This window comes from Bacillus testis (assembly GCF_001243895.1).
In the GTDB taxonomy this organism is placed as follows: Bacteria; Bacillota; Bacilli; order Bacillales; family DSM-1321; genus Bacillus_AD; species Bacillus_AD testis.
Genome location: NZ_LN851186.1, coordinates 3,138,296 through 3,253,638, shown reverse-complemented (window position 1 = coordinate 3,253,638; position 115,343 = coordinate 3,138,296). Strand labels below are relative to the sequence as shown.

Sequence of the window (115,343 nt, the reverse complement as noted above, 5' to 3'; positions counted from 1 at the left end):
CCGATCTTAATAAAGACGCCGTCAAATCGGTATATTCTTATAGAATCTGGAATTGGAAACGGTAAATTCACTGAAAAGCAAAAACGTAATTATGGTGTGGAGAAGGAATCGGATGTAGAAGAATCCTTGAATAAACTAGGGATCACTGCAGATGATATTGATATCATTCTCATGACACATATGCATTTCGACCACGCCTGCGGGCTAACCGCATATCAAGGCGGAAAATTAGTATCTGTTTTTAAAAATGCAAGAATCCTGACGAGTTCGATTGAATGGAACGAAATGAGAAATCCTAATATCCGCTCTAAAAATACATATTGGAAGGAAAACTGGGAACCTATTCAGAACCAAGTAGAGACATTTGATTTGGAAGTGGATGTCGGTGAGGGCATTACCATGCATCATACCGGCGGGCACAGTGATGGCCATAGTATCATTGTGATGAAGCAGGGCGATCAAGTGCTGTTGCATATGGCAGATCTCATGCCCACCCACGCCCATACGAATGTACTGTGGGTGTTGGCATTTGATGATTATCCAATGGACTCTATAGGGCAGAAACAGAAATGGATGGAATATGGACTTGCGCATAAAGCGCTATTCACGTTTTATCATGATGCATTTTATCGGGCCATTACCTTAAGTGAAGACGGAAGAACAATCCTGAGTTCCATCCCGCGGACTTAACAAAAAAGAAGAAAGCGGCATTCGCTTTCTTCTTACGTTTGTGGAATTAAATCCAACACAGTTCCGGTAGTGGCGTCTGCCACAAATTCAAACTGGGTTTGTTCATCATTGTCTATTTTGGTTAATCCGCCTTTGAAGACTTCATACTGCAACCCATTTTTCACATAGCTTTCAGGCTTCATCAAAATCCAGGAGCCGATTACTTTTCCATTTTCTTTCACTGCATCTTTCACATGTGTCAGTACGTCATCTGGAGATGGGGTGTTGTTGTTGTCGATCACACATTTAGCCGCATAACCGCATATAAATCCTGCTGCGGCCCCAAGTACGATACTTTGCCATTTCATATGATTAACCTCCTGATTTTAGAGAAAAATTCCTGCCAGAGAAACAAATTCCAGCTCCTCTTATTTCTCATTATAACTAAGTGCGACAGTAAACTCAATGGAAGACAGGGGAATCGAGCTTATAGGTGCACAGGGTTTATATACCCATTTATCGAAAAAATATAGATAGAATTGAAAAATTAAAATAGTATATTTATTTGTTGGTTCTTGTTCAGTCCTTCCTATAGAATAAGAATGTAGCATATCGAAGAGAAAAGGAGAGTACATAATGGATCAAGAGTCGTTGGCATTATATAAGACACTGACTGAATTGCCGGGAGCTTCCGGTTTTGAACACGAGGTTCGCAAATTTATGCGTTCGCAATTAGAAAAATACAGTGATGAAATTGTCCAAGACGGACTGGGAAGTATATTTGGCGTTAAAGTTGGAGATCCAAAAGGGCCAACAGTCATGGTTGGCGGACATATGGATGAAGTAGGATTTATGGTGACAGGAATCACAGAGAACGGACTGCTTCGGTTCCAAACGCTTGGCGGCTGGTGGAGCCAGGTTCTTTTGGCTCAACGCGTCCAGATTATAACCGATCAGGGGCCTGTCATCGGTGTAATCGCATCCATTCCGCCCCATTTATTGGACGAAGCGCAACAATCCAAACCGATGGATATCAAAAATATGCTGATTGATATTGGGGCTGATGATGCTGAAGATGCCAAAGCAATCGGCATTAAGCCCGGGCAGCAGATTGTTCCCATCTGCCCGTTTACACCGATGGCCAATAAAAAGAAAATCCTTGCAAAAGCTTGGGATAATCGGATCGGTTGTGGATTGGCCATTGAATTAATGAAAAATGTACAGAATGAAAATCTGCCGAATATCTTATATGCTGGAGCAACAGTCCAAGAAGAAGTGGGGTTAAGGGGAGCACAAACGGCAGCGAATATGATTAAACCGGACATTTTTTATTCCCTGGATGCCAGCCCGGCCAACGATATGACAGGCAGTAAAGATGTGTTTGGCAAAATGGGGCAGGGGACATTGCTGCGTATTTATGACCGCTCCATGGTAACCCATAGAGGAATGAGAGAGTTTCTTCTGGATACAGCAGAAAGCAATCATATACCGTATCAATATTTTGTATCACCGGGAGGCACTGATGCAGGCAGAGTCCATATCTCCAATGAAGGTGTTCCAAGCGCATTTGTCGGTGTTTGTTCGCGCTATATTCATACGCATGCAAGCATTATTTCTGTGGATGATTATGAAGCGGCAAAAGCATTGCTGATTGCACTTGTCAAAAAAACAGACAGAGCGACGGTCGATGCAATCAAAAGTATGTAATGGATGAAGAGGCTGAAACTACATGATCATAAGCATAGGAAGTAAAAATCCGGCCAAGATAAAGGCTGTGTTGTCCATGATTGATGAAACCCGCGATGAACTGGTAGCGGTGGATGTATCATCAGGGGTGGCGGACCAGCCATTTTCCGATGAAGAAACAATTCAGGGAGCCATTAACCGCGCCTGGGCCTCTCTCGAAGAAACGAGAAGTGAAATGGGCATCGGCCTGGAGGGAGGCGTCACAAAGACTGCCTATGGATTAATGCTCTGCAATTGGGGAGCGCTCGTCAAAGAAGGAGAGAAACCAATCATCGCAGGGGGCGCACGCATTCCAATCCCAAAAGAGGTTGAAGCCCGGCTTCTTCAAGGGGAAGAGTTGGGGCCGATTATGGCTGATTTTACCCAAAGGCTGAACGTAAGCAAACGTGAAGGGGCAATTGGTGTCTTTACCAATAACAAGCTCACAAGGAGTCAGATGTTCGAACATATTATAAGTATGCTTTTCGGGCAATGCGATTATCAGAGTAAGGATGCATAATCCTTGCTCTTTTTTTTATGGGATCAAAGAGTTTAATTCTTTAAGAATAAGGTGGAAGAAATCTTGGAATAAATCTTACATTTTTAGAAGTTAATAGATGAGAAGCAGGGGCTTTTATGACAACGAAAAAATTCAGCAAGATGGCTGTACAGGGGCAGTTGCCATCTTACTGAAGATCCATTTGAATTGGCAATCGGGTGTGAGCGGGCAGGCAACTGTCCAAACGAGTGTTTAGAAGCTGGCTTATGCCCACGGCCCTTTGTTATATAGAAGCATCTGTCCGGCCAGCAATAGGTTTAATTAATTAAACCTAAATAGCTGCCGGCAGTAATTAATATCGAAACAATAAAAGCAATCAAGAATTGTTGTGGATGAAAAGAATCCTTTTTGATTCTTGCAAGTTTATTAAGAACAAAGCCTACGAGAAATATTACACTGAAAGCGAATAGGAAGGTGCCAATCATATCTTTTAGCAACGGCCCATTCATCGTGAATAATAAAACATGCATACAGTTTTTAGCCACCATTCTGTAGATTTGATAGTAGTATATCATCCTTTTGAGAATTGTTACATATTTTAAGAAAAATATACAGCAAATTTCAAATATCAAGTATAGCATACAGCCGCTCTTATGATCCTATTGGGCGCTTTTCTCTAGTAAATCAAAAAAATTCGTACGGATTTTATCCCATTTTACCTTCAATTCAACATGGGAGCGGAAGATCAAGCCTCAGTAAAAATCCGATTGGACCTAATCGGTGGGGGTCTACTAGAAATTCCCGCCGATTAAAGTTTCACTTTATCCATTCAATTGGAATTCTTGCACAATGACTTGAAGATCATTTGCGATATGGCTCAACTGGTTGGCTGCTTCGCTCACATGCAAAATGGCCGTCACTTGATTTTCGCTGGATGCACTGACTTCCTCGGCGACGCCTGCGGATTGCTCGGAAATGACAGAAATATCATGCATCTTATTGGCAAGCAACAAGTTGGACGACTTCACATTTTGTACGGCTTCCTGAATGACAGCCACCTTGCCGGTGATATGAGTGATATGGTCTACAATACTTTCAAATGCATTCTTGGTGGATGAAACGGACTTGCTCTGAATCGTTTTATATTCGTTGAACTGCTCAGAATCGCTAAGCAAAGCACTCATTTGCTGATTCATACTGAGGATTAATTCCTGTATGAGAAGGGCTTCTGCCTTTGTTCGTTCAGATAGTTTGCGCACTTCAGCTGCCACCACCGCAAAGCTCTTTCCAGCCTCGCCGGCACGTGCGGATTCTATGGCTGCATTTAGGGCGAGCAAGTTTGTATTTTCAGCGATTTCCTGGATGGTATTAACGATTTGGGATATGTTGGCGGATTTGTCAGCTGCCAAACGGACTTGGGTAGTAAGGTGATTCGCCAAATCTAAAAACTGGGAAGATGTTCTTTCTAGGGAATGGATGGTTTGGATGCCATTCTGGCCCTGTTTTTCGGTCAATAATGCTTCTTGGTAGATATCTTTTGATATTTGCCCTGTATCCTTGATCGCTTGTTCAACTTGTCTCATGACATCATTTCCATCTTCAATTTGTTCGGTTTGCTGAGATGCACCGACCGCCACTTGTCTTACAGCCTCATTCACTTCATTGGCTTGTGCGGTTGTCTCTTCGGAAATGGCAGCTAAATGCTGGGAAGAAGAGTTTAATTCTTCGATGGAAGCAGTGACTTGCAACAAAGTGTTCTGCATTTTTTCTGCCATATCGTTAAATGAATGGGAAAGCTCGCCTATTTCATCCCGTCTGGTAATCGGTACCCGGTATCCTAGCTCTCCGGCTCCAATCCTTTTTGAACCGGATTTTAGCGTTTCAATTGGTCGCAGAATCGATAGTGTTAAATAGTAAGAAATGCTAAGCAGTACAATAATGATTATGGCAGAAGCAATTATGGACACTAAAGCCAATTCTTCGTTTTGTTTTTTCAGGCGGTCATCTAATTTGGCCTTTTCTTGGAGGACAATGTCGCCGACTTCGGTGACGGCATTTTCAATCTCCTTGGCGTTCGTATCAAAATTGATCATGTAGCGGCTTGTATCCCTGTAGACAGATACCATTTCGGTGAAATGATTACTATAAGATTCCAAGCTGGCGAGAAGGGCGGTATTGGTTTTGAAGCTTTCTTCCAGTGTGGCCAGACTGCCGCTTATCTCTCCATAAATAATTTCATTTTTAGTATTCAAATAGATTTGTTCCAGTTTCCGTATGTAGGAGTATCTATCGATTAGCGCTTGATTGCCCGTTTTGGATAGGAGTGTTTCCATTTCAAGTCCTTTTTGATTTGTTTCATTTCTAAGGCCATCTGTCGGAAGATATCCAATTTTTTTGTACATGGCTGTCAACGTTTTAAAGGCATCCAGATATTTTTGGGCAGATTGGTCAATTTGGTTGAAGTGCTTAGCCAATCTGGCGTTATCTTTATTTTCTTTCTGTAATGCAGCTGTTTGTTTATGAATATCGTTAATAGTTGATTCTACCATTTTTGCGCTCGATTCCTGAGGATTTCGCAAATATTGTATTTCATATTTTCTTGCTTGCTGCAGGTTGATTTTAATATCTTTGCTTGCGACCACTACAGAAGACAGCGCATCATTTTTTTGTTCTGCCTTATCCCGTATCGCATTTGAAACTATATTGAAAGCAAAGAAAATAAGAAGTCCAAGGACCGACATCAACACGATGAATCGAATCTTCGATTTGATTGTTTTCATGATTTGTAGTTCATCCTTTAGTATTGTATTTTGGAGAAAAAAGGGATATTTATAATAGTATAGATTTTTTCAAATAGTAAAACAATACTATAATGTTTAAATTTTCAAATAAAATCAGGCCTATTTTACCACAATCTATGATCTGTCCTAGCCAGGTAGCCTTTAAATCGGCCGGGCAGGTTTAATAGGTTGGTTGCGATGCGTATTTTTGCTATTATTACTATATAAATAACGTTTGTACTATTTAAAGCAAAATTAGACGGAGGTTTTTGGAATGGTTTATTTAGAAAGTGAAGCGCAATATAAAGAATGGAAGGATACTGGCAAAGTCGTGTTCTTATTTTCTGCCGACTGGTGCAGAGATTGTCAGTTAATTAAACCATTCATGCCAGAAATTGAAACGGAATTTGACGATTTTACCTTTGTCTATGTAGATCGGGATAAATTTATCGATATTTGTATCGAAAATGATATCTTCGGGATTCCAAGTTTTATCGTTTACAGCCATGGCACGGAGCTTGGACGATTTGTCAGCAAGGATTCCAAGACAAAAGAAGAGATTGAAAGCTTTTTGCAATCTCTTTAAGACTAGGCTAAATAAAGGGGCACTTTCATGAAAATAACAGCAAAAAAGATTAAAGAGCTTTTATGTGACCGGCTTCAGAGCGAACACCGCATTTGCACATACAATGCCAAGGAAGAAACGCTTAGGGTTGTTAATAAGAAGAGCAATAAAGGCATGACTGTTTCTTTGAATCAACTTGTTGCCAAAGCAGAAGAGAATCTAGAGTCTGCTATCAGCGAAACAGTATATTATGTGACAGAGGCTTTGGAAGCGATGGAGACAGATTATGCATTGGAAGGATCTCAGTCCCGTATTTTTCCCGTCGTGAGAAGCACTTCTTTCCCTTTGGAAGATCAGGATGGAAAAGTGTTTGTGACAAAAGAACACAGTGCTGAAACCAGAGTATACTATGCATTGGACTTAGGCAATACGTACCGTTTGATTGATCAAGACATGTTGAAAAGCAGCGGTTGGACGAGCGGGCAGTTAGATGAAATGGCTATGCAAAATCTTAAAATGCTCTCCACAGAAGTAAAGAAAGATACGGTCGCTGGCAATGATTTTTATTTTCTAAGCACGAAAGATGGTTATGATGCTGCTAAGATATTGAATATCGAGTGGCTCGATCGTATGCAAAAAAAGATGAAGGGCGAAATGGCAGTGGCTGTTCCCCATGGCGACGTATGCATTATAGCGGATGTACGGAACCAGACAGGATATGATATTCTGGCGCAGATGTGCATGAGTTTCTTTGCGGGCGGCCATATCCCGATCACCGCGCTTTCATTTTTGTACGATAAAGGCGAACTGGAACCTATATTTATCTTAGGAAAAAATAAAACGAAGAATTAAAATGACTGCCTTTGGCGGTCATTTTTTATGCGGGAAAGTTGTTGAATATTCCGCTGCGCCTTAAAGATAAGAAGAAAGCTACGTTTTTCTCATAGAAATCAGACGTATTTGCATGACTTGTGATATGATGAAATGGATAAAATTTGAATGTTTATTCATGCGGAAAAAGGGTATTTAGGAAAATGCTGAAAATTTAATATTACCCATATACTAAAATAATAAATATTCATTAGTTAGATTTGCAGATAGATTTGGATGCACTTTTGGAGAAAAAATGGGGCGAAAGTATAAAAAGTGTGTCATCTGTTTCAATTCTGGTATTTTTACTCGAAATTTAAGAAATTACTGTTAAAATAAAAAGCATAATACTGTTATAAGAAAGAAAGAGTGATTGTATTGAAATGGCTTAGTAAAGTGACTAAATGGTTCAAAGCCGATGAAGTGATTGAAATAGAAGAAATCGTGCTCGATGAAGATGAACAATTAAATCTAGAAGAGCTTAAAAATAGAGGCGTCAAAATTACAACGGATTCAAACAGTACTTATATTACAAAAACAAATCAATTTCCAAAAAAGAATAACAAGGAAGAAGCGATCATTCCAGTTGAAAGAAAGAAAGCTGTAAGCCAGAAGCAACAAAATTATTATTCTAAGTATCAGGAAATAGATGCAAAAATCAGTTATCAATACCCTAAAGGAGAATTCCGCTTTCCGGTCATTCCGGATTACACAGTTCCAGAGAGAAGGAAGCCCAGAGAGCCAAGACCTGAAAGGGGCCATTTATATTCAGAGCGAACCGCTCATGTGCATACCACTCACCGAATTCCATCCAGATTAGTGAAAAGCCCGATAGAGGAAAAGGTGCATGATGACCCTCCTGCTCACAATGGGAAGCGACCGTTCCGGCCAACGGAGATTCCCTCACCTATATATGGGTTTCAAAAAAGGCCGCCTAAAAAAGTAGAAGCTGATAGTGAGCACGAGCTCCCACCGAATTCAAGTAAAGATCCTTTTCCTCTATTTGAATCGAGAAAAGAGGGGAGGGAGCGCCAACAGGGCGGAGTTTCTTCCGTTGAAAAAGACAAAGATATTCCAGCTATTTTAAGAAAAGCGGAACTTCAACCTCATCGAGAAGAAACGCAACCAGTGCAAGAGAGGAAAGTTCCTTTTCTCCACAATGAGGAAAAGGCGGAAGCTAAGACATTGATTGATTCCTCTCTTCCTGTAAAAGCAGAGGTTATTTCGACGGCAGCCGTTACTGAAGAACAGCCAGCTACGGCCATGCAGCCGGCTTCGGTTAGCGAGATAGGATTGAATAAGGGAGCGGAACAGAACGAATCCACCGTTACACCGCTATTAAAGCAAGACGTAAACCTGGAGGGAGAAGACAATTGTAATAGCCTTTCTTTAGAAAGAGAAGAGGAAAAAGCAGAGAACAACATCGATTTGGCTATTGTTCCCGAGGTGCCGCCTGCAGAGCCAGAAGAGGCCCAACAAGAAGTAGCTGTTGCTGTAGAGCAAGTCCAGCAACCAATTCAGTCTGAGAGCCCTGCACCTCAAGAACAGCAAACAGGGGAAGAACAGCTAGAAGAGGAATCTGCGCCAGCGCCAAAAAGAAAGCATATTCCTTTTAATGTTGTTATGTTGCGCCAAGATCGTGAAAGTTGGAACCATAAATCGGTGACAGCGCCAAAAAAGGCGGTAACTCCTGCTCCTCCAGCTGAACCTGCAGCGGTCGAACGGATTGTTTCTGACGATAAGCCGCCTGTTGATGAGGATCAGGAGTTTACAGAAGAACCTGCTTATTATCAATTCCCTTCAGTAGACCTGTTGCATCCAGCAGTGGAAAACTTAGTCGATGATGATTGGCTAGATCAGCAAGGATTCATGCTTAATGAAACTCTCCGAAACTTCAATGTGAAGGCGAGTGTTGTAAACATTACACAAGGTCCTGCTGTCACACAGTTTGAGGTGCAGCCCGAAGCGGGAGTGAAGGTAAATAAAATTACGAATTTAACGGATGATATTAAGCTTTGTCTCGCTGCCCAGGATATACGTATGGAAGCCCCTATCCCCGGTAAGCATACGATTGGCATAGAGATCCCTAACCGGACGAGCAGACCGGTATTCCTGCGGGAAATTATAGAAAGCGAAGCATTCGAAAGCAGCGAATCTCCTTTGACTGTCGCAATGGGGCTTGATATTACTGGTGCTCCGATTGTGACCGATTTGCGCAAAATGCCGCATGGCCTTATAGCGGGGGCGACAGGATCAGGGAAAAGTGTCTGCATTAATACGATGTTAGTCAGCTTGTTATATAAGGCGACGCCGCAAGAGCTGAAAGTGTTGTTGATTGATCCCAAAATGGTGGAACTGGCTCCTTATAACAATATCCCTCATCTTGTTTCTCCTGTCATTACGGATGTCAAAGCAGCAACAGCTGCTTTGAAATGGGCTGTTGAAGAGATGGAACGGAGATATGAGTTATTCGCGCACACAGGTGTCAGGGATATCCAACGCTTTAATAAAAAGGCGGAAGAACATAACCAGCATAGTGATCGTTTGCCTTATATTGTGATTATCATTGATGAATTGGCCGATTTGATGATGATGTCCCCAGCAGAAGTGGAAGAAGCCATTTGCCGGATTGCCCAAAAGGCAAGGGCTTGCGGCATCCATTTGATTGTAGCGACACAGCGTCCTTCAGTCGATGTCATAACGGGGCTGATTAAGGCGAATATTCCTACGCGTATTGCCTTCTCTGTGTCATCTCAGGTTGATTCAAGAACGATTATTGATAGTGCAGGGGCAGAAAAATTGCTCGGAAAGGGAGACATGCTGTTCGTTGAAAATGGATCATCAAAGAATGTCCGACTTCAAGGAACGTTTGTCAGCGACGAAGAGATTGAGGAAATAGTGGACTTTGTCAAAAAAGAACAGAAGCCTCAATATTTGTTCCAGCAAGAAGATTTGCTTTCCAAAGCGCAAATAAGCGAAGAACGGGATGAACTATTCCTTGAAGCCTGCGAATTTGTAGTCTTCCAGGGAGGAGCAAGTACATCTTCTCTTCAGCGCAGGTTCCATATAGGCTATAACAGAGCTGCAAGATTGATGGATATGATGGAGGAAAGCGGAATTATTTCTGAAGCAAGAGGAAGTAAACCGCGGGATGTCCTTATGTCCAAAGACGATATGCAGGAATGGATGGAACTTGAGTCCGAACAGGCATAAAGTGGTGGGGGCATTCATTCCCCGCTGATCATTAGTTGAACCAATGGGATAATGTTCATTCGTATTACTGAAGAAATAAGCAGGAAAAAACGGTTTACCGTTTAACCCTGCTTATTTTTTGGTGCAAATAGTACTTCTGGGTAACATGCCAGTCTAATAATGTGTTCTTTCCGAGGAAGAGAAAAGCAGCACAGCGGTCTTTAGAACCTCTGGTAAATGAATGTATATACTATAGATAAAACAGCCAGAGATCAGGGATTCTGCTATATTCACAGGAGACAGACGTTTTTCGTTACATCAGAATTATGTTCCGGTTATAGGTACAACTAGCATAATATAGTTAATGGTATAACAGACTGGTTCCATCATTTAGTTACTTGTTTTGAAGGATAGAGGCAGCCAGCAGCTAAAATTGTAAATACAGGCCGAATGTATGGGTAAGAATGATGCATGGTATCAAAAGCCGCCCGACTGAATCGTTGAATTTTAGCTGGACGGGTGTTAAGCTTAAGCTTGTCGGGGCTAAACGACGCTTTCAGCTTTTGTATCATCCAGCTTCAGTGCCCAACGTCTAGGAAACTTCCCGTTGCTCTTTCCGATAAGTCAACATCGAATCGCAAGCTCTTCGTGTTTCCTTTATCGATCAGAGAACCGGTCCAGTTTCTACGACGCTGAACGGGCACTTCAGCTTTTGTTAATCCGAAGAGTTTTTGGCATGGTTTATTTTTTATGATATAATATTTATTTAGGAGTGTAGTATGCTATACTCCCATTTTTTAGAGCATTATGGTTTGTTGTAGCGACTAAAAAATGCAAAACGTCATATGCTGTACTGCAGATGGACGATTGTTGGAGGTTCTCGTATGACTGCTGTTTATCATTTTGTTGGAATAAAAGGATCTGGCATGAGTGCACTGGCTCTTGTCTTGCACGACAAAGGCTTTACAGTCCAAGGTTCAGATTATGAAAAATACTTTTTTACGCAAGTTGCTTTAGAAAAAGCAGGAATTAAAATGCTTCCTTTTGATAAGGAAAATATAACATCAGATATGATCGTTATCCAAGGCAATGCATTCCCTGATACGCATGAAGAAATTCAGCGGGCAAAGGAAATGGGCGTGCCGGTCATCCGTTATCACAGTTTTCTGGGGGATTTTATCCAGAATTTTACTAGCGTGGCTATCACAGGCGCGCACGGAAAAACATCGACAACCGGTTTGATGGCGCATGTCATTAAGGGAGCTAAGCCTACATCATTCCTGATTGGCGATGGAACCGGAAAAGGGGAGAAAGATGCTGAGGTATTTGTGTTTGAAGCATGCGAATACCGCCGCCATTTCTTGTCCTATCATCCTGATTATGCGATCATGACCAATATTGACTTTGACCATCCTGATTATTTTTCGAGTCTTGAGGATGTTTTCAGTGCATTCCAGGAGATGGCCCTCCAAGTCAAAAAAGGGATTATTGCCTGCGGAGATGATGATCAACTTCAAAAAATCCAGGCGAAAGTTCCGGTTATCTTTTACGGCTTTAATGAAGAAAATGACTTCCAGGCCCGGAACATCAAAACGTCTTCTGAGGGTACTTCATTTGATGTGTATGTCCGCAATACATTCTTTGATACGTTTAAGATCCCGACTTTCGGTGACCATAGTGTATTGAATGCTCTTGCTGTCATTGCATTATGTAAATATGAAAACGTGGATGTTGACATTGTAAAAGAACAACTTATGAGTTTTAATGGCGTCAAAAGGCGATTCTCTGAAAAAGTGGCCGGATCGCAGGTCTTGGTCGATGATTATGCCCACCATCCTACTGAGATTAAGGCAACGATCGATGCGGCACGCAAAAAGTATCCTGGCAAGAAAATCGTAGCTGTATTCCAGCCGCATACATTTACAAGAACCCAAAAGTTCTTAAATGAGTTTGCCGAAAGCCTCAATATGGCTGATAAAGTATTTTTGTGTGATATTTTTGGATCCGCCCGTGAAAATCAAGGGAAATTGACAATTGACGATCTGTTAGCGATTGTTCCGAACGGCGAAATCTTGAATGAAAAAGATACGTCTCCTTTAAAATCGTACGATGACAGTGTGATCTTATTTATGGGAGCTGGGGATATTCAAAAGTTCCAGTATGCGTATGAACAATTAGCAATTTGATGTTTAAATGAACAGGAAGTGCTTGGACTGTTTTCTGTTCATTTAAACAAAAAGCCCGGCCTAGTCAATAGGTCGGGCTTTTTTTTACTTATTTTAAGTTTTCCGGGTTCAGGCATTCAAGTTCTGGGATTACGAATAAGCCGTCTTTTCTGATGAGAGTCCCGTCAAAGTAAATTTCACCGCCGCCATACTCAGGTCGCTGAATATTCACCATGTCCCAGTGGATATTTGAACTGTTGCCATTATAGGCATCATCGTAGCATTGTCCAGGCGTGAAATGGAAGCTGCCGTCAATTTTTTCATCAAAAAGGATATCTTGCATTGGGTGGAGAATATAAGGATTAACACCAATAGCGAATTCTCCGATATAGCGCGCACCTTCATCCGTATCAAAAATCTTATTGATTCTGTCGCTGTCATTAGCTTGTGCATCGACAATTTTTCCGTCTTTGAAAGTCAGCTTGACATTTTCGAATGTAAACCCTTGGTAAGGTGAAGGAGTGTTGTAGGAGATTGTTCCGTTCACTGAGTTTCTTACAGGGGCTGTATATACCTCTCCATCCGGTATATTCATTTCGCCCGCACATTTAATGGCTGGGATATCTTTGATAGAGAATGTTAGGTCAGTGCCTGGGCCAACCAATCGGACCTTATCGGTTTTATTCATTAGCTCGACCAAATTGTCCATGGCTGCGCTCATTTTGCTGTAATCCAAATTGCAGACATTGAAATAAAAATCTTCAAATGCATCGGTACTCATTTTTGCCAGCTGTGCCATTGCGCTGTTAGGATAACGCAACACAACCCATTTTGTTTTAGGTACGCGTATGTCAGTATGTACTTTTTTACCGATTGTATTGCCGTGAATGCGCATTTTGTCAGCTGGGACATCTGCCTGCTCATTGATGTTGTCACCGGAGCGCAAGCCGATATAAGCATCCATTTCGTTCATGACGGTAGCCTCAAAGCGCGCCATCATTTCATATTGTTCTTCATTGGCGCCCAATAGAAGAGAACGGTCGACTTGCTGGTCTTTCAAAGAAACGAAAGGGAAACCTCCCGCTTTGTATGCTTCGCGTACAAGTGCTTTGACCAATTCTCGTTGCAGGCCGAAGTTTTCGATTAGTACTTTTTCTCCTTTTTGTAATTTGACAGAATAATTGATCAAATTATAAGCTAACTGGTCTATTCGTGGGTCTTTCATCTTGTATATCCTCCTCTATAAATTCTGTTACATCTTCTATTGTACCTTATAAACCAATACGTTGCTCAAACATTCAAAATTATAGGAGAAGGCTTTAACTTTTTGACTGTTTCCCTGTCAGTTTAGTTTATAATATGATGTGATGGGTAATTATTCAGTATGTACTATTGATGGAGGTGTCAACATGGAGATTATTTTGTATTTGAGTGCCGCGGTAGCCGCAATCGCATTCTTAATATTAGTCATTTATTTAGCTAGAACACTAACGTCTGTAAAAGTGACGTTGGATAGTGTTTCTAACACATTGACTGATCTGGAGAAACAACTTCAAGGTATCGCGACCGAGTCCACATTGTTGTTACATAAAACAAACGCCCTTGCTGAAGATCTACAGAAAAAGTCTGAAGATTTGAATACCGTAGTGGATGCGGTCAAGGGAGTGGGCACTTCTTTGAAAAGTTTCAACACAAGCATTCAAACAGTTTCTGCCAAAGTGGAAACCGAACTTGTCCAAAACCAAGATAAGATTGCACAAATCGTACAATGGGGCAATGCCTTCTTCCAATTAAGAGATTCATGGAAGAGCAGAAAAGCGGCCAAGAAACCAACTTCTACTGAAAAGCAAGCTCTCTTAAATGAACAGGAAGCTGAACAAAGTGCATTATTAGCCAAAAAGCGCATTTTGCGCTCAAGAAACTAATATTGATTTTAAATTCAGATAGGGAGGAAACATATTATGAGTTCAAACGATTATCAAAAAGACTTTTCTAGAGACAATACGAAAGCCGAAAGCGAAAAAATAGCATCAGGTTCGAATGGATTTATTGCAGGCGCAATTATTGGGGGCCTTGTAGGGGCAGCAACCGCTTTACTCCTTGCACCGAAATCTGGAAAAGAACTTCGCAGTGATCTGAATGAAAGTGCAAAATCTCTATCAGATAAGACAGAAACCCTTAAAAAAACAGCTGCCGATAAAGGCGGACAGTTCAAACAGGTTGCAACTGAAAAAACCGAACAAATTAAAAAAATGGCTTCTGAAAAAACAAGCCAACTAAAAGAAAAAGGCAGTGATTTAGCGGAAGCAGCCAAATCGAAATCCAGTACGATCAATGACAAGGTGAGCAAGCAATCCGCAGCTGTTATGGAAAATGTGAAAAATATGACTAAAAAAGGCCAAGATAGCAAATCCGATTCTAAGGATCAACACTCTCAGAATAAACAAAAGGACAATAATCATACTGCTAATAGCAAAAGAGATGATAAGCAAGACCATTCTTCCAAGTCAGATCAAGCGAAAATGAAATTGGAAGAAACAGAAAAAGCTTTTGCTAAAACAGAAAACCAATATTCAAAATAAGAAAGTTCCTTGATGGGAGAGCTGTAAGCGATGAAGCAGCAAAATTGCTTCATCGCTTATTTCTTTTTGGATACACTAAGAAGCGACGGGCTTCTGAGTGCCAGAGATAGAACAATGATGGAATCGAAATGTGTAAAAACAGGAAGGGAAGGTGCGACAATGGCAAAGCAACATATCCATACGCAGCAAGAACTAGAAGATCAATTGAAAAACGATAAAGTTTTAATATTTAAGCATAGTTCAACATGCCCGATCAGTGCGGAAGCATTTGTACAATACGAAAAATTCACTGAAGAGCACCCAGAGCTTACTTCATTATATCTAGTTGTACAGGAAGATAAGGAGTTGTCTAACAGTATTGCGGATACGTATCATGTAAAGCACCAATCACCACAAGCAATCTTGTTTAAAAATGGAGATGTGGCTTGGCATGAATCCCATTGGCGTATTACTGTCGATTCGTTGACAAAAGCGTTGGAGGAATAAGGTGAGTCTTGAACGGCGAAAATTTTTATTTATAAAAAGGAAGCACCTTACTTATAGGGGTAAGGTGCTTTTTCATTGGCGCTAGCAGGCCACATAATAGTCAGGTCATCACCGGGATTGAGCTGTTCGTGGAAACTAGTTTCCTGATTATTTTTCATTAAAACAAATGCACTCGATGATGCGGGAAAGTCAATTTCTACGTGTCGGAACAAATCCTGGAAGATGAAGGGCAGTTCCGGTTTGTGTATAAGCCGCAGTCGATCGCCTCTCGATAGGACATCATGGTCTTGCAGTACTTTGTCAGCGCGTGAAATTTCAGTTTTTCGTTTTTGCAGAATCAGTGGCTTGCCATTAAAGGTGACGGGTATGGAATAGTGCATTTCAATCTGCAGTGCGTCGAGCAAGTCCTTCACTGTGGGTTGGCTGCCTGCTTTATTAATTATGATGATATCTCCATCTTCAATCGGAGAAGAGGCAGTGACTTCTTTTCCGTTCTTGGTCAGCGATCCTGCATGAGCAGGAATAATATATTGTTTTTCGTTCAAATACAGGCTGAACGGCTGGAGTTGGTCAAGCTGGGAAGCCAAGCCAAGGGCAGCCAATAAGGATTGAATGGTTTCCGGCAGCTTGCAAACAATTTCATCATGGTCTTCGACAAAATCATTAGGGTCTGCTATTTTTTGGTTCTTTTTGATAACTGCTTCAATGACATATTTCGTTTGGTTAATGGTAACCGTTTTGCGTGGAATATGATCCAGCAGGTCTTTGATGCGAATTTTTTGTTCTCCTCCGTCTGCGCCCCGTTCTACCTCTATAGCATCTTCCGCGTGTACTTCATCCTTCAAGGATGCCTGGTTACCGTTCAGAAGAAGGGTAGGGGCTTTGCCGTGTTTACCAGGAATGGTAATAGACTGCCCGTTCACGCCCACAATCAAAGCCAATCCGGGTTTTCCATATAATTTATTCACTTTTATCCCGGCGGCAAGCAAACAATCGCCAACTGTCATTTGCTTCATATTGAATAAACGGACGGTCATATTATTGACAGTCACGGAAACATATTGTACAGGCGTCTGCTGGGCTGCCAAAGCAATCCCAATTGGTGTAACAAGCTCCGGTCCCTTGGAAACAGTATCTTTGATGTCAACACTCTGGATGGCCGATACATCTCTGACTGCCACTCGGTTTTCCGGCAGTTGCAGTTTTTCAGCCAGAAGTTGAGGCAGTCTTGGCGTAAGGCTTCCTCCCCCCACGAGCATGACGGCTTTAGGAGGCTTTTTATTATTAAGATTCAATATTTCATCACTGATTTGGGCAGCCAAATGTTCCAAGGAAGGGGTGATCTTCTCGATAATTTCTGAAGTAGCCATTTCTTCTTCAAACCCTAATATATCCTTTATCGTGATGCTTTCCTCTGTGTTTATTTTTCGTTTTGCTTCCTCAGCCAAAGGAAAATCGAGCAGCAAGTGGTCACTGATGGCTTCCGTAATTTCATCGCCGGCTGTTGGAACCATCCCATAAGCAATCACGGTGCCCAAATCCGTAATGGCAATGTCTGAAGTTCCTGCCCCGATATCGACCAATGCAACATTTAATCGCCGCATGGATGGAGGGATCAAGACATTGATGGCAGCGATCGGTTCCAGGGTTAATGCTTGCATCTGCAGATCAGCACGTTTCAAAGCGGAGATCAATGATTCAACAACTACTTTTGGGAGGAAGGTAGCGATGATTTCTACAGATGCTTCATGGCCGTTTTGATCGATGAGACTTCCAATTTCGATTCCGTCTAATCGATAATACAATACAGAATAGCCGACACAATAATAATTAAAACTGTTGTCCACCTGATATGTTTCAGCTACTTGGGATTGTGCCTGCTGTACTGCACTCAGTTCCAGATGCAAAATATCTTCTTTGTCCATCATCGGTTTGCCTTGTATGTCGACAGCAACCATTGCTCTTTCTGTTTTTAAGGCTCTTCCGGCAGCAGCAACGCTGACATGAGTCAATTTTCCGTGCTTTTCTTCCATTTTCTCTTTTAAATCCGCAATCACCTTTGATACAGCAAGCACGTCATGGATTTGGCCGTCCAGCATCGCTCGTTCTGTATGTTCCTGGGATAGGATATCAGTCACGCAATAGCGATTCTGTTGTTGTTCGATGATGATGCCAACAACAGATCGCGTCCCTATATCTAAAGCAAATAGTTTTTCCTGCATGGATTACACCTTCTTTTTTCAATATCCATCTTTGTATTTCCGCCTACTATAATTTATCGTATTAATCAATCAAGAATTATAGTCTCTTTTTTATTTAAGAATGCAGTTATTTACTTTAGTGCTTAAAAGCGTTTAAGTAATAAAAGTTTTTCGTGACTTTTAAAAACGTTTGTTTTATAATAATCTCTAATTATATAAAAATGTACCATAAATTATAATGCAGTTGAAGTCAGCTTGTGGAAGTAATTTCGTTTTATGCGGGACTCCGTTTGCGTTATGATTAAGTGAAAACCCCAATAAAATAGACTTTCTTTTCATGGCTGGGTTGAACAATCCCAATGTTCAATCGTTTAACTCTCGTTTAAGATGGGAGACTAAGCACAGGATACACAAAAAAATAAGTTTAGAAAGGAATGGGTGGACAATGGGCAATACTGAATTAAATGAGCTTCGTGAAAAATTAGACAGCATTAATCTTTCACTCCTACAATTGATTAATGAAAGAGCTGAAATTGTACAGGAAATTGGACGTGTGAAAGAAAAACAAGGAGTAAACAAATACGATCCGCTTCGTGAAAGAGAAATGCTTAATTTGATTGATGAGAACAATCAAGGCCCGCTGTCCCCTAGCATCATTAAACATATATTCAAAGAAATTTTTAAGATGAGCCTGGATCTTCAGAAAGATGAAGAGAAAAAAGCTTTGCTTGTTTCACGGAAGAAAAAGCCTGAAGACACAATCATCAATATTAAGGGCCAGCTTGTAGGGAATGGAACACCAACGATGGTGTTTGGCCCTTGCGCGGTGGAATCATATGAACAGACCGCTGCTGCTGCCGAAGTCATACAATCAAAAGGCCTTAAGTTCATACGGGGCGGTGCCTATAAACCAAGAACATCGCCATATGATTTCCAGGGGCTTGGCTTAGAAGGCTTGCAAATCCTAAAGAAAATCAGCGACAAATACGGCTTGGCTGTGATTTCGGAAATTGTGAATCCAGCCGATATCGAAACAGCCATCGATTATTTGGATGTCATTCAAATCGGTGCGCGCAATATGCAAAATTTCGAGTTGCTTAAGGCCGCAGGAGCAGTTGACAAACCAGTGCTATTGAAACGCGGGCTTTCTGCTACAATTGATGAATTTATTCATGCAGCCGAGTATATCATGTCACAGGGTAATGGAAAGATTATATTATGCGAACGCGGGATCCGGACATACGAGCGTGCGACTAGAAATACACTAGATATTACGGCCGTACCGATTTTGAAACAGGAAACACATTTACCGGTGTTCGTTGATGTAACGCACTCTACTGGACGAAAAGACTTGTTGTTGCCGGCCGCAAAAGCAGCCTTGGCGATTGGGGCAGACGGCATCATGGCTGAAGTGCACCCGGATCCAAGTGTTGCTCTTTCTGACTCTGCGCAACAAATGGATTTCCAAGAATTCGACCAGTTCTTGGCTGGTCTGCAAACCCAAATGAAAGTTATGAACTGAATGTGGATAGCTGAAAAAGAACGCTTTGTTAATGAGGCGTTCTTTTTTGTCGTTTCTTCACAAATATGTTATAATTTTCAGAAAATAATAAAAATATTCTCGTAAAAAAGAGGGTATAATAGGAGTGAGTACTGGCATATTGATGCAGGATTGCGGTAAAATGATAAAGCAACATTGAAGTCTTTTGATCTTTATCGTATTATAGAGTATTAATAGAGGATCCTTGAGGTCCTCTTGTACGGGCTATTGTGTAATCATGAACAAGAGATGAATACGTATATATATTCATCTCATTAAATATGACATAACGAAAAGATATTCATTCATAGACTAAATTACTAGCTGAAGGAGTTCTGACAAATGAACAACATAACCATTTACGACGTAGCAAGAGAAGCCAATGTATCAATGGCTACTGTTTCACGTGTAGTGAACGGTAATCCAAACGTAAAACCGGCTACCAGAAAAAAAGTAAATGAGGTAATTGCACGGTTGGGATATCGTCCTAATGCTGTGGCTAGAGGGTTGGCCAGCAAAAAAACGACAACAGTAGGGATCATTATTCCGGACATTTCAAATATCTTTTTTGCTGAACTGGCACGAGGAATTGAAGATATCGCGACAATGTACAAATATAATATTATTTTGAGCAACTCGGATGAAAATCAAGATAAAGAATTGCATCTGTTCAATACGATGTTGGGAAAACAAGTAGACGGTTTTATTTTCATGGGCGGCCATATCACCGAGCAGCATGTGGAAGAATTCCGCAAGTCCCCGGTTCCGGTAGTACTGGCTGGTTCGCTTGATACTTCGGGTCAAATACCATCCGTTAATATCGACTATGAAAAAGCAGCCTACGACAGTGTGCAGGATTTCATATCACGCGGACGGAAAAAAATTGCTATTGTACTTGGCAATCCGGAGGCACCGATTAATCGTGCTAAATTGTCCGGATACAAAGCGGCTCTTGAAAAGAATGGCATCTCATTCAATGAAAATTATGTAGTGGAAGGAGATTACTCCTACGATTCCGGCATCGAGGCATTTGACCGATTGCGCCAATTGGATGAAAAACCGGATGCCATTTTGGCTGGTGCGGATGAAATGGCAGTAGGAGTCGTCCATGCTGCGCAAGATCATGGTTTCTCCGTTCCAGAAGATATTGAAGTGATCTCATTCGATAATACAAAATTGACGTTGATGGTTAGACCGCAAATTACAACAGTTGTCCAGCCTCTTTACGATATCGGTGCTGTGGCAATGAGATTGCTGACTAAGTTAATGAACAAAGAAACAGTTGAAGAATCAACAGTGGTTCTGCCGCACCGTCTTGAGCAACGGAATTCAACCAACTAATCTTTGTAGGAATCGGTTACCTTTTCTCTGCAAGCAAAAAAGCAATCTTTATTAAAAAAATAAACTCAATCTTTGAACACCCCTTAAAAGCTAGACATTCTCGACCTTTTAAGGGGTGTTTTTTAGTGCGCTTTTTCGTTGTTTATCCCACGTATTTTTTAAATGGCAGATAAATATGTTTGTGGTCCGAAATTTGTGGATAAATTGGATAATAGCAAATCAAGGCTGCTTTCCGGAAGCTATATGTCTTAATTAGTTGGATTCATCAGCGCATTGGAGTTTGGAGGAACAGCCAAAAACAAGGAGAAAATGAAATGGACCAATTTAAACTGGAACCTGATAAGCCGGAATCCTATTGGCTGGAATCAAGCAAAAGGCCGCATACGGAGAAAAAAGTGGAGCTCGCCGATGCAGACGTGATCATTGCCGGGGCGGGGATTACTGGAATCACGCTCGCATACTTATTAGTTAAAGCCGGCGTCCGTGTCATTCTTTTCGATGCAGGAAGAGTGATGAATGGAACTACGGGGCACACAACTGCAAAGGTAACCGCACAGCATGGGCTTATATATGACCGATTATTGAATGAAGCGGGCAGAGAAAAAGCACAAATGTACTATCAGGCCAATGCTGAGGCGCTCAGCTTCATCAGAAGCCAAATTAAACAACAACAAATCAGTTGCGATTACAGTGTGCAAGATGCTTATGTCTTCACGAATGATGATGATTATCTATCTAAGTTGGAACGTGAATATAAAGCTTATCAAACGTTGGGGATTCATGGCTCGCTGACAGCCAATATTCCTATAGGCCTTGATGTGAAATCAGCTATTGCTATGGAAGGCCAGGCCCAATTCCATCCGGTGAAGTACCTGAATTATTTTGTGTCAGAGATAATCAAAGAAGGCGGCACCATCTTGGAACAGACACCGGCTGTTGATGTGGAAACCGGGAACCTAATACAGGTCAAATTAAGGGATGGAAATGTTCTCAAAGGCAAACAACTCGTTATGGCGACCCATTTCCCATTCTACGATAAGAAAGGATTCTATTTTGCTAGGTTGGAACCACAGCGTTCTTATGTCATCGGTGCCCGCAGCAAGACTGAGTATGCCGGGGGCATGTATATCAGTGCTGAAAAACCTAAAAGGTCTATCAGAGCCACTCCTTTGGATAATGGAGACCAGTTGCTGCTGATCGGCGGCGATGGCCATAAAACGGGACAGGGCATAGAGGAAGCCCGTCATTATAATGCCCTGCTGCAATATGCAAAGGAAACATTCAAGATCGATAAGGCCGAGTACCGCTGGTCGGCGCAAGACCTAAAAACCCTTGATGGCATTCCTTATATTGGCCATCAGACTTCTGGTGAATCCAATCTGTTTATTGCTACCGGTTACGATAAGTGGGGGATGACAAATGGCACTGCAGGCGCTTTGCTTCTGCGTGATTTGATTTTAGGAAAAGAGAGCGAATATCAACAATTGTACAATCCATCACGTTTTGATATAAATCCTTCATTAGGTAATGTTATATCCTTCAATGCTGATGTTGCCAAGCAGTTAATCAAGGGCAAATTAGATAGGCCAGACCAGACTGTTGAGGAACTTGCTGCCGGAGAAGGCGGAACGGTTGTTATAGATGGAAAAAGGGCGGGAGCCTACAGGGACGAAATGGGCCAATTGCATATGGTTGATACAACATGCACCCATTTAGGCTGCGAAGTAAAATGGAACAGCGGTGATAAAAGCTGGGATTGCCCTTGCCATGGTTCCCGTTTTTCATATCAAGGGGAAGTGCTGGAAGGGCCGGCAACTAAACCGCTTAAAAGATTGGATGAAAAAAGATAGACAAAAGCCTCCAAACCTCTTATTTGGAGGCTTTTTACCTGCAATTTAGCGAGGGGTGCATATTTTTTTCGCGGAAGGGGAATATAATTAGCATCTGTTAAGCAATCAAGAGGTACATTATTTGCAGAAAGTTGTGCTTAGTAATATAATTTGCGTTAAGGAAACTTTTTGGGCGGTTTTTAAAATCGTTCCGTGCTGTGAAGAAAATTCTTCACTCACTGTATTCGCCGGCTTTCCCACGGGAGTATACGTAGCCGGGAACGAATGCCAAATGGTTATATATTACTAAGAATATGGAGTTATGAAAATAGCCTTCATTTTTTACAGATTATAATATGCGTAGCAGTAACAGGGGGGACAAACTATGATTGATGACACCACTAAGCAAAATAAATCTCAGCCTAAAGAAAAGATAGATTTGGCGCGAATGACATTGGAAGGGAAAACAAAAGGGTGGAAAAGAATACTCCCTTTCCTTGGTCCGGCTTTCATTGCTTCTGTGGCATATATTGATCCCGGAAATTTTGCCACTAATATAGCCGCAGGTTCGCAATATGGATATCTTTTATTATGGGTGATTGCCCTCTCAAATTTGATGGCTGTACTGATACAATCGCTTTCTGCCAAGCTGGGGATTGCGACCGGAAAGAATTTGCCTGAAGTAGCCAGGGAGCATTTCCCAAAATCTGTTTCCATTGGCTTATGGATACAAGGCGAATTGGTTATTATGGCGACTGATTTGGCTGAATTTATTGGAGCAGCACTTGGAATGAACTTATTATTTGGCATTCCATTAGTGCCCGCAGCATTAATCACGGCTGTGCTGTCCTTTGCAATTTTAGCTATACAGCAACGCGGTTTTCGCCCATTGGAAATAGTGATTACGGGGATGGTGTTGATTGTCGTTCTGGCGTTCGGCATCCAAGTGTTTTATGCGGAACCGGAAATCAGCCCGTTGCTGGCAGGTCTGTTCGAACCTAAATTTCAGGGTGTGGATAGCATACTGCTGGCCGCCGGTATATTAGGTGCGACTGTTATGCCTCATGCTATTTATCTGCACTCAGCGCTTACGCAGAACAGGGTGATTGGCGCGACGGAAAACGAGCGGAAAAAAATCTTTCGCTTTGAATTTATAGATATCGTTATCGCGATGTTGATAGCGGGAGCCATCAATGCCAGTATGCTCATCGTGGCAGCAGCGCTATTTTTCAAAAATGGTTTAAACATCGAGGACTTGGATGTGGCCTATCAGCAGTTCGACCATTTAATCGGACCGGTTTCCGCAATCCTGTTTGGCGTTGGCCTATTGATTGCCGGGTTATCAAGTTCATCTGTTGGGACCATGTCAGGCGATATTATTATGCAGGGCTTCACCAAAATGCATATTCCTCTATATATTAGACGGCTTGTTACCATGATTCCGCCTATTGTCCTCATAGCGTTGGGAATAAATCCAACCTATGCCTTGGTCATGAGCCAGGTGGCGTTGTCATTTGGCATAGCTTTTGCTTTGGTTCCGTTGATTATGTTTACAAGCAACAAAAAAATCATGGGCGGCATGGTCAACCATAAGGTGACTACTTCTGTTGCCTGGGGGATTTCGGTGATTATCATCGCATTGAATCTATTTATCTTGTATGATACTTTTTGGGGATAATAAAGAAAGCGGCCTGGTCATCCAGGCCGCTTTTTCATCGATTTAGCCTTGCGAGGTATCCGCCGTTTTAGCATTGCGGATGGGATAGAGGCATTTATCGAGCATCTGTTGATTTTTCTCTGTAATTTCTTGTTTTCGTGGAATCGGTTTATACATATTTACCGGGTCTTCCCATGTGGTGGCAAGCGCTATGGGGGCGACGGGCTGCCATTGATCTAGCCAAACTTGGGGAATCTTGCCGGACTGCGGTTTTGTGCCGGACATTTCCAACCATATACGGGCCCAAGCCCTTGGAACCACCCGCCATATATCATATCCTCCGCCTCCTACGGCAATCCACTTGCCGCCGCAGTATTGGTGGGCCATTTCATGGGCGAGTTTTGGGATTTCTTCATAGATTTTCATCGTTGCAGATAGATGTGTGAGAGGATCTAAGTAGTGGGCGTCTGCTCCGTTTTGGGTAAGGATAACATCAGGCCTAAAAAATTCGATAATTTCCCTGAAGGCAGTTGTATACGAATTCAAGAAGGATTCATCCTCGGTAAAAGCATCAATCGGTATATTAAAGGAATAACCATAGCCTTGTCCTTGGCCTCTTTCATTGACATTGCCTGTGCCTGGGAAAAGGTAGCGCCCTGTTTCATGGATGGAAAAGGTGCAGACCTGTTCATCGTCGTAGAAAGACCACTGTACGCCATCGCCATGATGGGCGTCCGTATCAATGTATAATACTCGGGCATTGTATTTTTTCTGAAGATATTTGATGGCGACTGAACTGTCGTTATAGATGCAAAAGCCGGATGCCTTACCGCGGAAGCCATGATGAAGGCCTCCTCCCAGATTGAGGGCATGCTGTGCTTTTCCTTCCATGACAGCATCGACGGCTGTCAAAGTCCCGCCTACTAAGAGAGCGCTGGCTTCGTGCATGCCAGGGAAAATAGGGGTATCTTCTGTTCCTAGCCCATAATTGGCTGCTCGTTCTTCAGAAAGCAATCCCTGCCCCGCTTGCTTGACAGCGTTTACATAGTCAGGGTCATGCACTAGGCATAACTCTTCATCGGTTGCCATCCGTGGAGCGATGATTTGGTCGTCTGAAATGCTGTTACAGGAACGCAGCAAATCGAGTGTTAATTTAAGCCTCAACTGGTTAAATGGATGGTCGTCATTAAATTTATAACGCAGCTGTTCCTCTGAGTAGACAAATAATGCATGTTTCATAGCGGCATCCCCGGGATTTCCGGCCATTGGATGTCATATCCTTTGTCTCTAAGCTCCTTGATAACAAGGGAGGGATTCATTGTTTGGACACGGATTACAAGGATTTTAAACAGATCGTTATCAGGAGCAGGATAAACCAGAACACTATGGATATTAACTTTTTTTTCTTTAAAAATAGCGGCTACATCGCTTAGTATGCCTGGTTTGTTGCGGACTTTTATTTGAATATGCGAACCAGGTTGGTTGGCACCTGTCAATTTAACGAATGTATGCAATAAATCCGTTTCGGTTACAATCCCGACTAATTTGCCGTCCAGCAAAACGGGCATGCAGCCGATTTTATTTTCATAGAACACAGCAGCAACATCTTCAACAAAATCTAGCGGATGGCCAGTAATTACATCCTTCTTTAGAATAGCTTTCAGAGGTTGCTGCAGGTCTTCGAGAAAGTGAGTGGAACGGAAAATGGATGGAGTGGCGTCCCGGATATCCTGGTTCGATACCAGGCCGACGAGATGTTGTTGTTCATCAACGATGGGCAAGTGGCGGATATGGTGTTTCCTCATGATGTCGAATGCCTCATGAATTGTATTTGCCTCTGTTAATGTAACCAGGTCCCGGCTCATGATTTCTTCTAATAACATGTATGACATCCCCTTTTTTGATGAATCTCTAGCAATCTCTTATATCGATATCAATTGGCTAATACATATAGCGATTCATAAATCGCAATTGGTCGAACGCCTGGATCGAGTCCATTCCTACCCGTTTGCCGATGCGCGCCATCAAGCAATTAGCGGGATGGGAGGAGATCTCAGGATCATCTGTGGCGAAGTATTCAAGCCCGCCGGCATTCATCATTTTTTCCATGATTTTTCGGTATTCCCATACGTTCAAGCCTGTTCCTTTTAAGTCCCAATGCCAATAATACTCAGTTGTGATTATAATGAAATCTTCCATTGCATCATCCATCATGGCTACCCGCAGCATGTTTTTGCCAATGCCGCAGCCACGATAGTCGCTGATCACTTCAATCGCTCCCAGTTCAAGCAGATCTTCCATATTTCCTTCCGACCATCTTTCCAGAGGGTCCGGATATAGAAAGGTGACATAACCGATGATGGTGTCATTATGTCGGGCAATCACGATTCTCCCTTCCGGAAGCTGCGATATTTCATAGATTGCTTTTTGTTGTTGAAGGGGAGGGCGGAAGGCGACAAGCCCTTCATGGAATCCATATTTTTTTAGATTCTCGGGCAAGACCGGCCCTTCAATCAGCACGCTTCCCTGGGGCGTTTTCAATTCTTTGGCATTGTAGGTTTTCCTGTGCTCCATTTTTTCACCGCCTTATGTAAAGGATAACTATATTATGGCATATAAGAGCAAGCTATTAATAATCTTTTCCCTTTTGTTCATTCTCTTCCAATAGCTAGATTATACAGTGAATGAACGTTAATACATCATATCAAAATTTACAGAAATAGTAAAAGTTAGCGTCTTTGAATAATTTTAAAAATTGTGAATAATTTTCCTTTCATATATAATAATAGGGAAACTTCTAAAAAAGGGGAGATGCGGGGATGAAAATAGAAAAATTGCCGGTCATACAGGGTTCCTATAATTTGGAGAACTATGAAGACATGCAAAAACATTTTCAGTGGGAAGACGTTGAGAAAAGCTTTTCCTGGTATGAAACAGGCAAAGTGAATATGGCTTACGAAGCAATCGATCGCCATACTTTAGGAGTTAGGAAAAACAAGGTCGCTTTATATTACCGAAATGCCGACCGCGAAGAAAAATATACGTTCAAAGAAATGAAAGAGCTTTCAAATAAAGCCGGAAATGTATTAAGAAATGCGGCTAATGTGGAAAAAGGGGACCGTGTATTCATCTTTATGCCCCGTTCCCCTGAATTGTATTTTGCTGTCCTTGGCGCTATCAAGATAGGAGCGATCGTCGGTCCGTTATTCGAAGCGTTTATGGAAGGCGCAGTGAGGGACCGGCTTTCGGACAGCGAAGCGAAGGTCATTGTGACAACTCCGGAATTATTGCCTCGAATTCCGCTGGATGATCTTCCAAAACTTGAGCATGTATTTGTAGTGGGTGATCATGTTTCGGAAGAGGGTAAAATCATTGATTATCTTTCTTGTTTCAAGGATGCGAGCAAAGAATTGGCCATAGAATGGGTGGACCGTGAAGATGGCCTTTTGCTTCACTATACTTCTGGAAGCACCGGAAAGCCTAAGGGTGTCCTGCATGTACATAATGCCATGATTCAGCACTATCAGAGTGCAAAGTGGGTACTTGACCTGAAAGAAACGGATGTGTATTGGTGCACAGCCGATCCTGGTTGGGTTACAGGAACCTCTTACGGAATCTTCGGGCCATGGCTGAACGGAGCGACCAATGTAGTGGTCGGAGGCCGTTTTAAACCGGAAGCTTGGTATAAGACGATTGAAGATTACGGCGTTACTGTTTGGTACAGTGCTCCTACTTCATTCCGCATGCTGATGGGCGCTGGAGATGAAGTCGTGAAGAAATTTGACCTGAGCTCGCTCCGCCACATCCTTTCCGTCGGCGAGCCTTTGAACCCGGAAGTGATCCGTTGGGGGATGAAAGTATTCCAGTTGCGTATCCACGATACATGGTGGATGACTGAAACAGGCGCACAAGTGATCTGCAATTACCCTTGTCTTGAAATCAAGCCGGGAAGCATGGGGAAACCTCTGCCGGGAATCAAGGCGGCGATTGTGGATGACCAGGGACAAGAGCTGCCTCCTAACCGCATGGGCAACTTGGCTGTTAAGCGAGGGTGGCCTTCCATGATGAGCAGCATCTGGAATAATCCGCAAAAATATGAATCTTATTTTATGCCAGGGGATTGGTATGTTTCGGGAGATTCAGCCTATATGGACGAAGACGGTTATTTCTGGTTTCAGGGGCGTGTGGATGATGTCATTATGACTTCAGGAGAGCGGGTTGGGCCTTTCGAGGTGGAGAGCAAACTGGTCGAGCACCCCGCTGTGGCTGAAGCCGGGGTAATCGGCAAACCTGACCCGGTAAGAGGAGAGATCATCAAAGCTTTTATTGCCTTGCGTGACGGCTACGAAGAATCAGATGAGCTAATTGAAGAAATCCGCCAATTTGTCCGTAAGGGGTTGGCTGCCCATGCGGCTCCCCGGGAAATTGAATTTAAGGATAAGCTTCCTAAAACAAGAAGCGGTAAAATAATGAGACGCGTCTTGAAAGCTTGGGAATTAGATTTGCCTACAGGCGATGTATCTACAATGGAAGATTGATGGAGAATCAAAAGGCCGGCACAATATGTGCCGGCTTTTTTGATGTAAGGATTATAGATTGTTTAGTTATTTGGCTGCCGTGGTGCATTCGCATTCGCTTCCGGACTGTCTGCAGGCCCGGATGGTGGGGTCGTATTTCCGGCAGCATGATCATTCGGTCTTCCGTTTCCTTGGCTAGGTTGGGTGCCAGTATCCGCTTGTTGTTCCTCCGGCTTGTCGGCAGGAGGGGTCACCTGGTTGCTCGGTGACCGGGAAGGTTCGCCGGTTTGCCCGTTTTCTATTGCTGACGGTGCCGCTGCTCGTTCTCCTCCCCCAATGACTACAGCGTTAGAAGCTGGTGATTCATTTCCTGCAATATCGACTGCTTTTACCGTATAAGAGCCTGGTCCGCCGGAATAGCTTAATGTTTGCCCGGCCTTTATTGTGGCGACTTTACGGTTATTGTTATACACCCGGTAGCCGATAATATCGTTGTCGCCATGCGCTCCCCAGGTAATCGTATTACCACTTGACCTAATAGGGAATGCATAAGGAGCCCGGCCGTTCTCTGACATGGCGGCGGCGCTACCTCCTCCTCCGAATCCGCTGAATTGGGCAGGCAAATTGCTTGTCGAAATATACGGGCCAGCTATCATTTTAAGAAAATCGCCTGATAATATGGCGCCGCTTTCCACAAAGTCGCTCGGCGTAGAATCTAATGCCAGATAGCGCTGATCGCCGACAGTCACAAATTTTCCAGTGCTCATATTTGCTTTTTGAATATTCATCGCAAAATTAGCTGGATATAGGTCTGTCCCAATTCCTGCTTTCGTACAAACATCCTGCGACAAGCCAAGTGCGGAGCAATAGGATTTGTTGACCAGTCCTTCCGGCATCCGGAACCGTTTTTTAGTGCCAATCAATGCAGGGTCTACCGAGTAGGCTGCATTCATTAAGTCGGCCCATAAGTAAATATTGCGTTTACTGTATGACAGGCCTTTATAGGTCTGTTCCAATGGTTTAGGATGGTCGTAGCCTGTCCATACACCAAATGTTACGTTCGGGTTGGTGGCGACAAACCATGCATCTTTGTAATCCTGGCCTGTTCCAGTCTTTCCTGCGAAATCGCTTGAGAAGTTCAGGCGGTTCCGAAGAGAAGTAGCGGTACCGCTTGAGATGACATCCCTCATCATATCGATTGTCAAATAGGCGGTCTGTGGCGAGAATACGTCGACTGTATTGCTTTTATGCTGATAGATGACTTCGCCTTTTTTTGTCTCAATTTTTTCAATCATATAAGCATCGACGAATTTCCCTTCATTTGCAAAAGTTGCATAGGCATTGACGTTTTCTTCAACTGAAATACCTTTATCTAGCCCTCCAAGAGCTAATGAAGGATGGTAATAATCTCCTTCAGTCAAGCTGGTAACACCCATTTTAGCGAGATATTCAGCAGGCCGTTTGTTGAGAATATCCAAATAAAACTTGACTGCAGGTATATTTTGCGATGTTTTTAATGCTTCGCGTGCTGTCATTAGTCCCTTAAAAGTGCCTGTGTAATTACTCGGAGTATATCCTGAATAATAAAGCGGTGCATCCAGCACAAGAGAGCCTGGAGCCAGTTTTCCCATTTCAATGGCTGGAGCGTAGACAACCAATGGCTTCATAGTCGACCCGTTAGGCCTTAACGCTTGAGTAGCATGATTCATCGCTTCCCTTTTATAATCCCGGCCGCCCACAAAGCTCAATATTTTGCCTGTTTTGTTTTCGATTAACATAGCTCCGGTTTCCACAGGTTCTTGAAAAGCCGATATTACTTTTCCTGTTTGCGGATCCTTTATTTCTGTGTGTTTTGAGTTTCCGTAATACGGGAAGTTTTTGGTCACTTGATCCATTTTGTCGAACATGTCCTTATTGATGGTAGTGTGGATTCTGTAACCATTTTGCCGGATTGCTTGATCTGCAAGCAAGCGGTACTTATTCTGTATGTCTTTGTTTTTGTTTAATTCCGTTTCTGAAATACCGTCTTTGTTTGCCAGATAAGCAGAAATAATCTCGATTGACCGTCTTTCGATTTCAGCGGTCAAACTTGGGTATTTTTCGTATGCAGGCGGCCTTGCAGGGATGAAATCTTTCGTCACATCATAGGCCATGGCTTCATTGTATTCTTTTTCTGAGATAAAGCCGCCGCTGTACATCCGGTTAAGGACGATTTTTTGCCTGTTTAGGCCAGGCTCGAGATTTTCCTTGCGCGTTCCTTGGTTGGTAAATGGTGTATAGCCGAAAGGACTTTGTGGAAGTCCTGCTATATAAGCTGACTGTGCCAAGTTGAGGTTTTTGACGTCTTTTCCGAAAATTCCTTTAGCAGCAGCTTGTACACCTGCGATATTGGTTCCAGAGGAATTTCTGCCGAATGGTGAGATATTCAAATACGCTTCCAGAATATCATCCTTGGTGAAGAACTTTTCCAGACGCAATGCAAGGAGGATTTCTTTTGCTTTGCGGTCGAATGAGACTTCGTTTGTCAGGATTTGCTGTTTGATGAGCTGTTGTGTTAGTGTACTTCCGCCGGATTGCACGCTGGAGTTGGTCATTTCCTGGATGACCGCGCGAATGATGGCCTTCGGCACGACTCCTTCGTGCTTATAGAAATTTTCATCTTCGGTGGCGATTACTGCGTCTTTCAAATATTTGGGCATTTGCGACAGCGGCACTTCTTCTCTTTCTAAGTCAGTTCTGAGCTTGCCCAGGTATGTATTGCCTGCAAAGTAAAATTCCGACGTTTCTTCGTAATTGTAAATATCCTTTGCAAGCTCTGCTTTTGACCGGATTGGCTCTTTTTGGACAAGTGAGGCAAAATAGCCAGCTCCGGCTCCGCCAGCAAAGGCTGCTCCCAGCACACCTAAAATGATAAATACCAATAAAAGATTCCAGATAACTTGATAGGCAATGCGGTAACGGCGCTTGTTGTCTTCATGTTGCAGCTTGCGGAGAAGCTCTTTCATTTTGTTGGGCTTCCGGTTTTCATTCATTTATTCAACCCCCTGAAATTCAGAATTTATTATATCATAATCGCCTAGGTGAAAAGGGAACCGAATTGTAAATTTGTTAAATTACGATTGGGTGGAATGGTGCTGGGATATACTTTTGGGGGAGTGGTTGGAGGAGAATGCAGATGTTCCCGGATGAAGTTGACAATTAAAATGTGATATTATAGAATACAGTAAGATTTTAAAAATGCAGGTTAAATAGCGTTGCTATGACAGGCTTCAGTAGTGTTTCTATCACTGTTTAAGAGAGCCGGTGGTTGGTGTGAACCGGTATATATAGAACATGAATTACCGCCTCGAGCATTTGTCGGGAACGCCGGAAGCATCCGGTCAGTAGCGGCAAACGGCAAAAAATGCCGTTATCGGTTCAGAGTGGAGGATACCCTTTTCGGGTCCTCAAGTTGGGTGGTACCGCGATACTTTCGCCCCTTCAGTGATGAAGGGGCTTTTTTGTATGCATAAATAAATTTCCAGGAGGAAACAAGATGAGTAAAGAATTGTTGCAGGACCTACAATGGAGAGGCATTATTTACCAACAAACAGATGAAGAAGGTTTGCAGGAACAATTGGAAAAGGAAAGCACTGCTTTATACTGCGGCGTTGACCCAACAGCTGATTCCATGCATATCGGCCACTTGCTGCCATTCCTGACGCTGCGCCGTTTCCAACAGCATGGCCATAAGCCGATTATTTTGGTTGGCGGAGCGACCGGCATGATTGGAGACCCAAGCGGCAAGAAACAAGAGCGCCAGCTGCAATCCGTAGAGACGATTCAGCATAATGTAGATTGCTTGAAAAAGCAGATGGAAAGACTCTTTTCTTTTGAAGGAGAAAATGGGGCAATCATGACAAATAACTATGATTGGATCAGTTCTCTGGACATGATTACCTTCTTGCGCGATTACGGAAAGCATATCGGCGTTAACTACATGCTTTCTAAGGATATCGTTTCTTCCCGTCTGGAAGCAGGCATATCCTATACTGAATTCACGTATACGATTCTGCAGGCAATCGATTTCAACCACTTGTATGAAACATACAACTGTAAACTGCAAATCGGAGGCAGCGACCAATGGGGCAACATTACGACAGGTCTGGAAATGATCCGCAAATTGCAAGGAGAAGGTTCGAAAGCGTACGGACTGACCATTCCGCTTGTCACAAAAGCAGATGGAACCAAGTTCGGAAAAACGGAAAGCGGCGCAGTATGGCTTGATGCTGAAAAAACCACTCCGTACGAGTTCTATCAATTCTGGATCAACACAGCCGACTTGGATACCGTTAAGTATTTGAAAATCTTTACGTTCCTTTCCAGAGAAGAAATCGAAGCATTGGAGGAATCCTTGCGCACAGAGCCTCATCTTCGCAAAGCGCAAAAAGCTTTGGCTGAAGAAATGACCCGTCTGGTACATGGCCAGGAGGCATTGGATACGGCAAAGAATATTACGCAGGCTTTGTTCAGCGGCGATGTCAAATCACTGACTGCTGACGAAATCAAACAAGGTTTCAAGGATATGCCTTCCTATCAGCCTGAAAACAAAGACGATATGTTGCTTGTCGACTTGCTGGTTAATGCCAAAATATCCCCGTCCAAACGCCAGGCCCGTGAAGATATCACAAATGGCGCTATCAGTGTAAATGGCGAAAAAGTGACGGACGTCCAATACATGGTTACAGAAAGCGACCGGATGGATGGACAATTTACGATTATCCGCCGCGGCAAAAAGAAATATACGTTGATTCAATATTAATATCAAAAATCTTTTAAGCGGGAGCAAGCAGTCATGCTTGCTCCTTTTCGCGTTGCCGCAAGCTAATATAAATAGCACAATGTTTTACAGCCTTATTGTTTTGATTTCTTCTTTTGTTAGATGATGATCGATCTTGCAGGTTTCCTGCGCCTGACGTTCAAAAGCAGCGGCCATGTCATCGATACGCTAGGGCGGCTATATGGTGTTTGCTTACAACTGATTCATTCAAGGAGGAGCCGATTTGGGTGAAGATATTGATCCAGTAGGAGCTGGGGGGCTGTTTTATGGCTTGGAAAGCATTTCCGGTAAGTGGAAGAGAGGGTTTGCAAGAATAGGAGAGATTGAAGAGCTATGCGAACCGTTTTAATGCCAGTCTGAGGATTGATGTATAAAAAAATCCCCATCCAATAAAGGATAGGGATTTTTTTGCTACTACCGTGAGTACCACTCAACGATAAGAGCTTCGTTAATTTCAGCAGGCATTTCAGAACGTTCTGGTAAACGAGTGAAAGTACCTTCTAGCTTGTCAGCATCGAAAGTTACGAAATCAGGAGTGAAGTTGTTCACTTCGATTGCTTCTTTGATGATGTCAAGGTTGCGTGATTTTTCACGAACAGAGATTGTTTGGCCAGGAGTTACTTTGTATGAAGGAATATCAACGCGTTTTCCATCAACAAGGATATGTCCGTGGTTAACAAGTTGGCGAGCTTGGCGGCGAGTGCGTGCCAAACCTAAACGGTAAACTAGGTTATCAAGGCGAGATTCAAGAAGTGCCATGAAGTTTTCACCAAGGATACCAGTTTTCATCTTAGCCGCTCTATCGAAAATAGTACGGAATTGACGTTCGTTTACTCCGTACATATGACGAAGCTTTTGTTTTTCTTGCAACTGAAGACCATATTCAGTTAGCTTTTTACGTTGGTTTGGACCATGTTGTCCAGGAGCGTAAGGGCGTTTTTCAAGTTCCTTACCTGTTCCAGATAATGAAATTCCAAGACGACGGGAAAGTTTCCAGCTTGGACCTGTATAACGAGCCATGAATGACTCCTCCTCTTTGTTTTTATTTTGTAAAATAAAAACAGTAGTGAAAACAATGTCGTGACCATTTTATTTTCATGCATCCTCGCCCTAGCAGCCAAGGGTTACAAGATACACCTCTCGATCGGAGGAATAAAATGCGTTCACAATACGTTTGCACAAGCCGCATATTTTACACAATTGCCATTATATAATGGAGAGCAAGCAAAGTCAACAGAGAAAGTTGAAGGCAAAGAGCCAGCAGGATGAAAGGCAAGAGAAATTCTGCTTTTTTCATTATAGGGCCGGCCATAAGTAAAAAATACATAAAAAATACAAGTTTTTATGTGGGAAAAAAGGTATAATTTAGGAAAGAATGATGTTGTAGAATCGTATTTTTCGGCTAGAGAATAAAGATAAACAAGGCTAGATGCCTATGGAGCAAACAATAGGGATGATGTAAATGGAAAATAGAAATAAACAAAAGCTTGCAGAAATAAGGAGCTTATTCTTCAGTTGCCTGGAAGCTGGGGAGGAGGCGTTTGACTATAATCACTCGATTAGGCAATTGTTGACTCATATCCAGAAATGGCTTGGGGTAAGCGTTGCTGTTTATTACACCTATCAAGAAACACGCATACAGATGGTTCCTGTTCAATCGTCTGCAGGAGGGCCTGACAAATCTGCAGTTCTGCCCATTTCCTGCAGTGCCAGGGATTACAAACGTTTAACAGGGGCGTACGGTATTCCTGCCAGCCAATTGGCTATGCCGGACGAGTATCAATTCATAATCCCTCTCAGAGAGGATGGACATGTATCGGGCATCCTTGCTTTTGGCGGGCCGACAACGGATCTGCTGAATATGGAAGAGGAATGCCTGAAGATGATTTCGAGAGAGTGCAGCCGATTTTTGCGGATGATAGGCAGGCTTTCAAGGGTGGCCGTGCAGGAAAAGAGGTATAAGCAACTATACCGGGTAACGGAAAAATTCCACTCATCCATGAATATGAATGATGTGCTGGGTGAAATCATCCATACTTTACGCGAAGTATATCCTGAGTTTACGTATTATCTATTAATGTCCCATGATAATCATCATGATGAAGGGCTTCCGATAAAAGACTTGGAATATAACAGCGAGAATATTGCCGCTATGCAAGCTTACGTGAATAGCACTGTCCAGTTTGAAGATAGCCTTGCGGAGCAGAGTTCAATCTTTTATGCGCCTTTAAAGGGCAAACAAGGGGTCTATGGTGTATTGCAGGTTATTTCGGAAAAGACGAGTATGTTTCCGAAAAGCGAAGTTGAGTTCATTACCCTGCTTGCCAACACAGCGGGCAGCGCAATTGAAAATGCTCAATTATATCAGCAATCCAAGAGGCTGATTGCGGATCTGCAATTGATTAACGAAACCTCCCACCGCCTGAATTCCAATCTGCGCCTTAACGAAACGATGAACTATATGAAGGAGCAGATCAGCAAATCCTTCAACGCTGAAGAAATCGGATTCGTGCTTTATTCATCAGATCAGGAGTGGAAGGTTGTTCCGGGAAGCTCGAACTTCTTTTCGAAACCCGGGAGCCTGAAGTATCTTTCTTATGTCAAAGAAAAGATTGAACAGGAGAAGGAGTCATTGTTCCTTGGCGATATGAGGCTGGCAAATGGCGAACCGGCTGCATTCCGTTCAATCATGGCCGTGCCGATGGTGCAGAGCGGAAGCATTAAGGGGTTCGCTGTGGTCATGCATCGTGATACCTATCATTTTACATTTGATATGTTCAAGCTTCTGCAATCGCTTATCCACCATTCGACGCTTGCCTTTACAAACTCCATTCTGCGTGAGGAATTGGAACGAATGGTAGTGATGGACCATGTTACACAGCTTTACTCGCGCAATTATCTGGATGAAAAGCTCTTGGAATCTATGAAAACAGAAGATCAAGGCGTTTTTATCCTGATGGATATCGATAACTTCAAAACAATCAATGATACCTACGGCCATCAAATAGGCGATGAGGTGCTTGTGCAGGTAAGCAATATCATCATGGCAAGCATCCGGAGTACCGACATCGCAGCTAGATGGGGCGGCGAAGAATTGGCTATTTATCTTCCAAAGGTCAATTTGGAAACGGGTTATAAGATCACTGACCGGATTCGCCAAAAGGTAGAGAAAGAAACCTCCCCGATGGTCTCTGTATCCTGTGGGGTTTCCTATTGGTATTCGCAACAAAAGGACCATGTGCATGCCTTGTTCAAGCGTGCTGACACAGCTTTGTATGAAGCGAAGAATACAGGCAAAAACAGGGTCATTTTGCAAGCATAATAAAACAGGAAGCTGGCCTCAGCTTCCTGTTTTGCTTTTACAGATGTATTTGGAGAACTTCGGCAAATGCTTCAAGCAGCGCTTCTTCTTCTTTGCTGAACCGATTCTTCAAAGGGCTGTCGATATCCAGCACTCCAACTAAGTTTCCGTCCTTCATGAGTGGAATGACGATTTCAGATTGTGAAGCCGCATCGCAGGCGATGTGGCCAGGAAATTGATGAACATCATCCACCCGGATTGTTTTTCGTTCTAGAGCGGCTGTTCCGCAAACGCCTTTTCCCATGGGAATCCGTATGCAGGCAGGCAATCCCTGGAATGGCCCAAGAACAAGCATGCCTTCTTCGTACAGGTAAAATCCCACCCAATTAATATCTTCTAGAAAGACATTTAGAAGCGCTGCAGCATTGCTGAGATTGGCAATCCTATTCGGTTCTCCCTCAATGAGCGATTGCAGTTGTTTTGTGACTAAATTGTACTTATCTTTAAGTGTTCCTTGATAACTTTCGACTGTAAACATCATTAAATTCCTTTCTTTGTTTTGCTTCTACACGAATCACCCTTCTTCCCGGCACACCTGTCGAAACTCCTTTGCAGGAAACAGGCAGTCGCAGGCGAATAAAGTGTTGAAAGAAGAAAGTTGGGTGATGGGTGTGAAGAAAAACCGTTATAAGAATAATACAAAAAATGAAATTATTGAAGCTGCCCTGTTGCTATTCCACGCCAATGGGTATGATGGCACCTCCATCCGGGACATTGCAGCAAAGGCCCAAACAAACCCGGCTAATATAGCTTATTATTTCAAAAATAAAGCCGGATTGCTTGAATATTGTTTTATCCACTATCTGGAAGGATATATTAGAATAATAGAAGCCGAGCTTGATTACTTGGAAAGCGGTTCGGCAGCCCCTGATCAATGCTTATTATCAATCATGGCTGGATTATTGGATTTCCAAAACGAACATTTGTTGGCCGCACGCTTTGTGACAAGAGAAATGTCGCTTGATACCACTTTGAACCGGGAAGTGCTTACTACTTATATGGCAAAAGAAAGCTACTATTTGCGCTATGTCATCGAGCGGGGGATTTCTGAAGGGCGTTTGCAAAAAGTCCATATCCCAACATTTATTCTGCAGATCAAGGGACTATTGAATGCGCCGGTCTTCAATGTCCAATATGCTTCAGAATTGCTGTATATTCCAGCTAATGATCCCTATTTCCAGGAGCAGTATAAAGACCAATGCATCCAGCTGGTCTCTTCATTCATCCAACAAAAAAAACTGATGCCTATTCTTTGATCCATAGATCGGTAGGCTTAGATAGTTGGCTGCGTTCTGCCAGTTCGCTGTACCCTTGTCCAAGGTCGGCTGCACAATGGGCATCGCTTCCATAAATGAGCGGAACTCCGAGTCTGAGCGCTTCTTCAGCCAGCGGCTGGGGCGGATACGTTTCTTGGCAGAATGGTTTCATGCTGCCCGCTCCATTATAGTCGAGTGAGAAATTCATTTTTTTTGCCAAACGGATAAGTTCCAGCTCCTGTTGCCGGAATGATTGCCGGGGGGGATAAACCAGCTGGAATTTATGGGATAAAGTAATATGTCCAACTCTGGCAGGTTTATAGGCTCCGAGATCAGCCAACAGGGATTTGCTTACCGTTTGGTAATAGCAGTTATAGATATTGTCTACTGAGCCAAACTCTCCGATCATCGTCCGGAAGTATTCCTCGCTATAATCCATGCAATAATACCGGTCTGAATTTTTAAGGAAATGGACAGAAAGTATACTGTCATCCAAATAAGGGCCGATTTCGTCCATCCATTCTTTTGTTTCGTTTTCGTAACCCTCAATAAAGTCGAATTCCAGACCGATATGTATGTTGATGGCGCTCCGGTATTCTTTTTTTAATGCTTGCAGTTCTTTGATATAAGGTTGTAAATCCTCCGGTTTCATGGCACTGTCCTGTAAGGGCGTAGGATCTGTAAAATGTCTGGGGAGCGGTGCATGTTCCGTAAAAGTCATTTCTTCCAATCCATGATCGATGCCCCATTCGATATAGGAAACAAAAGGGTCATTGCTTCCGTGGGGACAGTAGGGAGAATGGATATGGCCATCAGCCTTCATGGTCGAAAACCTCCTTTTATCGCTTTTTAGATATAATTTTATGGAAAAATCAAAATAACTACTTAAAAAATATTGTTTACATGGTATCATAAAAGCTATAAAAAGCGTATTTTTAGATGTTTTTTCGAAGAAAAAAGGATTTTATGCCTGTTCTTGCCGAAAAATATATAAATGCTTAATTTTATTCGTTTTTCTTACATAATAGATGACAATTGAACATAACCATGAATCGCTATCTTCGGTAAAAACAATGCAGAAAAAGATACATTCAGTTTGATACAGGGGGCTTTGTAATGGCGTATATTTTAGGCTTTATCATTTTGGTGCTGGCCTTTTTGGCGGTCGGTTATTTTTTCAAAAAAAAACGGTATAAAGATGTTGATCAGCTAGAAGAATGGAAATTGAAAATTATGAATCGCCCTGTACTCGATGAGCTTTCTAAGGTAAAACAATTAAATATGACTGGCGAAACTGAAGAAATGTTTGAGAAATGGCGTAACGAATGGGATGAAATCGTTACAGTCCGCTTGCCGGATGTCGAGGAATTATTGTTTGACGCTGAGGAATTTATCGACAAATACCGATTCAGCCAATCGAAGGAAGTACAACGAAAAATATCACAACAACTGAAGGATGTGGAGGCATCCATCCAACAAATCATCGACGAGCTTAATGAGTTGGTAGGCAGCGAGGAAAGCAACCGTGTCGAAATCGAGGAATTAAAAGAAGAATACAGGGTTTCTAAAAAAGGATTGCTGGCGCACCGCCATCAATACGGAAGAGGAGCGGCCATCCTGGAGCATACACTAGAAGAAACGCTGTCTTTGTTTTCCCAGTATGAAGAAGCGACTGAAAACGGAAACTACCTCCAGGCGCGTGAGTTTGTCTTAAAGATCCGTTCCTGTATGAAAGATGTCCGTGACCGGATGAATAGAATGCCGGATCTATTGACAGAAGCGAATACTGTATTGCCGAACCAATTGAATGAATTGAAGGACGGCTTTGCAGAAATGCTCGAAAAAGAATACATCCTGGATGCAATTGAATTTTCTAAAGAAATGGATGGCATGGAGAAACAGCTGGCCCAGTGCGCTGAATTATTGGATATGGCGGAAGTGGAACAAGCTGAACACGGGCTTGATGAATTAAAGGGCCGTATTTCCACATTATACGATTTATTCGAGAATGAAGTGGTTTCCCGGCAATATGTTGCCAGTGAAAGCGAGAAAGTCAAGGATGATTTATCGATTGCTACATATGAAAACGATAAGCTGAAGATGGATACAAATACAATCAAGCATAGCTACCATATATCGGAGAACGATATTAAGCATCAAAAGAACCTGGAAAAACAATTGTCGTCCATCGTTAAGCAAGCGGAATACCTGCAGGCGAAAATCAATCAGCGCGATACAGCCTATTCTTTGCTTGCTGACCAATTGCGTGATATTCAACAGAAACTCGCAGAGATAACGAAGGAACAAAAGGCATATTCCCAGACCATACACGATCTGCGGAAAGATGAGCTTGAGGCGCGCTCCCAAATTAAGAAGTTGCATGCAGACATGAAGCAAGCTAAAAGATGGTTGGTAAAAAGCAATGTCCCAGGGGTTCCTGAGGCATATAAACAAAAATTGGCGGAAGCAGTTGAAGCACTGTCCGATGTCTCGGATAAGCTAGAGGAAACGCCTTTGGATATGGCTGCTGTCAATATATATATGGAAAAAGCGCACTCTTCTGTTGAGGGATTCGTCCAATATTCCCATGATATGATTGAAGAAATGCTATTGAGTGAAAAAGTGATCCAATATGCGAACCGTTATCGAAGCAAATATCCATCAATCGGTTTGTCCCTTCAGGAAGCGGAGGCGAAATTCAGGCAGTATGAATACAGCGCAGCTTTGGAAGAAGCGGCAGCTGCCCTGGAAAAAGTAGATCCGGGAAGCTTGAAGGAAATTAAAGTACAGAAATCCTATCTCGATGAGCTGGATTAAATAGCAAAAGGCCTTACCTTTTACAGGGAAGGTCTTTTTGTGTGTGTATTTTATATACGGGATCCTACAGCCATTTTTCTATTGTGTTAAATTGATGAAGATTTTCTTCAACCCATATGAGGCCGTTACATAGAGTGGGTTGTTAAAACCATCCAATCCTTAAAGGGCAACTGACGAGTTCGCTATTTGTACTCCTTTTATTGGCCAGTCCCAAAAGGCTTTCCTCTCACTTTCGTTTTTAAAAATAAAAAAACGAGTATAAAACCTTTCGTTCGTTTTATACTCGTTTTGTACAAGATTGTTTTTACTAGGGGATGAAGCGACCTAACTCTTAGTCCAAATCGATATCGATCATTGAACTTTCCTTCACTTTACCGAACGCTAGAGTGTATCCGTATCCAAGTAGAGCCCCTGCCATTGCTGGGATCAACCAAGCAATCCCCTGGGCTGCCAGCGGAAGGCTGCCGACCAGTTCTGTCAGGGCGCCCAAATGGATGCCTAAACCAGTAAGTACATCAATTAAGCTTACAACACCTGTGGCTAGCATAGCTCCAAGATATACAGCAGAATGACCGTTGAAAATATGATGTACAAGCGACAGCACAATCAATGTGATTGCCAGTGGATAAATGAAACTTAATACAGGCAATGAAATAGAGATCAGTTTCGCTAATCCGAAGTTAGCAACCACTGTGCTGAACAGTGCTAAGATACAAACAAGAGCTTTATAGGACAAAGCCGGGATTTGCTGGGCGAAGAATTGTGAACAAGATGAAATCAGCCCAACAGAAGTTGTTAAACAAGCAAGTGTGATAGTCAGAGCGAGAATAATACTTCCGAAAGATCCGAACATCACTTTTGTTGATGCCGATAGGATGGCGCCTCCGTTGTCGAGCACGCCTACTTCTGAAGCACTGGTTGCTCCGATATAAGTTAATGCTAAGTAAACAATCGCTAGGCCGGCAGCTGCAATTAATCCAGCTCTTCCGACCGCTTTGGTGATTACCTGCGGTTTAGTGATTCCGATTCCTTTAATAGCTGAGATGATGACGATTCCGAACACTAGGCCGCCAATTGTATCCATTGTTAAATAACCTTCAGTAAATCCATTGAAGAATGAATTGGTGAGATAAGCTTCGCTTGGTTCAGCAATAGGGCCAAGTGGAGAAAAAATGCTTTTCCCAACCAGAACGGTAAGAACGATCAATAAGATAGGTGTAATGATTTTACCGATCCGATCGACTAATTTTGTCGGATTCATAGACAGCCATGCTGTTACAGCGAAAAAGACAATCGATAACAGAATTAATGGGATAGGTGATTTTGCCATTGATTCATTCAAGAAAGGCAGGATTCCGATTTCATATGTGACAGTGGCCGTTCTAGGAATACCGAAGAAAGGGCCGATTGCCATATAAATAACGATTGTGAAGACGATTCCGAAAACAGGATGTACGCGGCTTGCCATTGTTTGAAGATTGCCCGCCTTACCGACTGCAATAACCGCCAATAAAGGAAGGCCGACTCCTGTAACAAGAAATCCTGCAACAGCCATCCAAATATTTGTACCTGCTTGTTGGCCAAGGAATGGCGGAAAAATAATATTGCCGGCTCCAAGGAAAAGAGCGAAGAGCATCAGCCCGATCGCAAATATTTGCTTTGTTGAAAATTCTTTATTCATATAAATGTCCTCCATTTCTGCTAACCAGTGCGGCTTAAGGCCGAGTCATTGTAATTAGCTACTTTTTAATACAATGGTAATCGGTGTCAGGGTTTCTGTTGCCTAGAAATAGTTTGGATAAAACCCGCTGTAAATATTTAATTTTTCAAACAATTTAATCTAGTATAATAATTTAGACTATAAAATCATTTCTGTTATTACAAGTACATTTATAGATTTTACACAGGGAATTAATATTTTGCAAAAACTTTTTTCACATTTATATTTGGTAATTAAAGACTGTTTATCTTTTTATGGCAATTGTGTTAAAATTAAGAGTTGCATAAGCATACAAATTGGATGGTGTCTTACATGATATATTTTGATAATAGTGCGACCACGCTTCCTTATAAAGAAGTCATTGATTCCTTTACGCAATCTTCTACCAAATTCTTCGGCAATCCCTCTTCCCTTCATGGAATAGGGGCATCAGCGGAAAAATTGATGAGTATGGCAAGAAAACAAATTGCTTCCATTTTGAAGGTAGAGGAGCAGGAGATCTATTTTACTTCTGGAGGAACGGAGGGCAATAATATAAGCATTAAAGGTACAGCTCTTGCGTTCAAACAGAGGGGTAAACATATAGTGATATCAGGGGTGGAACATGCCTCGGTAAAAGAAGCTTGCAAACAACTGCGCGATGAAGGGTTCGAATTGACGATCATCCCTGTCGGCCCAGAAGGAAGAGTGAGTGCGGAGGATGTCGTCGGAGCTCTTCGGGATGATACAATCCTCGTGTCGATCATGCACGTGAACAATGAAGTCGGTTCTATACAGCCAATTGAAGAAATAGGCACGGAATTGAAGCGATTTCCGAAGGCGCTATTTCATGTTGATAATGTACAAGGGATTACGAAAGTCCCCTTGGATTTCAAAAAGGCTGGCATAGACCTGTGCAGCATGTCCGGCCATAAATTCCATGGTTTAAAAGGAACAGGAATCCTTTATATCAGGGAAGGCATTGCCTTGAGCCCTTTATTTTCCGGAGGCAGCCAGGAGCGCCGGGTTCGGAGCGGCACGGAAAATGTTGCTGGTGCTGTCTCTTTGGCAAAGGCATTGCGTTTATCAACCGAGCGAATGGCATCCGATTTGGCAAAAATGAGCCAAATCCAACAATACTTGCGCGAAGGCTTAAATCGTTTGGAAGGAGTGGTTGTCAATACTCCTGCCCATTTGGCTGCGCCGCATATTCTTAACTTTTCCGTTCCTGGTGTGAAATCTGAAGTATTAGTGCATGCTTTAGAAGAAAAAGAAATTTATGTATCTACAACCAGTGCTTGCTCGTCAAAGAAAAAAGCGGTAAGCGATACAATCTTGATGATGACGGGGGATGAAGCGTTGGCAGCCAGTTCAATCCGTGTATCACTGTCTTATGACAACACAATCCAACAGGCTGAGACGTTCATCCGTTCTTTAAAGGATATACTTGAAAAATTACAAGAAGTTATGAGGTAACAAGAATGAAATTTGATCAAATATTAATCCGTTACGGCGAATTATCGACTAAAGGCAAGAATCGCCGCGCCTTTGTTGCTAAATTAAAAAGAAGCATTAAATATGCCTTGAAAGATAAACGATTCGACATGCTCGAGATTGAAGCGACCAGAGACCGCATGTACATCCTGTTAAATGGAGCCGACTATAGAGAGGTAGCGGACCGTTTGAAAAAAATCTTCGGTATCCAATCTTTTTCTCCCGTGGTAGTAGTCGAGAAGGAGATTGATGCCATTAAACAAGCCGGCTTGGATTATATAGCCGGTCTGGAAAAACCAATTTCTACTTTCAAAGTGACGACTAAAAGGGCGGATAAATCCTTCCCTTTGGAAACAAACGATATTAACCGTGCAGTAGGCGGCCATATTCTTTGGCATAATCAGCAGCTTTCAGTTGATGTGAAGAAGCCGGACCTGAACCTGGTTGTTGAAATCAGAAAAGAAGCGGCTTACCTGACTGGCGAAATTATACAGGGCGCAGGCGGGTTGCCCCTTAATTCAAGCGGAAAGGCGATGCTGATGCTATCGGGCGGCATCGACAGCCCTGTAGCCGGATACCTGACAATGAAAAGGGGCATAGAGGTAGAATGCATTCATTTTTACAGCCCTCCTTTTACAAGCGAACGCTCCAAGCAAAAGGTTTTGGATCTTGCTGAAGTCCTTTCTTATTCGTGCGGCCATATGATGGTGCATGTCGTGCCGTTTACTGATATTCAAAAGAAAATACAGCAGCAAATTCCGGAAAATTACTCAATGACCACTACGCGCCGGCTAATGCTGCGGATAGCGGATGCCATTGCCGAAAAACAAGGGGCGCTTGCTATTATTACAGGAGAAAGCCTGGGCCAGGTGGCGAGCCAGACATTGCATAGCATGAATGCAATCAATGAAGTGACAACAACGCCGATTATCCGCCCGCTTATCACAGCTGATAAATTAGAAATCATCAAGCAGGCGGAAGAATTAGGGACGCTGGAAATTTCAAATAGACCATATGAGGATTGCTGTACGGTGTTTACGCCTGCCAATCCAAAAACGATGCCTCGCCGCGAGAAAGTGAATTATTATGAAAGTTTTATTGAATTTGACGAGCTTATTGAAGCGGCTGTGAATCATACAGAAACAATCCATGTCAAGCCAGGCAAAACGATCGAAAACAGTGAGATGGACGATTTGCTATAATCAATCGGATTCTCACTGGGGTTTGATCGCCCACTTACAATTTTTTTGTCTTCACCAGTGTTGTAGTGGGAGCTTAACGCCGATTAGAAAGGGATAAAAGAAAAAGATGCGGATTTTAAAGAAGCTGATTTCCGGGCGTCGGAACATGTGAAGAATTACCAATGCTCCCGCAGAATAATGCCATGTGTTTTTACACAATCTATTATCACAAAGGAGGTGAAAACACATGGCAAACAACAACAGCAGCTCAAACCAATTGCTAGTACCGGGAGTACAAGGCGCACTTGACTCAATGAAATACGAAATCGCTACAGAATTCGGCGTGCAACTTGGACCGGATGCTACTTCTCGCGCTAACGGATCAGTTGGTGGAGAAATTACTAAACGTCTAGTTCAAATGGCTGAACAACAATTGGGCGGTTACCAAAAATAATTAAATACAATGGCTACAAGAGAGCAGGCAATCCGCCTGCTCTCTTTTTGGAATGAGCAAAAGGATCGAAGTGAAATGTTGATCGGCAGGGGTTTAATTATTCGCCACCGATTATTAGTTGAACCAATCGGGTATTTTCTGGTGTTTGATCTACCGCTTATATTTTTTTGTCTTCATTTCCGTATGGGAGTTTGAGCGCCAGTAAGAATGGAAAAAAACAAAATGATGAAAAATTTAGATAATTTAGTATAATGGAAGGTAATACCAGATGAGGGGGAATAACCATGAAACGTGAAGAGTTAATAGCGCCATTCCAATATAATCTTACAAGCGAAATGGAAAAGCATGCACATATACCGGGGAAGCTTGCGCTTAAGTGGCAAGATGAAAGCGGGCATATAAAAGAGCGTACATACAAAGAACTTCTGGATGCAGCAAATCAAATTGCAAACGTTTACAAAAAGGATAACTTGAAGAAAGGAGATGCAATATTGGTGGTTATTCCGCGTTTAGTGGAAGCATATGAAGTCTATCTGGCAGCATTAAAAGCGGGGATGGTTGTCATCCCGAGTTCCGAAATGCTAAAGGCCAAAGACCTTCAATATCGGATTAACCATGGAAACGTTAAGGCTGTTGTTTGTTATGAACAATTTACAAAGGAATTTGATTGCATTCCGGAGGCGGAATCTCTATTGAAATACAGCCTAGGAGATGCCAGAGTTGATGGCTGGCGATATCTGCCTGACTGTATGGGAGAAGAGAGCGCGGTTTTTAAAGCAGAGGATACCAGCAGGGATGATACAGCGTTTTTGGCTTATACTTCAGGCACAACCGGCAATCCAAAAGGCGTTGTACATACACACGGCTGGGCATATGCGCATTTGCATACTGCTGCTGAAAATTGGCTGGGAATATCGGAAGGAGACCTTGTATGGGCGACAGCAGCACCTGGATGGCAAAAGTGGATTTGGAGCCCGTTTCTGTCAGTATTGGGAATGGGAGCAACCGGATTTGTCTATAACGGAAGGTTCGAGCCTGAAATCTTCTTGTCATTATTGGAAAAATATCAAATCAATGTGCTGTGCTGTACCCCGACCGAATACCGTTTGATGGCTAAGGTGCAAAACTTGGGCGCCTATAACCTAGAACATTTGCATAGCGCGGTTTCAGCAGGAGAACCGCTAAACCAGGAAGTCATTGATACTTTCCGGAGACATTTTAATATAACGGTCCGTGACGGATATGGGCAAACAGAGAATACCTTACTGCTCGGCGTAACGAAAGGGATGAAGGTTAAACCAGGCTCGATGGGCAAGCCGACGCCGGGCAATATAGTAGAAGTAGTCGATGAAAATGGAGAGATATGCGCGATTGGAGAAGTGGGGGATATCGCGGTGCACAAAGATACTCCAGCACTTTTTAAGGAATATCTGAATGACCCTGAAAGGACGTCCATGCAGTTCCGCGGCGATTATTACATTACGGGGGATAAAGCAAAGAAAGACGAAGAAGGCTATTTTTGGTTCGAAGGCAGAGGCGATGATATCATCATTTCTTCAGGCTATACAATTGGTCCGTTTGAAGTGGAGGATGCCCTTGTCAGACACCCTGCAGTCAAAGAATGCGCAGTGGTGGCAAGTCCCGATGAAGTGCGCGGCCATGTGGTTAAAGCGTATGTCGTCTTAGGGGATCCCGAGGCCGTGCCGACAGCTGAACTTGTGGCTGAATTGCAGCAGCATGTAAAAACATTGACGGCCCCTTACAAATATCCCCGCTCCATCGAGTTTATCGACGAACTGCCAAAAACAACTTCCGGGAAAATCAGAAGAATTGAGCTTCGCCAAAAAGAGGAAAATATAATAAAACATTGAAGGTGACCAATCAGTTGTTTTATCTTCTTTGCTGTCACCCCATTTTAAAGACAGTCATAATACCAGTCACAAAGCACAAATAAATATAAGGGAAGGATAGGGACGGGAAAATTTCCCGTCCCCATTTATTATGATATGATAGGTGAAAATTCAATCAGTTAGAAGGGAAAATATGAACAGACAAAAAGAAAAAGAAGGGATTGTTTACGGAGCTCTATCCTATGTCATGTGGGGATTTATTCCGATATACTGGAAATTGCTCGACGGTGTAGGTGCAGGGGAGATACTGGCCCATCGAATCGTATGGTCATTCGTTTTTATGGTGGCGCTTCTCTTCTCCATACGCCAATGGAATGGCTTCCTGCAATATCTAAAAGAAATCATACATAATAAGAAGAAGTTTTGGTCCCTGTTTGCGGCCTCTGTTTTTGTGAGTGCGAATTGGGGCATCTTTATTTGGGCAGTCAATGCCGGCAGAATTCTCGATACAAGCCTTGGCTACTATATAAACCCGCTTGTGAGCATCGTTCTGGGGGTGACGGTCCTGAAGGAAAAGCTTAGCAAGGCTCAGGTCGTTTCTGTCTTTTTGGCTGCGTTAGGAGTGATTATTCTAACGGTTTACCTGGGTAGCTTTCCTTGGATCAGTATCGCTCTTGCTCTGACCTTTGGCATGTACGGATTGGCGAAGAAGTTGATCAATGCAGAGGCAGCAATCGGGCTAACATTGGAAACAATGATGGTTGCGCCGTTCGCACTCATCTATTGTCTTTATGTTTTTGTAAAAGGAGATTCAGGTTTTTTTACCGGCAGTAATGCGTGGCTGATGATGGGAGGCGGAATTGCTACTGCTTTGCCATTATTGCTGTTTGCTATGGGAGCTAAGCGTGTTCCGCTATCGATGATGGGCTTTCTGCAGTATATAGCGCCAACTATTTCCTTGTTGGTCGGAGTATGGATGTACCACGAAGCATTCACTAAGATTCATTTGGTCGCTTTTATCTTTATTTGGAGTGCGCTCCTGCTTTATTCGTTCTCGCAAGTAAAGTTCAAATCGCGCAATGAACATCGTATCCAGAAAGGAGCTTAAGGATGTACGTTGAGTTAGAAGAAGCGGTAAGGCTCCGGGAGAAGGGGATGCATCGACAAGCCAACGAATTGCTGATGAAGTTAGCTGAAATCCATAAAAAAGATGGAGAAACACATTATCATTGCGCCTGGAGTTTTGATGTGTTGGGCAAGGAGAAGGAAGCAGTCCCTTATTATGAAAAAGCGATTCACTTAGGTCTTAAACCGGCAGATTTAAAAGGAGCTTATGTTGGCTTGGGCAGTACCTATCGTACTCTTGGCCGATATAAAAAAGCGATTGAGACTTTTGAAAAAGGATTATGTTCTTTTCCAGACGATCCTGCTTTGAATGTGTTCTACAGCTTGGCTCTTTATAATACAGGCAGGCATCAGGAATCCATGTATATACTTCTTCAACAGATTATTGCCTTATCAAACCACGATGAGATAAAAAGATATGAAAGAGCCATAAACCTGTACAGTAGCCAGTTGGATAGGATATGGCAATAAAGCCCGTGGAGACCTTCCATGGGCTTTTTCTATGGATGAAATAGATATTTTATCCAATGAAAGCTTCCAGGCTTTTTGAAAGAGACTGCAGGCAATTGTGCTTATCTTGGTTCCTTGAACAATTGAAGTGTAAAGTATACAACAGAGATTTTCCGTTTCCGTGTAAATGCCAGTATTGATTGGGAGGTAATACGGGTTCTTTGTGCTTCAATTGTTCAGGTATGCTGCTTGTCAACATAAGGAGTACATCGGGCTGAAGGCCCCTTTCCAGCATGTTCACAAGGGGAAGTGCAATTCTTAGCTCTTCGTCATGTTGAAATAGCGAATGTTGGATAAAGAAGGCGTGAAAAAGGCTCTTGGCCATCTCTGGATACCGAGTGCGATTGCAAGAAGGATGTAATACCATTTCATTAAAAGCGTCGGCAGCATGTGCGATGCTATGCGCCCATCCTTTGTTTTCTACATATCCACGGACATCTTTTTCTCCTTCCAAATACTGAATCAGAGTATCTTGAACATGATTCAACAGGGCAGACGGCAAAAAAAGATGCTTCCTATCCATATATAAAATAAGCGCAATCAATAAAGAGCTAAAAGAACGGGTGAAGACGGAATCGTCTCCATTACCGCCCAAACCGTATAATAATTTATGATCACTAAGGCTTTCCTGTAAAAGAGAAATGAGCATTTCTTCGGATAGATGGTTATTAAGGATTAATTGGCAAAAAACACGATAGATTAGTTTGTCTCTCAATTCGCTGTCGGGAGACCCGATTTCATTCATCATATAGGAAAGAATCTGTGATTGATCAAGTGTATGCCAGCTTTTTTCATCCTGCAAAATTTTCTCTAATGTTTTCTTAAAAAGGTTGTTATCCATTTTTATGCCCCTTTGAATGTTAAATTGTCAGTAAGATAAATATTCGGCATGATAATGAGAAAACCTTGTCTTTAAAGATGATTTCAAGTAAATGAAAAGGGAAGCACATTTGGGCGCTTCCCTTTTCTTATATCGATTTTAGGCTATGTTTGCAGTTGTTTCTTCAATCGGTTTTTTCCTGTTCCGGAAATAAAAAATGAGACAGGAAATGATGACCACTATGAATACATAAGGAATAGATTTAAGCTGCGTCAATCCTAATAGAAGGAATGAACAAGCTGTGATCCCTGCACAAATGAGTGCATAAGGCAATTGAGTGGCAACATGTTCAATTTGTGTACAGCCGGCTGCTGCAGATGCAACTGTGGTTGTATCGGATACAGGGGAACAATGGTCGCCAAAAAGGGAACCGGATAGGACGGCGCTCATCATATAGAACATCATTCCTGGATCGCTTGCTTGGGCAATCTGAGCAGCAATGGGCAGCATCACTGCAAAGGTTCCCCATGAGGTGCCTGTGGCGAATGCCATGGCGCCAGTTAATAAGAAGAGCAGGAACGGCAAGAATGCGGTAGGCAGGGTGATTTCTTCCATAAGGCCAGCAAGGAAGTTTCCGGTTCCTAATTGACCGATAAAGTCGGATAATACCCATGCGTACAAAAGAATTTCAACTGCAGGCAGCGTCGTTTTCATCCCTTTTTTTAAGGTGGAAGGCAGCTGCTTGATATTCTGTTGCTGTTTTTTCAGCTGACGTGCATAAAAGGCGAAAGAAGCCAGAACGGCAATGACTGCTCCTGTCACAAGTGAAAAACTGACTTCGCTATTCGCAAAAATACTTACGATGCTAGGGGTCTCACTATTTCTGTAACCGGTCACTATCATTGAAGAGATGGCTCCTCCAGCCAACAGGGCAATCGGAATAACGAGCTCCCAGATGCTTCCGTTCGGATTGGACTTGATATGATCCGTTGGCAGCTGCTTGGTTTGTTGCTTCATTCTTCCGATATTGATATCGAAAGCTGCTGATGAAAAGACAAAAAGCAGGGTTGATATAGCATAAAAATTAGTAGTGGCAATGATCATAAATGCCATTAATGGATTTTCACCCAGTTGCAGGCTCGCAAAAATAGTGGTCAGGATAGCGATAATATAAGCGCCCCAGCTTGATAGGGGACAAAGGACACAGGTAGGGTCCGATGTTGAATGGATAATGTAGGCAAGCTTTGTCCTCGGCACTTTTGCATGGTCGATAACAGGCCCTGCGACCTGGCTGGTTACAAACATATTGAACACATCATCTGGGAATAAGCTAATGCCGCAGGTTGCAGTCATCAGCTGTGCCCCGCGTTTCGTATGTATTTTTTTGCCGATCCACATTCCGAATGCCCGGTTTCCTCCAAGCGTGCTGATGACCGCTGTCAGGATACCGAGCAAGAGAAGGAAAGAAAGGACATAGAGGTTACCGTTGTTCCATGTGCCGTCGCTATAAAAGACATGGATGACAGCCAGTAACACATTTTCAATACTTTTAAGAAGATGGCCTTGTTCGATTAAAATGGCGCTTAATAAAATACCGGCCCCTAGGGAAAGGACGATTTTTCGAGTCATGATAACAAGCGTGATAATCACGATTGGCGGGATGATACTAATAATGGAATCCAACCTTCTTACACCTCCTAAACAAAATTTTAGTATAGCATGTAAGAAAGTAAGTGAAAAGGTGAACAATAATAAATGGAAGAAAAATCCGTCTTGAGAGAAGAGATGGATTTTTCTTAATAGCGGTTCACTTATAGGAAGGTTCGCTTTACTTTTTCCCAAAAAGAATTGTCTTTTAATTTAACCGTTTTTATAACGTGGTCGCTTAAAGAAATGTCAATTTTTTCAACGTTGGCGATACTTAATGCTTCGTTGTCCATGCCGATGATCGGATAGGAATTGCTGGAATCGCTGATGCGGAGGGAAAGCTTCCGTTCGCCGCTTAAAATAAACGGGGAGCCTAGTGTACGGTATGTATTATTATTCAAGGAGGCCAATTCACTAACCTGATAGCATGGCAATATAGGATCCACTACAGCCCCGCTCATCGATTTGCTGTAGGCAGTGCTTCCTGTTGGAGTGGAAATCACCATGCCGTCACCCCGGAAAGTCTCAAAATGAAAACCATCAATCCATACATCTAGGACAAATGTCTTGATAATAGAGGAGCGAATGCTGATTTCATTCAGGCAATGAAAAGAAGGCTGGCCATCCAATGAAACTTTTATCGTTGGATATTTGCGAACTTCTATTTGTTCATTCGTAATAGCTTCAATCATTTTATCTTGGTTGGACATTGAAAAATCACAATACATATTTAATGTGCCTGATGCCGAAATCCCTGCATATAAGCAATCATCTCTGAAGCCTGTCTTACGGACTCCCTGAAGAAATGTACCGTCTTCCCCAATCGAAACAATGATGTTGGCGTCTTTGCTCTCTTTGACAATTGTAAATCCGTAGGACGATGCCAGGTCATTCACTGGTTTCATCATTTCTACTATTTTAGGGTCATTATGATGGTAAAAATAAACGTTTCGTCGATTTGCCATACTGTCACTCCCTGTTTTTATCCAACTTTTTGCAAAATTTCCATCCTTCTATATATTAACATTTGGTTGAAGCTTTTTGAAAGTTTGTTAGTATTATTTAATATAGGAACATATTTTTGCTGTGTTAGTGGTATATCTGTAAGTATGTAAATGATACAAGCTATTAAAAAGAAGGAGGACAAAAAAGAATGAGCGGAAAAAGGTGGGCGGCATTAGGAATTGCCGCGGTATTATTTTTGTTTTCACTATTTTTCAATGGAATCACATCACTATTCATCAGTGATGACGATGAAAATGTGAATTCTTTCTCTAAAATGCTGTCATTGAGTGACGACTCTATGAATGAAGACATCATTGAAGACGGGGACAGCACTCAAAAAATTGCGGTATTGGACGTTGAAGGCGTCATCCAGGACTCTACTTCAACCTCTGCAATCTTCAATGGAGATGGATATAATCATAAAAGTTTTCTGAAGCAGCTGGATATGGTGAATGAAGATCCCGATATAGCCGGCGCAGTCATCCGAGTGAATTCCCCGGGCGGCGGAGTTGTTGAAAGCGCAGAGGTATACGATAAAATCAAACAAGTGAAAAAAGAAAGCAAGAAGCCTATTTATGTATCGATGGGTGCAACTGCAGCTTCAGGCGGTTATTACATATCAGCTCCGGCGGACAAGATCTTTGCAAGCCCGGAAACAATGACTGGGTCTCTTGGGGTAATCATGCAAGGATATAATTACGAAGAATTAGCCAAAAAGCTTGGAATCAAAACAGTAACGATCAAGAGCGGTCCGTATAAGGACATCATGTCGCCGACTAGAGAAATGACGAAAGAAGAAAAAAATATTCTTCAAGACATGCTTAATAGCTCATATGACCAATTTGTAAAAGTGATTGCTGACGGGCGGGGGATGACTGAAGCCGAAGTCAAAAAAATTGCGGATGGGCGCATATATAGTGGGCGGCAGGCTAAAGAAATCGGCTTGATTGATGATTTCGGCTATCTTCAGGATGCAACAGATGCAATGAAGAAAAAAATTAAAAATAACGATGCAATGGTCGTTCGGTATTCAGAAGCGACAGGATTGGGTTCATTCTTCTCTATGGCTTCCCAAAAATGGTTTGGGGAGAAAAAGGAGCTTACCCATCTAATGGACGCTGTTTCGAATACAAATTCTCCTAGACTAATGTATTTATATGCAGAATAGGAGGGGAATCAGATGACTGAAAGAAAAGATGAGATAACAGATGGCAGACAGGACGAAGAAACGAATGAAGAAAATCGGATTGAACAGGAACCGTCTTTTCCGGTTGAGGAAAGGGATGCGGACGGCAGTTCTAAAGATCATCCGGAAGAAACGGCATTTGCCAAAGAGGCGGCTATTGAAAATGAAGGCTCTTTCGTGCAATATGCTGGTTTTTGGATGAGATTTTGGGCCTACCTGATTGATTTACTGGTGATTGGAAGCCTGGTCCGCATTTTGGTGAAACCGACGATTCGATTGATGGGCGGTTCTGTGTATGATGATTCATTCTTCTCGCCGCTTGCCATTTTATCGGCGCTCGTTTTCTTCCTCTATTTTTTGCTTATGACCCGATTTTTCCAGCAAACCCTTGGGAAAATGGTGTTCGGTTTACGTGTGGTTTCGCTTAAAAATGAGACATTGTCGTGGAGCTCTCTCTTTTTTAGGGAGATTATCGGCAGATATATTTGCAAAAAAATATGGTTGTTGTATGTGCTAGTCGGCATTTTGCCGAAGAAGCAGGGCATCCATGATTTGTTTGCTGATACATCTGTGATTGTAGAGCGGAGACATTGATGTCCGGAATCAATAATTGGGAATAAACCTGCCTTTGGCAGGTTTATTTTTTGTGGGCTTGACTAGAATGGAATCTTGAAAGGATGTAACCGAATATGAAAATTCTTCTTTTTCTAGCCATTTTGCTTCTTTTATTGGCGGTCTATATATGCTTGTCTTCCGTAACGATCTTAATCCATTATGCCCATAATGGCGATAATGACCAGCTGACAATTCGATTTAAAGCATTATCGGGTCTTTTTCGTAAAAAAATAAACGTACCGGTCATCAAGGTTAATGTCCCCGACGCTTCGATCGATACGAAAGCAAAAACAGGGAAGGCCAATAAGAAGAGAGCATCATTCAGTTTAGAGTGGGCTAAGAAAAAGATGGAAGAAACAAAAATGATCATACGGCATGTGCAGGACGCACAACCTATTGTGGCACGTTTTCTTAAAAAGGTGAACATTCGACAACTTTATTGGCACAGTGCAGTAGGTGTGATTGATGCCCCCTTGACAGCAAAAATAAGCGGCGTGGCCTGGAGTGCCAAAGCTGTGGTCCTTGCAGTGATCCATCGGTTTTTCCGTGTTGCCTGCCAGCCGGATTATCATGTACAGCCTGCCTTTAACCGCAACATAACAGCAACCGAGTTCAATTGTATAATTCAAGTCAAGGTTGGACATGCTATCTTAACAGCCTGTAAGTTGCTAGCCAACTATCAGCGAATCAAGCATTCAGATAAGGTTAGTGGGAAACATGCCGGCAATAACGAAACAGTATAGCAGGAGGGATCAGCATGTCGGAACATCCGATTCAAGGCTTAATGAGCGCTGCAATGGAAAATTTGAAAGAAATGATCGATGTGAATACCATCATCGGCGATCCTGTCGAAACGCCTGATGGCAGCGTGATTATTACAGTATCCAAGGTAGGGTTTGGATTTGCGGCTGGAGGCAGTGAGTTCAACGGAGGATCTTCCACCGGGGGATCCGGAGGCCAGCAGCAAGGAGAGAAAAAGTTGCCGTTCGGCGGAGGCAGCGGGGGTGGAGTTTCCATTACCCCTATCGCTTTTTTGATCGTGAACAATAAAGGCGTCCAAATGCTTCATCTTGATCAAAATACACATTTAGTAGAACGTTTACTTGACGTTGCACCTGCTGCGGTAGAAAAGATACAGGCTATGCTTTCAAAAAAAGAGAGCCAGGAAAGCGGAACCCACAAAGGACCGAAGCATGACCTAGAATAGAATGTTTAAAATTCAGGCGGCGTGGTAAATGTAATTGATTGATAAAAAAGAATAAAAAACATATGATAACACTATACATATGTTGAAAAATAGAGGGGAGAATGAACATGGCTAAGGTAACATTTAAAAACGAACCAGTCACATTAATTGGGGAAGAAGTAAAAGTTGGACAAACTGCACCTGATTTTACAGTCCTTCGCAACGATTTATCCGAAGTGAAATTATCCGATTATGGTGACAAAGTGAAAATTATTAGCGTTGTTCCTTCCATTGATACAGGAGTATGTGCAGCTCAAACACGTACATTCAATGAAGAGGCAAGCAAGATTCCAAATGTTAAAATCCTAACAATTAGCTGTGATTTGCCATTTGCCCAGAAGCGCTGGTGTGCAGCGGAAGGCATCGAAAATGTTGAAGTGCTATCCGATCATAGAGACCTATCATTCGGCACTGCATTCGGTACCGTAATGAAAGAATTACGCCTTTTGGCGCGCTCTGTCTTCGTATTGGACCAGAACAACAAGGTTGTTTACGTAGAGTATGTAAGTGAAGGCACGAACCATCCGGATTATGAAGCTTCGATTAAAGCAGCAAAAGAATTACAATAGGTCTTCCACAGCGGAGTGCCTGATTGGATCCTGTAAAAGGACTCCATCTTCTTAGAGAAAGCCGATTCTATTGTATGTCACTTGCATGCAGTAGAATCGGCTTTTTTCTTCCATTTTTCCTACAGGTTCCACCGTCCTGATGGTTGCTTCTTTACGTAATTCCGTTTCTTTGGTTACAATAGTGGATAAGAAGAACGGAGGTTGTATAGATTTGAAATTGGATAATATCGAAAAAGCATTCCGGGTATTGGACGAAACAGCTCAGGAAATCGAAAAGGAATGCAAGTGTACGTATTTAGAAGCAATCGCTGAAACAGCAGAGAATATTTTTCATGATCAGGTGCTCCAACCAGAAATCAGCGAAACCACAAAAAGAAGATTACTGAACCAATATGATGCAGGCAATTTCCTGCAATTTAATAAAGAAACAATCCGCAAGGCCTATCAATTGGCGATCCTTAAGGGGATGAAGCAGAATACACAGCCAAACCATCAAATGACCCCGGACACTATCGGCTTGTTTGTATCCTATCTGGTGCGCAAATGCATAGGAGACGAAAAATCGTTCCGGATTTTGGACCCTGCAGTTGGCACGGGCAATTTGTTGCTGACCGTCCAACAGCAATTCGAAGACAAGGATATCCATAGCATTGGCGTGGATGTCGATGATTTATTGGTCAAACTGGCGTATAACGGAGCGAACCTCCTTGAGTATTCTGTGGAATTATATAATGGCGACAGCATCCGCCCGCTGTTCGTAGATCCGGTGGACATCGTCGTGAGCGATTTGCCTGTCGGCTATTATCCCGACGATGTGCGTGCGGCAGAGTTTGAAGTCAAAGCAGATGAAGGACATACATATGCCCACCATCTTTTGATCGAACAAAGTGTCACCCATCTGAAAGAGGGGGGATATGGGATCTTTATAGTCCCTAATTCGGTATTTGAAACGGAACAGGCTCCCCTATTGAATGCGTACTTGAAGGAACACACATATATTCAAGGGTTGGCGGCTTTGCCGATGTCTTTATTCAAAAGTGAGGGCGCCGCAAAAAGTGTATTGATCGTTCAAAAGAAAAAAGAGGGCCTGCATGCTCCTAAGAATGCTCTCTTGGTGCAGCTTCCCAAACTTTCTGACGGTCCAGCGATGCAGTCTATCCTGAAACAAATGGATCAATGGTTCAGAGAAGAAAAAAACAAATAAAATAAGACAACACGACTACGATACCCCGCATCTGAGTGCTTTTTTCAGAGCGGGTTTTTTTGTCCATTTCGAGAAGTATAAAGAAAAACTGTTATACTTAGCCGGATGGAACATCATGCTGTTTTCCAATTGCCGTAGATCCTTTTGTATAAATGGGCGCTGTCTTTCAAATGATATCTGTTATACTATCGACAAATAAAATCACTGAAACAGAAATAATTTACTAAATAATGCCTTTATTTATTCATAAAAAATTGCCTTGTAAATAGGACAATTCAATGCTTAAATGTTACTGTAAGAATTAGTATTACAGCGTTTAACGATATTATTAACACAGCATAGAAAGACAAAGCGAAGGAGTGGCACTTAATGTCAAAAATTATGGCAATTAACGCAGGAAGTTCTTCCCTTAAATTTCAATTGTTTGAAATGCCTTCCGAAAAAGTCATTACAAAAGGCCTTGTAGAAAGAATTGGATTAAAAGATTCAATTTTTACTATATCTGTAAACGAAGAGAAAGTGACAGAAGTAGGCGACATCAAAGACCATGAAGTGGCTGTCAAGATGCTGCTTGATAAATTGCTGAAACATCATATTATTGCATCCTATGAGGAAATTAAAGGAATTGGCCACCGGGTCGTACATGGCGGTGAATTATTTGATGATTCAGCTGTCATTAATGACGATGTATTGCAAAAAATTGAAAGCCTATCAGATCTGGCACCTCTTCATAATCCTGCAAACCTTGTAGGAATCCGTGCATTCCAGCAAGTTCTGAAAGATATCCCCGCAGTAGCTGTTTTTGACACCGCTTTCCATCAAACGATGCCTGAAAGTTCTTATCTATATTCGCTTCCATATGATTATTATAAACAATATGGAATTCGTAAATATGGCTTCCATGGCACATCCCATAAATATGTGGCGGAAAGAGCTGCAAAAATGTTAGGCAGACCAGCTGAGCAATTGCGGTTGATTTCTTGCCATTTAGGAAACGGTGCAAGTATTGCAGCGATTGAAGGCGGTAAATCCATCGATACATCTATGGGCTTTACACCGCTTGCTGGTGTGACAATGGGCACGCGTTCAGGGAATATCGACCCGGCATTGCTTCCGTTTATCATGGAAAAGACAGGTAAGAGCGCTGAAGAAGTCATTGAAGTATTGAATAAAGAAAGCGGTCTACTTGGAGTGTCAGGCTTTTCAAGTGATTTGCGTGATATCCAGCAACAAGCGGAAGAAGGAAACCATCGTGCTGAGTTGGCGCTTGAGGTCTTTGCAAACCGGATCCATAAGTACATTGGCTCTTATGCTTCCAGAATGTCAGGAGTGGATGCAATCATCTTCACAGCGGGAATTGGTGAAAATAGTGATGTAATCCGTGCTCGTGTGCTTGATGGATTGGAATTCATGGGTGTGTATTGGAATCCATCCTCTAACCAGGTCCGTGGAAAAGAAGCATTTATTTCTTATCCTCATTCTCCGGTTAAAGTATTGGTTATCCCAACCAATGAAGAAGTAATGATTGCACGTGATGTTATGCGTCTTTCAGGAATTGAATCGGCAACCCTTCAAGAAGCGGATATGTAATGGAACGATGGCTTGCAGAACTGTGTCTAAAGGCGCGGCTCTGCAGGCTTTTCTTAGATTCATGCTGCTTTTTATGCATGGGGGTGTATATGTTATACTGGAAAAAATACCCTAAATATAAGAGTGGAGTGATTGCGTATGGATAAGGTGCAACGTGAGGAAATTCTCGCCGAAGAAATTAGGCAATGGGAAGAGAGGATATACAGTTATGAGAGCTCTGATTTTGAATTGCTATATCAGAAAGCAGTGGAAAGCGGTTTTTCCTTGATTCCTGAAGAAAAGCAAGCTGAGTTCTTTACGATGGTGGATAATATGCTTTTTCATTTGCATGCCATGATTCAAGGTTCTCATGTCCAACAGGATGCTCGTGAACGGATTTTATCGTCTGCCCGCATTTTTTCGGAAGAGATTATCGACTTAGAGGATATGAAGTCATTATCAGCGGATCAATTAAAGTACATAGCCGAGCAACAGATTGCAAGGCACCGGCTCTATTCCTTTGCGCAAGGCGGTATTAGCGGAATGGGCGGCGCAGCTTTAATGGCGACTGACCTTCCTGCCATTGCTGTTATCAATTTGCGCCTTGTGCAGCTGATAGCCATGACCTATGGGTATGAAGTGAACACCCCAAAGGAAATGATGATATCTTTGAAAGTATTCCAGTGTGGGACAATGCCAATGCGCCTGCAATCGGTTGGTCTGGATGAGCTGAAAGAGATTATCATGGATGAAGAAGAAGCCTATTTCTTTGAGGGGAACGAAGAGATGGCAAATATATCCTGGCTGGAGCAGCCTTTAAAGCAGGTGATGAAATACTTGGCAATCTCTCTTTTAAGGAAGAAGAAAGTCCAAGGGCTTCCTCTGTTTTCTATGGTTGTCGGAGCGGGCAATAATTATTCATTGACAAGAAGAGTAAGCGAATTTGCCCATCGATTTTATCAGTATCGTTATTTAAAGGAAAAAGCAGGAGCATAATCGGGCGCCAATAAGGCGTTCAGTAAAAGCGGGAGGCTATTGTAGCCTCCCGCTTTTTGCGGCTTGGCATAAAGGCGGAAAGCTTCGATTATTTTAGCGGAACAGACAGGCTGGGCTCAAAACGGTACCACAGCCACAGCTCATTAATGGAAGAAGCCAGATCTGCTATTTCTGAATTTATTATACATGAATTTGGAAAATCGTCTTCTTCGTCAAGAAGTGTTTGTTTGCGATTGATTTCCATTTCGATTTCTTTAATGCGGTCTGGTATCTTTCCTCTGTTCTCTTCCCATAGGAATAGAATTTGCTGCTGTTCCACAGTGGATACCCCCTCCCAATCAATCGTGTTCTTGGGTATGCTTATGCCCAGTCTTTCATTGTATACAAAGAATCTGCTGGCCATTGCCAGAACACCTCTTTCCAGTGCATATGTGCTACCAGTGTACAATATTGCGGATCATAAATAAATGAAAGAGTCTGCATTTGCCTAAATTTTTATAAAACTTAAAAAATGGGGCATTTTTTCCTTGCGAAATGTCAAAATAACTGGTAAAGTGGTTACAAGATTTTGAATAAAAATTATATGTGATGAATTTTTATTCATATATGGAGGGAAATGAATTGGGAAATCAAAAAGTAGTATTGGCGTATTCGGGCGGATTGGACACATCAGTAGCCATAAAATGGCTTCAAGACCAAGGGTATGATGTAGTAGCTTGTTGTTTAGATGTAGGTGAAGGTAAAGATCTTGAATTTGTAAAAAACAAAGCCATTTCCGTAGGTGCAATTAAATCATATGTAGTGGACGCAAAAGAGGAATTTGCCAATGAGTTTGCTTTGCGTGCATTACAGGCACATACGCTTTATGAAGGTAAATACCCGCTTGTCTCAGCATTATCGCGTCCGCTTATTGCTAAGAAATTAGTGGAAATCGCCAATCTTGAAGGGGCTGTCGCTGTCGCACATGGCTGTACGGGAAAAGGAAATGACCAAGTGCGCTTCGAGGTGGCAATCTCGGCGCTAGATCCTGAACTGCAAGTATTGGCACCTGTACGTGAATGGGGCTGGTCGCGGGAAGAAGAAATCCAGTATGCAACCAAACATGATATTCCGATTCCTATCAACTTGGATAGCCCTTATTCCATCGATCAAAATCTATGGGGCAGAAGCAATGAATGTGGAATTTTGGAAGACCCTTGGGCTGCTCCGCCGGCAGGGGCCTATGACTTAACGGTAAGTGTAGAAGAAGCGCCAGATCAAGCAGATATTATAGAACTGACTTTCAAAGAGGGTGTACCTGTCGCTTTGGATGGTGTGCCTTATAAGTTGTCCGATTTAATTGTGGAATTGAATCAGTTGGCAGGCAAGCATGGGGTCGGTCGAATCGACCATGTAGAAAACAGATTAATCGGCATCAAATCACGTGAAGTGTACGAATGCCCAGCTGCCATTACACTGATCAAAGCCCATAAAGAATTGGAAGATATCACACTTGTTAAGGAAGTTGCCCATTTCAAGCCGATTATTGAAAAAAAATTGACTGAGCTCATTTATGAAGGATTATGGTATTCGCCATTGAAAGACGCACTTCTTGGATTCCTCGATGAAACCCAAAAGTCGGTGAATGGCGTAGTGCGGGTTAAACTATTCAAAGGACATGCCATCATAGAAGGAAGAAAATCAGAAAACTCATTATACAATGAAAAGTTGGCTACTTATACAACAGATGATGAGTTCGACCATAGCGCTGCAGTAGGATTCATTAAATTGTGGGGACTGCCTACTAAAGTCAATGCTGTTGTTCATTCGAAGAAGGTGAATGCGTGAAAAAATTATGGGGAGGCAGATTCACCAAGTCAGCAGAGGAATGGGTAGATGAATTCGGTGCTTCCATCTCTTTTGATCAGGAATTGATGCTTGAAGATATAGAGGGAAGCCTCGCCCATGTCAACATGCTGGCAAGCAGTGGCATACTGTCAAAAGAAGAATGCGGTCAAATCGTCAAAGGATTATTGTCTTTAAAAGAAAAAGCAGAACGCAATGAGCTTGAGTTCTCTGTGAAGATGGAAGATATCCATTTGAATCTTGAGAGCATGCTGATCGATGAAATAGGCCCTGTAGGTGGAAAACTGCACACGGGCCGCAGTCGGAATGACCAGGTGGCTACTGATGTGCATTTGTATTTGCGCAAAAAGGTAGAGGAGATCATCGTTTTGATTGCAGAAATGCAAGCAGCCATTGTGCAGCAGGCGGAGAAGCATGTAGAAACGATCGTACCCGGTTATACCCATCTTCAGCGGGCCCAGCCAATTTCTTTTGCACATCATTTAATGGCTTATTTCTGGATGCTGGAACGAGATAAGCAACGTTTCAAAGAAAACGGAACGCGGATTAATAAGTCTCCATTGGGAGCGGGGGCTCTTGCGGGCACCACATTTCCGATTAACCGCGCATATTCCGCTGAACTTCTTGGCTTCGGCAGTATCTATGAAAACAGCCTGGATGCAGTCAGCGACCGTGATTTCATCATAGAGTTTCTCTCAAACAGTTCCATGCTGATGATGCATTTGTCACGTTTTGCGGAAGAAATCATTCTGTGGTGCAGCCAGGAATTCCAATTCATTGAATTGGATGATGCGTTTTCAACAGGCAGCAGTATCATGCCGCAAAAGAAAAATCCCGATATGGCTGAATTAATTAGAGGAAAGACAGGAAGAGTATACGGGAACCTATTCGGTTTATTGACGGTGTTGAAAGGGCTGCCTCTTGCCTATAATAAAGATATGCAAGAAGATAAAGAAGGAATGTTTGACACTGTGAAGACTGTAACCGGCTCATTGAAGATATTTGCCGGTATGGTTTCCTCTATGAAAGTGCGGACAGAAAACATGGAAAAAGCCGTGAAAACCGATTTTTCCAATGCAACGGAATTGGCTGATTATCTTGCCGGCAAAGGAATGCCATTCAGACAGGCGCATGAAGTGGTTGGACAGCTGGTACTTTCATGCATTCAAAAGGATTGTTACCTGGCTGATTTATCGATCGGCGATTTTAAGCAGGCAAGCGAGTTGTTCGAAGAAGATATCTATAATGCCCTTGAGCCGTATCAGGCAGTGAAACGGAGAAATAGCGCCGGTGGCACAGGGTTTGAGCAAGTGAAGCAGGCGCTCGCTAAAGCGAAGTCGTTGCTGGCTGGAGAGTAAGCTGGCTGAAATAACCCGAGTCCTTATTTAGGGCTCGGGTTATTTGTCTTGTAAATCAATCAGTTGCAACATTCGAAGTTATTTAATTGAGGGCAATACGGCGACAATAGCAACTAATGAAAGAGTAAAAATAAACTATGCTAATGGAACGAGCGAAACGAAGGAATACAATTGGATATATGAAGCGGTTAAAGCCGACTCCGGTTTTCAATTGGCCACTATTAAAGAGGAGTAATGAGGGAGGACCGTGCAGTCACATTTTTAAATTCAGTAGTTAAAAAAGCGCGCCGATGCTGGCGCGCTTTTAGTTTATCTCAACTATTCTTTTTGTGTTCTGACAACCAATACGTCACATGGTGCATAACGAGTGATGTGTTCAGAAACACTACCGATAAGGAAGCGTTCTACTGCATTTAAACCAGTTGCTCCGCAGACAATCAAGTCGGTTGCGTGTTTTTTAGCAAGATCTTTTGGCACTTTGACTTTTGGTGAACCATATTCAATTTCCACCTGAACGGTATGTACGCCAGATTCTTCTGCCGCTTGCTTATACTCTTGCAATAACTCTTGTGCATATGATTCTGAGCGTTCAGCCATTGTACGGTCATAAGCTTCGATTGTCGCAAAATTGCGAGTGTCGATGACGTGAGCGATGACGAGCTTAGCATCGTTACGTTTGGAAATTTCAATTGCTTTTTTGAATGCCCATTCTGCTTCTTTAGATCCATCTACTGCCACAAGAATGCTTTTATACGTTAAACCCATGATTTTTGCCTCCTTTTTGTATATATACCATTATAACAAATGAAACATGCATAATTGTTGAAAAATAGCGAATTTTAACAGAAATGAGTTTTTTACTATAGTAACAGGCGGAAGGGTGAATAGTGGTGAAAAAGAAAAAAACACAAGCTTTTGTTTATGATGAAAAGGGAATTGAAGAGACACGGAGGCAATTGCTGGAATCTTATAGTGGTGAACCTGTGAAAGAAAAAAGAAATAAAAACAAAGAAAAGTAGCTGGGCCCCTGTTTTTGAAGAGGGTAGTGGACTTACGGCAATGAAAATCCTGCATCCTATTGGAGCAATCGGGTTCTTATTGGTGCTTGATCTCCCACTTATACTTCTTGCCCAGTTAGAATGTAATAAAACGGCAGTGCATCGATCGATGCACTGCCGTTGTTTTTGCCTTTATTTAATCATTTGCAGTTCTTTCGGGAATTTCGTAAGGATTTCACAGCCATTCTCTGTTACATAGATATCGTCTTCTATGCGGACGCCCGCTACGCCAGGAACATAAATGCCTGGTTCAATTGTGTAGACCATCCCTTTTTGAAGAGGAAGGGCGTTTGTTTCTGTTAAAGAAGGATATTCGTGTACTGATATGCCAAGGCCGTGTCCAAGTCTGTGAGGGAAGTACTCGCCGTATCCTTTTTCAGCTATGTAGTTGCGTGCAGCGGCATCCACATCCGAGCATAAAGAACCTGGTTTGCTCAGCTCAATGGCAGCCAATTGTGCACCAAGCACTGTATCATATATTTCTTTTTGTTTATCGTTAATGTCTCCGTAGGCAACGGTCCGGGTAATATCAGAGCAATATCCTTCATATACTACGCCAAGATCGAAGAGTACCAAATCGCCTTTTTTAATCTTGGTTTGGCCTGGCGTTCCATGAGGAGAAGCCGCATTCGTTCCTGTAAGGACCATGGTAGCGAAAGACATTTGGTTGATGCCCTTTTTCTTCATTTCATATTCAATGGCAGCCAACACATCCATTTCAGTTTTGCCTTCCTGGATCTCATTGACGCCGACCTGTACCGCATAATCCGCTAAACGGCATGCTTCACGAAGGATCTCCACTTCTTTTTCATCTTTAATCATCCGCAATTGGCGCAGTTTCTCTTCTGCTGAAACCAATTCTGGACTTGCGAAGGTTGATTGGATGGCTTCATAGCGTTCGATATTCATATGCTCTTTTTCGACCGCTACCGTTCTAATAGTGATATTGCGTTTTTTTACGGCTTCCTTAATCATATCCCAAGGGTTTTCGATATCCGTATAGCCGATCATTTCCTGTTCCCAACCGGCATTTTTCGCATCGTTCATCTCCATTTTCGGGCAGATCAAGATAGGTTCCGCATCCGGAAATACAGCCAAGGACAGAAGTCTTTCATGTGGATCACTATAGAAGCCGCTTAAATGAAAAACATTTTCTGTAGATGTGATAAATGCTGCTGAAATATTGCGTTCCTGTAACCAGTTTTTAAATAGCTCTAATCGATTATTCATTTGTTTTCCTCCTATAGAATCAACTATTTTGAGATTACCAGTATAAAAGGGCAATTGCAAACTGTTATACTTATTGGAAATGAGGGTATATACTACCTGGAATTCAATGTGAAAGGGGATTTTGGCATGAAGGTATCATTTCACGGACATGCTGTAGTAAAAATTGAGACGAATGGAAAAACGATTTTGATTGACCCTTATATTAGTGAAAACAGTCAAACAGATTTAAAACTTGAGGATGTTAAACCAGATGTGATTATCCTGACGCATGGCCATGGCGATCATATCGGCGATACGGTCGAGCTTGCGAAAAAGCATGGATCCCTTGTCATTGGTATGGTGGAACTATGTACGATCATGGAATGGCAAGGTGTTGAACGGACACACGGTATGAGCATCGGAGGAGCCAGGGAGTTCGATTTCGGCACAGTCAAGCTGACTCCGGCGTTTCACGGTTCGGGCTTTGTTACGGAAGATAAACGGATTCTTTATTGCGGCCAGCCGGCGGGTGTTTTGCTTACTATTGAAGGGCATACGATTTACCATGCAGGAGATACGGCCCTTTATTCCGATATGAAACTCATCGGGGAGCGGCATCCAATCGACCTGGCATTTGTACCGATCGGCGATAATTTTACCATGGGGCCGGAAGACGCTGCGACTGCAGTTGAATTCCTCAATCCCAAATTAGCCGTGCCCATCCATTTCAATACATTCCCGCCTATTAAACAGGATCCTCAGAAGTTCATTTCCATGCTTCCTGAAGGAAAAGGGAAAGTCATGGAACCAGGCGATTATATCGAATTTTAAAGCAGCATCTGTCTAATCATTCTCTTTTAGGATAAAAAAAGAAGGCAGGAATACTGATTTTTCAATATTCCTGCCTTTTTGATTTGGTGATTAAAGTGGTTACTCATGATTTTTGAAAAGTGCTGGCAATATATATACAACACGAAAAAATGTCTGGAAGTTTTCCAAAGTCCTTTCTTCTCTTATTCAACTAAAACACCTAGTTTTTTCTATTAATGGATACCACCGAATGGATCACAACTGAATTCTATGGTAAAAGCTTTCTCAATTGATAAACCATTAAGATGATAAATCCCTTCAATTTGAATGCGGTATTTTCGACCATTATCTATTAATGAAGCATCATTAGATGTTTGCTCCCACTCGCCATGAGAAGAACTTGCTATACGGGATGTAATGTTGTCTGCTTTTAAAAACACTTGCCCTTTTCGAGAATCATTATACTGTGTTTCAAATTTACCCATAACCTCTACAGAAAATAGAGTATCACTAACATAAAGATGTGCTGTTTTCTTCATTTCTCCATTTATCCCCATATTGGCTTTAGTAGTAGTTGAGGGTAAAGCGTTTAATGTTTCATGTTCACTTTTCAAAAATGAATCTATATGTTCTTGGATCTTTCTTTTATATTCTTTCGGTTCAACCCAATCTTCTGGTTTAAAATCTGCAATTGGAGTCACTTCAAGAAATATTTTTCTTTTTGTTCCTGGGATAATTGTAAAGGGACAGATCTTTTACCAAGATCTTCATTTGGAGTGTGTTCATCAGTTAATACTTTAGTTTCTGTTTCTTCATTTGTACTACACCCTGCTAAAATGATTATTGCAAGTAAAATAGCCGCGAATAAAAAATTTTTCACTTTTATACAAATCCCCTTTGTTACACTATTTTCTATTAATTATACTTTAAGAATACAATAAATGGAAAAAGAGGATATATAAACTCTATTAATCCTTATAAAACGATCATCCCTCAAAAGAGTATCACTCACATATTTTTCGGGCGTTTTTTCTTCTTCTTTCAATTGGGCCTGCATACAATGGCAGTGAATGAAGATGGAAGGATGGGTAACAATGAGAGAAAGATTGTATATGTGTTTATTATTGATAGGGGTTATGCTGTATTACGCCATTCCGCATATAAAGCTTTACACGGAACCGACACAGATTCTGTTTGCTGGAGGATGGTTGTTATTGGCCTTTTGCGCAGTTGCCGGCAATTTATCGGCTATCTTATACAAAGCTAAGCGCGCTAAACGGATTCCAGCTAATCAAGAGGCGAAAGAAAGAAAAAGAACGTACAATTATTAAGGCGATAATTGTAAGTGGGCGCTCTTTACCCTTATAATGGAGATAAACGGTTTTTGTAAAGGGTGAAGAGCTTTGGCTACAAAGCATGAACAAATATTAAAATATATAGATGAGCTCCCTATCGGAGAAAAAATATCAGTCCGTCAGATCGCCAAAGAATTGAGCGTAAGTGAAGGAACGGCATATAGAGCGATTAAGGATGCGGAGAATAAGGGATATGTAAGCACAATCGAACGGGTAGGCACGATCCGTATTGAGCGAAAGAAAAAAGAGAATATTGAAAAGTTGACTTATGCGGAAGTTGTTAATATTGTCGATGGACAAGTCTTGGGCGGAAAAGCAGGGCTCCATAAGACGCTGAATAAGTTCGTCATTGGCGCAATGAAGCTGGAAGCGATGATGCGCTACACTGGAGCCGGCAATTTATTGATCATCGGTAACCGGACCAATGCCCATGAGCTCGCTCTGCAGGCGGGGGCTGCTGTCCTGATTACAGGCGGTTTTGACACCGATGACCATGTGAAGAAAATCGCAGATGATCTGCAGCTTCCGATCATTTCTAGTTCCTATGATACGTTTACTGTGGCGACGTTAATTAACAGGGCAATCTATGACCAATTGATCAAGAAAGAAATCCTTCAGGTGGAGGATATTCTTACATCACTTGAAGATACGGCTTATCTTCATTCAGGGGATACGGTCGGCCTTTGGTTCGAATTGAATGAAGAAACCACACATAGCCGTTTTCCTGTCGTCGATGCCAACAATAAGGTAATTGGCGTGGTGACTGCCAAGGATATTATGGGGGCATCCCATGATACATTAATTGATAAAGTCATGACAAAGCAGCCAATGACGGTCAGTGGTAAAACAAGCGTTGCTTCTTCAGCGCATACAATGGTATGGGAAGGAATCGAAATGCTTCCCGTCGTCGATAACCACAATAATCTGCAGGGAATCATCAGCAGGCAGGATGTACTAAAGGCCCTGCAAATGATCCAGCGCCAACCGCAAGTGGGTGAGACGATCGATGATGTGATTGCTTCCCAACTGGTTTCAGTCCCAGGCAAGAATAAGGGAGAGGAAGTATACAGATGTGAAGTAACACCGCAGATGACGAACTATCTAGGAACCATCTCCTATGGCGTATTCACAACCATTGTTACAGAGGCGGCAAACCGTGTACTGCGCACTTTCAAAAGAGGCGATCTGGTAGTGGAAAATATGACGATTTATTTCATAAAGCCTGTCCAGATAGACAGCCAGTTGGAAATCGTGCCGAAAGTGCTCGAAGTCGGCCGAAAATTCGGGAAAGTGGATATAGAGGTATTCAATGAAGGCAAATTGGTAGGCAAAACAATGATGATGTGCCAATTGCTGGATCGTCATTGAGTTGGGGTTGCATAAATGATTAAGAACAAAAGGATGCTTGTACGCATCCTTTTGTTTGGATATTAAAGTCTCGCTTGGCGAAGGTGATCGGCCTCGTCAGCCGCAAGCGGAAGGAAATAACGGTAGGCCCTGAATCCGTTCCAGGCACTTAACAAACCGATGATCATAAAGACAGCGGAAATGATATAAGTCGTTGCAGTCTGGAAAAGGAATAGTTGATTGATGCCGAACAAAGCAACAAACAATCCTAGAGCCATCGAGGATTTAGCGGACAGCCATTTGCGCTCCATCGGCCTTTTTGTCCGGAAAAATTTAATCTTATAAAAAAGGTAAAATCCTACTGAAAATGTGATGAGAATAACGAAGACAGGCATATACAGTACCTCCAAAGTGTTAATCTGAATTTATTGTAACGAGATTTGTACATAAATGCTACAATTATGGAAAAAAAAGCAAAGTAAGAGTGAGAAAGAATAGCTAACGAAGGGAAGATTTCGGAATGATTAAAGAAGAGATTTTACAAGCCATTAAAGAATACGACACGATCATATTGCACCGGCATGTACGGCCCGATCCCGATGCCTATGGGTCTCAATGCGGCCTGGGGGAAATACTGAAAATTTCTTTCCCGGAAAAACATATTTATTGTGTCGGCCAGGAAGAAGAATCACTTCATTTTCTGAAGCGCCTCGACAAGATTGAGGATCAGGTCTATGACAATGCCCTAGTGATCGTATGCGATACCGCCAATCAGGAGCGGGTCTGTGACCAGCGTTATAATCAAGGCGCTAAATTGGTGAAAATTGACCACCATCCGAATGACGATGCGTACGGGAATCTTTGCTGGGTCGACACGGGCGCTAGTTCGACGAGCGAGCTGATTTATGAGTTTTATCTGTATGGAAAAGAGAAGGGACTAAAGATGAATGATGAAGCCGCCCGTTTGTTATATGCGGGAATTGTGGGGGATACAGGCCGTTTTCTGTATCCGAGCACGACGGAAAAAACCTTCAAGTATGCCGGCGAACTGATTGAGTATAATTTCTCGCGCACTCAATTGTACAATCAAATGTATGATATGGAGGAAAATATTATCCGCTTGAACGGTTATGTGATGCAGCATTTCGAGATTTCCCCAGCGGGTGCAGGAAAGCTGGTCCTGGATCAAGAAACGCTGGCTTCTTATGGGGCAAAGGCTTCCGATGCCTCCCAATTGGTCAGTAATCTAGGTTCAGTCAAAGGATTGAAGGCATGGGTGTTCTTTATTGAAGAAGAGAACGACATCCGCGTACGCTTCCGTTCCAAAGGCCCAATCATCAATACGATTGCCAAAAAATTCAATGGCGGAGGACATCCGCTTGCGTCCGGCGCGACCATATCCTCCTGGTCCGAAGCGGAAGCAGTTATGGCAGAAGTGGAAAAAGCATGCCAAAACTATCAGGGTTCACTATAGACAGTCAAGAAAAAGCTGCCGTATAAGTTCGGCAGCTTTTTCGTATAGTATACGTTTCCTTTTTAACCTGTCGGTATTGTACATAACGTAAGCGCTGAAGTTCTTGTCCTCTGCGCAATGCTATGATCTACTGCCGATTATTTCTCTTACACTCTTTTGATGATTACTTCTATGTGCAATGTCGAATAAAAGAGTACTTCCGCCACCTCAAAAGAATAAGTCTTCTCATTCAAGATCAGCTGCTTGTTTTCTATTGTTTTTTTGATGAGGTATTTGCTTTTGTAGACGCTTTCCACATCTTTAGTCAACAATGAGCTTAAATCTTTGCGGATCGCCTCCTGCGCCTCCATGGCGGATAGCAAATCCAATTTCAGTTCCCGGTAATTGGTGATGCTAACCTGTATCTCATGTATTTTCATTTTTTTGATTGTTTCTTTGTTTTGCGATTGAGATTCTTTTTCCCATATATCAATTTTGTTCTTTTGGTCGACAATAATTTGTTTTTGGGAGCGGATGGTCGCAATCTGCTTCTCTTGCATGATGCTGTACATATGCAGAAACAGAAGCCAACTGACGATCGCACCAATTGCCGCCCCGGCGAAGAAGCGCTGCCAAGATGCATTAAATTGGACATATGGCGATCTCATAGCGGGAGATGCTCCTGAGTAAACCATTTAATGATAACGGCACCTGTATTGGCGCCGCCCAGCGCAGCAAGTATCCAAAGAATCTGTTTGACGATATCCCGCGTTTCCCCCTGGAATATGCCTCTTTCAAATGTGTAGAAAGTATCAAATGTCCCGCCGATTGCGGCTACAATAGCCCATATCCGCAAGCTTTCCGATAGGCGCAGAATCGTCGTCAAAGGCGGTTGATTCGTAAAAAAAGCAGCGATGCCGCCAATGAAAGCACCGCCCAGCAAGACGCCCAACGCTATAAAAAAACTATTTAAAAAAGCAGGAAAAAACGCTTCATTCATAGAATCCCATCCTTTACTAAACGAATTGCGATAGGCCTTGGCCCCCTACAATGTGATAAGCCCGGTAACGTATGGACATGCCACCGGATAATCCATGTATATGCAGATCATTCCATTGCCATGCAAAACAGAACATATTTTCTTTTTGCTGTAAAAATCTTTATACTATGGGTAAGAAAATGTTCAAGAAAGGAAGGGTTTATATGGATTTCGTTCATCTTCACGTTCAGTCTGCCTACAGTTTGTTGTCAAGCACTGTCCGGATCGATGACTTGATACAAGCCGCTACAGATAATGGAATGGACTCCATAGCCCTGGCGGATAGGAATGTCATGTATGGGGCGGTTCCTTTTTATAAAGCTTGCAAAGCAGCCGGCATTAAGCCGATTATCGGGCTTTTGGCGGATGTGCTGCATGAAGAGCAATCGCATCCTTTATTGTTGTTGGCAAAGAACCAAGCGGGCTATAAAAATCTTTTGAAAATCAGCAGTGCGATTCAAACTAAATCAAAGGCCGGGATTCCCCTTCGCTGGCTGAAAGGGTATAGCGCGCACTTGATCGCCATATCTCCCGGGCGGGAAGGATATGTGGAAAGCTGTCTTGCCAGTGAAAGCAGAGAAGAAGCAGAGGCAGCTGTTATACTTTGGAAAGAATTGTTCGGATCATCGAATGTGTATCTGTCGTTACAGGAAGGATGCCCGTTGGAAGGGGCTGTTAGGCAATTGGCTATGGACACGGAAACCCTTACTGTCGCGACTTCGCCCGTTCTTTATATGAAGCCTGAGGATGAACTTGCCTATAGGGTCATGCAGGCGCTGAAGTTAGGAGTGAAATTAAGCGAAATGCCTTCCGATGCTCCTGGCAGAGGAACCGGGTATTTCAAAACGGGCGAAGAAGTACTCCGCGCATTTCAGGATTCTCCGGAAGCAGTCCGGAATTCAGTCCGCATTGCGGCATCCTGTGAAGTGGAGATTCCTTTCCACCAGAAGCTTTTGCCTAAGTATCCGGGAGACATGCCGGCAGGTGAATTGCTGGCGCAGTTATGTCGGGAAGGGTTTCGGGAACGCTATCCGGATGCACCTAAGCCGTATTGGGACCGGCTTCAATATGAGCTTGATGTCATCAGCAAAATGAATTACAGCGATTATTTTCTGATTGTATGGGATTTCATGAAATTTGCGCGGCAGAACCATATCATGACCGGACCGGGCCGGGGATCGGCTGCCGGATCGATGGTAGCCTATGTGCTCCGGATAACAGACGTAGATCCTATGAAGTATAATCTGCTTTTTGAGCGGTTTTTGAATCCTGAACGAATCAGTATGCCCGATATAGATATCGATTTTTCGGATATTAGAAGGGACGAGGTAATTGCTTATGTAGCAGAAAAATATGGCGCATTGCATGTTGCCCAGATTATTACGTTCGGCACTTTTGCGGCCAAAGCTTCTTTAAGGGATACCGGAAGAGTGTTCGGCTTGAACACCCGGGAACTGGAGCAGTTGTCCAAAATGGTGCCGGGGCGTGTCGGTTTGACCATTAAAGACGCCCTTCGTGAATCAAAACAACTGCAATCTTTTTATGAAAGTGATGAATTGAATAGAAAGCTAATCGATACAGCATTGAAGCTGGAAGGGCTCCCAAGGCATACTTCTACACATGCTGCCGGCGTGGTCATCAGCAACCTCCAGCTGACCGAAAGTATTGCCATTCAGGAAGGCCATGATGGGATTCATTTAACGCAGAGTACGATGGACCAGCTTGAGGAGCTGGGATTATTGAAGATGGATTTCCTTGGCTTGCGGAATCTGACCTTAATGGAAAGAGTGATCCAATCCATCAGAAGAAAAACAGGGAAGGCCATTGATATCAGACAGCTGCCGATGAATGATGAAGCAACAATGAGGATGCTTGGCACAGGTGATACAGCCGGTATATTCCAATTCGAATCCGAGGGAATGCAAAATGTCCTTAAACAGTTGAAACCAGAAAAATTCACGGAACTAGTCGCCGTCAATGCTCTTTATCGTCCGGGACCGATGGATAATATCCCTTCTTACATCAGGCGCAAGAATGGGGAAGAGCCTGTTGAGTACTTGCACAGCGATCTGGAAGAGATTTTGAAAGATACGTACGGCATTATCGTGTACCAAGAACAAATCATGCAGATTGCATCCCGGTTTGCCGGATTTTCTCTGGGAGAAGCAGACTTGCTGCGCCGGGCTGTCTCCAAAAAGAAAGGAAAAGAACTCGAGCAACAGCGAATGGCGTTCGTACAAGGAAGTATAAAGCAAGGATATCCTAGGGAAACGGCGGAAACCATCTATAACGATATTGTCAAGTTCGCCAATTATGGTTTCCCTTTGGCGCACGCCACCGCTTACAGTTTGATCGCTTATCAGCTGGCTTACTTAAAGGCGCATTATCCCGCTTATTTCATGGCTGCACTCATGAGCAATGCCATCGGCAACGACGCCAAGATTGCTTCTTATGCACGCCAGCTCAGAAAAATGGATATCCCGCTTTTGGGCCCATCCATCAATACAAGCTTCTATCCCTTCCAGGCAGAGGAAGAGGGCATCTCCTTCAGCTTGGCCGCCATCAAAGGGGTTGGCGGCAATGCTGTAAAAGAAATTGTGCAAGCGCGGAAAGACAGACCTTTTACCGACTTATTCGATTTTTGCATCCGCGTTCCACTGCATATCATAAATCGCAAAATGCTTGAAGCCCTTGTACATGCAGGCGCTTTTGATGAATGGGGAATGGATCGTGCCACTCTTCTGGCCAGTTTGGATGTGGCGATCGATCATGCGGAACTTGTCTCCGGAGATGGAGAAAGCTTCGATTTGTTTGAACAGACAGGGTTTGACATCAAGCCAAAGTATATAGAGGTAGATCCAATCCCATTGGAGACAAAACTGGAATTCGAGAAAGAAGTACTCGGTTTCTATATATCGGATCATCCGCTTGCTTCCCATAAAAAACTTTTCCGCCATTTCGGAGCGGTGCCGTTGTATACAGCGATTGAAGAAACCGATAAGCGGCATATCATTTCTGCTTATATAGCGGAGGAACGCACAATCCGTACAAAAAAAGGAGAGGTCATGGCCTTCCTTACCCTTGCAGATGAAAGCGATGAACTGGAGGCGGTGGCCTTTCCGGCGGCGTATAAAAAACATGCCGTACATTTGAGCAAGGGCAGCATAGCGATCTTAAGCGGAGTGACCGAACTACGAAACGGAAAGCCGCAATTCATAGTGAACGACCTTTATCCATTGGAAGAATTGCGAGAATGGCAAAAAGAAGAATCAGAGATTCTGTATATCCGCCTGGAAAAAAACGCAGACCAAGCAGTTTTGTCGAAACGTGTCAACCGTATATTGAAAAAGTATCCCGGCAAGACGCGCGTTATGCTTTACCAGGAAAAAGAGAGCCGGACAATCCAGCTGCCTTTATGGGATTGGGTCCAGGTATCCCCTTCTTTGATTGGAGAATTAAAAGAGGCAGCAGGAAACAGGAATGTAATTGTGAAAAATATTTAAACTTTTACATCCTAATTTATTATGATATAGTGAAACATATTGCGGTGTGGTCTGACCACTTCGGCAACTCGCATTCATTTAAATTGTTTCTCTTATTTTAACTAATAAGGAGTGAATACCGTGACACTTAGAGATGAAGCTTTACATATGCACCGCCTTCATAAAGGTAAATTGGAGACTGTTTCAAAAGTAGAAGTGAAAAACGCTGAAGACTTAAGTTTAGCCTATTCTCCAGGTGTTGCAGAGCCATGTAAGGATATCTATGATAAACCTGAATTGGTCTATGAATACACAATGAAAGGTAACACGGTAGCTGTTGTTTCCGATGGCACAGCGGTTTTGGGCTTAGGTAATATCGGCCCTGAGGCTGCTATGCCTGTCATGGAAGGAAAAGCGGTTTTATTCAAGAGTTTTGCCGGCGTTGATGCCTTCCCTCTTTGCTTGAATACAACCGATGTCGACCAAATTGTCCAGACAGTCAAGTATCTTGAACCGACATTCGGCGGTGTTAATTTGGAAGATATCGCTGCTCCCAACTGCTTTGTCATCGAAGAACGCCTCAAGAAAGAAACAAACATCCCAGTATTCCACGATGATCAGCATGGAACGGCTATTGTCACAGTTGCAGGCTTGGTCAATGCCCTTAAGCTCGCTGGAAAAAGCATGTCTGAAATTAGGGTGGTTGCTAACGGTGCGGGTGCCGCAGGAATTGCCATTATTAAACTATTATTTACGTATGGTGTCCGTGACGTCATCATGTGCGACAGTAAAGGCGCTATTTTTGAAGGCCGCCCATATGGCATGAATACTGTAAAAGATAAGATTGCTGAAGTGACTAACCGCGATAAGGTAGAAGGAAGCCTCTCGGATGTCATTAAAGGGGCAGATGTGTTCATCGGCGTTTCTGTAGCTGGAGGTTTGACGAAGGAAAATGTCGAATCGATGAATGATCATCCGATCATTTTCGCTATGGCGAATCCGATACCGGAAATTATGCCGGCGGAAGCAAAAGAAGCAGGAGCACTAGTGGTCGGCACTGGACGCTCGGATTTCCCTAACCAGGTCAATAACGTGCTGGCTTTTCCGGGAATATTCAGAGGGGCGCTTGATGTCAGAGCCACACACATCAATGAAAAAATGAAAATGGCGGCTGTAGAAGCCATTGCCGGTCTGATTCAGCCTGCTGAGCTGCATGCTGATTATGTGATACCAGGGCCATTTGATCCACGGGTGGCACCAGCTGTGGCTGCGGCCGTAGCGAAAGCCGCTATGGAAACAGGGGTAGCAAGGATCAAGGTAGACCCTGAGGAAGTAAAAGCAAAAACAGAAGAACTGGCAATCATCGGAAAGTAGTGAAGGCTGAATTGAAAAAACCGGATAAGATATCCTCAAAGGTATATTTGGAAATTGTTGAAAAATTGAAGAATATGATAAAAGAAGATGGACTTCTCCCAGGAGACAAAATTCCTTCGGAGCGTGAACTATCAGAGCGGCTCCAAGCAGGGAGGTCATCCGTCAGAGAGGCGCTGCGTGCTTTGGAGCTGCTCGGCCTTATAGAAACTCGAAGGGGCGAAGGGACTTTTATCAATGATTTCCAGGAACATAAGTTGGTTGAAATCCTCGGGGGGTTTCTTCTGCAGGATCCTGCGATAAAAAACAATTTGACCCAGACAAAGACGATGTTGGAGCTCGATTGCCTTCGCCTCTACTATAAGGATGCGAGCGAACGGCAGGTAGATGATGTGCTTGATTGGATCAAGGATGCTGAGTTTACTGATTATGATTTTTTCCAAAAAATTGCTGCCCAACAGGCCAATTCTTTGATGCAGCGGATATGGATGACGGTGGCGAACTATGAAATTCTGGTATCGAAGCCGATGGTCATAAAAGACAAATATCCTTATGAGCAATTGATGCTTTCCGTCAAAAACCAAAATGAAGAGCAAATGATTCTTACGTATAAAGAGTCAATCAGAAATATGTCGAACAGTATATGACATTATTTTACAGTCTTTAAGATAAAATTGATGTAAAGTATAGGACATGCAATTGAAACGCATGCATGCGGGAAGTTACAAGAAAAAAGGGGGATTCCTCTTGCTGAAAGAGTTATTTTCAAAGCCTAAAAAGAAAAAGTACGCTACCATTCCTTCTGAACGGAACAAAAGTGACGTTCCTGAAGGAATCATGACTAAATGTCCAGAATGTAAGAAAATCATGTATACAAAAGAATTAGTGAAAAACATGAAAGTGTGTACTCATTGCGGGTACCATCACCGGCTGTCTGCCTATGAGCGGATTGAGTATACATTGGATGAAGGTTCTTTTGAAGAATACTTTGCTGATATGATTTCCGAAAATCCTCTTCAATTTCCTGGCTATGAGGAAAAGTTGGAAAGCGATCGCAAGAAAACAGATCTGAACGAAGCGGTTGTTACCGGAACAGGAACCATCGGCGGCGAAGAAATTGCAATTGCCGTTATGGACGCCAATTTCCGGATGGGAAGTATGGGTTCAGTAGTAGGAGAAAAAATTACTCGGGCTGTAGAATTGGCCCAAGAACGAGGAATACCTTTTGTCATCTTTACAGCTTCCGGCGGGGCCAGAATGCAGGAAGGGATTTTAAGCTTAATGCAAATGGCCAAAACAAGCATTGCATTGAAACACTTTAGCGATAACGGCGGTTTATTTATCTCTGTGATGACTAATCCAACGACAGGCGGCGTTTCTGCAAGTTTCGCCTCATTAGGGGATTATAATTTGGCTGAGCCTAAGGCATTAATTGGATTTGCTGGACGGAGTGTGATCGAATCCACAATCCGTGAAGAATTGCCAGAAGACTTCCAGACGTCAGAATTTTTATTAAAACATGGCCAATTAGATGCGGTCATCTCCAGATTGGAAATGAAAGATAAGTTATCGACTATCTTAAAAATACATCAAAAGGGCGGTGAAAACCAATGGTTGGAGAACTAGAGTTTGAACGTCCTGTTATCGAACTGCGCAATAAGATCGATGAGCTGAAGAAGCTGACACAAGAAGCCGAGGTGGATCTGTCGGAAGAAATCCAAAAACTTGAGAACAGGCTGACCAAGCTTGAAAATGACGTATATGATAATATGAAGCCGTGGGATCGGGTCCTTGTCGCCCGCCATCCAGGCCGGCCTACCACTCTTGATTATATCAGCCATATTTTTGCTGATTTCATCGAATGCCACGGAGACCGGGTTTTCGGTGAAGACGAAGCGATTGTCGGAGGCATTGCTACTTATCGCGGATTGCCGATTACAGTCATCGGCCACCAGCGAGGCAAAGATACAAAAGAGAATATACGGCGCAATTTTGGAATGCCCCATCCAGAGGGATATCGAAAAGCGCTCCGGCTCATGAAACAAGCAGAGAAATTTAATCGTCCGATTATTTGCTTTATCGACACCAAAGGAGCCTATCCGGGGATGGCGGCAGAGCAACGCGGGCAAAGTGAAGCCATTGCCCGTAATCTATTTGAAATGGCAGGATTGCAGGTCCCGATTATCTCGATTGTCATTGGTGAAGGAGGAAGCGGTGGAGCACTAGCTCTGGGAGTGGCCGATCGAGTCTATATGCTCGAGAATTCGACTTATTCCGTGATTTCTCCTGAAGGGGCTGCCACGATTTTGTGGAAAGATGCTTCACTTTCAAAAAAAGCAGCCGAAAGCATGAGAATCACTGCACCTGATCTCGAGGATCTCGGCGTGGTTGATGCACTCATCCCTGAAGTGAAGGGCGGAGCCCATCGAGATGCGAAAAAGCAGGCAGAATATATGGATGCCGTTCTGTATCCGGCTTTAAAAGAGCTTTTTACCAAGGATTGTGATACACTGATAAACGATCGTTATAATAAATTCAAGGCAATTGGTAAATATGGGTTTGTAAAAACCCTATCAGAGGTAAAATAAATGGTGTGGCCTAATGGCTACACTTTTTTGGTTTAATTCATTTTTCAAAAGAGTATGATAAATTCCGTCAATTTTGTAAAAATCAACAATTTCTTGAAAAGTTACGAAAATGTAAACGTGAAAACGTATTCCATCTGTAAATAATGTTAATTACTTCACAAACAGACTTTACGAATATGAAAATCTCCTTTAGAATGTATAGGCAGAAAGAGAATTAACACTTCCTAAACACACATTACATACGAAAAGTTTCCTAAGTTTTTAAAGAATGTTTATAAATTTGGATGTAATGACAAAGGATATTCATGAGAAGTTTCAGGTGAATAAAAAACATGAACAATCTTGGGAATAATTATTTTTACATACAAAAAACACAGTGGATATGTGTTCTATTTATTCCCAAAAGAATAATTTAGAGGTGAATAACGTGAAAAGAATTGGCGTGTTAACAAGTGGCGGAGACGCTCCAGGAATGAATGCAGCTGTACGTGCGGTTGTGCGTAAGGCTATCTATCATGACCTTGAAGTATATGGTATTTACCAAGGCTACCAAGGCCTTATGAATGGCAATATCAAAAAATTGGAATTGGGCTCAGTTGGCGACATCATCCAACGCGGCGGTACAATGCTGTACTCTGCAAGATGCCCGGAATTCAAAACAAAAGAAGGTCAACTTCTTGGGATTGAACAATTGAAGAAGCATGGCATCGACGCATTGGTTGTCATTGGCGGCGATGGTTCTTATATGGGTGCGAAGGCACTAACTGAGCATGGCTTCCCATGCATCGGTGTTCCTGGAACAATTGATAACGATATCCCTGGAACAGAGTTCACAATTGGATTCGATACAGCCTTGAATACAGTTATCGACGCAATCGATAAAATCCGCGATACAGCAACTTCGCATGAAAGAGCATATGTTGTTGAGGTTATGGGTCGTGATGCTGGTGATATCGCTTTATGGGCGGGGCTTGCCGGCGGTGCTGAATCCATCATTATTCCAGAGGACAATTTTGATATTAACGATATCGTGAGCAAATTGAAAAGAGGCCATGAGCGCGGCAAAAAGCACAGCATCATCATTGTAGCTGAAGGTGTCGGAAGCGCTAGTGAAATCTCTAAACAAATTGAAGAAATGACTTCATTTGAAACTCGTATGACTGTTCTTGGCCACGTGCAGCGCGGTGGATCGCCAACGGCTGTGGATCGTGTGCTTGCAAGCCGACTAGGTGCGAAAGCTGTTGAACTTCTTCTTGAGGGCAAAGGCGGACGTGCTGTCGGAATCGAGAAAAACGAATTAGTGGATTATGATATTATCGAAGCTCTTGGAAGACCGCATAAGATCGACATGGGCATGTACAAATTATCTCAAGAACTTTCTATTTAAAGATTTTCATTTTTCATTATTAAAAGGAGGCTATTTAGCCAAATGCGTAAAACAAAAATCGTATGTACTATCGGACCTGCAAGTGAATCTCTTGAAAAATTAACAAGCTTAATGGAAGCTGGCATGAATGTTTGCCGTCTTAACTTCTCCCACGGAAGCCATGAAGAGCACGCAGCCCGCATTAAAACAATCCGTGAAGCTGCTGAAAAAACAGGTAAGCAAATCGCTATCTTGCTTGATACAAAAGGACCTGAAATCCGTACAAATGATATGGAAAACGGTGCAGTTGAACTGAAAACTGGAAACAGCATCATTATCTCAACTACTGAAGTTCTAGGGACTACTGAAAAATTCTCTATTACTTATAGAGAATTGATTGACGATGTATCTGTTGGTTCAAGAATCCTTCTTGATGATGGACTAGTTGGTTTGGAAGTTACAAAAATCGACAAAGAAAATGGCGAAATCCATACACGCATTCTTAACGATGGAATCTTGAAAAATAAAAAAGGCGTGAACGTGCCGGGGGTATCTGTAAACCTTCCTGGTATCACTGAAAAAGACAGACAAGATATCTTATTCGGTATCGAGCAAGGAGTAGACTTTGTTGCTGCTTCATTCGTTCGCCGTGCGTCTGATGTGTTGGAAATTCGTGAATTGCTTGATAACAACAACGGCCACTACATCAACATCATTCCTAAAATCGAAAACCAAGAGGGTGTGGATAACATCGATGACATCTTGGCTGTTTCTGAAGGTTTGATGGTAGCACGTGGAGACCTTGGTGTCGAAATCCCTGCTGAAGAAGTGCCTTTGGTGCAAAAACAATTAATCAAAAAATGTAACGCTCTTGGAAAACCGGTTATCACTGCCACTCAAATGCTTGATTCTATGCAACGCAACCCACGTCCAACACGTGCGGAAGCATCTGACGTAGCTAACGCAATCTTTGACGGCACAGATGCAATCATGCTTTCTGGTGAAACAGCTGCTGGTTCTTATCCGGTAGAGGCTGTTCAAACAATGCATAACATCGCAGTTCGCACAGAAACAGCTCTTAACCACAAAGAATTGATTTCTAAGCGCAGCAAAGACAGTGAACATAATATTACAGATGCAATTGGACAATCTGTTGCTCACACAACATTGAACTTGAATGCAAATGCAATCATCACGCCGACTGAAAGCGGCCATACTGCACGCATGATATCTAAATACAGACCGGAAGCGCCAATCATTGCTATCTCTTCTAATGACTACGTTTCACGTCGCCTGTGCCTTGTATGGGGTGTTCAGCCGATTGTTGGTCCAAAAACAAACTCAACTGACGAAATGCTTGATAATGCAATCACTCAAAGCTTGAACTCAGGATATGTTTCTTACGGAGATCTAGTTGTCATCACTGCAGGTGTTCCTGTTGGTGAAACTGGTACAACCAACATGATGAAAATCCAATCTTTGGGTAAAACAGTCCTTAAAGCACAAGGGATTGGCCGCAAAAAAGCAGCAGGAAAAGTAGTTATCGCCAAAAATGCTGCAGAAGCTAACGCTAAAGTGAAATCAGGCGATGTCCTAGTGACAATCGGCTCTGATAAAGAAATGATGCCAGCTATCGAAAAATGCGGCGCATTAATCACTATTGAAGGCGGTTTGACAAGCCACGCTGCAGTAGTAGGCGTGAACCTTGGCATCCCTGTAATCGTAGGTGCTGACAATGCTATGGATTTACTTTCTGATGGACAAGTGGTCAGCGTAGATGCTCAACGCGGAATCATTACAGACGGAAGCAACGCAAACGTACTGTAATTAAAAATAGACGACTAAAAAAGAGGCCTTAGAGCCTCTTTTTTAGTCTAGCCATTAATGTTGCAGACAGAATTTTTTGTTTTCCAACAGGAGAACGAGAAGCATTGTATAATAGAGCCAGGAGGTGCCGGATGTTACGTATCCTATTATTGCTATTCGTTGTAATGCCAGCTTGTGAATTAGGCTTAATGATCTATTTCGGTAAAATGATAGGCCTTCTGCCTACGATTATGCTCATTATTGCCACTGGAATAGGGGGAGCATATCTTGCTAAATATCAGGGGCTCATAGTGTGGCAAAAGGTCCAGCGCCAATTGGCTCGAGGTATAATGCCGGGAGATGAAATGGTGGATGGGATCAGCATCCTTGCAGGAGGAGTGCTGCTTCTGGCGCCCGGATTCATTTCTGATCTAGCTGGGTTATTGTTATTATTGCCGCCGACACGTGCTCTCGTAAAACCTCTAATCAGAAAGCTGTTCCGCAAAAAGATAGATCGCAATACGATTACAATTATCCAATAAAGCGAAACTTTGATCGGTGAGGGTTTTCTTTTTTCCTCATCAATCAGGTTCTTGCCGATGCTTGATTTCATTTGGGCGCTTTGTGCATTCGCTCTCGTATCAAAGGGGGAATCTTAGCGCCAGTTAGAACAGGATAAACGTATAAAAAGGCATAGTGCCCGTCTTTTTTAAGCCGGCGCTATGCCTTTCTTTTATTCTTCAGCTCCTTTAATATACGCCCAAAGCTCATGGAATACATTGCTTTTATTTAATGTCTGGATAACGACTAGTGTGACGGGGCCTATGATAAGCCCGAGGAAACCGAGCAATTTAAAACCGACAAATAGGGCGACCAAGGTGGCTAAAGGATCAAGGCCGATACTGGAAGAGAGCACTTTTGGCTCCATAACCTGCCGTTGTACAAGAACGACTGTGTATAGGATGCCAAGCCCGATTGCCAAACCTACGTTTCCGGTGATTGCTTGATAGATGATCCATGGGATAAAAACAGTCCCGCTTCCCAAATAAGGAAGAAGGTCGACAAGCCCTGTCACCAATGCAATGGTAATGGCATATTCGACGCGAAGAATCAATAATCCGATCAATACAATAAGTGTGGTCATACTGATCAGAGTTAACTGTGCTGTGATATAGCCAAACAAAGCGCGCTTAAGATCATTGATGATGGGTTCTGCTTGCCTAGAGACAATGTCCGGGATCCATTTCCTGGCGTATCCCTGCAGTCGGTACCAGTCATTGCTTATGAAAAAAGTGGCCAGGACGGAGAAAACCAGGCCGGTTGCCGCAGAAGGGATCCAGCCTACAATCACTGGAATCTTATGAAAAAAATTCTTGATGAAGGAACCAATGCTTGAAGTAATGGCCGACCCTGCTTCTTGGATGTTTTCAAGGATGGTTTGCTGCTGTCCTGTATCAAGATTATTGAACAAGGAGGCAATACTGTTATAGATGGGCAAGATTTTTGTTTCGAAGAGACTTTCACTGTAGGCGACGAGAATGGCGAGTTGTTTTGGCACATTGTCCCCCAGGTAGTTCGCCCCGGTGATAATTTCAGCGATTAAAAGTGTAATAAGCCCTGCAAATAGAAGGACAATCCCTAAAAGTGTAACCAGGACAGCGAGGGGCCGCGGCAATCTGATTGAATGCTGGAGGAATTTCACTGCAGGATTAATCAGAACAGCCAATGCAAAACCAATAAGGAACGGATAGGTGACTGCAGCGGAATAGAAAAGGGCAAAAGCTCCCAGTACGGCCATGCCGGCTACTAAAAAAATTCGCACAAAACGGTAGATATGTACAGGATTCACATGGCGCCTCCTTTTAGCCGGAATGATTGGTTATTATATGTATACTATAAAAAATAACAATTTCCTGCCGACGTATTTGCAGACAGGCGACTAATACAACTTATTCATGTGTATAGTTAAAATGACAAAACAGGAAGAGAAAACCCTGTTTCTGTTCCACTTTATTTGTGGGAGGAGTTCTAGGCTAGGCCGGAAAAATAAACAACGAAAATGCACAGTCAGTTATAATAGAAAAAGTACGGTGAAGCAGCTTACGATCATACATGTTGAGAAAGAGATGAGAATTTTGACATCCCCATATATTTTTTTAATTGTATTAATGCTGATTGCTCTTATAGCAAAAAATAATTCGCTTATATTGGCGGTTGGTTTTTTATTGGTCATAAAACTGTTGGGCTTGGGAGATAAGGTGTTTCCTTTTCTTCAAAGTAAAGGGATCAATTTGGGCGTGACCGTCATAACCATCGCTGTTTTGGTTCCCATTGCGACCGGCACCATCGGTTTTAAAGATTTGGGGGAGGCCCTTAAATCGCCGTTGGCCTGGATTGCACTCGGCTCCGGTATTGTTGTTGCCCTGTTAGCTAAAAATGGTGTGACACTATTGGCGACGGACCCCCATATTACCACTGCCCTTGTATTGGGTACCATCCTTGCGGTTGCCGTTTTTAAAGGAGTGGCAGTCGGCCCGTTGATTGGTGCGGGCATAGCCTATGTGGCGATGAAGATTTTTCAATTTTTTCAATGAGATTTGAACTTAAAAAACGGCTGTCCTCTGGGCGGCTGTTTTTTAAGATTGGAATGGGAGACGATGAAGGATTGTATGACAGAGACATCAAAATCTGTGCCATTTTATGTTTATTTTTAAAGTCAGCTTGTGTTTTTAAGGAAAATAGATATAAAGAAAGAATACTGTTGTTATATTGATAAATTATTGGATAAGTAACGAAATGTCTGTCAGTACATCCTTTGAGTAGGTGAAAAGGCTCTTTTAATCACTAATTATTTCGATGAATTTATATTTTTAGTTAAAACCACAATGATAATTACGATTGTATTCGCTATATGATGATAAGAATTGCCACCTATCCTACTTTTCTGGAAAAACATTATTTTTTTTCAAAATAAGTGCTTTTCATTTTCAAAATGACAATTATTGTTTATAATGTAATTGAAAGCGTCATCTTTTTTATTCTTATCAATTTTTAGAATATTACTTCTTGTTGGCGATCTATCGAACTTTTTACGGGCAAAGCCTGTCCATTCAATTTATGCACGTTTACATATTTTTAGCATAGGGAAAATCCAAAAGGTGACTGATGACTCAATAAGAGTATGGTAAAACACAGGATGACATTCGAATTGGGAGCTTAGCTCCTGCAGCTATTCATGCGGCTTGGCCCAGTCTTTATCCGTGGCTGGCCCATCATAAATTCGCAATACAATGGATAAAGGGGAATTAATAGAAAAGGAGAGATTCTGTATGACAGTAACAAGAGGTCTCGAGGGGATTGTGGCGACAACTTCATCAATCAGTTCAATTATTGATGATACATTAACATATGCTGGTTATGATATTGATGATTTAGCGGTTAATGCATCATTTGAAGAAGTCATTTATTTATTATGGCATCGCAGATTGCCTAACGAAGTGGAATTAAAAGACTTGACCATGCAATTGGCCAGCAATATGGAGTTGCCAAAAGAAGTAATCGAGCATTTCAACCTGTATGATATTAAGAAGGTCCATCCTATGGGAGCGCTTCGCACGGCTGTTTCACTGTTAGGTTTATACGATGAGGAATCTGAAGTTATGACTGATGAAGCGAACTACCAAAAGGCAATCCGCCTGCAAGCTAAAATACCTTCTATCGTTACAGCTTTTTCTAGAATCAGAAAAGGCCTGCAGCCTGTCGCTCCAAGAAAAGATTTAAGCTTTGCAGCGAATTTCCTATATATGTTGAATGATAAAGTACCTACTGCTTTAGAGGAAGAAGCTTTCAATAAAGCGCTTGTCCTTCATGCCGACCATGAATTGAATGCATCTACATTCACTGCCCGTGTGTGTGTGGCAACCCTTTCCGATGTCTATTCAGGCGTAACAGCTGCTATAGGAGCGTTGAAAGGGCCATTGCACGGCGGAGCAAATGAAGCGGTTATGAAAATGCTGACAGAGATCGGTTCAGTGGATAAAGTAGAATCATATATTAACGAAAAACTAGATAATAAAGAAAAAATCATGGGATTCGGCCATCGTGTATACCGCAATGGCGACCCGCGTGCAAAACATCTTAAGGAAATGTCCAAAAAACTAACGGACATTACAGGACAATCAAATTATTATGATATGTCCGTTAAGATTGAAGAGCTGGTAACTTCTAAGAAACCGCTTCCTCCAAACGTTGATTTCTATTCCGCTTCTGTTTATCACAGCCTAGGAATTGATCATGACCTTTTCACGCCAATCTTTGCTGTTAGCCGCACGTCAGGCTGGTTGGCCCATATTCTTGAGCAATATGACAATAATCGATTAATCCGCCCTCGTGCTGAATATACAGGCCCTGGCATGCAAAAATACGTGCCGATTGAGGAAAGATAATAGATTTTATTTTCGCAATAGATATAAAATAGAATAGATTTATAATAAAATGACAACTAGAAAGGTTAGAGCTCGGCTCTTTTGATCGGGCTGCTAACCTTTGATAATGAATCTGGAGGGAATAGCATGAGTCAGGGAGAAAAAATCACAGTTCAAAATGGAGTATTAAACGTACCGAACAATCCGGTCATCCCATTTATTGAAGGGGATGGAATTGGTCCTGATATCTGGGCAGCGGCTTCACGCGTATTGGATGCTGCAGTCGAAAAAGCTTACAATGGCGACAAGAAAATTGTTTGGAAGGAAGTTTTGGCAGGGGAAAAAGCGTTCAATCAAACAGGCGAATGGTTGCCTAAGGAAACATTGGATGTCATTAATGAATATTTCATTGCCATTAAGGGGCCGCTGACAACTCCTGTAGGCGGGGGAATCCGTTCCTTGAACGTGGCGCTTAGACAAGAGTTGGATCTTTTTGTTTGCTTGCGTCCTGTCCGTTACTTTGAAGGGGTGCCTTCACCGGTTAAACGCCCTGAAGACACAGACATGGTTATTTTCCGCGAAAATACGGAAGATATCTACGCAGGGATCGAGTATGAAGAAGGCAGTGAAGCAGTGAAAAAATTGCTTAACTTCCTTCAAAATGAAATGGGCGTAAGCAAAATCCGTTTTCCTGAAACATCAGGTTTGGGTATCAAACCCGTTTCTAAAGAGGGAACAGAGCGCCTAGTGCGTGCAGCCATCAACTATGCAATTAAAGAGGGCCGTAAATCAGTGACTCTTGTACATAAAGGAAACATTATGAAGTTCACTGAAGGTGCCTTCAAAAATTGGGGCTATGCTTTGGCTGAAAGAGAATTCGGCGAACAAGTATTCACATGGAACCAATATGACAAGATCAAAGAAGAACAAGGAGCAGAAGCAGCTAACAAAGCGCAATCTGATGCAGAAGCTGCAGGCAAAATTATCGTTAAAGATTCAATCGCTGACATTTTCCTTCAACAAATCCTTACTCGTCCAAAAGAGTTCGATGTGGTAGCTACAATGAACTTGAATGGCGATTATATTTCAGATGCCCTAGCAGCACAGGTAGGCGGAATCGGTATTGCTCCGGGAGCTAACATCAATTACGAAACTGGACATGCGATTTTTGAAGCGACTCATGGAACTGCACCTAAATATGCAGGATTGGATAAAGTGAACCCTTCTTCAGTACTCCTTTCCGGTGTATTGATGCTGGAACACCTTGGCTGGAACGAAGCTGCTAAGATGATTATCACTTCTGTTGAAGAGGCGATTGCAAGCAAGGTAGTAACATACGACTTCGCACGTTTGATGGATGGAGCAACAGAAGTGAAATGTTCTGCATTTGCTGATGAATTGATCAAAAACTTAAAATAAGTTTCAAAGAATTTTAATAAACTTTAAAAAAGAGATTGACTAAACTTAACGATCATCAATTGTTTTGCAGTATGGTGTATTGGTAAGTGATCTTAGAGCATAGACCATGGGATAAGGATGCGAACTATGTTTCTTAAGATTAATAGTCAATCTCTTTTATATATGCTTTACGAACAAGGGGAGGAATTAAGAAGATGGGGCGAAAGAAAGTTTCGGTAATAGGCGGCGGATTTACAGGGGCCACTACTGCTTTTTTATTGGCACAAAAAGAATTAGCCGACGTCGTATTGGTAGATATCCCGCAAATGGATAATCCAACAAAGGGGAAAGCATTGGATATGGCAGAAGCCGGTCCTATCCAGGGTTTCGATGCTAGAATCATCGGTACATCCGACTATGCTGATACGAAAGATTCAGATATTGCCATTATCACAGCCGGCATTGCGCGCAAACCAGGAATGAGCCGCGATGACCTGGTCCAAACAAACCAAAAAGTAATGAAATCCGTTACAGAGGAAGTCGTTAAACATTCTCCGAATTGCATAATCATCGTGTTGACCAATCCTGTAGATGCCATGACCTATACCGTCTATAAAGAATCCGGCTTCCCTAAACACCGTGTAATCGGCCAATCCGGCGTTTTGGATACAGCGCGTTTCCGGACATTTATTGCCGAAGAATTACAAATGTCAGTTAAAGATATCACTGGCTTTGTACTCGGCGGGCATGGCGATGATATGGTGCCGCTTGTACGCTATTCGTATGCAGGAGGCATTCCACTGGGAACACTGATTCCCCAAGACCGCTTGGAAGCCATTGTCGACCGTACTCGTAAAGGCGGAGCGGAGATTGTCAATTTGTTAGGGAACGGAAGCGCCTATTATGCTCCTGCGGCTTCTTTAGTGGAAATGGCAGAAGCAATCTTGAAAGACCAACGCCGTGTACTGCCTGCTATAGCTTATCTTGAAGGAGAATATGGCATGAACGGCATCTATTTGGGAGTGCCTACGATCCTTGGCGCAGGCGGTATCGAAAAAATAATTGAACTTGAGTTGACTGACAGCGAAAAAGCCTCGCTTTCCAAATCAGCTGATTCGGTGAAAAATGTGATGAGTGTACTGGCTTAAGTATTGTATATGTTAAAATCTCTATAAGGAAAGATCCGGGCAGACTACTCCGGATCTTTTTATATCCTTTCATATGAGGAAACGATATGATATACATATCATAATGAAAGCGCTATATTTAGTGCGTATAAAGTAAATGAAAGGGTGTAATGAAACATGCTATTGGGCAAAAAAAGAAAGCTTGGCCGAAAGATTGAAGAGATATCTGCTGGTGAAAAACTTACGCTCACAGAAAAGATGGAAGACAAAGATTTACTATTGTATTTGGGTCTCTCCGGAGATGCTAACCCTCTCTACATCCAACATGATTACGCCTCCCTGACTTCATTCAAAAAACCGATTGTACCAAGCCTCATGCTGAATGGAATGATTTCGTCGGCCATTACAAAATATTTGCCTGGCCCAGGCAGCTACATTTCTTCCATGGAAATAACGTATAGTCAGCCTGTTTACCATTATGAAACCATCCAGTTTTTATTCGAAGTAATCCAAGTAGATTTGCCAGCATCTCAGATCACCATACGGGTAAACGCGTTAAACGAACAGGAACAAACCGTTTTGGAAGCAGCAGTAAAAGTAAAGCCGCCTGAAGCTATCAAAAGTATGGATGGGCATGCGTTAGATAATTTTTGATGATCGGTACCCATCGCAAGCGAAGGAGAAGAGAGGCACAAGCAGGTGCCTCTCTTTGGGTCTTCCCACTTGGCTCCACATGGGTATTTTTGTTTATAACTATTGTCGAATAGCTCGCTTTCTATTAACATAAGGGACATATAGAAGAATGCGATGGGTGAATGCTCTTTTATACATACTGAAAGTCAACCATGCTTATAAAGAGATATATAATGAGGGGTCTTTATATATTGGGGTAAATATATGTCCAGGAGGCAGTTATGCAAAAGAAGATCCTAGTAGTAGATGATGAGCAGTCAATTCTTACTCTGCTTCAATATAACTTGGAGCAGTCAGGGTATGATGTAATTACAGCAATGGATGGAGAAGAAGCGATTGAAAAGGCAATGGCAGAAAAACCGCATCTGCTAATATTGGATTTAATGCTCCCGAAATTGGATGGAATCGAAGTTTGCAAACTATTGAGGCAGCGCAAAATAAATGTTCCAATATTGATGCTGACAGCCAAAGATGATGAATTGGATAAAATCCTTGGCCTTGAACTCGGCGCGGACGATTATATGACAAAGCCTTTCTCTCCACGGGAAGTAGTAGCGCGGATAAAAGCGATTTTGAGAAGATCACATACTCCTCAACCTGCATCCGTGGAAAAGGAAAACAATGATGGCTCCATACGGATCGCCGAACTTGTCATCTATCCTGAAAAATACGAGACCTATTTCCGTGATGAAAAACTGGAGTTGACTCCTAAGGAATTCGAGTTGCTCTTGTATCTTGCGAAGCATAAAGGCCGTGTCCATACGAGAGACCAGCTTCTCAGCACTGTCTGGAATTATGATTTTGCAGGCGATACTCGCATCGTGGATGTCCATATCAGCCACTTGCGTGAGAAAATCGAACAGGATACAAGAAAGCCAAAATATATTAAAACAATCAGGGGATTGGGCTATAAGTTCGAGGAGCCTCAAGAGTGGTGATTAAGTTTCGTTCCAAGCTGTTGTTTGCGGTTCTTTCCTTGATTATTGTGAGTATAGTAGGTTTCGGCCTATTATTGATGCAGCTATTCGGCACTTATGATAAGGAAGAATTCATTTCTTCCGGGAAGAAGCAAGCGGAAAAGGCTGCATCCTATATAGATGAACAGGGCGGAATGAAAAAAGTATTGGAAAGGGAAACAGTAACAAACGGCCTCCATCTTATTGATGATGGTCTGACATTGATTGATCCTGATGGCCGTATTCTCTACCAGTACAACCTGCCTTCTAAAGTGACTGAAAGCAATCATCATAAATACTTGGAGCTTATAACCGCCAAAACTGGAGAGGATTTCATCGAAATGAAGGGAGGTTTCCCTATCTATTATTTTGGGAAACCTCTGTATGATGAAGCAAAAGTTCTGGAAGGGTATGCCGTTATCACTGCACAGTGGCATGATATCCGCCAGCTTAATGGGTTTTCTTGGCTGATATTGACGGGAGCGCTTTTGTTTTTCCTGGTCTTGGTTTCATTAATGATCAGCAAATTGTTCAACCGGTTTACAACTCCTATAGAAGCTGCAACGAATACAGCCATCGAATTGGCAAAAGGCAATTATCGGGCAAGGACTCCTGAAAACCCTACGGATGAAATGAAGATGCTAACCACCTCCATTAATATTCTGGCCCGCAATCTGCAGGAAATGGAAACTTCCCGGGAAATGCAGCAAGACAGACTTTCCACATTAATCGAAAACATCGGCAGCGGGGTGCTCCTGATTGACAGCAAAGGATACATCACCCTGATGAATAAGGCATACAAAAACTTATTCAATGTATCTCCATCGGTATTCCTATACCGGCTTTATTATGAGGCGCTGCCATTCGATGAAGTCATTTCCCTTATAGAAGACATTTTTATGACTGAGAAAAGCATCAAAAAACAGATGCGGCTCTCACTTAAAATCGAACGCAAGCACTTTGAAGTATACGGAGCTCCGGTTATCGGGACTAATGATGAATGGAAGGGAATTGTGCTAGTTTTCCACGATATTACAGAGTTAAAAAAACTGGAGCAAATGAGGCAGGATTTTGTTGCGAATGTATCTCATGAGCTACGGACGCCGATTACGTCCATAAAGGGTTTTTCAGAGACATTGCTGGATGGTGATTTAAAGGACCAGCAGACATTAAGGGCCTTTTTGACCATTATCCTCAATGAGAGCGATCGCCTTCAAATGTTGATACAAGAGCTTCTGGAACTCTCTAAAATTGAAAAACAGGAGTTTTCGCTTTCTATAGCCAAATTAGATCTCAATGCATTGGTGCAGGAAACCGGCCAGATGTTCAAGAGGAAGGCGGAGAAAAAAGACTTGGCCTTTACAGTGGAAGCGAGCGGCCGTCCTATTTATATTGATGCCGATCCGTCAAGACTAAAGCAGGTGCTGATTAATTTAATCAGTAATGCATTCAACTATACGCCTGCCGGAGGGCAAGTATGGGTCACTGTCCAAGAAGACGACCATTATGCTTCCATATACGTGCGTGACACTGGAATCGGGATTGAGAAAAAGGAAATATCCCGGATTTTTGAACGCTTTTATCGGGTTGACCGGGCCCGAAGCAGGAATTCCGGAGGGACGGGTCTTGGGCTGGCCATTGTAAAACACTTGGTTGAAGCCCACAAAGGAATATTGGAAGTGGAAAGCACACCTGGGGAAGGGACAACTTTCTGTGTGAAGTTTGTAAAAAAGCAGCGGAAAATGAAATAAGGTTTACAAAGCCTTTACATGCCGTTTATTTCTCTTTTACATTCAACCTTTATACTTAATAGAGGAAAGACCCCTTCATCCAAGGAGCATAGAAAAAGCAAGGACATGACCCCGTCCTTGCTTTTTTGCGTTATGCCGGTAAAGATCGATAGAAGAATCAGGGATCTCCAGTTTATCATTCGTTAAACGAATCAGTTCATGCCTTACGCTCCTTCTTTTACACATCTTTTCATTTGGAGTGATAGCGCCAATTGGAATGGAATCAGCTGAACGAGGGATGTGTTTTTCTTTGTTGGCCATTACATGATAAAATGGAAGGAAAGACATGCTATAACAAACGGATGGATAACATTTACATACAGGGAAGTGCCGTCAGGAGTGCCCAGCCTCCAGGCGGCCGGTTGAATCGAACGGCTTCTTACGGGTATGGCTAATTGCCATGCTGAACGAATAAAATTCATTGTTTTGGCTGCTGGGTGCCAATTAAGTAATAGGGAAAAGGGAGGACAAATTGTTGAAGAAAAAATTAATGCTGATTGACGGCAATAGTATCGCGTACCGCGCTTTCTTTGCGCTACCGCTTTTAAATAATGATAAAGGAGTCCACACCAACGCGGTCTATGGATTCACGATGATGCTCAACAAACTGATCGCGGAGGATAAACCGACGCATATTCTTGTGGCATTTGATGCTGGGAAGACTACGTTCCGCCACGAAACATTCAAGGAATATAAAGGAGGGCGCCAAAAGACGCCTCCTGAGTTATCGGAACAATTCCCGTTTATCCGCGAACTATTGGATGCTTATGGAATCAAACGCTATGAATTGCCCAACTATGAAGCGGATGATATTATTGGGACTCTGTCCTTGGAAGCGGAAAAAGACGGATTCGACGTCATTGTCGTTTCTGGAGATAAAGACTTGACCCAGTTGGCTTCCGAACATACAACGGTGAGCATCACACGCAAAGGAATCACTGATATTGAGAGCTACACGCCTGAACACATCAAGGAAAAGTATGGACTGACCCCTTTACAGATCATCGATATGAAAGGATTGATGGGGGATACGTCCGATAACATCCCTGGCATTCCGGGAGTGGGGGAAAAGACCGCCCTCAAGTTGCTTCATGAGTTTGGAAGCGTGGAACAGGTGCTGGCATCGATCGATGAAGTTTCCGGCAAGAAACTGAAGGAGAAATTGACTGAAAACCAAGAGCTTGCCCGCATATCCAAACAGCTCGCTACCATTACAAGGGAAGCGCCGGTTGAAGTAAAGGTTAAGGAGTTAGTCTATGAAGGCTATGATGCGGCTAAGCTGACCGCTTTTTATAAAGAGCTTGGATTCAATTCACTGCTTGATAAGATGGGAGAAGGCCAAGCCCAAGATGAAGACGTTGCATACGATGAGACAGATGTAACGATTGTGGAAGAAATCACGGAAAACCTGTTCAGTGAGCATTGCGGTTTATATATTGAAATAATCGAAGACAATTATCAACGTGCCGATATTGTAGGAATAAGCCTTTACAACGGAAAAGAAACGTATTATATCCCTGCCGGTCTGGCCGTGCAATCCAATGCATTCAAAGAATGGGCGGCGAACAGCTCCTTCAAGAAAACGGTATACGATGCAAAACGTTCCGTAGTTGCGCTGCATAAACGCGGTGTGGAACTGAAAGGCATCGATTTTGATGTCTTTGTAGCCTCTTACATCCTTAATCCGGGAAATCATGGGGAAGATGTGGCCGCTATTGCCAAGCAAGAGCTAGCAATGAATATGCAAAGCGATGAATCCTTCTATGGAAAAGGGGCCAAGAAGGCGGTTCCTCCAACAGAGCAGCTTGCTAAGCACATCGGGCTAAAATCCAAGGTTATTTGCGCATTGAAGGAAAAGATGATGGAAGAATTGGAAGCCAATCAACAGATTTCACTATTGGATGATTTGGAATTGCCATTGTCGCTCATTTTGGCGGAGATGGAAATTACCGGTGTCAAAGTGAATGAGCAGACCTTGCAGGATATGCAGAAAGAGTTGGCGCTTAAATTGGCCGATATCGAGCAACAGATTTATGAACTGGCCGGAGAACCATTCAATATCAATTCTCCGAAGCAACTTGGCGTCATCCTTTTTGAAAAATTGAACCTGCCTGTCATCAAAAAGACCAAAACAGGCTATTCCACTTCTGCTGATGTGCTTGAGAAGCTGGAAAACAAGCATGATATTATTAAACATATCCTGGAATACCGGCAGCTGGGCAAATTGCAATCTACTTATATTGAAGGGTTGCTGAAGGTGATTGATCCTAAAACAGGAAAAATCCATACCCGCTTTAACCAGGCATTGACCCAGACAGGCCGGTTAAGTTCAACCGATCCCAACCTGCAAAATATACCGATTCGCCTTGAAGAAGGCCGGAAAATTCGCCAGGCGTTCGTTCCATCCGTTGAAGGCTGGTCCATATTCGCAGCGGACTATTCACAAATTGAGCTGAGAGTGTTGGCCCATATTGCCAAGGATCCAGGATTAATCAATGCTTTCCGCAGTGATATGGATATCCATACAAAAACAGCGATGGATGTCTTCGGGGTATCCGCTGATGAAGTGACGAGCAATATGAGAAGACAGGCAAAGGCTGTCAACTTTGGAATTGTGTATGGAATCAGCGATTATGGTTTGTCGCAGAGCTTGGGGATTACCAGAAAAGATGCGGCCTCCTTTATTGATAAATATCTGCAAAGCTTCCCTGGCGTGCAGGAATATATGAGCGATATTGTAATGGAAGCGAAGGAAAAAGGGTATGTGACGACATTGTTGCAACGGCGGAGATATCTTCCTGATATCACCAGCAGGAATTTCAATCTGAGGGGATTCGCAGAAAGAACGGCAATGAATACGCCTATCCAAGGGAGCGCGGCCGACATCATCAAGCTGGCCATGATTTCCATGAGCGAGCGGCTGAAGGAAGAAAAGCTCCAAGCGAAGCTATTGCTGCAAGTGCACGATGAATTGATCTTTGAAGCACCGCCGGAAGAAATCGAAAGACTGAAAATCATCGTGCCGGAAGTAATGGAGCATGCCATCGAATTGGATGTGCCGTTGAAAGTCGATTACGCTTACGGACCGACTTGGTACGATGCAAAATAGATGAATTAGGAAGTGATTTACAATATGCCTGAACTTCCAGAGGTAGAAACCGTCAGAAAGACGTTGGAACAACTGGTCATCGGGAAAGAAATAGAGGCAGTGGCCATCCATTGGCCTAATATAATCAAAAAGCCAAAGGACCACGAACAGTTTGCCAGGGAATTACCGGGACAGCGGATAGAGGCGGTTGGGCGCAGAGGCAAATTCCTTCTTTTTTATCTGACCGATTACACACTTGTCTCCCATTTGCGCATGGAGGGCAAATATGGTGTGTATAAGAAAGAGGATGAATTGGACAAGCATACGCATGTCATTTTCTCTTTTAAAGATGAAACGGAACTACGCTATAAGGATGTGCGCAAATTTGGCACGATGCATCTATTTCCGAAAGGGGAGGAAGAAGGACAACTGCCTTTATCGCAGCTGGGTCCGGAACCTCTTTCGGCAGAATTTTCGCCCGAGTATCTAAGCCGTGCTTTGAAGCGGACGAATAGAAGCATCAAAGCGGTGATTCTGGACCAGAAGGTGGTCGTAGGTGTCGGAAACATCTATGTGGATGAATCGCTTTTCCGCGCCAAAATCCATCCGGAAAGACCTGCTTCATCCTTGAAGCCTGAAGAAATAGACATACTTGTCGACCAAATTAAGAAAACCCTTGCCGAAGCGATTAAACAGGGAGGCAGCACCATCCGGACGTATTTAAATTCACAGGGGCAAATCGGCATGTTCCAGCAACAATTGCTGGTCTATGACCGTGCCGGTGAATTGTGCACAGAATGTGGTTCCCATATTGATAAAATTAGAGTAGCGGGCAGAGGCACACACTATTGCCCTAATTGCCAAAAAAAATAAAGACTAGCTACCATCCATAGGCTCTCTCCATATACTATCGTATTCGATTGTAGGGAGGGAGCCTTTTTGTATGTCAAACGTTTTTGCATTCGCTTTACTCGCTGTAGCTGTCAGTCTTGATAGCTTCAGTGTAGGATTTACTTACGGACTCAGAAAAATGAAAATTCCTTTAGGTTCAATCCTTATCATAGCTGCCATGTCCGCAACGACCTTTTTGTTGAGTATGCTAATCGGCGGAGTGCTCAGCCATTTCTTATCGCCTTCCTTTGCCGCCAGATTCGGGGGCTGCATTTTGATTGCCATGGGAATATGGATATCCTTCCAGACTTTCCGCAGCCGTAACCATGAAAAAGAAGAAGTGGCGGAAGATAAAGTAATCGCTTCGTTTGAAGTAAAAGCATTCGGTATTGCAATCAATATTCTAAAAAAACCAATGGCTGCCGATATCGACCGGTCAGGGACAATTGTCGGCATGGAAGCAATCTTTCTGGGCCTTGCTTTATCCTTCGATTCATTCGGAGCTGGGGTCGGGGCTGCGATGCTGGGGTATTCTCCCTTCCTATTGGCTGTCTTTGTCGGTATTATGGGAGCGACCTTGCTGAAAATGGGCATGGTGTTCGGCCATAAGCTTTCCTATCAACTATGGATTAATAGGCTCTCTCTTTTGCCTGGAATTTTACTCATTTTAATCGGTATATTAAAATGGAAGTAATCTCATAAGTGAAAGGATTGCCTGTAGATGAAAAAAATAATAGGAGTGACAGGCGGAATTGCTTCGGGCAAAAGCACTGTCAGTTCCATGATTTCCAGTATGGGCTACACAGTCGTCGATGCCGATGTGGCTGCCCGGAAAGTCGTTGAACCAGGGCAAGATGCCTTTAAGAAAGTGGTCGATCATTTCGGAGCGGATATTTTGCAAAGCGATGGAACGATAGATAGGGCCAAATTGGGTGGTATCATATTCCATGATGAGCAGGAACGGCTTATCTTGAACAGGATTGTCCATCCGGCTGTCCGCCTTTACATGAATGAAGAACGTGATGCAGCTTTTGCGAGGGGGGAAGCTGTCGTATTCATGGATATTCCTCTACTGTTCGAAAGTAAATTGCAGGGAACAGTCGATTTGTCCATCCTTGTCTATGTGGACCGGGATGTGCAGCTGCAAAGGCTTATGGACCGCAATGGGCTTTCGGAAACAGAAGCAAATGCCCGGATCGAGTCTCAAATGCCGCTGGCTGACAAAAAGGAAAAAGCAGATGCAGTCATTGATAATAATGGAACCATTGAAGAAACGGAACACCAATTGAATGCGCTTTTAAACCAATGGGGAATCAGTAAACAATAAAGTGAAATGTTGGTCGGTGGGGGTTCGTTCATTCCTTGCCGATGATCAATTGAACGAATCGAGCCTTAGCGCCAGTTAGGGTGGGATCAATACAAAACGAGAGGCGTGCCGCAGATGAATAGCGATGCGGCTCTTTTTTATGAGGCTGTCCTCTTATCGTGCTAACAAAACAGATTACGATAGAAAAGGGGATGGAGAAAAAAGAAAAAATTTACATTTTAAACATATTATGCTCACAATCTGTCGTTAATATGTTATACTAATAACGATACGAACATAAAAAGTATAACATTAATTCGGGAGGGGCCGAAAAATGAAGGCTAGAATTGCAATCAATGGGTTTGGACGGATCGGGAGAATGGTATTTAGAAAAATGATGCTGGATGATCAAGTGGATATCGTGGCAATCAATGCGCTCTACCCGGCAGAAACTCTGGCACATTTAATTAAATATGATACGAATCATGGCAAATTTCCAGGGGATGTTAGAGTGGAGGATCAGGCATTGTTGGTCAACGGCCATCGAATTGCTATAACTAGCAACCGTGATCCGAAAGAGTTGCCTTGGAAAGAAATGAATATAGATATCGTTATAGAAGCGACAGGCAAGTTTAATAGCCGTGACCAAGCAGCGCTGCATCTAGATGCAGGGGCGAAGAAGGTCATATTGACAGCCCCGGGCAAAAATGAAGACGTTACCATTGTGATGGGTGTGAATGAAAAAACGCTCGATATCACTAAGCATTCGGTCATCAGCAACGCGTCTTGCACGACTAATTGCCTTGCGCCAGTCGCAAAAGTGCTCGATGAACAGTTCGGCATAGTCAATGGATTGATGACGACCATCCATGCCTATACAAATGACCAGAAAAATATTGATAATCCCCATAAAGATTTAAGACGAGCCAGAGCTTGTGCGCAAAGCATCATACCGACATCTACAGGCGCGGCGAAAGCGCTGTCACTTGTTTTGCCGCAGCTTAAGGGCAAATTGCATGGAATGGCGCTTCGTGTGCCAACTTCCAATGTTTCTTTGGTTGATTTGGTAGTCGATCTAAAACAAGAAGTCACTGTCGATGATCTGAATGGGGCTTTCATTGCAGCTTCACATGGTTCCCTTAAACATATCCTTGAATATACAGAAGAACCGCTCGTTTCAATCGATTTTAATACCAATCCGCACTCAGCTATCATCGACGGCCTTTCTACGATGGTGATGGACGGAAATAAAGCTAAGATTTTAGCCTGGTATGACAATGAATGGGGTTACTCATGCCGAGTAGCCGACCTGACGAATTATGTAGCAAAGGAACTGCATACATTGAATCAGGTGCCTGCTAAATCTTAATAGAAAGCGCCCTTCTCCATTGGTGAGAAGGGCTTTTCATTGGCTCCGGCCTTACCCTGCTCAACTGCAATAGAGATATCTGTGGAATTTTACATTTTATACTAAAAATATTGAAATATATTCCTTCAACCTTTATACTATTCTTCGTGAACTTCTTTTATCAGAAGCCACAGTAACTACTTAAAGGGTTAGGACCTCTTTGGACTAACTTTCCCCCGTGGTAGTTATGATTGTCTTTAACTTTTTCATTGAGAAACTTAAAAATGTTAAAGGGGGAAATATGACATGGAAACAATGGGTAGACATGTGATATCGGAACTTTGGGGCTGTGATTTTGAAAAACTGAATAATGTAATGAAGATTGAACAGATTTTCGTGGAAGCGGCATTAAGGTCCGGTGCTGAAGTGCGTGAGGTGGCTTTTCATAAATTTGCGCCTCAAGGGGTAAGCGGCGTAGTGATTATTTCGGAGTCGCACCTGACAATCCACAGTTTTCCGGAACATGGATATGCCAGTATCGATGTGTATACATGCGGGGATTTAAATCCGAATGTGGCTGCTAATTATATTGCGGATGCATTGGGGGCGGAAACGCGCGAAAACGTGGAACTTCCCCGTGGCAAGGGTCCGATTGTTGTCGGTGAAGCGAAGGCTTATTAAACGAAACCTACAAAGAGGTGGCTTTGCACCTCTTTTTTATATGCGCTTGTATTCATTTTTTGTCTCTATAAATCGAACCTGTCCCCCTTTTTGGGATGGGTTTTTTGCTTTTTGCCAAAGGATCCTTTTCAGTTTTAGATAGGCGTGAAACTTTGGCTGCACGTAAGGCAAGAATATTGTGTACAATAGAATCTACAGACGCTCAACAGGGGATTCTAATACCAGATCATCGGTTCTGGTTGATAGGGGCTGTATGTTTTGCTATTGTGAAAGCAGCCTGTTTTTTATAAGATAAGGATACAATACAACATCTGACAAAATGATATAAAGCCGACTAAGAAATAACGGAGTTGATATAATGAAATGTCCGAGCTGTCAACATAATGGGACGAGAGTGCTTGATTCGCGCCCGATTGATGAAGGCCGTTCAACAAGAAGACGGAGAGAATGTGAACGCTGCGGCTTTCGCTTCACCACATTCGAGAAAGTGGAAGAAACACCGCTGATTGTTGTGAAAAAGAACGGAACAAGAGAAGAGTTTTCCGGAGATAAAATCATGCGCGGTTTAATCAAAGCGTGTGAGAAGCGGCCGGTTCCCTTCAAAGTGCTAGAGGACTTGGTGATGGATGTGGAAAAGGAATTGCGAAGCAGCGGGCTTTCCGAAGTAAACAGTGAAATCATTGGAGAGAAGGTAATGAACCGCCTAGCGAAAATTGATGAGGTTTCGTATGTGCGATTTGCTTCCGTCTACCGGCAATTTAAAGATATTAATGTATTTATTGAAGAGTTGAAGGATCTTATAAAGAAGGACCATTAAGAGCTGAAGCTGTGGGGGCTTTTTTAAACAGCTAGGGGATGGTGAGCGGTTGAAAGCCGCTGCCCCGTTTAAGGGTTTTAGTTGTATGGCGATCAGAACCATACATTTAAAGTAAAGAAAAAGCGCAAGCAGAGCATAGAGCATCTAGCGCTCTGTTTTGAAAGGTTTGAGTATTGATGATGAATCATTGGCAGCAATTGCTCCCTGTCGATCAATACCGGGTAACAACCAAGGGAATACTGGGTGACTATGACCGGAAGATCATTACGATGCTCTATCAACCCTTGATTGGCCCTTTAAGCACAAGCTTATATATGACATTGTGGAGCGAACTTGAAAACAATAAGCTTTGGTCCCATGAAACCAATCATTATAATCTCATGAATATACTGGATATCCCTTTGAATGATATATTCCAGGCCCGCATTAAATTGGAAGGCATAGGGTTATTGAAGGTTTTTAAGAGGGTACAGGAGGAAGAGGCTTCCTTTGTGTACGAATTAATGGCCCCTTTGTCGCCGGAACAGTTTTTTACGGATGGTATGCTCAATATTTATTTGTATAAAAAAGTGGGAAAAGCGCAATTCGCTAAGCTGAAACAATTTTTTTGCGATGAACAATTTGATCATGGCCAATTTGAAGAGGTTACTAAATCGTTCACAGAGGTATTTGCTTCCTCCCATATGACCAATGGGCTTTATATATCGGAAGAATCCAAACCTGACCTTGAACCAGAACAGGGACAATCATTTATATCGGCTGTGCAGCAGCAAGAGCTCGGCGGCTTTATGGATACCTTTGATTTTCCTCTGTTCTTTGCCGGCCTAAAGGCATCATTGGTTTCGGAAAAAGCCTTCACGAAAGAAATCAAAGAGACCATTGCGAAGCTTGCCTACATATATGGCATTAATCCGCTTGCTATGCAAACGATTGTGATTAGGGCCATGAACGAAAAAGACGAAATTGATGAAGAAGAATTGCGGAAAGCGGCCAGAAGTTGGTATCAGATTGAATATAGCGAGGAATATCCGTCTCTTGCCGAACAGACCCAGCCTATGCAATACAGACAATCTGCAGGCGGGGAAGAGACGCAGGAAGATAAGTTCATCCGCCATCTCGAAACGATTTCGCCCAGAGAATTGTTACGGCAATATGGCAATGGAGCTGAACCGACCATCAACGACTTGAAAATTGTTGAAGAGATTATGCTCGAGCAAAAACTGTTGCCGGGTGTTATGAACGTGTTGATTGATTTTGTCATGAACATCAATGACATGAAATTTACGAGAGCGTATGTCACGTCGATAGCAGGCCAATGGGCGCGCAAAGATGTGAAGACCGTTAAAGAGGCGATGGAGCTGGCCCGTGGCGAATATAAAAAATCACAAAACAACCTTCCAAAAAATAATGGGAAATCATATAACAGCAAGAAGCGTGTCCGTACCGAAATGGTGCCTGAATGGCTGAAGGAGGCCAAAGAAGGCGAGGGCAAGCAAGGAAAAGAAACAAACCAACCTCCGAGGGAAGATGGAGATTTTGCCCTTCAAAGAGAAAAGCTTCAGGCTAGGTTGAAGAAAAAATATAAAGCAAAAGGGTGATATATTTGAAAAAAATTGATCAATCTTTATCCAAGCTCACCCATACAGGCTCATTCGCCAAAAGATATGAAGCACTGAAAAAAGAGACGCTGTCACACCCGCATGTGGTTGCTTTCCTCAAGGAGAACAGTTCCTCCATATCGGAAGAAATGATGGAGAAAAGCTTAATGGACTTATATGAGTTTACGACACAGGTACATGATTGTTCGGAATGTGAGAGCCTGGCGCAATGCAAGAACATGATGAAGGGGTATATTCCAAAGTTGGGGCTTCAGGGTAATAGAATTGAATTGTTTTATGAACGCTGTGAGAAAAAAATAAAGGAAGACAGCCGGAAAGACAGAGAAAAATTGATTCAAAGCCTTTATATTCCTAGTGATATCTTAAAAGCAACGCTTGCGGAAATCGATATAGATACACCTGAGAAACTGAAGGCTGTTGATGCGGCAGATGCCTTTATCGATGATTATATGTCCGGCAAGAAACCTAAGGGATTATATTTCCATGGCTCATTCGGCGTAGGGAAGACCTATTTGCTTGGTGCGATCGCTAATGACCTGGCAGATAAACGGATTTCTTCTTTATTGGTTTATGTTCCGGACTTCCTGCGGGAAATCAAATCGTCCATCGGAGACAATACGCTAAATGAGAAGTTGGAATACGTAAAAAAAGCATCCGTGCTGATGCTGGATGATATCGGTGCTGAAACAATGACCAGCTGGGCCCGTGATGAAGTATTGGGCCCAATCTTGCAGCATCGCATGGCGGATCAGCTGCCGACCTTCTTTACTAGCAATTTTGATTTCAAACAACTTGAAAATCATTTGACCTATTCGCAGAGAGGCGAAAAAGAAGAGGTGAAAGCGGCAAGGCTTATGGAAAGAATCCGTACTTTGTCTGTACCCTATCTGCTTAATGGGAAAAATAAACGGAATTAAAAACCGCTGGGTGCCAGCGGTTTTTTGTTTACGGTGAAATTAAACGAAGGGAGCGGGTCAGCGTGGGCAAACAGCCATGGAGAAAAGGGGATAACCTTATTCTGCCTGCCTCTTTTGTGTTAAGTATGTCTTTATTATAGATCCTTTTGCAGGATACCAGCGCGAGGGGATCTATTCATACTGGTTTTTCTTATGTTTTGTTTATTCTTTCTGCGCCCGGAAGCCTTAGGAAATATTATGTTCACCGCCTCCCTTTTTCCTTCTAAACCGGAAAACGTGTCCATATACATATAGAGAACATGTGTAAGGGGGGGTACGATTGGTTGCTATCAGTTTTGATTCCGTACAACAAGCGGACTTATTCATGGATAGATGCCGAAAGAAAAAGAGCAATGAACAGTTGCTTTCACATATTGAATACAATCAGGAGCAAGCTGTCATTACGCTGCCTTTCCATCGGCAGCGGGATGCGCTTTATTTGCTGCAGGATGCCTTTTTTTGTTATATACAAGATGAATTGGTATCCCAATGGTTTCATCAAATTGTCAAAGAGGCGTTTTTTTATAGAGAACAAGAGGAATGCGACCAGATCGTGGACATAGCGATGATGCTGATTATGGCTGAAAATGATGCCAACCACGCTTTTTGGCATTCTCTCCAAAAAAGTATCGAAGCCGGCCTTGATTCAGTCCTGGAACGGGAAGTATCATTTTCATTCTCTTCATTTCTCACCTTTCGGAAACGGCGGATTATGAAAAGCCTGCTTTCTTATGTAGAGACAGCCATAGATGAATATAAGATGGAGCAGGAATACTTGAATTTTATCCATACATTGCGTTCTTTCATGCATTCGGTCACGCCCAAAAAGAAGCAGCTGCATGTGGTCCATGGAGAGCACTTTACGTTCTTTGATGAATCCTTCAGTGAAATTGTCAGGGCAGAATTGGTTTCATATACCGATCGCCGTCTGTTCTCCGATTATCCGATGTATATCGACTCGCATGTATTGGCACCGTTGATTTCCATAGCTCCGGAGCAATTGTCCATCTACAGCGATGCTAAAGATCAGGCCATTTTGCGCACCATCCAAAGCATTTTTGAGGAGAGGGTCAGGATTTGCCCCTTATCCGCTTTTGCAGAAAGCCGGTACCCTCAGAAATAAAAGCGAAAAAACAAATAACGTCCCTTGCTTTTATACACATAACAACTTATAATATTTTACATAACAAAGCACTATATAAGAAAAGTAATGATGAGGACAAGAGCGATTTGTGGACGGTCTTTAGAGAGGGAAGCGCCCTGCTGAAAGCTTCCTATTCCGGCAATTTGTTTACCGCCTCTGAACTTCAGCTGTGAACGCCTGTGGCAAGTATCGGCTGACGGAAGCTGCCGTTATCAGTTCTCTAAAGTGTTATCCGTCTGTTATTCGGATAAAACATGGGTGGAACCGCGGGTTAACTTATCATATCAGCTCGTCCCTGGATCATCAGGGGCGGGCTTTTTTATATTGTGCCCGACATCTTATTAATGGGTTTGGACCAGGCTTCCTAAGAGCAAGCTATATCCAAACTGACATAAAAAAGGAGGAACACATAATGTCTGAAATGCTGAAAATCACTTTCCCTGACGGATCTGTCAAGGAGTTTGGCCAAGGAACATCGACTGAAGAAATCGCAGCCTCCATCTCCCCAGGCTTGAAGAAAAAAGCACTGGCTGGAAAAGTGAACGGAGAACTATACGATCTTAAGCGTCCGATCGAAGAGGATGCATCTATTGAAATTATTACACCCGATTCTAAGGAAGCTTTGGAAATCCTACGCCACAGCTCAGCCCATCTATTGGCTCAGGCTGTTAAGCGCATTTACGGGAAAGACAACGTCAAACTTGGGGTCGGCCCGGTAATCGATAACGGCTTTTACTATGATATTGATGTAGACCAGCCTATTTCGACTGAGGATTTCCCCGCTATCGAAAAGGAAATGAAAAAAATCATCAATGAAAATATTGAAATTGTCCGCAAAGAAGTAACGCGTGAAGAAGCGCTTGAGCTATTCAAGGATGATGAATATAAAGTGGAATTGATCGGGGCAATCCCAGCTGATGAAAAAGTGACGGTCTATGAGCAAGGGGACTTCATTGATCTATGCCGCGGCGTGCATGTTCCGTCAACAGGCAAATTGAAAGAGTTCAAACTTTTGAGCGTAGCCGGGGCATACTGGCGCGGAAACAGCGACAATAAAATGCTTCAACGTATATACGGAACAGCTTTCTTCAAGAAAGCGGACCTTGCTGAGCATCTGCGTCTATTGGAAGAAGCAAAAGAGCGCGACCATCGTAAAATAGGAAAAGAACTGAATTTGTTCACTACTTCGCAAAAAGTAGGACAAGGGATGCCGATGTGGCTTCCTAAAGGTGCGACAATCCGCCGCGTGATTGAGCGCTATATCGTGGATAAAGAACAACGACTTGGCTACGACCATGTTTATACACCTGTAATTGGAAGCGTCGATTTGTACAAAACATCAGGGCACTGGGACCACTATCAAGAAGATATGTTCCCAGTGATGGAAATGGAAAACGAACAATTGGTTCTTCGTCCGATGAACTGCCCTCACCATATGATGGTGTATAAGAACGATATCCACAGTTACCGGGAACTGCCGATCCGTATCGCTGAACTTGGCATGATGCACCGCTATGAAATGAGCGGAGCACTATCCGGCCTACAGCGCGTACGTGCAATGACGCTGAATGATGCACACATCTTCGTCCGTCCGGATCAAATCCAAGACGAATTTAAACGAGTGGTACAGCTTGTCCAATCCGTATATAAAGATTTCAATATCAATGATTATTCATTCCGACTTTCTTACCGCGATCCGGCAGATACTGAAAAGTATTTCAATGATGATGAAATGTGGGAAAAGGCTCAAAGCATGTTGAAGCAGGCAATGGACGACCTTGGCCTTGAGTATTTCGAAGCTGAAGGGGAAGCTGCCTTCTACGGCCCTAAACTAGACATTCAAGTGAAGACAGCACTTGGCAAAGAAGAAACTTTGTCTACTGTTCAATTGGACTTCTTGCTGCCTGAGCGCTTCGACTTAACTTATGTCGGTGAAGACGGCAAACCGCATCGTCCGGTCGTTATCCACCGTGGCGTCGTTTCTACAATGGAACGCTTTGTGGCCTTCCTGATTGAAGAATATAAAGGAGCATTCCCTACTTGGTTGGCTCCTGTACAGGTTCAGGTTATCCCTGTATCGCCAGATGTACATTTGGACTATGCGATGAAAGTAAGGGAACAGCTGCAAGCGGAAGGCCTGCGTGTAGATCTTGATCAGCGCAATGAAAAGATTGGCTATAAAATCCGTGAAGCGCAAATGCAAAAAATTCCTTACATGCTCGTAGTCGGTGATAAAGAAGTCGAAGAACAAGCTGTCAATGTACGGAAATACGGCGAACAAAAATCGGAAACTGTGTCTTTTGAAGAGTTCAAGAACAGGATTACTACAGAGGTATCACGATAAGCAACGAAATAATATTAAAAAAGCTATTGCAAAAATGCCGCAGCTTTGATAATATAAGTTTTGTTGTTAAGGCAGTTGTTTTGTGTTTGACACACAGGACATTCTGTGTTATATTTCTAAGGTATTAAATTGAATACTTCTTTGAGAAAAGAAGGAGCACCCGCTTCTCACCTGCTAACGCTTTTGCAGTAGTTTACAGGTTATTGGTTTTCTATTTGACATTCGTCTTATTAGTAATCATACGTGTGGGTGCAGTAGCATCCACACTTTTTTAATGCGGTTATGTTCTTCGTAACTTAAATGATGTATTCGGAAATAAACCTTGGAGGTGGCTAACTATTAGTAAAGACATGATGGTAAACGAGGGCATCCGTGCCCGCGAAGTTCGTCTCATTGACCAAAACGGTGAACAATTGGGCATTAAGACAAAATTCGAAGCTCTGGATATTGCCGCTCGTGTAAATCTTGATGTAGTGCTGGTTGCTCCAAACGCAAAACCTCCTGTAGCCCGTATTATGGACTACGGAAAATACCGTTTTGAGCTGCAAAAGAAAGAAAAAGAAGCGCGAAAAAATCAAAAGATCATCAGTTTGAAAGAGGTTCGCTTGAGCCCGACAATTGATGAGCATGACTTTAATACAAAGCTTCGCAACGCTCATAAGTTCCTTGAAAAGGGAGATAAAGTGAAAGCATCTATTCGCTTTAAAGGTCGTGCGATTACTCATAAAGAAATCGGACAGCGCGTATTGGACCGCTTCTCTGCAGAGTGCAAAGAATTGGCTACTGTAGAACAAGCTCCTAAAATGGACGGACGCAGCATGTTCTTAATCTTAGCACCCAAAAACGAAAAGTAATTTTTAGATTGTAATGAGGAGGAAATCCGTATGCCTAAAATGAAAACTCACCGCGGATCTGCAAAGCGTTTCAAAAAAACTGGATCTGGTAAGCTTAAGCGTTCAAACGCATATACTAGCCACTTATTTGCAAACAAATCTACAAAGCAAAAACGTAAACTTCGTAAAGCTAGTCTTGTAAGCGCAGGCGATTACAAACGTATTCGCCATATGTTAGACAATCTTAAGTAATTAATCGTTCGTAGCGATCTATATAGGAGGGAAATACATGCCACGTGTAAAAGGCGGTACTGTTACTCGCAAACGTCGTAAAAAAGTTCTTAAATTAGCTAAAGGTTATTATGGTTCAAAACATACATTATATAAAGTTGCTAACCAACAAGTAATGAAATCTCTAATGTATGCTTTCCGCGACCGTCGCCAAAAGAAACGCGACTTCCGCAAACTTTGGATCACTCGTATCAACGCAGCTGCTCGTATGAACGGCCTATCTTACAGCCGTTTAATGCACGGCTTGAAGCTTGCTGGTATCGAAGTTAACCGTAAAATGTTAGCTGATCTTGCAATTGCTGATGCTGCTGCATTCACTGAATTAGCAAACACTGCAAAAAAACATTTAGATAAATAATTGCCTTCAGGCAATGAAAAAGCCATTCTCTAGCGGGAATGGCTTTTTTTCATCGGAGTAGAAGGAAAGGGGAAAGAAAGATGGCGTGGATGTATTTGATGCTGGCCAGTTTGGTCGCTTTTGCTGCCATGGGTATCGATAAAGCGAAAGCAAGGAAAAAGAAATACCGAATATCGGAGGCGGCGCTTTGGACGCTGGCCTGGATCGGTGGAGCGCCCGGCGCTGTTTGCGGGATGTTTATTTTCCGCCACAAGACAAGACATACAAACTTTCGAATTGGCTTGCCCATGCTGGCACTGCTTCAATTAGCGATCGCATTGGCCATTTCTTAGGCATGTCAGTCAGGGTGGATATTTTTCCACTCGACCTCCGCTTCTGGATAGACGTCTATCAGCGCCCGTTCGATCACTTTCTGATCAGGAAGTGACAGCTTGTCGATTGTTTTATGGCGGCAATGCCAAATATGAATGGTTACGACTTTTCCAGAATGAAGAGAATCTATGTATTTCTCACCTTCAAATAAGATGCCTTTATAGGTGAGGAAAAGATTTTTTAGGGGATTGGCTGGATCATCAAGCAGAAAGAACTGTTTGTTCCGCTTGGCTGCAAGCAGTTTTCTGTCCGGGCTGGCAATATAAGACATAATGCTGTACAGTAGGAATACCAGTAGAAAAATCAACGCAATGCGCATTAGAAAAACCATTGTAGCCTCCTTTGAAAATATGGGACAATCGTTTAGTATAAGTACGTATATGAGCTGAAAGGGTTTCATTTTTCTGGTTGGAAAAAGGGTGTGCTTTCTTGTGGATGGTTCTGTGCATAAAGAGCCAAAATAAAAAAGCAGATCGGAAAGAAATTAAGAGACATTTCAGCAGCAGTTGAATGCTGGTAAGTAGTATAATGAGAATAGTTTGAAAAGGGAGGTAATGAATGATGGCACAATTAGACCAAACACTAACGATGCTGAAAGATTTAACAGATGCAAACGGTATACCAGGCAATGAAAAAGAAGTCAGAGAAGTGATGACAAAATACATAAAAGAATACAGCGATGAAATCGTAACAGATGGGTTGGGCAGTTTGATTGCCAAGAAAACGGGAGATGAAAACGGCCCCAAGATTATGGTCGCAGGCCATATGGATGAAGTAGGATTCATGGTGACACGCATAGATGAAAAAGGATTCGTCTATTTCCAGACTGTCGGCGGCTGGTGGTCCCAAGTAATGCTTGCTCAGCGAGTGACCATTTTTACGGCTAAAGGTGAATTGACCGGCATCATGGGTTCTAAACCACCTCATATTCTAAGTGCAGAAGCACGCAAAAAGCCGGTAGACATAAAAGACATTTTTATCGATATTGGTGCATCCAGCGCTGAAGAAGCAAAAGAATGGGGTGTTCGGCCAGGCGATATGGTCGTTCCATACTTTGAATTCACTGTCATGAACAATCCTAAAATGCTGCTTGCAAAAGCATGGGATAACCGCATCGGCTGTGCAATCGCTATCGATGTGATGAAAAACCTGAAGACGGAACAGCATCCGAATATCGTTTACGGCGTTGGGACTGTTCAAGAAGAAGTAGGGCTTCGCGGTGCCAAAACGGCAACTTTTAAAGTGCAGCCTGACTTGGCATTCGCTGTTGATGTGGGCATTGCCGGAGATACACCGGGAGTAACGGAAAAAGAAGCGATGGGCAAGCTTGGCAAGGGGCCGGGAATCGTCCTGTATGATGCCAGCATGGTATCCCATAAAGGCCTTCGTGATTTCGTAACCGGCGTGGCCGATGAAATGAATATTCCTTATCAATTCGATGCTATGCCTGGCGGCGGGACAGATTCAGGCTCCATCCATGTGACTGCTAATGGCGTGCCTGCCTTAAGCATCACGATCGCTACCCGCTATATCCATTCACATGCAGCTGTTCTGCACCGTGATGATTATGAAAACACCGTGAAACTGATTACAGAAGTCATTAAACGTTTGGACCGGGAAACCGTTAATAAAATTACGTTTGAATAAACAAAAAGCTCGGCGCTAAAATGGCGCTGAGCTTTTTGAGTGGTTATCTTAATTGATGCCTACAGCTTTGAATGCATTTGTCACTGTGTCTTTTTCTGTACTGCTTGTCCCATATAAGTCAGCAGCAGACTGGACCAAAGCAGCTTTGGCTTGGGCGAACGTAGAGTTGGAAGTCAGATAGACGGTATTGGCGCGGTAGAAAATAGCCCCAAGTTTGTCGATGCCGATTCCTTGTATAGAGACGCCGTGATGTGTGCCTCCTTTGGAAATCAAGTAGGCTGCCTTATTGATAATACCGCTATTCGTATGGACGCCGCCATTATCTGATGAACCCGTATACCGGTTGCTGTAATGGTCCGGATCGCCGTAGAGAGTAGGGGTGGCCATGGAACGCAATGCATCGCCAGCTATGGAAGGTGTATAGATATCTTCTCCGATATCATAATCCGCTTTGGTAGGCTGATATTTATGTTCGATGACCGTTCCGAATATATCAGAAATCGCTTCGTTTAAGGCGCCTGATTCATTCTGGTAAATCAGGTTGGATTCAGCCGAAGTAACAGCATGGGTCAATTCATGCGCTACCACGTCCAGTCCTCCTGAAAGCGGGATAAAGGTGGACCCGTCACCATCGCCATATACCATCTGGGAGCCGTTCCAGAAGGCATTATTATAATTATTACTGTAATGGACAGTTGACTTCAGTGCTGCTCCGCTGCCATTATAGGAGTTTCTGTTGAATGTGCTCTTATAAAAATCATAGGTTTTTCCTGCATAGTAGTGGGCATCCACTGCCGGAGCATCAAAGGAGGCATTGAAAATATTGTCGCTGTCAGACCATAAAGTGCCCGAGGTAGCCTTATTATTGGCATTATAGGTGAAAATGCCGTTGCCGCGGGTATTGTCCTGCAAATAATACTTCCCATTAGAAAGGGTTGTATTCAAAGATACGGTGTTGTTGGTAACGCCTTTGCCTGTGCCGACGGAGTTGCTTCCGGACACTTCGTCAATGGCATTAAACTTATTGAGGATCTCCCCTGTCTTGGTGGAAATGAAGTAGAAGTAATTTCCGGGCTGGGGGTCAAGAAAATTCAGATTAACCTTAAAGGCCGTATCTGCTTTATCATTTTCCGTATAAATAACAGCTTCTGTATCTGGTTTTTGTTCATAAGTTGGAACAAAGCCAAGGTCTTTCTCGGTTATCGCAAGCGCTTGTGCGACCGTTATTCCTTTTTGGGAAGAGATACTGTCCAGCTTTTTATCAAGGTTGGCGGCAACTGTTCCAGAAAAAACATTCAGCACGCCTTTGTCATTGATCACAGCAGATTGGGTGAACCCCCATACAGGCTTGCCTTCGTACATTTGCTGCAGCTTCAAGACAGTATTCCCTAATTCATCTTTCATTTTTTTGATGACGGTAAACGATTCCTGTGCACTTTTTGTTCCCAGCTTATATGAATCTTTATTTTTGTCCAGGAAGGAGAATAATATGGTTTCCGGATCCAGGGAGGAAGGCTCTGTCAGGTTGCCGGACAAGAATTCCATCGAGTCTCTTTCTGTATTGTATTGTTCGACCTTCATGACTTCATTGGCAGCAAAAACGTGTGATTGTGGAAGTGCGAGAACAGCCAGACCGAGAGATAGGACAACATTTGTTACGATTTTTCCTTTCACATTCTTCAACTCCGTTTCTACTATTTTTTATTTTTGAAGCTTTCCTCCGTCTCCCCTCCTTCTCTAAAAATAATAAAAGGAATTTTTTATTTTTGTAGTCAAATAGATGAATTCCTCTTATAATTACTATAATCAAAAATGTAATAATTGGTATTGGGAAAAAGAAGGGTAGATTCATATATCGTTTAGGGGTGATGATAGATGGAATCTTTCGGTAGATTAGTATATTTCCACAGAAAAAAACAGCATAAAACACAGGAAACCTTATGCAGGGGAATTTGTTCAATCACCCATTTGAGCAAGATTGAAAACGGCTCGAAAGAAGGAAGCATGGAAACATTGAGTTTGCTTTTTGAGAGGCTCGGAGTAGAGTTGGAAACGGAGAAATCAACAATAGAAGAAATCAAACATCTACTGCAGCAATTTTTAGAGAGTGTGCTGAATATGCACGAGGAGAAGGCAACGCATCTATTCCAGCAACTGCATGGGAGAGAAGATTTTATCGCCTGTACGAACCTGGCCTATATATATGAACTCTATAAACTTAGATACTATCTGTTGATGGATCAGGCGGCGCTTGCCTCTGTGTGCATCCAAAACCTTGAAAAATCGAAGAGAAAATTTTCCCAACATGAGACCTATTTATTCCAATATTTTTTTGCGTTATATTTAATAAAAGAGAGAAAATTCACGGCCGCTTTGTCCATATTTAAGGAACTGCAAACAACAGAACATCCTGCCTACCTGGAAGCCTCAGATTTTTTCTATTATAAATCATTAATTTACAGCCACTTGCATCATTCAGCTTTAGCCATCCATTATGCCAACGTCGCACTCAAACGGTTTGAGCTAGACAATAATTTTTTCAGAATGATAGATGCCCAACTATTAATTGCTATCCAATTGACAGTCAACGGCCAATACGGGGAAGCTGAAATGTTGTTTGATCGGTTGTTAAACTCCTCCCAATTATCAAAGAATGGTAAACGCACAGCAATGATCCTTCATAATAGAGGGTTTCTCCACAATTGCCAAAATGATTGCGAGAAGGCGATTGAGTATTATAAAGCCAGCATAAGATATTCGGCCAATAGCCAAAATGAATGGTATATTGCAACATTGCTTAATATGGCCAATATTTATATATTCACCAATGAGCATCAAAAAGCGGTTGAAGTGTTGGAACGAGTTGAGAGAAATATTGAAATGAAAGGAGCGAATTATATTCGATTTAAGATCAGTCACTATTTAATTTTCAGAAAAATGAATAAATTAAAGCGTTTTTTAGACGAAACAGCCATTCCGTTTTTGGATGAAAACCAACATGTCTTTCTTCTTTCTGAATATCAAAAAAAGCTAACCAATGATCATCATGCTGTGCAGGAAAAAATAATTTATTAATTTTGCGAAGGAGAGATTGTGATGAAGTTTGTAAAACTCTTGTTTGTTGCGACTACTCTAATAGTTAGCATTTTGCTAGTAGATGTGATGGGACCGATTAATGAACCTATTTTGCCGACTATTCATCAACAGATGTGATTTTTAGAGGGCATGAATATATGTTCTAGGGAAGAAAAGGCAATGGTTAAATGAAATCAATGGAGGGTCCGGTAAATCTTTGCCGTTCCAATTTGATAGAGTATAAGTATGAAGTCCATAGCGTAAACCGCAAATAGATCTAAAAAATGGTTTGGAAATCTTTAGGTCTATTTGTGGTTTACTTTTATTCTGTAAAAACACCATCAGAAACTGTTTCATCAGGCTTGTTTATGATTTCTATGCTTAGCTCGGTAGTCTTTGCTTACTTGAGGGATTTCAGCATTAGCTTTAGGTGTTTCGCTTTGGATATTTTCTTTAGAGGTGTTCTTAGCTTTTTCTTGAAGTTCGGTGATCAATGCTTTTGCTTGGTCTAGTTCCGCTCGTAAAGGATTATTTTCATCTTCAAGCTCTTTTTTCCTGTTTTCTAATTCTAAGATTGTAGAATTCGCTGTTTCCAGTTGACGTTTCAAGTCATCAATTTGAATGGCAGCATCTGTCTTATTAGCCTGAAATGTTTCATTCTCGTTCTTTAGTTTAGTTAGTTGAGCATTTACATTATTCAAGTCGGATTTTAATTGGTTGTTGAGCGATTCTTTGTTGTTTAATTCGGTTTCTAAATGAATGGCTGCTGTTTGAAGCGATTTATACTTATTAATCACTTGTATTGTTTTTTCCTGAAAAGATTGAGCTGTTTGTTCCACTGTTTTTAAATCTTCCGCTCCAGACCAAGTCAATGCTAGCGTAAGTGCGCTTCCTGCGACAAAAGATGTTGCCCCTGCAATTGTTGTTTTAAGCATGCTCTATTCTCCTTTTCTTATAATGCGAATTGACAAGGAAATAAGCTCCTCTTTCTAGTATTAAAGGGGAAGGACGAACCCTCCCCTTCCTAGTTGAACATTTATTATTTGCTTAATACTTCATCAAAGATGGATTCATCTAGCACTTCGTCCATATTATCTTTGTGTTCAGAAGCTGCTTGATTTGCTTTCTTAATTTCTTCATTTGCTTTGGTTAACTCGTCATTAAGACGTTGGATTTCCTGGTAGCGCTCAAATACTATTACGTTGGTATATTCAAGAGCCTCATAAAGATTGTCGTAGTTTTCTTCAATTTCTTTTAGCTTATCTTGCGCAGCCTTTAAAGCTTCTTCTGTTTCTGCCTTTTCTGCTTTAACTGTAGCTAATTCATCTTGAAGAGAACCGATTGTAGTTTTTGCAGTTTCAACTTGTTCTTTAAGAGATTCAATTTCTGCTTTAGAAGCTGAATCCTTGGCTACTAATTCATTATAATTTTTTTGAAGTTCACCAAGTTGCTGGTTTAGGTCGTTGATGCTTTTTGTTAACTCATCGTTTTCTAATCCGGCATTAGCAAGTAGTCCCTCGGTTTCTTTGAGTTTATTTTTAGTGTCATTTAGGCTATCAATTACTTGAATAGTTTTCTCTTTGAAAGATTCACCTTTTGTTACTGCAGCGCTAAGGTCTTCATCGCCAGCCCAAGTTAACGCTGATAAAACGATCGTTCCTCCTAACACTGCTCCTGCTACTACTTTTACTGCTGAATACATCATGGTTCTTTCTCCTACTTCCTTCCTTTTTTATGTATTTGACCTATGTAAACGATATGATGTAGATTTATCGCATAGGTAAATGTATCTATTTGTTATAAGATTGTAAATATAAAATAAAAGGGTGGATAGTAAGTTATTTCCACGTTTTTCGTAAAAGTTGAAATAAACACCAATGTTTGAATACACAATGCTTTGTTGTTCTAGAATTACAGGAAGTTTTACGATACAAGTGAAGTGCGTTTCGATTAAATGTGCTCTCATTATAAAAGGCATTGACAATAAAAAATTCATTATCAATGCCTTTTCAGAAAATATTTATTTCTTCAATCCGCTCTCCAATGCATACAGCATT

Annotated in this window: 105 protein-coding genes, 1 pseudogene and 3 other annotated features (2 of these 109 running past the window's edge); of the genes and pseudogenes, 75 read left to right on the top strand and 31 right to left on the bottom strand. The window is 42.6% G+C overall.

What is annotated here, in order from left to right:
- On the top strand, positions 1-690 hold the 3' portion of the coding sequence (locus tag BN1765_RS16065; RefSeq protein WP_050616091.1) for a YtnP family quorum-quenching lactonase. Its footprint begins 156 nt before the window's first position; only the last 690 of its 846 coding nucleotides appear in the window; its start codon lies off the left edge, out of view; it ends in the stop codon at positions 688-690.
- Between the two features lie 32 nt (positions 691-722).
- Here the strand turns inward: BN1765_RS16065 and BN1765_RS16060 are convergent, their stop codons facing one another.
- Positions 723-1,037 (bottom strand): PepSY domain-containing protein, encoded by a 315-nt coding sequence (locus BN1765_RS16060; RefSeq protein ID WP_050616090.1) that lies wholly within the window; start codon positions 1,035-1,037, stop codon positions 723-725.
- Between the two features lie 268 nt (positions 1,038-1,305).
- On the opposite strand from BN1765_RS16060, the gene BN1765_RS16055 reads away from it, so the two are divergent.
- The 3 genes from BN1765_RS16055 to BN1765_RS20150 all read left to right on the top strand — a co-directional run bounded on the left by BN1765_RS16055 (position 1,306) and on the right by BN1765_RS20150 (position 3,149).
- On the top strand, positions 1,306-2,376 hold the full coding sequence (locus tag BN1765_RS16055; RefSeq protein WP_050616089.1) for a M42 family metallopeptidase: 1,071 nt from the start codon (positions 1,306-1,308) through the stop codon (positions 2,374-2,376).
- A 22-nt stretch (positions 2,377-2,398) separates the two neighbouring features.
- Positions 2,399-2,914 (top strand): DUF84 family protein, encoded by a 516-nt coding sequence (locus tag BN1765_RS16050; RefSeq protein WP_050616088.1) that lies wholly within the window; start codon positions 2,399-2,401, stop codon positions 2,912-2,914.
- A gap of 97 nt (positions 2,915-3,011) precedes the next feature.
- Positions 3,012-3,149, top strand: a complete 138-nt coding sequence (locus BN1765_RS20150) for a hypothetical protein (RefSeq protein WP_154666093.1) — start codon at positions 3,012-3,014, stop codon at positions 3,147-3,149.
- A gap of 61 nt (positions 3,150-3,210) precedes the next feature.
- On the opposite strand, the gene BN1765_RS16045 is transcribed toward BN1765_RS20150, so the two are convergent.
- The 3 genes and pseudogenes from BN1765_RS16045 to BN1765_RS20820 form a co-directional block, all read right to left on the bottom strand.
- Positions 3,211-3,423, bottom strand: a complete 213-nt coding sequence (locus BN1765_RS16045; RefSeq protein ID WP_050616087.1) for a hypothetical protein — start codon at positions 3,421-3,423, stop codon at positions 3,211-3,213.
- Positions 3,424-3,714: 291 nt separating this feature from the next.
- Entirely contained in the window at positions 3,715-4,656 is a 942-nt protein-coding gene (locus BN1765_RS20825) for a methyl-accepting chemotaxis protein (protein WP_390621209.1), read from the bottom strand.
- 6 nt (positions 4,657-4,662) lie between these two features.
- A pseudogene (locus BN1765_RS20820) lies at positions 4,663-4,986 on the bottom strand (HAMP domain-containing protein); the annotation flags it as partial.
- Between the two features lie 961 nt (positions 4,987-5,947).
- Here BN1765_RS20820 and BN1765_RS16035 point away from each other — a divergent pair.
- The 4 genes from BN1765_RS16035 (at position 5,948) to murC (ending at position 12,486) form a co-directional block, all read left to right on the top strand.
- Positions 5,948-6,259, top strand: a complete 312-nt coding sequence (locus BN1765_RS16035; RefSeq protein WP_050616085.1) for a thioredoxin family protein — start codon at positions 5,948-5,950, stop codon at positions 6,257-6,259.
- Between the two features lie 27 nt (positions 6,260-6,286).
- On the top strand, positions 6,287-7,090 hold the full coding sequence (locus tag BN1765_RS16030) for a DUF1444 family protein (RefSeq protein WP_050616084.1): 804 nt from the start codon (positions 6,287-6,289) through the stop codon (positions 7,088-7,090).
- Between the two features lie 396 nt (positions 7,091-7,486).
- On the top strand, positions 7,487-10,321 hold the full coding sequence (locus tag BN1765_RS19650; RefSeq protein ID WP_230199538.1) for a DNA translocase FtsK: 2,835 nt from the start codon (positions 7,487-7,489) through the stop codon (positions 10,319-10,321).
- 863 nt (positions 10,322-11,184) lie between these two features.
- Positions 11,185-12,486 (top strand): UDP-N-acetylmuramate--L-alanine ligase, encoded by a 1,302-nt coding sequence (gene murC / locus BN1765_RS16020; protein WP_050616083.1) that lies wholly within the window; start codon positions 11,185-11,187, stop codon positions 12,484-12,486.
- 88 nt (positions 12,487-12,574) lie between these two features.
- Here the strand turns inward: murC and BN1765_RS16015 are convergent, their stop codons facing one another.
- Positions 12,575-13,690, bottom strand: a complete 1,116-nt coding sequence (locus tag BN1765_RS16015) for an aminopeptidase (RefSeq protein ID WP_050616082.1) — start codon at positions 13,688-13,690, stop codon at positions 12,575-12,577.
- Between the two features lie 184 nt (positions 13,691-13,874).
- On the opposite strand from BN1765_RS16015, the gene BN1765_RS16010 reads away from it, so the two are divergent.
- From BN1765_RS16010 to ytxJ, 3 genes are read left to right on the top strand one after another with little or no spacing between them, the layout of a single operon-like run.
- Positions 13,875-14,390: a DUF948 domain-containing protein gene (locus BN1765_RS16010; protein WP_050616081.1), complete on the top strand. Its 516-nt coding sequence runs from the start codon at positions 13,875-13,877 to the stop codon at positions 14,388-14,390.
- A 36-nt stretch (positions 14,391-14,426) separates the two neighbouring features.
- The gene (locus BN1765_RS16005; protein WP_050616080.1) at positions 14,427-15,047 is read left to right on the top strand and encodes a YtxH domain-containing protein; all 621 of its coding nucleotides are present in this window, start codon (positions 14,427-14,429) and stop codon (positions 15,045-15,047) included.
- Positions 15,048-15,077: 30 nt separating this feature from the next.
- Positions 15,078-15,533 (top strand): bacillithiol system redox-active protein YtxJ, encoded by a 456-nt coding sequence (gene ytxJ, locus BN1765_RS16000; RefSeq protein WP_315969839.1) that lies wholly within the window; start codon positions 15,078-15,080, stop codon positions 15,531-15,533.
- Between the two features lie 47 nt (positions 15,534-15,580).
- On the opposite strand, the gene pilM is transcribed toward ytxJ, so the two are convergent.
- Entirely contained in the window at positions 15,581-17,755 is a 2,175-nt protein-coding gene (gene pilM, locus BN1765_RS15995) for a cell division FtsA domain-containing protein (protein ID WP_050616079.1), read from the bottom strand.
- A 424-nt stretch (positions 17,756-18,179) separates the two neighbouring features.
- On the opposite strand from pilM, the gene BN1765_RS15990 reads away from it, so the two are divergent.
- The 4 genes from BN1765_RS15990 to BN1765_RS15975 all read left to right on the top strand — a co-directional run bounded on the left by BN1765_RS15990 (position 18,180) and on the right by BN1765_RS15975 (position 24,122).
- Positions 18,180-19,256, top strand: coding sequence for a bifunctional 3-deoxy-7-phosphoheptulonate synthase/chorismate mutase (locus BN1765_RS15990; RefSeq protein WP_050616078.1), 1,077 nt, complete (start codon positions 18,180-18,182; stop codon positions 19,254-19,256).
- Between the two features lie 360 nt (positions 19,257-19,616).
- Positions 19,617-20,615 (top strand): catabolite control protein A, encoded by a 999-nt coding sequence (ccpA, locus tag BN1765_RS15985; RefSeq protein WP_050616077.1) that lies wholly within the window; start codon positions 19,617-19,619, stop codon positions 20,613-20,615.
- Positions 20,616-20,929: 314 nt separating this feature from the next.
- Positions 20,930-22,465, top strand: a complete 1,536-nt coding sequence (locus BN1765_RS15980; RefSeq protein WP_050616076.1) for an FAD-dependent oxidoreductase — start codon at positions 20,930-20,932, stop codon at positions 22,463-22,465.
- A 364-nt stretch (positions 22,466-22,829) separates the two neighbouring features.
- Positions 22,830-24,122, top strand: coding sequence for an Nramp family divalent metal transporter (locus tag BN1765_RS15975; protein ID WP_050616075.1), 1,293 nt, complete (start codon positions 22,830-22,832; stop codon positions 24,120-24,122).
- Positions 24,123-24,164: 42 nt separating this feature from the next.
- On the opposite strand, the gene BN1765_RS15970 is transcribed toward BN1765_RS15975, so the two are convergent.
- The 3 genes from BN1765_RS15970 to BN1765_RS15960 are packed head-to-tail and all read right to left on the bottom strand — an operon-like array spanning position 24,165 to position 26,675.
- Positions 24,165-25,340 (bottom strand): acetoin utilization protein AcuC, encoded by a 1,176-nt coding sequence (locus BN1765_RS15970; protein ID WP_050616074.1) that lies wholly within the window; start codon positions 25,338-25,340, stop codon positions 24,165-24,167.
- Positions 25,337-25,984 carry an acetoin utilization AcuB family protein gene (locus BN1765_RS15965; RefSeq protein WP_050616073.1) on the bottom strand — a complete coding sequence of 216 codons (648 nt, stop codon included), beginning with the start codon at positions 25,982-25,984 and terminating at the stop codon, positions 25,337-25,339. The genes BN1765_RS15970 and BN1765_RS15965 overlap by 4 nt, the downstream gene beginning before the upstream one ends.
- A 58-nt stretch (positions 25,985-26,042) precedes the next feature.
- The gene (locus BN1765_RS15960; protein WP_050616072.1) at positions 26,043-26,675 is read right to left on the bottom strand and encodes a GNAT family N-acetyltransferase; all 633 of its coding nucleotides are present in this window, start codon (positions 26,673-26,675) and stop codon (positions 26,043-26,045) included.
- Between the two features lie 245 nt (positions 26,676-26,920).
- Between BN1765_RS15960 and acsA the strand changes: the two genes are divergently transcribed.
- Positions 26,921-28,639 (top strand): acetate--CoA ligase, encoded by a 1,719-nt coding sequence (gene acsA / locus BN1765_RS15955; RefSeq protein WP_050616071.1) that lies wholly within the window; start codon positions 26,921-26,923, stop codon positions 28,637-28,639.
- A gap of 62 nt (positions 28,640-28,701) precedes the next feature.
- Here acsA and BN1765_RS15950 read toward each other — a convergent pair whose 3' ends face one another.
- A complete protein-coding gene (locus BN1765_RS15950) occupies positions 28,702-31,650 on the bottom strand; it encodes a transglycosylase domain-containing protein (RefSeq protein WP_069203043.1) in 2,949 nt (982 codons plus the stop codon).
- A 218-nt stretch (positions 31,651-31,868) separates the two neighbouring features.
- Positions 31,869-32,101: a binding site (T-box leader), on the top strand.
- Positions 32,102-32,153: 52 nt separating this feature from the next.
- Here BN1765_RS15950 and tyrS point away from each other — a divergent pair.
- The gene (tyrS, locus tag BN1765_RS15945; protein ID WP_050616070.1) at positions 32,154-33,419 is read left to right on the top strand and encodes a tyrosine--tRNA ligase; all 1,266 of its coding nucleotides are present in this window, start codon (positions 32,154-32,156) and stop codon (positions 33,417-33,419) included.
- 241 nt (positions 33,420-33,660) lie between these two features.
- The gene (locus BN1765_RS20605) at positions 33,661-33,786 is read left to right on the top strand and encodes a hypothetical protein (RefSeq protein WP_261797564.1); all 126 of its coding nucleotides are present in this window, start codon (positions 33,661-33,663) and stop codon (positions 33,784-33,786) included.
- A 65-nt stretch (positions 33,787-33,851) separates the two neighbouring features.
- On the opposite strand, the gene rpsD is transcribed toward BN1765_RS20605, so the two are convergent.
- Positions 33,852-34,457, bottom strand: a complete 606-nt coding sequence (rpsD, locus tag BN1765_RS15940; RefSeq protein ID WP_050616069.1) for a 30S ribosomal protein S4 — start codon at positions 34,455-34,457, stop codon at positions 33,852-33,854.
- Between the two features lie 442 nt (positions 34,458-34,899).
- Between rpsD and BN1765_RS15935 the strand changes: the two genes are divergently transcribed.
- On the top strand, positions 34,900-36,759 hold the full coding sequence (locus tag BN1765_RS15935) for a diguanylate cyclase domain-containing protein (RefSeq protein WP_050616068.1): 1,860 nt from the start codon (positions 34,900-34,902) through the stop codon (positions 36,757-36,759).
- Between the two features lie 37 nt (positions 36,760-36,796).
- Here the strand turns inward: BN1765_RS15935 and BN1765_RS15930 are convergent, their stop codons facing one another.
- Positions 36,797-37,276, bottom strand: a complete 480-nt coding sequence (locus tag BN1765_RS15930; protein WP_050616067.1) for a GAF domain-containing protein — start codon at positions 37,274-37,276, stop codon at positions 36,797-36,799.
- Positions 37,277-37,382: 106 nt separating this feature from the next.
- On the opposite strand from BN1765_RS15930, the gene refZ reads away from it, so the two are divergent.
- Entirely contained in the window at positions 37,383-38,054 is a 672-nt protein-coding gene (gene refZ, locus BN1765_RS15925) for a forespore capture DNA-binding protein RefZ (RefSeq protein WP_050616066.1), read from the top strand.
- On the opposite strand, the gene hisJ is transcribed toward refZ, so the two are convergent.
- Entirely contained in the window at positions 38,044-38,877 is an 834-nt protein-coding gene (gene hisJ, locus BN1765_RS15920) for a histidinol-phosphatase HisJ (RefSeq protein ID WP_050616065.1), read from the bottom strand. The two genes, refZ and hisJ, sit on opposite strands and share 11 nt — an antisense overlap.
- 293 nt (positions 38,878-39,170) lie before the next feature.
- On the opposite strand from hisJ, the gene ezrA reads away from it, so the two are divergent.
- Positions 39,171-40,871: a septation ring formation regulator EzrA gene (gene ezrA, locus BN1765_RS15915; RefSeq protein ID WP_050616064.1), complete on the top strand. Its 1,701-nt coding sequence runs from the start codon at positions 39,171-39,173 to the stop codon at positions 40,869-40,871.
- Between the two features lie 331 nt (positions 40,872-41,202).
- Here ezrA and brnQ read toward each other — a convergent pair whose 3' ends face one another.
- On the bottom strand, positions 41,203-42,552 hold the full coding sequence (gene brnQ, locus BN1765_RS15910; RefSeq protein ID WP_050616063.1) for a branched-chain amino acid transport system II carrier protein: 1,350 nt from the start codon (positions 42,550-42,552) through the stop codon (positions 41,203-41,205).
- 351 nt (positions 42,553-42,903) lie between these two features.
- On the opposite strand from brnQ, the gene BN1765_RS15905 reads away from it, so the two are divergent.
- The 6 genes from BN1765_RS15905 (at position 42,904) to BN1765_RS15880 (ending at position 49,145) form a co-directional block, all read left to right on the top strand.
- Positions 42,904-44,046: a cysteine desulfurase family protein gene (locus BN1765_RS15905; RefSeq protein ID WP_050616062.1), complete on the top strand. Its 1,143-nt coding sequence runs from the start codon at positions 42,904-42,906 to the stop codon at positions 44,044-44,046.
- A 5-nt stretch (positions 44,047-44,051) separates the two neighbouring features.
- Positions 44,052-45,266: a tRNA uracil 4-sulfurtransferase ThiI gene (thiI, locus tag BN1765_RS15900; protein ID WP_050616061.1), complete on the top strand. Its 1,215-nt coding sequence runs from the start codon at positions 44,052-44,054 to the stop codon at positions 45,264-45,266.
- 226 nt (positions 45,267-45,492) lie between these two features.
- On the top strand, positions 45,493-45,699 hold the full coding sequence (locus tag BN1765_RS15895; RefSeq protein WP_050616060.1) for an alpha/beta-type small acid-soluble spore protein: 207 nt from the start codon (positions 45,493-45,495) through the stop codon (positions 45,697-45,699).
- A gap of 284 nt (positions 45,700-45,983) precedes the next feature.
- On the top strand, positions 45,984-47,570 hold the full coding sequence (gene mbcS, locus BN1765_RS15890; RefSeq protein ID WP_050616059.1) for an acyl-CoA synthetase MbcS: 1,587 nt from the start codon (positions 45,984-45,986) through the stop codon (positions 47,568-47,570).
- A gap of 172 nt (positions 47,571-47,742) precedes the next feature.
- Positions 47,743-48,657 (top strand): EamA family transporter RarD, encoded by a 915-nt coding sequence (gene rarD, locus BN1765_RS15885; protein ID WP_050616058.1) that lies wholly within the window; start codon positions 47,743-47,745, stop codon positions 48,655-48,657.
- Positions 48,658-48,659: 2 nt separating this feature from the next.
- Positions 48,660-49,145 carry a tetratricopeptide repeat protein gene (locus BN1765_RS15880; protein ID WP_050616057.1) on the top strand — a complete coding sequence of 162 codons (486 nt, stop codon included), beginning with the start codon at positions 48,660-48,662 and terminating at the stop codon, positions 49,143-49,145.
- Between the two features lie 49 nt (positions 49,146-49,194).
- Here BN1765_RS15880 and BN1765_RS15875 read toward each other — a convergent pair whose 3' ends face one another.
- The 3 genes from BN1765_RS15875 to BN1765_RS15865 form a co-directional block, all read right to left on the bottom strand.
- Positions 49,195-50,025 carry a DUF2785 domain-containing protein gene (locus BN1765_RS15875; protein WP_050616056.1) on the bottom strand — a complete coding sequence of 277 codons (831 nt, stop codon included), beginning with the start codon at positions 50,023-50,025 and terminating at the stop codon, positions 49,195-49,197.
- A gap of 138 nt (positions 50,026-50,163) precedes the next feature.
- Positions 50,164-51,687 carry a Na+/H+ antiporter NhaC family protein gene (locus BN1765_RS15870; protein ID WP_050616055.1) on the bottom strand — a complete coding sequence of 508 codons (1,524 nt, stop codon included), beginning with the start codon at positions 51,685-51,687 and terminating at the stop codon, positions 50,164-50,166.
- Positions 51,688-51,815: 128 nt separating this feature from the next.
- A complete protein-coding gene (locus BN1765_RS15865) occupies positions 51,816-52,616 on the bottom strand; it encodes an NAD kinase (protein ID WP_050616054.1) in 801 nt (266 codons plus the stop codon).
- A gap of 188 nt (positions 52,617-52,804) precedes the next feature.
- Between BN1765_RS15865 and sppA the strand changes: the two genes are divergently transcribed.
- From sppA to BN1765_RS15825, 8 genes are all read left to right on the top strand, one after another.
- Positions 52,805-53,824, top strand: coding sequence for a signal peptide peptidase SppA (sppA, locus tag BN1765_RS15860; RefSeq protein WP_050616053.1), 1,020 nt, complete (start codon positions 52,805-52,807; stop codon positions 53,822-53,824).
- A gap of 12 nt (positions 53,825-53,836) precedes the next feature.
- Complete coding sequence (locus BN1765_RS15855; RefSeq protein ID WP_069203042.1) at positions 53,837-54,436, top strand: RDD family protein; 600 nt, start codon at positions 53,837-53,839, stop codon at positions 54,434-54,436.
- Positions 54,437-54,531: 95 nt separating this feature from the next.
- Positions 54,532-55,200, top strand: a complete 669-nt coding sequence (locus BN1765_RS15850; protein WP_050616052.1) for a DUF2953 domain-containing protein — start codon at positions 54,532-54,534, stop codon at positions 55,198-55,200.
- Positions 55,201-55,214: 14 nt separating this feature from the next.
- Positions 55,215-55,664 carry a GerW family sporulation protein gene (ytfJ, locus tag BN1765_RS15845; protein ID WP_050616051.1) on the top strand — a complete coding sequence of 150 codons (450 nt, stop codon included), beginning with the start codon at positions 55,215-55,217 and terminating at the stop codon, positions 55,662-55,664.
- A 107-nt stretch (positions 55,665-55,771) separates the two neighbouring features.
- The gene (tpx, locus tag BN1765_RS15840; RefSeq protein WP_050616050.1) at positions 55,772-56,272 is read left to right on the top strand and encodes a thiol peroxidase; all 501 of its coding nucleotides are present in this window, start codon (positions 55,772-55,774) and stop codon (positions 56,270-56,272) included.
- 211 nt (positions 56,273-56,483) lie between these two features.
- Positions 56,484-57,476: a class I SAM-dependent methyltransferase gene (locus tag BN1765_RS15835; RefSeq protein WP_050616049.1), complete on the top strand. Its 993-nt coding sequence runs from the start codon at positions 56,484-56,486 to the stop codon at positions 57,474-57,476.
- 369 nt (positions 57,477-57,845) lie between these two features.
- Complete coding sequence (locus tag BN1765_RS15830) at positions 57,846-59,066, top strand: acetate kinase (protein ID WP_050616048.1); 1,221 nt, start codon at positions 57,846-57,848, stop codon at positions 59,064-59,066.
- Positions 59,067-59,204: 138 nt separating this feature from the next.
- Positions 59,205-60,041, top strand: a complete 837-nt coding sequence (locus BN1765_RS15825) for an EcsC family protein (RefSeq protein ID WP_050616047.1) — start codon at positions 59,205-59,207, stop codon at positions 60,039-60,041.
- A gap of 88 nt (positions 60,042-60,129) precedes the next feature.
- Here BN1765_RS15825 and BN1765_RS15820 read toward each other — a convergent pair whose 3' ends face one another.
- Entirely contained in the window at positions 60,130-60,444 is a 315-nt protein-coding gene (locus BN1765_RS15820; RefSeq protein WP_050616046.1) for a hypothetical protein, read from the bottom strand.
- A 218-nt stretch (positions 60,445-60,662) separates the two neighbouring features.
- Between BN1765_RS15820 and BN1765_RS15815 the strand changes: the two genes are divergently transcribed.
- From BN1765_RS15815 to BN1765_RS20815, 3 genes are read left to right on the top strand one after another with little or no spacing between them, the layout of a single operon-like run.
- Entirely contained in the window at positions 60,663-61,868 is a 1,206-nt protein-coding gene (locus BN1765_RS15815) for an argininosuccinate synthase (RefSeq protein ID WP_147554215.1), read from the top strand.
- Entirely contained in the window at positions 61,865-63,244 is a 1,380-nt protein-coding gene (gene argH / locus BN1765_RS15810; RefSeq protein ID WP_050616045.1) for an argininosuccinate lyase, read from the top strand. Before BN1765_RS15815 ends, argH begins: the two co-directional genes overlap by 4 nt.
- 43 nt (positions 63,245-63,287) lie before the next feature.
- A complete protein-coding gene (locus BN1765_RS20815) occupies positions 63,288-63,479 on the top strand; it encodes a TcaA NTF2-like domain-containing protein (protein WP_390621183.1) in 192 nt (63 codons plus the stop codon).
- Positions 63,480-63,562: 83 nt separating this feature from the next.
- Here the strand turns inward: BN1765_RS20815 and BN1765_RS15805 are convergent, their stop codons facing one another.
- Complete coding sequence (locus BN1765_RS15805) at positions 63,563-64,009, bottom strand: universal stress protein (RefSeq protein ID WP_050616044.1); 447 nt, start codon at positions 64,007-64,009, stop codon at positions 63,563-63,565.
- Positions 64,010-64,134: 125 nt separating this feature from the next.
- Between BN1765_RS15805 and BN1765_RS20600 the strand changes: the two genes are divergently transcribed.
- Positions 64,135-64,263, top strand: coding sequence for a hypothetical protein (locus BN1765_RS20600; protein ID WP_261797563.1), 129 nt, complete (start codon positions 64,135-64,137; stop codon positions 64,261-64,263).
- Positions 64,264-64,434: 171 nt separating this feature from the next.
- Here the strand turns inward: BN1765_RS20600 and BN1765_RS15800 are convergent, their stop codons facing one another.
- Positions 64,435-65,532 carry a M24 family metallopeptidase gene (locus BN1765_RS15800; protein WP_050616043.1) on the bottom strand — a complete coding sequence of 366 codons (1,098 nt, stop codon included), beginning with the start codon at positions 65,530-65,532 and terminating at the stop codon, positions 64,435-64,437.
- A gap of 126 nt (positions 65,533-65,658) precedes the next feature.
- Here BN1765_RS15800 and BN1765_RS15795 point away from each other — a divergent pair, with 126 nt between their 5' ends.
- A complete protein-coding gene (locus BN1765_RS15795) occupies positions 65,659-66,342 on the top strand; it encodes a metal-dependent hydrolase (RefSeq protein WP_050616042.1) in 684 nt (227 codons plus the stop codon).
- A 212-nt stretch (positions 66,343-66,554) separates the two neighbouring features.
- Here the strand turns inward: BN1765_RS15795 and BN1765_RS15790 are convergent, their stop codons facing one another.
- Together BN1765_RS15790 and BN1765_RS15785 are read right to left on the bottom strand one after the other, a co-directional pair.
- Positions 66,555-67,022 (bottom strand): hypothetical protein, encoded by a 468-nt coding sequence (locus BN1765_RS15790; protein ID WP_050616041.1) that lies wholly within the window; start codon positions 67,020-67,022, stop codon positions 66,555-66,557.
- Complete coding sequence (locus tag BN1765_RS15785; RefSeq protein ID WP_050616040.1) at positions 67,019-67,201, bottom strand: hypothetical protein; 183 nt, start codon at positions 67,199-67,201, stop codon at positions 67,019-67,021. Before BN1765_RS15785 ends, BN1765_RS15790 begins: the two co-directional genes overlap by 4 nt.
- 214 nt (positions 67,202-67,415) lie before the next feature.
- Between BN1765_RS15785 and BN1765_RS15780 the strand changes: the two genes are divergently transcribed.
- Both BN1765_RS15780 and BN1765_RS15775 read left to right on the top strand, forming a co-directional pair.
- On the top strand, positions 67,416-67,652 hold the full coding sequence (locus tag BN1765_RS15780) for a hypothetical protein (protein WP_050616039.1): 237 nt from the start codon (positions 67,416-67,418) through the stop codon (positions 67,650-67,652).
- A gap of 72 nt (positions 67,653-67,724) precedes the next feature.
- A complete protein-coding gene (locus BN1765_RS15775) occupies positions 67,725-69,044 on the top strand; it encodes a CBS domain-containing protein (RefSeq protein WP_050616038.1) in 1,320 nt (439 codons plus the stop codon).
- A 62-nt stretch (positions 69,045-69,106) separates the two neighbouring features.
- Here BN1765_RS15775 and BN1765_RS15770 read toward each other — a convergent pair whose 3' ends face one another.
- Entirely contained in the window at positions 69,107-69,418 is a 312-nt protein-coding gene (locus BN1765_RS15770) for a YtpI family protein (RefSeq protein ID WP_050616037.1), read from the bottom strand.
- Positions 69,419-69,546: 128 nt separating this feature from the next.
- On the opposite strand from BN1765_RS15770, the gene BN1765_RS15765 reads away from it, so the two are divergent.
- A complete protein-coding gene (locus BN1765_RS15765) occupies positions 69,547-70,497 on the top strand; it encodes a DHH family phosphoesterase (RefSeq protein WP_050616809.1) in 951 nt (316 codons plus the stop codon).
- 146 nt (positions 70,498-70,643) lie between these two features.
- On the opposite strand, the gene ytrI is transcribed toward BN1765_RS15765, so the two are convergent.
- Together ytrI and BN1765_RS15755 are read right to left on the bottom strand one after the other, a co-directional pair.
- Positions 70,644-71,144, bottom strand: a complete 501-nt coding sequence (gene ytrI, locus BN1765_RS15760) for a sporulation membrane protein YtrI (RefSeq protein ID WP_050616036.1) — start codon at positions 71,142-71,144, stop codon at positions 70,644-70,646.
- Positions 71,141-71,476 (bottom strand): sporulation membrane protein YtrH, encoded by a 336-nt coding sequence (locus BN1765_RS15755; protein WP_050616035.1) that lies wholly within the window; start codon positions 71,474-71,476, stop codon positions 71,141-71,143. Before BN1765_RS15755 ends, ytrI begins: the two co-directional genes overlap by 4 nt.
- A gap of 203 nt (positions 71,477-71,679) precedes the next feature.
- Here BN1765_RS15755 and dnaE point away from each other — a divergent pair, with 203 nt between their 5' ends.
- From dnaE to BN1765_RS15715, 8 genes are all read left to right on the top strand, one after another.
- Positions 71,680-75,018, top strand: a complete 3,339-nt coding sequence (gene dnaE / locus BN1765_RS15750; protein ID WP_050616034.1) for a DNA polymerase III subunit alpha — start codon at positions 71,680-71,682, stop codon at positions 75,016-75,018.
- Between the two features lie 120 nt (positions 75,019-75,138).
- On the top strand, positions 75,139-76,371 hold the full coding sequence (locus tag BN1765_RS15745; protein ID WP_050616033.1) for an NADP-dependent malic enzyme: 1,233 nt from the start codon (positions 75,139-75,141) through the stop codon (positions 76,369-76,371).
- The gene (locus BN1765_RS15740; RefSeq protein WP_261797562.1) at positions 76,371-77,015 is read left to right on the top strand and encodes a FadR/GntR family transcriptional regulator; all 645 of its coding nucleotides are present in this window, start codon (positions 76,371-76,373) and stop codon (positions 77,013-77,015) included. The genes BN1765_RS15745 and BN1765_RS15740 overlap by 1 nt, the downstream gene beginning before the upstream one ends.
- A 100-nt stretch (positions 77,016-77,115) precedes the next feature.
- Positions 77,116-77,994: an acetyl-CoA carboxylase, carboxyltransferase subunit beta gene (accD, locus tag BN1765_RS15735; RefSeq protein WP_050616032.1), complete on the top strand. Its 879-nt coding sequence runs from the start codon at positions 77,116-77,118 to the stop codon at positions 77,992-77,994.
- Positions 77,979-78,956, top strand: a complete 978-nt coding sequence (gene accA / locus BN1765_RS15730) for an acetyl-CoA carboxylase carboxyl transferase subunit alpha (protein ID WP_050616031.1) — start codon at positions 77,979-77,981, stop codon at positions 78,954-78,956. The genes accD and accA overlap by 16 nt, the downstream gene beginning before the upstream one ends.
- 427 nt (positions 78,957-79,383) lie before the next feature.
- Positions 79,384-80,343 carry a 6-phosphofructokinase gene (gene pfkA / locus BN1765_RS15725; RefSeq protein ID WP_050616030.1) on the top strand — a complete coding sequence of 320 codons (960 nt, stop codon included), beginning with the start codon at positions 79,384-79,386 and terminating at the stop codon, positions 80,341-80,343.
- Between the two features lie 42 nt (positions 80,344-80,385).
- Complete coding sequence (gene pyk / locus BN1765_RS15720; protein WP_050616029.1) at positions 80,386-82,149, top strand: pyruvate kinase; 1,764 nt, start codon at positions 80,386-80,388, stop codon at positions 82,147-82,149.
- A 131-nt stretch (positions 82,150-82,280) separates the two neighbouring features.
- Positions 82,281-82,670 carry an FxsA family protein gene (locus BN1765_RS15715; RefSeq protein ID WP_050616028.1) on the top strand — a complete coding sequence of 130 codons (390 nt, stop codon included), beginning with the start codon at positions 82,281-82,283 and terminating at the stop codon, positions 82,668-82,670.
- 191 nt (positions 82,671-82,861) lie between these two features.
- Here the strand turns inward: BN1765_RS15715 and ytvI are convergent, their stop codons facing one another.
- Positions 82,862-83,977, bottom strand: a complete 1,116-nt coding sequence (gene ytvI / locus BN1765_RS15710) for a sporulation integral membrane protein YtvI (protein ID WP_050616027.1) — start codon at positions 83,975-83,977, stop codon at positions 82,862-82,864.
- Between the two features lie 277 nt (positions 83,978-84,254).
- Between ytvI and BN1765_RS15705 the strand changes: the two genes are divergently transcribed.
- The 22 genes from BN1765_RS15705 to BN1765_RS15600 all read left to right on the top strand — a co-directional run bounded on the left by BN1765_RS15705 (position 84,255) and on the right by BN1765_RS15600 (position 108,524).
- The gene (locus BN1765_RS15705; RefSeq protein WP_050616807.1) at positions 84,255-84,722 is read left to right on the top strand and encodes a DUF441 domain-containing protein; all 468 of its coding nucleotides are present in this window, start codon (positions 84,255-84,257) and stop codon (positions 84,720-84,722) included.
- 735 nt (positions 84,723-85,457) lie between these two features.
- Positions 85,458-86,573, top strand: coding sequence for a citrate synthase (citZ, locus tag BN1765_RS15700; RefSeq protein WP_050616026.1), 1,116 nt, complete (start codon positions 85,458-85,460; stop codon positions 86,571-86,573).
- A gap of 126 nt (positions 86,574-86,699) precedes the next feature.
- Entirely contained in the window at positions 86,700-87,971 is a 1,272-nt protein-coding gene (icd, locus tag BN1765_RS15695) for an NADP-dependent isocitrate dehydrogenase (protein WP_050616025.1), read from the top strand.
- 194 nt (positions 87,972-88,165) lie between these two features.
- Complete coding sequence (mdh, locus tag BN1765_RS15690) at positions 88,166-89,098, top strand: malate dehydrogenase (RefSeq protein WP_050616024.1); 933 nt, start codon at positions 88,166-88,168, stop codon at positions 89,096-89,098.
- Positions 89,099-89,254: 156 nt separating this feature from the next.
- Positions 89,255-89,731 carry a MaoC/PaaZ C-terminal domain-containing protein gene (locus tag BN1765_RS15685; protein ID WP_050616023.1) on the top strand — a complete coding sequence of 159 codons (477 nt, stop codon included), beginning with the start codon at positions 89,255-89,257 and terminating at the stop codon, positions 89,729-89,731.
- Positions 89,732-89,991: 260 nt separating this feature from the next.
- A complete protein-coding gene (locus tag BN1765_RS15680; protein ID WP_050616022.1) occupies positions 89,992-90,708 on the top strand; it encodes a response regulator transcription factor in 717 nt (238 codons plus the stop codon).
- On the top strand, positions 90,705-92,477 hold the full coding sequence (pnpS, locus tag BN1765_RS15675; protein WP_050616806.1) for a two-component system histidine kinase PnpS: 1,773 nt from the start codon (positions 90,705-90,707) through the stop codon (positions 92,475-92,477). Before BN1765_RS15680 ends, pnpS begins: the two co-directional genes overlap by 4 nt.
- Before the next feature lie 529 nt (positions 92,478-93,006).
- A complete protein-coding gene (polA, locus tag BN1765_RS15670; protein WP_050616805.1) occupies positions 93,007-95,625 on the top strand; it encodes a DNA polymerase I in 2,619 nt (872 codons plus the stop codon).
- Between the two features lie 24 nt (positions 95,626-95,649).
- Entirely contained in the window at positions 95,650-96,477 is an 828-nt protein-coding gene (gene mutM, locus BN1765_RS15665; RefSeq protein ID WP_050616021.1) for a DNA-formamidopyrimidine glycosylase, read from the top strand.
- Positions 96,478-96,547: 70 nt separating this feature from the next.
- Positions 96,548-97,189 (top strand): sporulation membrane protein YtaF, encoded by a 642-nt coding sequence (ytaF, locus tag BN1765_RS15660; protein WP_050616020.1) that lies wholly within the window; start codon positions 96,548-96,550, stop codon positions 97,187-97,189.
- A gap of 27 nt (positions 97,190-97,216) precedes the next feature.
- The gene (gene coaE, locus BN1765_RS15655; RefSeq protein ID WP_050616019.1) at positions 97,217-97,822 is read left to right on the top strand and encodes a dephospho-CoA kinase; all 606 of its coding nucleotides are present in this window, start codon (positions 97,217-97,219) and stop codon (positions 97,820-97,822) included.
- Between the two features lie 313 nt (positions 97,823-98,135).
- Positions 98,136-99,170 carry a glyceraldehyde-3-phosphate dehydrogenase gene (locus BN1765_RS15650; RefSeq protein ID WP_050616018.1) on the top strand — a complete coding sequence of 345 codons (1,035 nt, stop codon included), beginning with the start codon at positions 98,136-98,138 and terminating at the stop codon, positions 99,168-99,170.
- Positions 99,171-99,455: 285 nt separating this feature from the next.
- The gene (gene speD / locus BN1765_RS15645; protein WP_050616017.1) at positions 99,456-99,830 is read left to right on the top strand and encodes an adenosylmethionine decarboxylase; all 375 of its coding nucleotides are present in this window, start codon (positions 99,456-99,458) and stop codon (positions 99,828-99,830) included.
- Positions 99,831-100,188: 358 nt separating this feature from the next.
- Complete coding sequence (gene nrdR, locus BN1765_RS15640) at positions 100,189-100,647, top strand: transcriptional regulator NrdR (RefSeq protein ID WP_050616016.1); 459 nt, start codon at positions 100,189-100,191, stop codon at positions 100,645-100,647.
- Positions 100,648-100,823: 176 nt separating this feature from the next.
- Positions 100,824-102,245 carry a replication initiation and membrane attachment family protein gene (locus BN1765_RS15635; protein WP_050616015.1) on the top strand — a complete coding sequence of 474 codons (1,422 nt, stop codon included), beginning with the start codon at positions 100,824-100,826 and terminating at the stop codon, positions 102,243-102,245.
- Between the two features lie 5 nt (positions 102,246-102,250).
- Positions 102,251-103,183 (top strand): primosomal protein DnaI, encoded by a 933-nt coding sequence (dnaI, locus tag BN1765_RS15630; protein WP_050616014.1) that lies wholly within the window; start codon positions 102,251-102,253, stop codon positions 103,181-103,183.
- Between the two features lie 319 nt (positions 103,184-103,502).
- Positions 103,503-104,345: a sporulation protein YtxC gene (gene ytxC / locus BN1765_RS15625; protein ID WP_050616013.1), complete on the top strand. Its 843-nt coding sequence runs from the start codon at positions 103,503-103,505 to the stop codon at positions 104,343-104,345.
- Between the two features lie 78 nt (positions 104,346-104,423).
- Positions 104,424-104,666: a binding site (T-box leader), on the top strand.
- Between the two features lie 112 nt (positions 104,667-104,778).
- A complete protein-coding gene (gene thrS / locus BN1765_RS15620; RefSeq protein WP_050616012.1) occupies positions 104,779-106,710 on the top strand; it encodes a threonine--tRNA ligase in 1,932 nt (643 codons plus the stop codon).
- A gap of 142 nt (positions 106,711-106,852) precedes the next feature.
- Positions 106,853-106,989 (top strand) — a sequence feature (ribosomal protein L20 leader region).
- 71 nt (positions 106,990-107,060) lie between these two features.
- A complete protein-coding gene (infC, locus tag BN1765_RS15615; protein WP_050616011.1) occupies positions 107,061-107,564 on the top strand; it encodes a translation initiation factor IF-3 in 504 nt (167 codons plus the stop codon).
- Between the two features lie 30 nt (positions 107,565-107,594).
- Complete coding sequence (rpmI, locus tag BN1765_RS15610) at positions 107,595-107,795, top strand: 50S ribosomal protein L35 (RefSeq protein ID WP_050616010.1); 201 nt, start codon at positions 107,595-107,597, stop codon at positions 107,793-107,795.
- Positions 107,796-107,832: 37 nt separating this feature from the next.
- On the top strand, positions 107,833-108,192 hold the full coding sequence (gene rplT / locus BN1765_RS15605) for a 50S ribosomal protein L20 (protein WP_050616009.1): 360 nt from the start codon (positions 107,833-107,835) through the stop codon (positions 108,190-108,192).
- Between the two features lie 80 nt (positions 108,193-108,272).
- Positions 108,273-108,524, top strand: coding sequence for a DUF1294 domain-containing protein (locus BN1765_RS15600; protein ID WP_050616008.1), 252 nt, complete (start codon positions 108,273-108,275; stop codon positions 108,522-108,524).
- A 5-nt stretch (positions 108,525-108,529) separates the two neighbouring features.
- Here the strand turns inward: BN1765_RS15600 and BN1765_RS15595 are convergent, their stop codons facing one another.
- Complete coding sequence (locus BN1765_RS15595; protein ID WP_050616007.1) at positions 108,530-108,895, bottom strand: hypothetical protein; 366 nt, start codon at positions 108,893-108,895, stop codon at positions 108,530-108,532.
- A 230-nt stretch (positions 108,896-109,125) separates the two neighbouring features.
- Between BN1765_RS15595 and BN1765_RS15590 the strand changes: the two genes are divergently transcribed.
- Positions 109,126-110,211 (top strand): M42 family metallopeptidase, encoded by a 1,086-nt coding sequence (locus tag BN1765_RS15590; RefSeq protein ID WP_050616804.1) that lies wholly within the window; start codon positions 109,126-109,128, stop codon positions 110,209-110,211.
- A gap of 48 nt (positions 110,212-110,259) precedes the next feature.
- On the opposite strand, the gene BN1765_RS15585 is transcribed toward BN1765_RS15590, so the two are convergent.
- Positions 110,260-111,885, bottom strand: coding sequence for a M4 family metallopeptidase (locus BN1765_RS15585; protein ID WP_050616006.1), 1,626 nt, complete (start codon positions 111,883-111,885; stop codon positions 110,260-110,262).
- A gap of 201 nt (positions 111,886-112,086) precedes the next feature.
- Between BN1765_RS15585 and BN1765_RS15580 the strand changes: the two genes are divergently transcribed.
- The gene (locus tag BN1765_RS15580; protein WP_050616005.1) at positions 112,087-113,286 is read left to right on the top strand and encodes a helix-turn-helix domain-containing protein; all 1,200 of its coding nucleotides are present in this window, start codon (positions 112,087-112,089) and stop codon (positions 113,284-113,286) included.
- 356 nt (positions 113,287-113,642) lie between these two features.
- Here the strand turns inward: BN1765_RS15580 and BN1765_RS15575 are convergent, their stop codons facing one another.
- The 3 genes from BN1765_RS15575 to sspI form a co-directional block, all read right to left on the bottom strand.
- A complete protein-coding gene (locus tag BN1765_RS15575) occupies positions 113,643-114,221 on the bottom strand; it encodes a hypothetical protein (RefSeq protein ID WP_050616004.1) in 579 nt (192 codons plus the stop codon).
- 104 nt (positions 114,222-114,325) lie between these two features.
- Positions 114,326-114,991 (bottom strand): hypothetical protein, encoded by a 666-nt coding sequence (locus BN1765_RS15570; protein WP_050616003.1) that lies wholly within the window; start codon positions 114,989-114,991, stop codon positions 114,326-114,328.
- Positions 114,992-115,306: 315 nt separating this feature from the next.
- On the bottom strand, positions 115,307-115,343 hold the 3' end of the coding sequence (gene sspI, locus BN1765_RS15565) for a small acid-soluble spore protein SspI (protein WP_050616002.1). 173 nt of this gene lie beyond the right edge of the window; 37 of the gene's 210 nt are visible here — the last part of the coding sequence; the start codon falls outside the window, past its right edge — the gene reads right to left on this strand; its stop codon occupies positions 115,307-115,309.

Coding starts and splice junctions, on each gene's coding strand:
- rpsD (WP_050616069.1), bottom strand. CDS start 34,457: ATGGCTCGTTATACAGGTCCAAGCTGGAAACTTTCCCGTCGTCTTGGA.
- ytxJ (WP_315969839.1), top strand. CDS start 15,078: ATGAAGCAGCAAAATTGCTTCATCGCTTATTTCTTTTTGGATACACTA.
- BN1765_RS15795 (WP_050616042.1), top strand. CDS start 65,659: ATGAAGGTATCATTTCACGGACATGCTGTAGTAAAAATTGAGACGAAT.
- BN1765_RS15800 (WP_050616043.1), bottom strand. CDS start 65,532: ATGAATAATCGATTAGAGCTATTTAAAAACTGGTTACAGGAACGCAAT.
- BN1765_RS20825 (WP_390621209.1), bottom strand. CDS start 4,656: ATGCAGAACACTTTGTTGCAAGTCACTGCTTCCATCGAAGAATTAAAC.
- BN1765_RS16050 (WP_050616088.1), top strand. CDS start 2,399: ATGATCATAAGCATAGGAAGTAAAAATCCGGCCAAGATAAAGGCTGTG.
- BN1765_RS15780 (WP_050616039.1), top strand. CDS start 67,416: ATGAGAGAAAGATTGTATATGTGTTTATTATTGATAGGGGTTATGCTG.
- BN1765_RS15825 (WP_050616047.1), top strand. CDS start 59,205: ATGGATAAGGTGCAACGTGAGGAAATTCTCGCCGAAGAAATTAGGCAA.
- rarD (WP_050616058.1), top strand. CDS start 47,743: ATGAACAGACAAAAAGAAAAAGAAGGGATTGTTTACGGAGCTCTATCC.
- BN1765_RS15685 (WP_050616023.1), top strand. CDS start 89,255: ATGCTATTGGGCAAAAAAAGAAAGCTTGGCCGAAAGATTGAAGAGATA.
- BN1765_RS20150 (WP_154666093.1), top strand. CDS start 3,012: ATGAGAAGCAGGGGCTTTTATGACAACGAAAAAATTCAGCAAGATGGC.
- nrdR (WP_050616016.1), top strand. CDS start 100,189: ATGAAATGTCCGAGCTGTCAACATAATGGGACGAGAGTGCTTGATTCG.
- mbcS (WP_050616059.1), top strand. CDS start 45,984: ATGAAACGTGAAGAGTTAATAGCGCCATTCCAATATAATCTTACAAGC.
- BN1765_RS15930 (WP_050616067.1), bottom strand. CDS start 37,276: ATGTTTACAGTCGAAAGTTATCAAGGAACACTTAAAGATAAGTACAAT.
- thrS (WP_050616012.1), top strand. CDS start 104,779: ATGTCTGAAATGCTGAAAATCACTTTCCCTGACGGATCTGTCAAGGAG.
- BN1765_RS15905 (WP_050616062.1), top strand. CDS start 42,904: ATGATATATTTTGATAATAGTGCGACCACGCTTCCTTATAAAGAAGTC.
- tyrS (WP_050616070.1), top strand. CDS start 32,154: ATGAGTAAAGAATTGTTGCAGGACCTACAATGGAGAGGCATTATTTAC.
- BN1765_RS15850 (WP_050616052.1), top strand. CDS start 54,532: ATGAAAATTCTTCTTTTTCTAGCCATTTTGCTTCTTTTATTGGCGGTC.
- ezrA (WP_050616064.1), top strand. CDS start 39,171: ATGGCGTATATTTTAGGCTTTATCATTTTGGTGCTGGCCTTTTTGGCG.
- ccpA (WP_050616077.1), top strand. CDS start 19,617: ATGAACAACATAACCATTTACGACGTAGCAAGAGAAGCCAATGTATCA.
- BN1765_RS15755 (WP_050616035.1), bottom strand. CDS start 71,476: ATGAATGAAGCGTTTTTTCCTGCTTTTTTAAATAGTTTTTTTATAGCG.
- BN1765_RS16060 (WP_050616090.1), bottom strand. CDS start 1,037: ATGAAATGGCAAAGTATCGTACTTGGGGCCGCAGCAGGATTTATATGC.
- ytaF (WP_050616020.1), top strand. CDS start 96,548: ATGTCAAACGTTTTTGCATTCGCTTTACTCGCTGTAGCTGTCAGTCTT.
- BN1765_RS15965 (WP_050616073.1), bottom strand. CDS start 25,984: ATGTTATTAGAAGAAATCATGAGCCGGGACCTGGTTACATTAACAGAG.
- rpmI (WP_050616010.1), top strand. CDS start 107,595: ATGCCTAAAATGAAAACTCACCGCGGATCTGCAAAGCGTTTCAAAAAA.
- BN1765_RS15715 (WP_050616028.1), top strand. CDS start 82,281: ATGTTACGTATCCTATTATTGCTATTCGTTGTAATGCCAGCTTGTGAA.
- BN1765_RS15575 (WP_050616004.1), bottom strand. CDS start 114,221: ATGCTTAAAACAACAATTGCAGGGGCAACATCTTTTGTCGCAGGAAGC.
- pilM (WP_050616079.1), bottom strand. CDS start 17,755: ATGCAGGAAAAACTATTTGCTTTAGATATAGGGACGCGATCTGTTGTT.
- BN1765_RS15990 (WP_050616078.1), top strand. CDS start 18,180: ATGGGCAATACTGAATTAAATGAGCTTCGTGAAAAATTAGACAGCATT.
- BN1765_RS15960 (WP_050616072.1), bottom strand. CDS start 26,675: ATGGAGCACAGGAAAACCTACAATGCCAAAGAATTGAAAACGCCCCAG.
- ytrI (WP_050616036.1), bottom strand. CDS start 71,144: ATGAGATCGCCATATGTCCAATTTAATGCATCTTGGCAGCGCTTCTTC.
- BN1765_RS15805 (WP_050616044.1), bottom strand. CDS start 64,009: ATGGGTTTAACGTATAAAAGCATTCTTGTGGCAGTAGATGGATCTAAA.
- BN1765_RS15975 (WP_050616075.1), top strand. CDS start 22,830: ATGATTGATGACACCACTAAGCAAAATAAATCTCAGCCTAAAGAAAAG.
- BN1765_RS15650 (WP_050616018.1), top strand. CDS start 98,136: ATGAAGGCTAGAATTGCAATCAATGGGTTTGGACGGATCGGGAGAATG.
- BN1765_RS15680 (WP_050616022.1), top strand. CDS start 89,992: ATGCAAAAGAAGATCCTAGTAGTAGATGATGAGCAGTCAATTCTTACT.
- BN1765_RS15970 (WP_050616074.1), bottom strand. CDS start 25,340: ATGAAACATGCATTATTTGTCTACTCAGAGGAACAGCTGCGTTATAAA.
- sppA (WP_050616053.1), top strand. CDS start 52,805: ATGAGCGGAAAAAGGTGGGCGGCATTAGGAATTGCCGCGGTATTATTT.
- BN1765_RS16015 (WP_050616082.1), bottom strand. CDS start 13,690: ATGAAAGACCCACGAATAGACCAGTTAGCTTATAATTTGATCAATTAT.
- mdh (WP_050616024.1), top strand. CDS start 88,166: ATGGGGCGAAAGAAAGTTTCGGTAATAGGCGGCGGATTTACAGGGGCC.
- BN1765_RS15855 (WP_069203042.1), top strand. CDS start 53,837: ATGACTGAAAGAAAAGATGAGATAACAGATGGCAGACAGGACGAAGAA.
- pyk (WP_050616029.1), top strand. CDS start 80,386: ATGCGTAAAACAAAAATCGTATGTACTATCGGACCTGCAAGTGAATCT.
- ytfJ (WP_050616051.1), top strand. CDS start 55,215: ATGTCGGAACATCCGATTCAAGGCTTAATGAGCGCTGCAATGGAAAAT.
- icd (WP_050616025.1), top strand. CDS start 86,700: ATGAGTCAGGGAGAAAAAATCACAGTTCAAAATGGAGTATTAAACGTA.
- BN1765_RS15770 (WP_050616037.1), bottom strand. CDS start 69,418: ATGCCTGTCTTCGTTATTCTCATCACATTTTCAGTAGGATTTTACCTT.
- BN1765_RS15935 (WP_050616068.1), top strand. CDS start 34,900: ATGGAAAATAGAAATAAACAAAAGCTTGCAGAAATAAGGAGCTTATTC.
- BN1765_RS16045 (WP_050616087.1), bottom strand. CDS start 3,423: ATGCATGTTTTATTATTCACGATGAATGGGCCGTTGCTAAAAGATATG.
- BN1765_RS15820 (WP_050616046.1), bottom strand. CDS start 60,444: ATGGCCAGCAGATTCTTTGTATACAATGAAAGACTGGGCATAAGCATA.
- BN1765_RS15895 (WP_050616060.1), top strand. CDS start 45,493: ATGGCAAACAACAACAGCAGCTCAAACCAATTGCTAGTACCGGGAGTA.
- BN1765_RS15865 (WP_050616054.1), bottom strand. CDS start 52,616: ATGGCAAATCGACGAAACGTTTATTTTTACCATCATAATGACCCTAAA.
- BN1765_RS15580 (WP_050616005.1), top strand. CDS start 112,087: ATGGAATCTTTCGGTAGATTAGTATATTTCCACAGAAAAAAACAGCAT.
- acsA (WP_050616071.1), top strand. CDS start 26,921: ATGAAAATAGAAAAATTGCCGGTCATACAGGGTTCCTATAATTTGGAG.
- polA (WP_050616805.1), top strand. CDS start 93,007: ATGCTGATTGACGGCAATAGTATCGCGTACCGCGCTTTCTTTGCGCTA.
- BN1765_RS15595 (WP_050616007.1), bottom strand. CDS start 108,895: ATGGTTTTTCTAATGCGCATTGCGTTGATTTTTCTACTGGTATTCCTA.
- BN1765_RS15875 (WP_050616056.1), bottom strand. CDS start 50,025: ATGGATAACAACCTTTTTAAGAAAACATTAGAGAAAATTTTGCAGGAT.
- dnaE (WP_050616034.1), top strand. CDS start 71,680: ATGGATTTCGTTCATCTTCACGTTCAGTCTGCCTACAGTTTGTTGTCA.
- thiI (WP_050616061.1), top strand. CDS start 44,052: ATGAAATTTGATCAAATATTAATCCGTTACGGCGAATTATCGACTAAA.
- BN1765_RS16005 (WP_050616080.1), top strand. CDS start 14,427: ATGAGTTCAAACGATTATCAAAAAGACTTTTCTAGAGACAATACGAAA.
- BN1765_RS15635 (WP_050616015.1), top strand. CDS start 100,824: ATGATGAATCATTGGCAGCAATTGCTCCCTGTCGATCAATACCGGGTA.
- murC (WP_050616083.1), top strand. CDS start 11,185: ATGACTGCTGTTTATCATTTTGTTGGAATAAAAGGATCTGGCATGAGT.
- BN1765_RS16035 (WP_050616085.1), top strand. CDS start 5,948: ATGGTTTATTTAGAAAGTGAAGCGCAATATAAAGAATGGAAGGATACT.
- accA (WP_050616031.1), top strand. CDS start 77,979: ATGGTTGGAGAACTAGAGTTTGAACGTCCTGTTATCGAACTGCGCAAT.
- BN1765_RS15830 (WP_050616048.1), top strand. CDS start 57,846: ATGTCAAAAATTATGGCAATTAACGCAGGAAGTTCTTCCCTTAAATTT.
- BN1765_RS16055 (WP_050616089.1), top strand. CDS start 1,306: ATGGATCAAGAGTCGTTGGCATTATATAAGACACTGACTGAATTGCCG.
- BN1765_RS15880 (WP_050616057.1), top strand. CDS start 48,660: ATGTACGTTGAGTTAGAAGAAGCGGTAAGGCTCCGGGAGAAGGGGATG.
- BN1765_RS15590 (WP_050616804.1), top strand. CDS start 109,126: ATGGCACAATTAGACCAAACACTAACGATGCTGAAAGATTTAACAGAT.
- BN1765_RS15705 (WP_050616807.1), top strand. CDS start 84,255: ATGAGAATTTTGACATCCCCATATATTTTTTTAATTGTATTAATGCTG.
- rplT (WP_050616009.1), top strand. CDS start 107,833: ATGCCACGTGTAAAAGGCGGTACTGTTACTCGCAAACGTCGTAAAAAA.
- brnQ (WP_050616063.1), bottom strand. CDS start 42,552: ATGAATAAAGAATTTTCAACAAAGCAAATATTTGCGATCGGGCTGATG.
- BN1765_RS15600 (WP_050616008.1), top strand. CDS start 108,273: ATGGCGTGGATGTATTTGATGCTGGCCAGTTTGGTCGCTTTTGCTGCC.
- speD (WP_050616017.1), top strand. CDS start 99,456: ATGGAAACAATGGGTAGACATGTGATATCGGAACTTTGGGGCTGTGAT.
- citZ (WP_050616026.1), top strand. CDS start 85,458: ATGACAGTAACAAGAGGTCTCGAGGGGATTGTGGCGACAACTTCATCA.
- BN1765_RS15980 (WP_050616076.1), top strand. CDS start 20,930: ATGGACCAATTTAAACTGGAACCTGATAAGCCGGAATCCTATTGGCTG.
- infC (WP_050616011.1), top strand. CDS start 107,061: ATGATGGTAAACGAGGGCATCCGTGCCCGCGAAGTTCGTCTCATTGAC.
- BN1765_RS16030 (WP_050616084.1), top strand. CDS start 6,287: ATGAAAATAACAGCAAAAAAGATTAAAGAGCTTTTATGTGACCGGCTT.
- BN1765_RS15570 (WP_050616003.1), bottom strand. CDS start 114,991: ATGATGTATTCAGCAGTAAAAGTAGTAGCAGGAGCAGTGTTAGGAGGA.
- hisJ (WP_050616065.1), bottom strand. CDS start 38,877: ATGAAGGCTGATGGCCATATCCATTCTCCCTACTGTCCCCACGGAAGC.
- BN1765_RS16010 (WP_050616081.1), top strand. CDS start 13,875: ATGGAGATTATTTTGTATTTGAGTGCCGCGGTAGCCGCAATCGCATTC.
- coaE (WP_050616019.1), top strand. CDS start 97,217: ATGAAAAAAATAATAGGAGTGACAGGCGGAATTGCTTCGGGCAAAAGC.
- BN1765_RS15950 (WP_069203043.1), bottom strand. CDS start 31,650: ATGAATGAAAACCGGAAGCCCAACAAAATGAAAGAGCTTCTCCGCAAG.
- tpx (WP_050616050.1), top strand. CDS start 55,772: ATGGCTAAGGTAACATTTAAAAACGAACCAGTCACATTAATTGGGGAA.
- mutM (WP_050616021.1), top strand. CDS start 95,650: ATGCCTGAACTTCCAGAGGTAGAAACCGTCAGAAAGACGTTGGAACAA.